The following is a 115,343-nucleotide window of genomic DNA, read 5'->3' as shown; positions in this document are numbered from 1 at the left end:
AGCTCTGCGGTGGCACCCACGTGGCCTCGAGTGCACAGATCGGACTGGTCAACCTGGTGGGGGAGTCGAGCGTCGGTTCGACGAACCGCCGCGTCGAAGCGCTGGTCGGGCTCGAGGGGTTCCGCGACCTCGCCGTCGAGCGCACGATCGTGTCGCAGCTCTCCAGCGCGCTCAAGGCACCCCGTGCCGACCTGCCGGCCCGCGTGCAGAACCTGATGGAGGACCTGCGGAGCGCCCAGAAGAAGCTCGCCGAGTACGAGTCGGCGAACCTGCAGCAGCGCGTGCCCGCCATCGCCCGCAACGCCACGACCGTCGGTGCCACCACCGTGGTCGCCGAGACGGTCGACGGACTGCAGTCCGGCGACGACCTGCGCTCGCTCGCCACCGGTGTGCGGGGCCAGCTCGGTGACGGTGCTGCCGTCGTCGTGCTCGGGGCGGTCGTCGGTGGCAAGCCGATCGTGATCGTCGCGACCAACGACGCCGCTCGTGCTGCGGGCGTGCAGGCGGGCCCCCTGGCGAAGGAGGCCGCCGGCGTGCTCGGTGGCGGTGGCGGTGGCAAGCCGGACCTGGCGCAGGGCGGCGGGACCGACGCGGCCGCGCTCCCCGCGGCGCTCCGTGCCGTGACCGCACGGCTCGCGGGCTGACCGTGGGCATCCGGTCCGGGCGGCGGCTCGGCGTCGACGTCGGGCGCGCCCGGATCGGGGTCGCGGTGTGCGACCGTGACGGCCTGCTGGCGACGCCGGTCGAGACCGTCCGTCGCGACGACTCGAAGGACCTCCGGCGCATCCTCGAGCTCGCGGACGAGTACGACGTCGTCGAGGTCGTGGTCGGTCTGCCCCTGTCGATGTCGGGCGCGGACACCGCCTCGACCGAGGACGCCCGCGTGTTCGCCGCCCGGATCGCAGCGCGTCGTCCGGTGCGCCTGGTGGACGAACGACTGTCGACGGTGACCGCCCAGCGCGGGCTGCACCAGGCCGGCAAGAACACGAAGAAGTCCCGGGCCGTGATCGACCAAGCAGCCGCTGTTATCATTCTGCAACACGCGCTCGACCACGAGCGCAGTGCAGGTGCCCCTCCGGGCACCACGCTTCCCTGACAGGGCTGCCCGGTACCGCGCAAGGGTGCTCCCGCCGTCAGTCCGCGGACGACGGTGCCCAGGTGGAGTTCCCGACCGAGAGACCGAGGACGTTGGCAGACGATCTGGACTGGAACGCGATCATCGCGCCCGGCAACGACGCCGAGCGGCGGAAGGCGACTTCCGACCGCACGACAGGCACCGATGACCGCGACGACGCTGGTCGGGTGACCCCACCGCCCGCGCCTCCGATGTCCCGACGCGAAGCCCGCGCACTCGAGGCCGAACGAGCCCGCGTCGCCGGCTCACCCGCCCCGGAGCCCACCGACGAGCCGCAGGCCCCCGAGCCGGCCGACGATGCTCCGGCGACCACACGCGACGAACGCCCGGCGTCTCCCGCCGACGCACCGATCGCCACCAGCCCCGACGAGCTGCACCCCGAGGTCGCAGCACTCCTGACCGGCGAACTGCCGACCGGGTCCGCGGCGACCGCCGCGGGCGGCGGGTCCGGTGCCGACGGGACGGACCACGGCGACGCGACCGGCGGCGGTGGCGCCGCGGGAGGCGGCGGACGCGGCGGACGAGGCGGCAGAGGACGCTCCTCCAGGCAGCCGCGCGACCCGCGACCGAAGCGTCGACGCGGACCGCTCGTCGCCGGGCTCGTGATCGTCGCGGTGGTGCTGGCCGTGGGTGTCGGGGCCTACACGTTCGCCGCCCCGAAGATCCAGCAGCTGATCGGCGCGATCAGCGGTGCGCAGGAGCCCGACGACTACACCGGTGACGGCACCTCGAAGGTGACCATCACCATCAAGCAGGGGGACATCGGCGAGAACGTCGCCGCGACGTTGCAGCGCAGCGGCGTCGTCAAGGACTCGAAGGTGTTCTACAAGCTCCTGCTCGCCTCGCCGGACGTGCAGTTCCAGCCCGGTTCGTACGCGCTGAAGAAGCAGATGAGCTCGAAGTCCGCGCTGGCCGCCCTGCAGGACAAGGACAACCGGGTCCAGGCGTCGATCATCATCCCCGAGGGCACCGCGCTGGCCGACATCGAGGCCGGCATGGTCTCGAAGGCCGGCCTGACGAAGAAGCAGGTCGACGCGGCCGCGAAGGACCTGTCGGCGTACGACCTGCCGGCAGGCGTCACGACGCTCGAGGGCTGGCTCTTCCCCGCGACCTACCCGATCAACCCGGGCTGGTCCGCCGAACAGTACTTCAAGTCGATGGTCGACACGATGAAGGAGCACCTCGCCGCCGCCGGCGTCAAGGAGGCCGACCAGGAGCGCACCATCGTCTTCGCGTCGCTGGTGCAGAAGGAAGCCGGGCTCGCGGCCGACTACCCGAAGGTCGCGCGGGTGTTCCAGAACCGGCTCGACCAGGGCATGAAGCTCCAGTCCGACGCCACGGTCGCGTACGGCACGGGCAACACGCACACCGTGACCACGACCGACGAGGAGCGCGCGGACGCCTCGAACGAGTACAACACCTACGTGCACGAGGGGCTGCCGCCCGCACCGATCTCGAACCCGGGTGACGTCGCGATCAAGGCGGTCACGGCTCCGGCCGCGGGCAAATGGCTGTACTTCGTGACGGTCGACCTGGAGTCGGGCAAGACGGTCTTCTCGGACACCTACGACCAGCACCTGGTCGCGGTCGAACAGTTCCAGGCCTGGCTGCGAGCGCACCCCGACTACCAGTAGGCGCCGACGTCGCACGGACGAACGCTGTGGGAGGATTGCCGCATGCTTCGTTGGTTGACCGCTGGTGAGTCCCACGGACCCGAACTGATCGCCATGCTCGAGGGCCTGCCCGCGGGTGTCCCGGTGTCGTTCGAGTCCATCCGTGCCGACCTCGCACGCCGCAAGCTCGGCTACGGCCGCGGCTCGCGGATGAAGTTCGAGCAGGACGAGCTGCACGTGTCCGGCGGCGTCCGACACGGTTACTCGCTCGGCAGCCCCATCGCGATCCGCATCGGCAACACCGAGTGGCCGAAGTGGGTCGAGGTCATGAACCCCGAGCCGATCGAGTCCACCGAGATGTCCCGCGGCCGGAGCGCCCCGCTCACCCGACCGCGTCCGGGTCACGCCGACCTGGTCGGCATGCAGAAGTACGGCTTCGACGAGGCCCGCCCGGTCCTGGAGCGTGCGAGCGCCCGTGAGACCGCGGCACGCGTGGCGCTCGGAGCCGTCGCGAAGTCCTTCCTGGCCGAACTCGGCATCCGTTCGGTGGCGCACACGCTGCAGGTCGGGACGGTCCGGGTGCCGGACGGCACCGACCTGCCGCTGCCCGACGACGTGGACCGCCTCGACGAGGACCAGCTGCGCTGCTTCGACGCCGAGACCTCCGCGCGCATGGTCACCGAGGTCGAGGCCGCCAAGAAGGACGGCGACACCCTCGGCGGTGTCGTCGAGGTGCTGTTCTACGGTGTTCCGCCCGGCCTCGGCTCGCACGTCCACTGGGACCGCCGGCTCGACGCCCGCCTCGCCGCGGCGATCATGGGCATCCAGGCCATCAAGGGTGTCGAGGTCGGCGACGGCTTCGCGACCGCTGGTCGCCGTGGCTCCGCGGCCCACGACGAGCTGTACCGCGAGGACGGCGAGATCTACCGCACGAGCGACCGTGCCGGTGGGACCGAGGGCGGGATGTCCACGGGCACCGTGCTGCGCGTCCGAGCCGGCATGAAGCCGATCGCCACGATCCCGCACGCCCTGCACACGGTGGACGTCGTCTCCGGTGAGGACGCCGCGGCGCACCACCAGCGCTCGGACGTCTGCGCTGTGCCGGCTGCGGGGGTCGTCGCCGAGGCGATGGTGGCCCTGGTGCTCGCCGACGCGGTGCTCGAGAAGTTCGGCGGCGACAACGTCGTCGAGACCAAGCGCAACCTCGACGCCTACCTGGCCGCGATCCCGGAGACCCTGCGCACGCGCCGGACCGAGCCCTCGGCGACCTCGACCGACCTGTGAGCACCGACGTCCGACGCGCCGACGCGCCCGTGGTCGTCATCGGCCCGATGGGTGCCGGCAAGTCGAGCGTCGGCAAGCGGGTGGCGAAGGCCCTCGGCGTGCCGTTCACGGACACCGACCGGGCCATCGTCCGCGAGCACGGACCGATCCCCGGCATCTTCGCCGACCGCGGTGAGCCGGCGTTCCGTGCGCTCGAGGCCGAAGCCGTCCGGGCAGCGCTGTCCACGGGCGGCGTCGTCGCCGTCGGCGGGGGAGCCGTCACCCACGCGGACACCCGGCGGGCCCTGACCGGAGCGCGCATCGTCCTGCTCACCGTCTCGCCCGAGGCCGTCGCCGAGCGCATCGCCGGGTCCGACCGGCCGTTGCTGGCGAACGGTGGGATCGACGCCTGGCAGACGATCATGGACGAGCGAGCGGCCACCTACGCCGAACTCGCGCACGTCGTGGTCGACACGTCCCGACGGCCGATGTCCCGTGTGGTCGACGACGTCGTCACGTGGGTGCGCAGCGACGCTGGCACTCACGCCGCGCCCGGCAGCACGACCACCAGCACCACCAGCACCGAAGGAGCACCGTGACCGAGCCGACCCTGCCCGCCGGGACCACCGAGATCCGGGTGGGCGGTGACGACGGCTACACGGTGGCCGTCGGCACGGACCTGCTCGGCACCCTGCCCGGGATCCTGGGCCCGCGTGTCGCGAAGGTCCTGATCGTGCACTCGCCGACGCTCGGCGCCCGGGCGAACGAGCTCCGAGCACTCCTGGTCGAAGCAGGCCTCGAGGCCCTGATCGCCGAGGTCCCCGACGCCGAAGGCGCCAAGCGTGTCGAGGTCGCGGCGTTCTGCTGGCAGATCATGGGGCAGGCCGACTTCACCCGCACCGACGCGGTCATCGGCCTGGGCGGCGGTGCCGTCACCGACCTCGCCGGCTTCGTCGCCGCGACCTGGCTGCGCGGTGTCGCGTACGTGTCCGTCCCGACGAGCGTGCTCGGCATGGTGGACGCCAGCGTCGGCGGCAAGACGGGCATCAACACGAACGAGGGCAAGAACCTGGTCGGCGCCTTCTCCGCCCCCCGCGCCGTCGTCGTGGACCTCGACCTCGCCCGCACCCTGCCGCGCAACGAGATCCTGACCGGGTTCGCCGAGATCGTGAAGGCCGGGTTCATCGCCGTGCCCGAGATCCTGGACATCGTCGAGGCCGACGTCGCCCGGGTGACCGACCCGACGACGCCGGAGTTCCGCCGGGTCGTCGAGCTCGCCATCGCGCTCAAGGCCGAGGTCGTGTCGGACGACTTCACCGAGCAGGGCCGACGCGAGATCCTGAACTACGGGCACACCCTGGGGCACGCGATCGAGCACGCCGAGCGGTACCAGTGGCGCCACGGTGCGGCGGTGTCGGTCGGCATGGTGTTCGCCGCCGAACTCGCCCGGCTGACCGGACACCTCGACGACGCCACGGTCGACCGCCACCGGACGATCCTGGAGTCGCTCGAGCTGCCGACCTCGTACGGCGTCGGACGGTGGCAGGGGCTGCTCGCCACCATGCGTCGCGACAAGAAGGCCCGTGCCGGCATGCTGCGGTTCATCATCCTCGACGGCGTCGGCAAGCCCGTCGTGCTCGAGGGCCCCGAGGACCACCTGCTCTTCACCGCCTACCAGGAGGTCGGCGTCTAGCCTGCTCGGTCAGCGCAGGACCCGACGAATCCACTGCAGAGACCGAGCCCCGCGCCGGGCCCGCGCGGACCTGTGGAAGCCGCGCCGGGCCTCCAGGCTGTGGAGGAGGATGGGGCGACGCGACGGACGGCACCACCCGCACGCGGCGGACCCAGCAGCGGGGAGCAGACTGACGGGCGTGCCCACCCCACCCCGACTGAGCGACCTCTCCGGCCCGCGCGACGCCGACACCGGCACGCTGCGCTCCCGGGGCCGGCGTTTCACCGAACTCCTCTCGATCGCCCGCCGACACCACCTGGTCCCCTTCCGCCGCCTCGACTTCTCGCACGACCCGGCGACCTCGGACCTGCGTCGCGACCAGGCCGAGCACCTGCGCCGGGCGCTCGAGGAAGCCGGTGGTGGATTCGTGAAGATGGGCCAGCTGCTCTCCACGCGCGACGACCTGCTGCCCGAGGAGTGGACCGAGGGACTCGCGCACCTGCAGCGGAACGTCACGGCGGCGCCGGCGGACGAGGTCCGTGCGCTGCTCGAGCAGGAGCTCGGTGCGCCGGTCGACCAGGTCTTCGCCACGTTCGACCCGGTGCCGGTGGCGGCGGCGTCGATCGCGCAGGTGCACCGCGCCCGGCTGCCCGACGGCACCGCGGTCGCCGTGAAGGTGCAGCGGCCGGGCATCGACGCCGCCGTGCGCCGCGACGTCGACATCGCCCTGCGGGTCGTCCGGTTCATGGCCAGGTGGTCGACCGAGGCGCGACAGGTCGGCGTGCAGGACATCGCCGGCCAGTACGCGGACGACCTGATCCGTCAGGTGGACTTCGTGTCCGAGCTGCGGAACCTCACTGCGCTGCGTGCGGCCCAGGCCCGCAGCGCGCGTCCGGACGAGGTCCGGTTCCCGGACCCCTACCCGGACCTGTCCGGCCGGCGTGTGCTGGTGATGGAGTTCCTGGAGGGCGACACGCTCAGCGCGATCCGCGCCGAGCGCTCCGAGCGCGACCTCGACGCGCCGATGCGCGCGATCCTCCGCGCCTTCCTGCGCCAGGTCGTCTTCGACGGCCTGTACCACGCGGACCTGCACCCGGGGAACGTCCTGGTGCTGCCCGACGGGCGGCCCGCGTTGATCGACTTCGGATCGGTCGGGAGGCTCGACCCGGGTCTCCGGGACACGGTCCAGGACCTGTTGGCCGCCTACCTGCAGGACGACACGTCGCGGATCGCCGATGCGGTCCTGCGGATGGCGCCGGTGCGCGATGCGCACGACGAGCCCGACTTCCGTCGGGACATCGCCCGCTTCGTCGCGGACGAGCTCGGTCCGGGGGCACGCATCGGCGTCGACACCGTGGACGACGCGGTCGAGGTCTTCGGGCGGTACCGGTTGAAGCCGCCGCCGGACTTCGTCGCTGCGGCGCGTGCCCTGGCGATCTTCGAGGGCACACTCCGCACGCTCGCACCGTCCTTCGACCTGCTCGAGGAGTCCCGCGGACTCGCCCGGGAGCAGATCACCGACCAACTCCGGCCGGGCAAGCTCCGCGACCTGGCGGCGAAGGAGCTGCTCGGGGTCGTGTCCGCGGCCCGTCGGCTGCCCCGCCGGGTGGACCGCATCGGCGAGGCGATCGAGACCGGCCGGTTCACGGTGAACATCCGGCTCTTCGCGGACAGCCGCGACCGGCAGCTCGTGTCCGGCATGATCCGGCGCATCCTGCTCGTGCTGCTCGGGGCCGGGGCGGGGGTCCTGGCGATCGTGTACCTGTCGTTGCCGGCGCGGCCGACGGCGACCCTGTCCACCGGGGTCGCGGGTGCGTTGCTCGGGGGAGCGGCGGTGGTGCTGCTCGCCTGGGCGGCGATCGACGCCTGGCTCGCCCGACGACGGCGCTGAGCGCGACGGGCACCGCTCCGGCCGCCGGGCGGGCGTCCGCTACACTCGTCCGGGGCCGTCCGCGGCCCGAGGACACTTCACAACACGACCGAACGGGACACCGACGACTCATGGCCAGTACCACAGACATCAAGAACGGCGCCGTTCTCATCATCGACGGCCAGCTGTGGTCGGTCGTCGAGTTCCAGCACGTCAAGCCGGGCAAGGGCGGCGCGTTCGTCCGCACCAAGCTGAAGAACGTCGTCTCCGGCAAGGTCGTCGACCGCACGTTCAACGCCGGCGCGAAGATCGACACCGCCGTCGTCGACCGTCGTGACTACCAGTTCCTCTACGAGGACGGCGACTCCTACGTGTTCATGGACACCGACACGTACGACCAGATCCCGGTCTCCGCGACCGTGGTCGGCGACGCCAAGAACTACCTGCTCGAGTCCGCGATGGTCACCATCGCCATGAACGAGGGCAACCCGCTGTACGTCGAGCTCCCGACGTCGATCGTCACCGAGGTCGAGACCGAGCCCGGCCTGCAGGGTGACCGTTCGTCCGGTGGCACCAAGGACGCGACCATCATCGCGACCGGTCACCGCATCCAGGTCCCGCTGTACCTGGAAAGCGGCACCCTGGTGAAGATCGACACGCGCGACGGCAGCTTCCTCGGCCGCGTCAACTCCTAGGCGCTGACCGTATGAGTGCTCGTTCGAAGGCCCGCAAGCGCGCCCTCGACATGCTGTACGTCGCCGAGGTGCGCGAGCTGCCGATCGCGGACGTGCTCGCCACCGAGACGGTCCGGCACCTGGACCAGCCGGAGCGTGCCTCCAGCTGGGACTACGCCCGGCAGATCGTCACGGGTGTCGACGACGCCCGTCACGAGATCGACGCCGTGATCGTCGACCACGCCCAGGGCTGGTCGATCGCCCGGATGCCGGTCCTCGACCGCTGCATCCTGCGGATGGCCGTCTGGGAGCTCCGGTTCAACCCCGAGGTCCCCGACGCCGTCGCGATCGCCGAGGCGGTCGAGCTCGCGCAGTCGCTGTCCACCGAGGACTCTGCCGGCTTCGTCAACGGCGTGCTCGGGGCCGTCGCCGGCGGTCGTGCACCGTCTGGTCGGACGGTCGCAGGAGACCAGGAGTCCCGGTAGGGTTGGCCACGTCAGCATCCTTTAATGCCGTCCAGTGAGGCGGGGAAGGGGGTCGACGTGGGAACCAGAACGGTCCTGCAACAGCCCGACATCACGCGTGCCCTGACACGCATCGCGCACGAGATCCTCGAAGCCAACCACGGGGGCTCGGACCTCGTGCTCCTCGGCATCCCGACCCGCGGCGCCGTCCTGGCGGAACGCCTCGGCCGGATCCTGGCCGGCATCGAGCCGGAGTGGTCCTCGGCGGCCGGTGGCATCGGGACGGAGCGTGTCGGCACGCTCGACGTCACCATGCACCGCGACGACCTCGGCCACGGCATCGGTCGAGCCCCGCACCGGACGGTCATCCCCGCCGGCGGCATCGACGGCAAGGTCGTCGTGCTCGTCGACGACGTGCTGTACTCCGGCCGTACCGTCCGCGCCGCGCTCGACGCGCTGCAGGGCATCGGTCGGCCGCGTGCCGTCCGGCTCGCCGTGCTCGTCGACCGCGGCCACCGCGAACTGCCGATCCGCGCGGACCACGTCGGCAAGAACCTGCCCACGGCGTCCGACGAGCGGGTCACCCTGCACCTGGCCGAGACCGACGGCGACGACACCGTGTTCATCGAGCAGGGGGTGGCGTGATGCGGCACCTGCTCTCCACCGCCGACCTGTCCCGCGAGCAGGCCGTCCACATCCTCGACGTCGCCGAGGAGATGGCCGAGGTCAACACGCGCGAGGTCCGGAAGCTCCCGGCCCTGCGTGGCAAGACCGTGGTGAACCTGTTCTTCGAGGACTCCACGCGCACGCGCATCTCGTTCGAGGCCGCCGCGAAGCGTCTGTCCGCCGACGTCCTGAACTTCGCCGCGAAGGGCTCGAGCGTCTCGAAGGGCGAATCCCTGAAGGACACCGTGCAGACCCTCGGCGCGATGGGCATCGACGGCATCGTCATGCGCCACGGCGCGTCCGGCGCCCCGCGGGTGCTCGCCGACGCCGACTGGATCGACGTGCCGGTGGTCAACGCCGGCGACGGCACCCACGAGCACCCGACGCAGGCGCTGCTCGACGCCTTCACGATGCGCCGCCGCCTGCACGGCACCGGTTCGCGCGGCCAGGGCCTCGACGGCGTGCGGGTCCTGATCATCGGCGACGTCCTGCACAGCCGTGTCGCCCGCTCGAACGCCTGGCTGCTCCGCACCCTCGGCGCGAGCGTGACCTTCGCCGCGCCACCGACCCTGCTGCCCGCCACGACGACACCGTTCGGCGCCGCGGTGCACCACGACCTCGACACCGCCCTGGCCGAGGACCCGGACGTCGTCATGACGCTCCGCATCCAGCAGGAACGCATGAACGACGCCTTCTTCCCGAACCCGCGCGAGTACACGCGGCACTGGGGCCTGACGGCGGCGCGCTTCGGACGGCTGTCCGAGCGCACGCTGATCATGCACCCCGGTCCGATGAACCGCGGACTCGAGATCGCCGGCGTCGCCGCCGACGACCCCCGCTCGACCGTCGTCGAGCAGGTCGAGAACGGCGTCTCGGTCCGGATGGCCGTCCTCTACCTCGCCCTGACGGGCAACGCCGGCAACGGCACCGACGCGAAGGAGTCCGCCGCATGACCGCTCACCTGATCCGTGGCGCGCAGCTGGTCGACGGCTCGCGTGCCGACATCCGTCTGGAGGGCCGGCGCATCACCGCGATCGGGTCCGGTCTCGACGCGGCCGGCGCCACCACCGTGGACGCGGACGGGCTCATCGCCCTGCCCGGTCTCGTGGACCTCCACACCCACCTGCGCGAGCCCGGCCACGAGGAGTCCGAGACGGTCCTCACCGGCTCGCGTGCCGCGGCCGCCGGCGGCTTCACCGCCGTGAACGCGATGGCGAACTCGAGCCCCGTCGCCGACACCGCGGGCGTCGTCGAGCAGGTGCAGGCGCTCGGCGACGACGCCGGGTACGTCACGGTCCGCCCGATCGGCGCCGTGTCGCAGGGGCTGCAGGGCACGCACCTGTCCGAGATCGGTGCGATGGCGACCTCGCGGGCGAAGGTCCGGGTGTTCTCGGACGACGGCTCCTGCGTGGCCGACCCGCTGCTCATGCGCCGCGCACTCGAGTACATCAAGGGGTTCGGCGGCGTGCTCGCGCAGCACGCCCAGGAGCCACGCCTGACCATCGGCGCGCAGATGAACGAGGGCCGGCTGTCCTCCGAGCTCGGCCTCGCCGGGTGGCCCGCCGTCGCGGAAGAAGCGATCATCGCCCGCGACGTCCTGCTCGCCGACCACGTCGGGGCGCGGCTGCACGTCTGCCACGTCTCGACGGCCGGCAGCGTCGAGGTGATCCGCTGGGCGAAGTCCCGTGGCATCGACGTCACGGCCGAGGTCACGCCGCACCACCTGGTGCTCACCGAGGACCTCATCGCCGGGCACGACGGCGCCCCCGGGTACGACGCCCGCTACAAGGTGAACCCGCCCCTCCGCGCCCGGGAGGACGTCGAGGCGCTCCGCGCGGCCCTGGCCGACGGCACCATCGACATCGTCGCGACCGACCACGCACCGCACACCGCCGAGGCGAAGTGCTGCGAGTGGCCCGCCGCCGCGAACGGCATGGTCGGTCTCGAGTCGGCGCTGAGCGTGGTGCAGTCCGCCGTGGTCGACGACGGCCGGCTCGACTGGGCCGACGTCGCCCGGGTGCTGTCCGAGGCGCCGGCGCGGATCGGTCAGGTCGAGGGGCACGGGCAGCGCATCGCCGAGGGCGCGCCCGCCGAGATCACGCTCTACGACCCGTCGGCCAGCCGTGAGTTCGCGGTCACCGACCTCGCCGGCCAGTCGCAGAACTCGCCGTACCTCGGCATGACCCTGCCGGGCCGGGTCGTCGCGACCTTCCACCAGGGGTACGCGACGGTGCTCGACGGCCGGGTCGTCGACGCGGACACGATCGCGGCGCACGCCGCGGCGCTCCGGACAGGGGCGCGCGCATGAGCGGCGACACGCAGCGCTGGCTCCTCGGCGCGGTGATCCTGCTCGCGGTCGCCGCCCTGTTCGTCGCGATGGCGCGCACCTGGCGGACGCGGACCAGGAAGCAGGCGGAAGCCGTGCCTCCGGTCCGGGTGCCGGCCGACCTGGCACCGGCGGTCGGGTCGTGGGACGGGTTCACCGTCGCGACGACCCGCGCCGACCAGCCGTTGGAACGCATCACCGCAGGCGGCCTCGGGTTCCGCGGCCGCGGCGGGGTGACGGTCCACGCGACCGGCGTGGTGATGCGCCTCGCCGGTACCGACGACCGCTGGATCGCGCGCGACGCGGTCCGCGGCGCCGACCGCTCCACGTGGGCCATCGACCGCGTGGTCGAACCCGGGGGACTGGTCCGTCTGCGATGGACGGCGACCGGCGCCGCAGGTGCGACGGACCTGGACACCTACTTCCGGTTCCCGGAGGGCGACGCAGCCGCGCTGCACGCCCTGCAGGGACTGACCGAGACCGGGCCGCAGGCGACTGCGGCCGATGCTCCGCGAACCGCGGGCGAAGGGAAGAAAGCATGACACGCGAACGGGCCGTCCTGGTCCTCGAAGACGGCACCCGGTACGACGGCTGGGCCTACGGCGCCCGTGGGCGCACGCTCGGCGAGGTGGTCTTCGCGACCGGCATGACCGGCTACCAGGAGACGCTGACCGACCCCTCCTACGCCGGGCAGATCGTGGTGCAGACCGCGCCGCACATCGGCAACACGGGGGTGAACGACGAGGACCCCGAGTCCCGTCGCATCTGGGTCGCCGGGTACGTGGTGCGCGACCCCAGCCGCGTGGTGTCGAACCACCGCGCGAACGCCACGCTCGACGACCACCTGGTGCGCGACGGGATCGTCGGCATCGCAGGGATCGACACCCGCGCCCTCACCCGCCGCATCCGCGACGCCGGCGCCATGAAGGGCGGCGTCTTCAGCGGCGCCGACGCGGCACTGCCGGAGTCGGAGCAGCTGGACGCCGTTCGGTCGCAGGCCACCATGGCGGGCGCGAGCTTCTCGTCGCTGGTGTCCACCCCGGAGACGTACGTGGTGCCGGCCGAGGGTGAGCAGATCGGCACCCTGGCCGTCCTCGACCTCGGTGTGAAGGCGTCGACCACCCGGTACCTCGCCGCCCGCGGCTTCGAGGTGCACGTCGTGCCGCAGGACATCTCCGCCCAGGAGCTGGAAGCCCTCGCACCGGATGCCCTGTTCTACTCGAACGGCCCCGGTGACCCCGCCGCCTCGGACGCGCAGGTCGAACTGCTGCAGGGCAGCCTGCGCACCGGCCGGCCGTTCTTCGGCATCTGCTTCGGCAACCAGCTGCTCGGCCGTGCCCTGGGCTTCGGCACCTACAAGCTGCCCTTCGGCCACCGCGGCATCAACCAGCCGGTGCTCGACACGACCACGGGCAAGGTCGAGATCACGAGCCAGAACCACGGCTTCGCTGTCGACGCGCCCCTGGGCGAGGTCATCGATTCGCCGGCCGGGTTCGGTCGGGTCGAGGTCTCGCACTACTCGCTGAACGACGACGTGGTCGAGGGTCTCCGAGCGCTCGACGTGCCGGCGTTCAGCGTGCAGTACCACCCCGAGGCCGCCGCCGGGCCGCACGACAGCATGTACCTCTTCGACCGGTTCGCGGACATGGTGCGCGAGCGTCGCGACGGTGAGCCGCTCGACGCGGCCACCGCCGACGCCACGACCCCCGCAGCAGACATCACCAAGGAAGCGAACTGATGCCCAAGCGCGCAGACATCAACTCCGTCCTCGTCATCGGTTCCGGCCCGATCGTCATCGGTCAGGCCGCCGAGTTCGACTACTCCGGCACCCAGGCGTGCCGTGTCCTCCGGGCCGAGGGCGTCCGGGTCATCCTGGTCAACCCGAACCCGGCGACGATCATGACCGACCCCGACTTCGCCGACGCGACCTACATCGAGCCGATCACGAACGCGTCGCTCGAGGAGATCATCCGCATCGAGAAGCCGGACGCGGTCCTGCCGACCCTCGGTGGTCAGACGGCCCTGAACGCGGCCATCGCGCTCGACGAGGCGGGCATCCTCGCCAAGCACGGCGTCGAGCTCATCGGCGCCAAGGTCGAGGCGATCCAGCGCGGCGAGGACCGCCAGCTCTTCAAGGAGCTCGTGCTCGAGTCCGGTGCCGACGTCGCCCGCAGCCACATCGCGCACACGCTCGAAGAAGCGAAGGAGTTCGCGAAGGACCTCGGGTACCCGCTGGTCGTCCGACCGTCCTTCACCATGGGCGGCCTCGGCTCGGGCTTCGCCTACAACGAGGCCGAACTCGTCCGCTTCGTCGGCGACGGGCTGCAGTCCAGCCCGACGACCGAGGTCCTGCTCGAGGAGTCCATCCTCGGCTGGAAGGAGTACGAGCTCGAGCTGATGCGCGACAACTACGACAACACGGTCGTCATCTGCTCCATCGAGAACGTCGACCCGGTCGGTGTCCACACCGGTGACTCGATCACGGTCGCCCCCGCGCTGACCCTGACCGACCGCGAGTACCAGAACATGCGGAACATCGGCATCGACATCATCCGTCGCGTCGGCGTCGACACCGGTGGCTGCAACATCCAGTTCGCCGTCGACCCGTCCAACGGCCGCGTCATCGTCATCGAGATGAACCCCCGCGTGTCCCGCTCGTCGGCCCTGGCGTCGAAGGCCACGGGGTTCCCGATCGCGAAGATCGCCGCGAAGCTCGCGATCGGCTACCGGCTCGACGAGATCGAGAACGACATCACGAAGGTCACCCCGGCGAGCTTCGAGCCGACGCTCGACTACGTGGTCGTGAAGACCCCGCGGTTCGCGTTCGAGAAGTTCCCGGCGGCCGACGCCACCCTGACCACGACGATGAAGAGCGTCGGCGAGGCGATGGCCATCGGCCGGAACTACGCCACGGCGCTGCAGAAGTCGCTGCGCTCGCTCGAGAAGCGCGGGTCGAGCTTCCACTGGGACACCCCGGCTGCCGAGCTCGACAAGGACGCCCTGCTGGCGAAGTCGTCGATCCCGACCGACGGCCGCATCGTCACGGTCCAGCAGGCCCTGGTCGCGGGTGCCACCGCGGACGAGGTCTTCGAGGCCACCAAGATCGACCCCTGGTTCATCGACCAGATCGTGCTCATCAACGAGGTCGCGGACGAGGTCCGTGCCGCGGACACCCTCGACGCGGACACGATGCGCTGGGCGAAGGAGCACGGCTTCAGCGACACCCAGATCGCGAGCCTTCGCAGCACGGACGCGGCACCGGTCTCCGAGCAGCAGGTCCGTGACGAGCGGCACGCCCAGGGCATCCGACCGGTCTTCAAGACGGTCGACACCTGCGCCGGCGAGTTCCCCGCCCTGACGCCGTACCACTACTCGTCGTACGACACCGAGACCGAGATCACGCCGAGCGACCGCAAGAAGGTCGTCATCCTCGGTTCCGGTCCGAACCGCATCGGGCAGGGCGTCGAGTTCGACTACTCCTGCGTGCACGCGTCCTTCGCGCTGAGCGCCGCCGGGTTCGAGACGATCATGATCAACTGCAACCCCGAGACCGTGTCGACCGACTACGACACCTCGGACCGCCTGTACTTCGAGCCGCTCACGGCCGAGGACGTCCTCGAGGTCATCGAGGCCGAGGCGGCGTCCGGCGAACTCGTCGGTGTCGTCGTGCAGCTCGGTGGTCAGACCGCGCTGGGCCTGGCGAAGCCGCTCGAGGCCGCCGGGATCCCGATCCTCGGCACCAGCCCCACCGCGATCGACTCGGCCGAGGAGCGCGGGCAGTTCTCCGCCATCCTCGACGCGGCCGGGCTGCTCGCACCGCGGAACGGCACGGCCCACGACCTGGCGAGCGCCACCACGGTCGCCGAGGAGATCGGCTACCCGGTCCTCGTCCGCCCGTCGTTCGTGCTCGGCGGCCGCGGCATGGAGATCCTCTACGACTCCCCGTCGCTCGCGGACTACTTCGACCGGATGGCCGACCAGGCGATCATCGGCCCGGAGCTCCCGCTGCTGGTCGACCGGTTCCTGGACGACGCCGTGGAGATCGACGTCGACGCGCTCTTCGACGGCGAGCGGCTCTACATCGGCGGCATCATGGAGCACCTCGAAGAGGCCGGCATCCACTCCGGCGACTCGGCGTGCACCCTGCCCCCGGTCGGTCTCGGCCGCGCGGAGATCCAGGGCGTCGTCGACGCGACCGAGAAGATCGCCCGCGGCATCGGCGTGCAGGGCCTGCTCAACGTCCAGTTCGCCATCGGCGCCGGCGTGCTCTACGTCCTCGAGGCGAACCCGCGCGCCAGCCGCACGGTGCCCTTCGTGTCGAAGGCGCTCGGCATCCCGCTGGCGAAGGCCGCGTCCCGCATCATGACCGGCACCACGGTCGCCGAGCTCGTGGCCGAGGGCATGCTGCCCGAGCGCGACGGTGCCTTCGTGCCCGCGCAGTCGCCGGTCGCCGTCAAGGAAGCCGTGCTGCCCTTCCGGCGCTTCCGCACCCGCGAGGGCCAGGTCGTCGACTCGGTGCTCAGCCCCGAGATGCGCTCCACCGGCGAGGTCATGGGCATCGACCGCGACTTCCCGCGGGCCTTCCTCAAGTCGCAGGACGCCGCGTACGGCGGCCTGCCGACCAGCGGCACGGTCTTCGTGAGCGTCGCCGACACCGACAAGCGCGCGATCGTGCTGCCGGTGCACCGCCTGCAGCAGCTCGGCTTCACGATCATCGCGACCGAGGGCACGGCGGAGATCCTCCGGCGCAACGGCATCGAGGTCGGCATCGTCGGCAAGTACAGCCAGGGTGGCGAGAGCGTCGTCGACCTGCTGGCCACCGGCGAGGTCGACATCGTCATCAACACGCCGTCGGGTGCTGCCGGTCGTGCGGACGGGTACGAGATCCGTGCGGCCACGGTCGCGGCGGACAAGCCGCTGTTCACGACGATCGCGCAGATCGGTGCGGCCGTCGCGGCGATCGAGACGATCGGTTCGCCGCTCAACGTCCGCAGCCTGCAGGACTACGCGCTCGAGCGCGCGACCTGGTGACGGCTGCCAGCGTGGGCACGAACCGGTCAGGAGGCCCGGCCTCCTTCGGTGACCGACTCGCGTCCGCCGTGCGCGAGCGTTCACCGCTCTGCGTCGGCATCGACCCCCACGCCGCCACCCTGGCGGCGTGGGGGCTCGGCCGCGACGAGCAGGGCCTTGCCGCATTCGGCGCGGCCCTGGTCGACGCGGCTGCCGGCCGCGCGGCGATCGTGAAGCCGCAGGTCGCCTTCTTCGAGGCGGCGGGGGTGGCGGGCTACCGCGCGCTCGACGCGACGATCCGTCGGGCACGCGATGCGGGCCTCCTGGTCGTCGCCGACGTGAAGCGGGGCGACATCGGGACGACCGGTGACGACTACGCGCTGGCGTGGCTGGACCGCGACGGGCCGTTCGCGGCCGACGCGATGACGGTGTCGCCGTACCTCGGGTACGGCTCGCTCCGGGGCACGATCGACGTCGCGCGCCGGAACGGTGCGGGGGTCTTCGTGCTTGCGGCGACGAGCAACCCCGAGGCCCGGGTGCTGCAGACCGCGGTGCTGGCCGAGGGACCGCGTACCGGCCGGACGGTCGCGGCCGGTATCGTCTTGGACGTGGCAGACGACAACCGGTCCGTGGGCGATCAGGCCCTGGGCGACGTCGGGCTCGTGCTCGGCGCGACCCTTCACCTCGACGACTTCGGCATCGACGCGGACGCGATCGGCTCCGCGCCGGTCCTCGCCCCGGGCTTCGGCGCCCAGGGGGCCCGCATCGAGGACCTCCGGGCGCTGTACGGCGCCCGTGCCGAGCAGGTGCTCGTGAGCGAGTCGCGCGGCCTGCTGACCGACGGTCCGGACGGGGTCGCGGCCCTCGTCGCCGACCGCGCCGACCGCATCCGCACGGCACTGGCGGCGGCAGCGTGACCGACGCGCCCGAGGGCCTGCCCGCGCACCGCACCCCGCCAGAGGTGGACCGCGTCGCCGCGGCGAAGGCCGCCGTCGCCGCACGACGCGCCCGGGCTGCGGTGAAGGCGGCGATCGCGTCGGGGGAGCGCTCCGCACTCGACGTCGCCCGTGCCGCGTGGGACGACTCGCTGGTCGAGACGACCTCGGCCGAGCGTTCGCTGCGGGTCCGCGACCTGCTCGTCAGCCTGCCGGGCATCGGCCCCGCACGAGCCGAGGCGATCATGGGGACCCTGCGGATCGCACCGTCGAAGCGCCTCGGTGGCCTCGGCACCCGGCAGCGGACCGCGCTGGCGGACTGGCTCGCCGCGCGCGGTCGCAAGCGTGGTGCCTCGAAGCTCGTCGTGCTCGCCGGACCCACCGCGGTCGGCAAGGGCACGGTGAGCGCGCACATCCGACAGCAGTACCCGGACGTCAACCTCAGCGTCTCCGCCACCACCCGGAAGCCGCGCCCCGGCGAGGTCGACGGTGTGCACTACTACTTCGTGGACGACGCCGAGTTCGACCGGATGATCCGCGACCGCGAGCTGCTCGAGTGGGCGACCGTCCACAACTCGTACCGCTACGGCACCCCGCGGCCGCCGATCGACCGTGCGCTCGACGCCGGCGAGAAGGTCATGCTCGAGATCGACCTGCAGGGCGCACGACAGGTCCGCGACGCCATGCCCGAGGCCGTGCTGGTGTTCCTGCTGCCCCCGACGTGGGAGGAACTGGTGCGCCGGCTCATCGGCCGTGGCACCGAATCCGCGGATGAACAGGCGCGTCGTCTCGAGACCGCGAAGGTCGAGCTGGCCGCCCAGGACGAGTTCGACGTGCGGATCGTGAACTCCGATGTCGGCACCGCGGCACGTGAGGTCGTAGACTTGTTCTCTGCGCCCTGACGGGTGCACTGACTTCGAGGAGACACCATGGCCAACCCCCAGGGCATCATCGACCCGCCCATCGACGACCTGCTCAGCAAGGTCGAGTCGAAGTACGCGCTCGTCATCTTCGCGTCGAAGCGCGCCCGCCAGATCAACGACTACTACGCCGACCTGCACGAGGGCTCGCTCTTCGACAACGTCGGCCCGCTCGTCGACTCGACGATCGACGACAAGCCGCTGTCCGTCGCGCTCCACGAGATCAACGAGGACAAGCTCACCGTCACCAAGCAGCAGCAGCCCACCGACTGATCCCGGTGACTGCAGCTGCTCTCCGCCTCTTCACGTCCGAGTCGGTGACCGAGGGGCACCCCGACAAGATCTGCGACCAGATCTCGGACAGCATCCTCGACGCGCTGCTCACGGTCGACCCGAACGCGCGCGTCGCCGTCGAGACGATGGTGACCACCGGGCTCGTGCACGTCGCCGGCGAGGTCACGACCTCCGGCTACGTCGAGATCCCGAAGCTCGTCCGTGACGTCATCACCGGCATCGGCTACAACTCGTCGGACGTCTCGTTCGACGGTGCCACCTGCGGTGTCGAGGTCTCGATCGGTGCGCAGTCGCCCGACATCGCGCAGGGTGTGGACGAGTCGCTCGACTCCCGCACCGGTGCGGTCGACCCGCTCGACCGTCAGGGCGCCGGCGACCAGGGCATCATGTTCGGCTTCGCGACGAACGAGACCCCCGAGTACATGCCGGTCGCGATCTGGCTGGCGCACCGTCTCGCCGAGCGCCTGGCCGCGGTCCGCAAGTCGGGCGAGCTGTCGTTCCTGCGTCCCGACGGCAAGACCCAGGTCACCGTCGGGTACGACGGCGTCGTGCCGAAGACCGTCGAGACCGTCGTGCTCTCCACGCAGCACTCGCCGAGCGTCACGCTCGACGAGCTCACCGCCGCGATCACCGAGCACGTGATCCGTCCGGTCCTCGACCTCGTCGACCTCGACTCCTCGCACGTCGACGTCATCGTGAACCCGACGGGTCGCTTCGAGATCGGTGGACCCCAGGGCGACGCCGGACTCACCGGCCGCAAGGTGATCGTCGACACGTACGGCGGGGCCTCCCGTCACGGTGGCGGAGCGTTCAGCGGCAAGGACCCGTCGAAGGTCGACCGTTCGGCCGCCTACGCGCTGCGCTGGGTCGCGAAGAACGCGGTCGCCGCGGGGCTCGCCGACCGGCTCGAGGTGCAGGTCGCGTACGCGATCGGCCGCGCGAAGCCCGTCGGGCTCTACGTCGAGACCTTCGGCACCGGACACGTCGACGACGCCACGATCGAAGCCGCCATCCGCCAGGTGTTCGACCTGCGTCCGGCCGCGATCATCCGCGACCTCGACCTGCTCCGACCGATCTACGCGCAGACCGCGACCTACGGCCACTTCGGCCGCGAGCTCCCCGGGTTCACGTGGGAGCAGCTCGACCGTGTCGAGGAACTCCGCGCTGCCGCAGGACTCGTCGCCGCGACCGTCTGAAGCACCGCGTGACCACCGTCGCGCGCGTCGTCCTCGACTCGCCGCTCCCGCAGTTGGACCGTCTGTTCGACTACCGGGTGCCGGCCGAGCTCGAGGACGACTGCGTCGCGGGGGTCCGCGTCAAGGTGCCGCTGCGCACCGGGGCGCGGATGTCCGACGGGTACGTGGTCGAGATCGTCACCGAGGGTGAGTACCCCGGTGAGCTCAGCCAGATCGAGGCCGTGCTGTCCCCGGTGCCCGTCCTGGCGCCGGAGATCTGGACCCTCGCGCGCGCCGTCGCGGACCGGGCGGCGGGCGTCGCCTCCGACGTCCTGCGCCTCGCCGTACCACCGCGTCAGGTGCGCGCCGAGAAGGCCTGGCTCGCCCGTGACACCGCGTGGTCGCCCCCGCCGGTGACCGCTCCGCCCGTCACCGGCTACGCCGACGGCGTCCTGGAGGCCGTGGTGACGGAGCACGGACGTGCTGCGGTCGCCGCCGTGCCCCAGCCCGTGGCGGTGGGTGACGCGGACGCGCCGGTCTGGGTGCCGGGATGGGCTGCGACGCTCGCCCAGGCCGCGGCGCACACGCTGGCGGCCGAGCAGTCCGCGGTGGTCGCCGTGCCGGACTTCCGCGACGTCATCGACCTCGAGCGCGCCCTGCTCGCCGTGCTGCCGCCGGAGCGGTTGGTGCGGTTCGACGCGAAGCAGACGAACGGGCAGCGTGCGAAGGCCCTGCTGCAGGCCCGCACGCACCCGGTGGTCGCGATCGGGAATCGCACGGCGATGTACGCGCCGGCGACGGAGCTCGGGCTGATCGCGATGTGGGACGACGGCGACGCCTCGTTCATCGAGCAACGGGCGCCCTACGTGCACACGCGCGACGTCGCCCTGGTGCGGGCGGCCCAGTCCGGTGCCGCGCTGCTGTTCGTCTCGCACGCGCGCAGCACCGACGTGCAACGCCTGGTCGAGCTGCACTGGCTGCAGGACGTCGTCCCGTACCGCGTGAAGACCCCGAAGGTCATCCCCACCGTGCAGCAGACCGGGGCCGAGGGCTTCGCCGCCCAGGCGCGCATCCCGAGTTCGGCCTGGCGTGCCGCGCGCGAGGCGAGCCAGCACGGAGCCGTCCTGGTGCAGGTCGCCAGCCCGGGCTTCGGCACCGGCCTGGTCTGCGCCGAGTGCGGCGAACGGGCGCACTGCCGGGTCTGCGGCGGCCCGCTCGGCAGCCCCCACCGGGGCGCCACCCCCCAGTGCCGGTTCTGCGGTGCCCTGGCCGTCGGGTTCCGCTGCCCGACGTGCGGCAACGGCACCGTCAAGCCGGTCGGCCAGGGCGCACAGCGCACCGCGGAGGAGCTCGGGCGGGCGTTCCCCGGCACCCGGATCATCGTCGCGGACGGATCCCGTCCGCTCGACGAGGTCCCCGCCAAGCCGTCGGTCGTCGTCGCCACCCGCGGGGCGGAACCCTCGGTGCCCGGCGGTTACGCCTGCGTGCTGCTGCTCGACGGCGAGAAGATGCTCGCCCGCGAAGGGCTGCGCGTGCAGGAGGACGTGCTGCGCTTCTGGACGAACGCGGCGGCGAAGTCGGCCCCCGGCGCCGAGGTGTACCTGGTCGGGATCGGTGGGCGTCTGGCGTCGGCGATGGCCCTGTGGCGGCTCGACGGACCCGCGCACGACGAACTCACCGACCGCCGTGAACTCCACTTCCCGCCGGCCGTCCGGGTGGCGACGATGACCGGCACCGACGAGGCCGTCACCGCTGCGGTCGAGGCCCTGGGCGACGCCGTCGTCGGTCCGGTGCTCGGCCCGGTCCCCGTCGAGGACGACGCTCTGCCGGGCACGGTCCGGGCGATCGTGCGGTTCCCGTACGCCCACGGTGCCGAGGTCGCGGCGACGCTCAAGGCCGAGGTCATCCGGCGTTCGTCGACCCGGCGGGTGCTCAAGGGCGGCAACCGCCGACGGGCCGCTCCGACGCTGCGGGTGCGGCTCGACGACGCCGAACCGTTCTCCGAGGTCTGAGCCCGGCCGACCGGGTGGGCACGACTGGGTGGCCCCGACGCAGAACGACACCGCCGACGTCGTGGGACGTCGGCGGTGTCGTTCGGGGTCTGCCGCGTTGCTGCGACAGTCGGGTGTGCGCCGGTCAGGCGTTGGCGGGCCGGCGACGCTCGCGCGGCAGCACGACGCCGAGGGCGACCATGCCGATGGCGAGCACGAGGTGCAGCCAGTTGTCGGCGTTGTTCAGCGGGACGAAGTTCGCACCCGAGCTGTGCCCGGCGGTGAACAGGCCGTAGACCCACAGGACGAAGTAGACGACCCCGCCGAGCACGAGGTACATCCGCGAGCCGGTGGCCCGGTTGGCGGCGAGCAGTCCGACGACGCCGAACAGCAGGTGGACGATGTTGTGCAGCACCGACACCTGGAAGATGCCGAGCAGCATGCCCATCGACTCGTGTCCGGCGCCGGCCAGGTCACCGGTCGTGATGCCGGGGACGAACCCGGCGATCCCGACGAGCAGGAACACGATGCCGACCACGAGGGCGGCCTTCTGGACGGACGAACCGGCGTAGCGGTTGGTGGCGGTGGTGACGTCGCTCATGGTGGTTCCTTTCCTGATGTGGTTCAGACCGTACGCAGCCACCGCGCAGTCGGTTCACGGACGGTCCACGGAACGCATCCCGCCGCGCACGGCCCGTGGGAGACTCGAGGCGTGACGACGGTGGAACGGGGCGGTCCGCTCACGGGCTGGCGCTACCAGGGGACGCTGCGGCGCTACCAGCAGGACGTGCTCGACCGGGTGCCCGTGGTGCCAGGGGACCCGGTGCACGTGGTCGCGCCGCCGGGCTCCGGCAAGACCCTGCTCGGGCTCCTGCTGGCCGGCCGCGCCGGAGCCCGCGCGCTCGTCCTCGCGCCGACCGCGACGATCCGCTCCCAGTGGGCCGTCTCGGCTGCCGCGCTCGACGGTGCTCCGGCCGTCCGCGTGTCCGAGGACCCCGAGCACCCCGGTGACCTGACCGCGCTGACCTACCAGATGCTCTCGGTCCTCGAGACCGGCAACCCGCTCACCGAGCTCGCGGCTGCGGACTGGCGCCGCGAACTCGTCGAGGGCGGCCGCGACGAGCAGGCTGCGGCAGCGTGGCTCGTCGACCTCGATGGCTCCAACCCGACGGCGTACCGGAAGGGGATCGCGCGGCGCTCACGGGCCATCCGCCGTCGACTCGCCCGCGAGGACCCGGCGCTCCTCGCGACCGCGCTGCACCCGAACGCCCGGGCCCTGGTCGACCGGCTCGTCGCGCACGGCGTCGGCACCATCGTGCTCGACGAGTGCCACCACCTGCTCGACCACTGGGCCCTCGTGGTCGCGTACCTCGCCGCACGCATCCGGCAGGCCGGCCGTGAACCCCTGCTCATCGGGCTCACCGCCACCCTGCCGTCCACCGACGACCGGGACGCGCACGACAACTACACCGCGCTGCTCGGCGACGTCGACCACGAGGTCCCGACACCGGCCGTGGTGAAGGAGGGCAACCTCGCGCCCTACCGAGACCACGTCTGGTTCGTCGAACCCACGCAGGACGAGATCGCGTTCCTCCGCGAGCACGAGGACCGGCTCGCGAGCCTGGTGGCGACGACGTTCGACGACCCCGACGGCGCGGACTGGCTGGTGCACACCCTGCAGCCACCCGTCGACCAGTCCGACGGTGACCGCTCGGCCACGGCATCGCCCGAGACGCGGCTGGCCCGTGCGTTCGACACCGACTTCGCCGTCGCCGAGTCCGCCGCGCGCATGCTCGCGGAGGTCCGTCCGGACCACCCGGTCCTGGCCTTCGTCCACCACGCCGCCCGGAGCACACCCGACGCCGAGCAGCGACTCCGGCTGCTCGCCCGCTACGCCCTCGACCGGCTCCTGCCCGATCCCGACCGAGCGGAACAGTGGCAGCGGATCAAACGGTCCATCGTCGACTTCGGCTTCACCCTGACGGACCGCGGGGTCCGGCGTGGCCGCGACCCCGTCGACACCGTCCTCGCCTCGTCCGCGGCCAAGGACACCGCGGTGGGGGAGATCCTCCGGCTCGAACTCGAGCAGGAGGGCGCGGGCCGCCTGCGCACCGTCGTCGTCACGGACCACGCCACGCACGGCAACGCCCGTGGCTCGGGTGGGCGCGACGCCGGCGCGCTCCGCACCTTCGCGACGATCGCCGCGGACCCGACCCTCACCGGCCTGCACCCCGTCCTCGTCACCGCGAAGCACCTCCGCATCGCCGCCCGCGACGCCGACGTCCTGCTGCCCGCGCTCCGACGCCACCTCGGCACCGAACTGCCCGCCAGTCCGGTGGACGGCACACCGGGGGTGCTCGCGGTGGAGACCGCCGGCACCGGCTCGGCCGCGGTCATCGCCGCCGTCTCGGCACTGCTCACCGACGCGACCACCCGTCTCGTCGTCGGCACCCGCGGACTCCTCGGCGAGGGCTGGGACTGCCCGGCGGTGAACACCCTGATCGACCTCACGGCCGTCGCGACGTCCTCCGCCACCCAGCAGCTCCGCGGCCGCACCCTGCGCCTCGACCCCGCCTGGCCCCGCAAGGTCGCCCACAACTGGACCGTCACCGCCGTCGTGCCCGCTGACGTCCCGCTCCTCGCAGCGCCGGACGTCAGCCGCATGCACCGGAAGCACGATCAGCTCTGGGGACTCCTCCGCGAGGACGACACCCAGGTCGTCCGCGGCACCGGGACCGCACTCTCCGACGCACACGCCCTGCGGCTCGCCGCGATCGTCGCCAAGGACAAGCGGCGGAGCGTCCGAGCGCTCGACGACGACATCGCGGCGGCGCTGCCGTCCCGTGAGCAGACCCACGCGGCCTGGCGCATCGGCGAGCCGTACGCCGACCGCGAGAGCACGGCGGCCGTCCTCCACGAACCCGATGCCGCGCCGTGGACCACCGGCCCCACCGCAGCCGCCGTGATGACCGTCGTGCTCGCGCTGGTGCTCGCGGTCGTCGCACAGTCGTTCCGTGTCGTCGTCGAACTCTGGCGCGCCGGCGTCGTCCTCGGCGTCGTCGGTGCGGTCCTCACCGTGGTCGCCGCGACCGCGGTCGCCTGGCCGGTCGCCCGCCAGCTCGGCACGGCGCTGCGACAGCGGTTCGACACCGCGCACGGCTACCGGAGCGCCGTCCGCGTCGTCATCGACGGCCTGCACCGCGCCGGACGCATCCCCGCCTACAGTGACGGCGACATCCGCGTCACCCCGACGATGGTCGGCAGGCTGCCGGTGGCGTTCACCATGGAGGCCCTCGGCGGGACCGTGGAGGACCGCCGCACGGTGACGAGCGCACTCGCCGAGGCGTTCGGTCCGGTCCGCACGCCGCGGTTCCTGCTCGAGACCGGGCGCGGCGAGGCAGCGCGGCTGCGCCGGGCACCGCTGCTGGCGCTCGCGCTGTGGATCGCACGGACGACCACCCGCGGCAACCGGTTCCTGGCGGTCCCGACGGGGATCGGACGACGGCGGGAGGACGCCGAGGCGTTCGCCGCCGACTGGGACCGTTCGGTCGGTCCGTGTCGGCTCCACGAGATCGACTCGCCGGCGTCGCTCGTGCTGCTGCTCCGCGCTCGACGTGACTCCGGAGCGACGAAGACGCCGCCGTCCCTGCGTGACCAGTGGTCCTGACGACGGGCTGGTGACGTCGGCCGGTGCTCGTGCCGGCCGCGGGCGACGCGCGTGGGACGATGGACCCATGCGTCTCGTCGTCGCCGGCAGCCCCGCTGCGGCCGTCCCCACCCTCCGCCGTCTGGCGGCGTCCGACCACGAGATCGTCGCGGTGCTCACCCGGCCGGCCACCCCGCAGGGCCGCAAGCGGGTCCTCACCCCGACTCCGGTGGCCGTCGTCGCCGCGGAGCTCGGACTGCCGGTCATCGAGGCCTCGCGCGTCGACGATGCCGTCACCGCCCAGATCGCGGACCTCGACGTCGACCTCGGCGTGATCGTCGCCTACGGCGCACTGCTCCGCCGCCCGGCCCTCGACGCCCCGCGACACGGGTGGATCAACCTGCACTTCTCCGACCTGCCGGCGTACCGCGGTGCTGCTCCCGTGCAGCGTGCGGTGATGGCCGGCGACACCCGGACCGCCGCCACGGTCTTCCAGCTGGTCGAGGCGCTCGACGCCGGCCCGGTCTACGCCGCCCTGCCCTTCGAGATCGACCCCGAGGCGACCTCGGGCGAGGTCCTCGCCGCGATGGCCGAGGTCGGTGCGGACGTGGTGACGGACGTCGTGGACGCGATCGCCGCCGGCAGCGCCGTCGCGACCGAGCAGTCCGGCGAGCCCACCCTCGCCCCGAAGCTCACGATCGACGACGGCCGTGTCGACTTCGCCGCTCCGGCAGCGGTCGTGCACGCCCGGCTGCGCGGCGTCACGCCCGAGCCCGGCGCGTACGCCCACCTGGGCGAGACCCGCGTGAAGCTGCTCCGCAGCACGCTCCAGCCAGGAGGCACCGAGGACCCCGCCCCGTCGCTCGCGCCCGGTGCGCTCGCGCTCCACGGCGGTCGGCTGCTGGTCGGGACCGCCGACACCCCGCTCGTGCTGCTCGAGGTGCAGCCGGCGGGCAAGAAGGCGATGGACGCCGCCGCCTGGGCCCGTGGCCTCGGCGAACTGGACGGGAAGGTCCTCGCATGAGCCCCCAGACGAAGCCCCAGGCTGCCCGCCGTGGCCCCCGCCCGGCCAGTGCCCGCCGCGTGGCGTTCGACGTGCTCCGCGCCGTGCAGGTCGACGACGCCTACGCGAACCTGCTGCTGCCGACGCGCATCCGTCGTGCCGGGCTCACCGCCCGCGACGCCGGGTTCGCGACCGAGCTCACCTACGGGTCGATCCGGATGCTCGGCCGCTACGACGTCATCATCGCGCTGGCCTCCGGTCGCCGGGCCGAGAACATCGAGGCGGACGTCCTCGACGTGATGCGCCTGGGCGCCCACCAGCTGCTCGCCATGCGCACGCCGACGCACGCCGCCGTCGACGCCACGGTGGAGCTCGCCCGCGAGGTCGGTGCCCGCCGCGCCACCGGGTTCGTCAACGCCGTGATGCGGAAGATCGCCGCCCGCACCGACGACGAGTGGGACGCCCTGATCACCGAGGGCCGCGCCGGGGACGCCCTGCTCGCCACCCGGTGGTCGCACCCGGTCTGGGTCGTCTCCGCGCTCCGCGACGCCCTGGCCGCCGAGCGCTCCCGCGACGAGCTCGCAGCCCTGCTCGCCGCCGACAACGCAGCACCCCGGGTGCAGCTCGCAGCCCTGCCCGGACTCGCCACCGACGAGGACATCGCCACCGCGACCGCGCGCACCGCGCCGGACGACGACACCGACGCCGCGTTCGCTGACGCGACCGGTGCGGACGACGTGCCCGCGGCCCTGGTGCCCGCCGTCGACGAACCGGAGGCCGACGGCGCGACCGGCACCGTGCCTCCCGTCCGGTCCACCGAACCCGTCGTGCAGGCGGACGCCGCGCCGGTGTCGCCCGTCGGGATCCGCGGCATCTCCGGCGACCCGGCACGCGTGCCGGGCGTCGCCGCCGGGCGCCTGCGCGTGCAGGACGAGGGGTCGCAGCTCGCCGCGCTGGCGCTGAGCCGCTCGTCGGCCGTGCGTGCGGGGGAGCGGTGGCTCGACATGTGCGCCGGTCCCGGCGGCAAGGCCGCGCTGCTCGCCGCCGAGGCGCAGCAGGGCGGGGCGACCCTGGTCGCCAACGAGCTCGTGCCCGCCCGGGCCGGACTCGTGCGGAACGCCCTCGGCGTGTTCGGCGACCACGTGCGGGTCGTCGAGGGCGACGCCCGTCGGTACGGCCGCGACGGCACCGGGATGACCTTCGACCGCATCCTGCTCGACGCCCCGTGCACCGGGCTCGGCGCGCTGCGTCGCCGGCCGGAGGCCCGCTGGCGGAAGCTCCCCGAGGACGTCGAGGAGCTCGCGGCGCTGCAGACCGAACTGCTCGACGCCGCCGTCCGCGTGCTCGCTCCGGGCGGGACCCTGGCGTACGTGACGTGCTCGCCGCACCTGGCCGAGACGCGCGGGCAGGTCGACGCGCTGATGGGGCGGCACGGTGGCCGGCTCGAGCAGCTCGACACCGCCACGGTCGTCCGGGGTGTCGCCGCTCGTGACCCGGAGATCGCGGACGGCGCCACAGCGCAGCTGTGGCCGCACCGGATCGGCACGGACGCGATGTTCATCGCGCTGTTCCGCCGCGTCGACTGAGGCCCCGACGCGCGGCACGCCGGTAGGCTTGCCCGGTGACGATCCGCATCTCGCCGAGCATCCTGTCCGCCGACTTCGCGAACCTCGAGCGTGAACTCCACCGCATCGAGACCGCCGACCTGGTGCACGTCGACGTGATGGACAACCACTTCGTGCCGAACCTGACGCTCGGGCTGCCGATCGTCGAGCGCCTGCAGCAGGTGTCGCCGGTGCCGCTGGACGTGCACCTCATGGTCACGGACGCCGACCGCAACGCGCCGAAGTACGCCGAGACCGGTGCGTCGAGCGTCACGTTCCACTTCGAGGCAGCCGAGGACCCGGTGGCGACCGCCGCGGCGATCCGGTCGAACGGTGCCCGCGCGGCCGTCGCCGTGAAGCCCGGCACCCCGATCACCCAGGTGCTGCACCACCTCGACGCCTACGACATGATCCTGCTGATGACGGTCGAGCCCGGGTTCGGCGGCCAGTCGTTCATGCCGTCCGTGATGCCGAAGCTCGCTGACGCGCGCGCGGCGGTCGACGCCTCGGGGCTCGACGTCTGGCTCGAGGTGGACGGGGGCATCTCGGTGGACACCGTGCCCGAGGCCGTGCGGAGCGGTGCGGACACGCTCGTCGCGGGGTCGGCGGTCTTCGGCGGCGAGCCCGCCGCGCGCATCACCGACCTGCGCGAGGCCGCCGCCCGGGCACGCTCGTGACCGTGGGAGCGCCGGACGGTGCCGGCCTGGCCGAGGCGACCACCGCCTCCCGTCCGGACGGTGCGTCGGCAGCGTCAGCGGAGACCGGTAGCCTGGACCCCGTGAAGACGTTCGACGACCTGTTCCAGGAGCTCACCGAGAAGGCGCGCACGCGCCCCGAGGGCTCCGGCACCGTCGCCGAACTCGACGCCGGCGTGCACCAGATCGGCAAGAAGATCGTCGAGGAAGCCGCCGAGGTCTGGATGGCGGCCGAGTACGAGGGCGACGAGCGCACCTCGGAGGAGATCTCGCAGCTGGTCTACCACCTCCAGGTCCTCATGGTCGCCAAGGGGCTCACCCCGGCGGACGTCTGGCGACATCTGTAGGACGCGCTCGGGCACCAGCCCGCGCAACGACCTCGATCCGCCACGACCCCGACCAGAAAGCAGACCCCTGATGCTCCGCATCGCCGTGCCCAACAAGGGCTCCCTGTCCGAGACCGCGTCCGACATGCTGCGTGAGGCCGGGTACGCCGGTCGCCGTGACCCGAAGGCGCTGCACCTGCTCGACGAGCGCAACGGCGTCGAGTTCTTCTTCCTCCGCCCGCGGGACATCGCCACGTACGTGGGGTCCGGCGCACTCGACGTCGGCATCACCGGCCGTGACCTGCTGCTCGACTCCGGCTCCGAGGCGCACGAGGTCGACGCGCTCGGCTTCGCCGACTCCACCTTCCGGTTCGCCGGCACGCCCGGACGGTTCGCCTCGCTGCAGGACCTCGACGGCGTCCGCGTGGCCACGAGCTACCCCGGCCTCGTCGGAGCGTTCCTCGCCGAGCACGGGGTCACCTCGACGCTCGTGAAGCTCGACGGCGCCGTCGAGAGCGCCGTGCGGCTCGGGGTCGCCGACGCCGTCGCCGACGTCGTGTCGACGGGCAGCACGCTCCGACAGGCGGGCCTCGAGATCTTCGGCCCAGTGATCCTCGAGTCGACCGCGGTGCTCGTGTCCACCGACGAGACCATTGCCGGCATCGACGTGCTGCGTCGGCGGCTGCAGGGCGTGCTCGTCGCCCGCGGCTACGTGATGCTCGACTACGACGTCCCCACGGCACTGCTCGAGCAGGCGACTGCGGTGGCATCCGGCATCGAGTCGCCCACGGTGTCGCCGCTGCACGACCGCGAGTGGGCGGCGGTCCGCGTGATGATCCCGCGCGACGACGCGAACCTCATCATGGACGCGCTCTACGACCTCGGCGCCCGGGCGATCCTCGTCAGCCCGATCCACGCCGCACGCCTGTGACCACCGGCGGCGTGTCGGTGCGGGTCATCCCGTGCCTCGACGTCAAGGGCGGCCGAGTCGTCAAGGGTGTCAACTTCCTCGACCTGCAGGACGCCGGTGACCCCGTCGAGCTCGCGGCGCGGTACTACGAGCAGGGTGCCGACGAGCTGACCTTCCTCGACGTCGGCGCCACGGTCGAGAACCGGGCGACGATGTACGACACCGTGACCCGGACGGCCGAACAGGTCTTCATCCCGCTCACCGTCGGTGGTGGGGTGCGCAGCGTCGACGACGTGTCGCGGCTGCAGCAGTGCGGTGCGGACAAGATCGGCGTGAACAGCGCGGCCATCGCCCGCCACGAACTCGTCGGCGAGATCGCCGACCGGTTCGGCGCGCAGGCCGTCGTGCTCTCGCTCGACGTCAAGCGGTCGGACCGGATGCCCTCGGGCTTCGTGGTCACCACCCACGGGGGGCGGACCGAGTCCGACCTCGACGCGATCGCCTGGGCGCGCGAAGCCGTCGAACGCGGTGCGGGGGAGCTGCTCGTCAACTCGATCGACGCCGACGGCACGAAGAACGGGTTCGACCTCGGACTCGTGGCCGCGGTGCGCGCGGTCTCGTCCGTCCCGGTGATCGCCTCGGGAGGCGCGGGTCGCGTCGAGCACTTCGCCCCCGCCGTCGACGCGGGTGCGGACGCGGTCCTCGCCGCCAGCGTCTTCCACCGTGGCGAGATGACCGTGGGGGACGTCAAGGCCGCGCTCCGCGCGACCGGTCACGCCGTCCGCTGATCCGCCGCCGTAGGCTAGGAGTCTCATGACCGACAGCACCAGTACCGACACCGAGGCGGTCCTCGACCGCGCACACTTCGGTGCGGACGGCCTGCTCCCCGCCATCGTGCAGGAGGAATCGTCGAAGGACGTCCTCATGCTCGGCTACATGGACCGGGAAGCCCTCCGCCGCACCCTCACCGAGGGCCGTGTGACCTTCTGGTCGCGGTCGCGGAACGAGTACTGGCGGAAGGGCGACACGTCGGGACACGCGCAGTACGTCCGCGGGGCCGCGCTGGACTGCGACGACGACACGCTCCTCGTGACGGTGCACCAGGTCGGGGCGGCGTGCCACACCGGTGCGCACCGGTGCTTCGACGTCGACCCGCTCGCGCCCGTGACCATGTCCGCCCCGGTGGACGCAGCCGTGGAGGCGACCCGATGACCGCCGCGACGATCTCCGAGAACCCGCACACGACCTCCCGGCCGGAGTTCGACGGTCTGGTCGACGACCACCGTGTCATCCCGGTCGTCCGCGCCCTGTACGGCGACAGCGAGACGCCGGTCGGCGTGTACCGCAAGCTCGCCGACGGCCGCCCCGGGTCGTTCCTGCTCGAGTCCGCCGGCCAGGGCGGCCTGTGGTCGCGCTGGTCGTTCGTCGGGGTGCGGAGCTTCGGCGTCCTGACGCAGGACGGCGACCGCGCGGCGTGGATCGACACCGGCATCGACGCCGAGCGGGCCGTCGGGTCCCTCGACGGTGCCCCGCTGGACGTCCTCGCGCGGCTGCACGAGCGCTGGGCCACGCCCCGCGTGTCCGGCTCGCCGCCGCTCGTCGGCGGCACCGTGGGCTTCATCGGGTGGGAGGCCGTCCGGCAGCTCGAACACCTGCCGAACGTGCCGCCGTCCGACTTCGACGTGCCCGGACAGGCGCTGTCGTTCGTCTCCGAGCTCGCCGCCCTCGACCACCGCACCGGGCTCGTGCTGCTCGTCGCGAGCGTGCTGAACGACGGCACGGACGACGCCGACGCCCTGTGGGCGGACGCGCAGCAGCGCCTCGACCGCATGCAGGGCGACCTGGTGCAGCCGAGCGTCGCGACCGTCGCCGAGGCGTTCGAGATCGCGGAGCCGACCCCGACGCACCGGACGAGTCCTGCCGACTACATGGCCGCCGTCGAGCGGTCGAAGGACTTCATCCGCGACGGCGACGTGTTCCAGGTCGTCATCTCGCAGCGGTTCGACCACGAGGTCACGGCCGACCCGCTCGACGTCTACCGCGTGCTCCGGACCCTGAACCCGAGCCCGTACATGTACTTCCTGGCGCTGGCGGACACCGCCGACGAGCGGTTCTGGATCGTCGGCGCCTCGCCCGAGGCGCTGGTGAAGGTGCAGGGCGACCACGCCGTCACCCACCCGATCGCCGGGTCCCGCCCGCGTGGTGCCACGCCCGAAGAGGACGTCCGCCTCGGCGAGGACCTGCTCGGCGACCCGAAGGAGCGCGCGGAGCACCTGATGCTCGTCGACCTGTCCCGCAACGACCTGCAGAAGGTGTGCGAGCCGGGCACGGTCGCCGTCACCGAGTTCATGACGGTCGAGCGGTTCAGCCACATCATGCACCTGGTGTCGAGCGTCGAGGGCCGCATCCGTCCCGAGGCCTCGGCGATCGACGTGTTCCGGGCGACGTTCCCGGCAGGCACGCTCTCGGGCGCGCCGAAGCCCCGTGCGCTCCAGATCATCGACGAGCTCGAGCCCGCCAAGCGTGGTGCGTACGCCGGTGTCGTGGGCTACTTCGACTTCGCCGGCGACGCCGACCTGGCGATCGCGATCCGCACCGCCCTGATCAAGGACGGCGTCGCCCGCGTGCAGGCCGGGGCCGGACTCGTGGCCGATTCCGACCCGGAGACCGAGCACGTCGAGGCGGTCAACAAGGCCGCGGCGCCGTTGCGTGCCGTCGCGACGGCGAACCGGATGCGCGAGGTCCGCTCGTGAAGCGGTCGCGCCCGATCGTCGTCGTCGCCGGACTCCTGGTCGCCGGCATCATCATGCTCGCGTGGACCCAGACCTGGTTCACCGTCCGCCTGCACGCGGGAGCGGCAGTCACGTCGACGGTCGCCGCCGACGGCGCAGCGGTCGTGCCGCAGTTCACCGCGCTGGCGATCGCGAGCCTCGCGCTGTTCCTCGCGATGACCATCGCCGGACGGGTGCTGCGCATCGTGCTCGCCGCCGTGGAGATCCTGCTCGGCCTCGGCGTGGTCGTCAGCGGCATCACCGCGGCCGCCGACCCGATCGCCGCTGCACGCGGCGCCGTGGGCGAGGTCGCCGGGGTGAGCGACCTCGGCGCCGTCCGGAGCGTCGTGTCGAGCGTCAGCGTGAGCCCGTGGCCCGCAGTCGGCATCGCGGGCGGCGTGCTCGCCGTGCTGCTGGGCGTCGTCGTCATCGTGGTCCAGCGCGCCTGGCCCGGACCGAGCCGGAAGTACGGAGCCGCGACCGCCGGAGCCGCCGCCGCGGCGCGGGCCGCGGCACCCGTCGAGCGCGATGCGGTCGTCGACTGGGACGACCTGAGCGCGGGCGTGGACCCCACCACCGTGGACGGCGCGGGCGCGGGGGCGCCGAGTGACGACACGGTAGGATCGACAGGGCGTCGCTCGACCGACGACGCCGGAGCAGAACGAGGAGCACCGTGAGCAACACTGAGCCCGCAGAACTCGGCGAAGGCCACTCGCCGGCCGCCTGGACCGCCGTCGTGATCATGCTGATCGGATTCGCGGCAGGCACGCTGTTCTTCTGGTTCGACCAGCCGTGGGGCGTCTGGGCCTCCGCTGGCGTCGTCCTCATCGGCCTCATCGTCGGTGGCGTGATGAAGAAGGCCGGCTACGGCGTCGACGGTCCGAAGTTCGTCCCCAAGCACCACGGCGAGTAGGGGTCTGCCGATGCCGAACGTGCTCGAGACCCTCGTCGCCGGCGCCCTCGAAGACGCCGCAGCCCGTCGTGTCGATCGCCCGTACGCGGACGTCGAACGCGACCTCGACCGGGTGGCGTCGCCCCTCGACGCCCTCGCGTTCCTGAGCCCGGGCGACCGGGTGAAGATCATCGCCGAGGTGAAGCGCGCCAGCCCGTCCCGCGGGGCGATGGCAGCGATCGCCGACCCCGCAGGCCTCGCCGCCGACTACGAACGTGGTGGCGCGTCGACGATCAGCGTCCTGACCGAGGGGCGCAAGTTCCTCGGCAGCCTCGCCGACCTCGAAGCCGTGAAGGCCCGTGTCGGGGTCCCCGTGCTCCGCAAGGACTTCATCGCCGACCCGTACCAGGTCATCGAGGCCCGGGCGTCGGGTGCCGACGTCGTGCTGCTCATCGTGGCGGCGCTCGAGCAGGCCCGCCTGGTCGAGCTGCACACGCTCGCCGAAGAACTCGGCATGCGCGTCCTGGTCGAGGCGCACTCCGGTGACGAGGTCACGCGTGGCCTGGACGCCGGTGCCCGCATCCTCGGCGTGAACGCCCGCGACCTCACCGACTTCTCGCTCGACCGCGACCTGTTCGGGTCGCTCGCCGACCGCATCCCCGACGGGGTCGTGCGCGTCGCCGAGTCCGCGGTCTCCGGTCCCGCCGACGTCGCCCACTACCGTGCAGCGGGCGCCGACGTCGTGCTGGTCGGCGAGGCGCTCGTGACGGGGAGCGACCCCGCCGCGACCCTGGCGTCGTTCATCGACGCCGCCGACCAGGCCTGACCGGCTCACCAGGCCGCCGAACCGCGGCCCGGTCCGCTCCACGCATCGAGGCCGCCGACCGCGGCCGCACGTTCCACCCGTCCGACGCGGCCGACCGGCCGCGTCGGACTCGTCCCGGGAGACACATCGTGACCTCACTCCGCGACCTGCACGGCCCCTACTTCGGCGACTTCGGCGGACGCTTCGTCCCCGAGTCCCTCGTCCTCGCGCTCGACGAGCTCGAGGCCGCCTTCCGTCAGGCCTGGGCGGACCCGGCGTTCCGTGCGGAACTCGACGCGCTGCACCGTGACTACACCGGGCGTCCGTCGATCATCACCGAGGTGCCGCGGTTCGCGAAGCACGCCGGTGGCGCCCGGATCATCCTGAAGCGCGAGGACCTGAACCACACCGGCTCGCACAAGATCAACAACGTCCTCGGCCAGGCCCTCGTCGCCCGCCGCCTCGGCAAGACCCGCCTGATCGCCGAGACCGGGGCCGGGCAGCACGGTGTCGCCACCGCGACCGCCGCAGCCCTGTTCGGCATGGAGTGCGTCGTCTACATGGGCGCCGTCGACACCGAGCGCCAGGCGCTCAACGTCGCGCGGATGCGCCTGCTCGGCGCCGAGGTGATCCCGGTCGAGACCGGTTCGCGCACCCTCAAGGACGCCATCAACGACGCCCTGCGCGACTGGGTCGCCAACGTCGAGTCGACGCACTACCTGCTCGGCACCGTCGCCGGTCCGCACCCGTTCCCCGAGATGGTGCGCGAGTTCCACAAGGTCATCGGCGAGGAAGCGCGCCAGCAGGTCCTCGACCGCATCGGTCGGCTGCCGGACGCCGTCGCGGCGTGCGTCGGCGGCGGCTCGAACGCGATGGGCATCTTCGAGGCGTTCCTCGACGACGAGTCCGTCGCGCTGCACGGCTTCGAGGCCGGTGGTGACGGCGTCGAGACCGGTCGGCACGCGGCGAGCATCACGCTCGGTCGCGAAGGCGTGCTGCAGGGAGCGAAGTCCTACCTGATGCAGGACGAGGACGGCCAGACCGTCGAGAGCCACAGCATCTCCGCCGGGCTCGACTACCCGAGCGTCGGCCCGGAGCACGCGTACCTGGCGTCGATCGGCCGGGCGAAGTACCAGCCGATCACCGACACCGAGGCCATGGAGGCGTTCCGCCTGATGAGCCAGACCGAGGGCATCATCCCGGCGATCGAGTCGTCGCACGCCCTGGCCGGTGCCATCAAGCTCGGCAAGGAGCTCGGGCCCGAGGGCGTCGTGCTCGTGAACCTGTCCGGCCGCGGTGACAAGGACGTCGCGTCCGCCAGTCGCTACTTCGGCATCCTCGACGAGAACGCGGTGCAGCTGTGACCACGAACAAGACCGTCGCCCAGACGATCGACGCCGCCAACGCCGAGCGCGCCGGAGCCGTCGTCGGGTACCTGCCCGCCGGGTACCCGAACCTGCAGACCAGCGTCGACGCAGCCGTCGCCCTCGCCGAGAACGGCGTGGACGTCATCGAGTTCGGCCTGCCGTACTCCGACCCGGTCATGGACGGCCCCGTCATCCAGCGCGCAGCCGAGGAGAGCCTGGCGAACGGCTTCCGGGTCGCACAGGTCTTCGACGCCGTGCAGCAGATCACCGAGCGGGCCGACGTGCCGGTGCTCGTCATGACCTACTGGAACCCGGTGCTGCGCTACGGCGTGGACCGTTTCGCCGACGACCTCGTCGCCGCGGGAGCCGCCGGTCTCATCACGCCCGACCTCATCCCCGACGAGGCCACCGCGTGGACCGAGGCGTCCGAGCGCACCGGCCTCGACCGGGTCTTCCTCGCCGCGCCGTCCTCGTCGGACGAGCGCATGCGTCAGGCGGTGGAGTCCAGTCGTGGCTTCGTCTACGCCGTGTCGACGATGGGCGTGACCGGTGCCCGGGTCGGGGTCGACGTCGCCGCACGCACCGTCGTGTCGCGCCTGCGTGACGCCGGGGTCGAGCGCACCTGTGTCGGCCTCGGGATCTCGACGGCGGAGCAGGTCGGCGAGGTGCTCGAGTACGCCGACGGTGCGATCGTCGGGTCCGCGTTCGTCCGGGCCCTGGCCGACCTCGGTGTGCAGGGTGTGGCCGACCGGGCCGCCGACCTCGCCACCGGCGCCCGCCGCCGCTAGTCCAGTTCCTGTCGGGCCCGCGACCCGCGCTACAGTGAGCGAGGCCGACGCCACGTCGACCGCGCCCCGTCAGTTCCGAAAGGCGACAGCACCTCCATGCCCCTCCTGAGCATCCCGAGCCCGAGCACCGCCTGGCAGTACTTCGACCTGACCGCCTGGCTCCGCGACGCGTTCGGCTGGTCGCTGCCCCTCGACTTCCGCATCCACGCGTACGCGATCTGCATCCTGGTCGGGATCGTCGCCGCGGTCGTCCTCGCAAACCGTCGGCTCAACGCCCGGGGCGTCGAGCGATGGATCATCATCGACATCGCCATCTGGGCCGTGCCCGCCGGCATCATCGGCGGACGGCTCTTCCACGTGTTCACCCATGTGTCCGACTACTTCGGCCCCGGCATCGACCCGCTGTCGTTCCTGTACATCTGGGAGGGCGGGCTGGCCATCTTCGGCGCGCTGATCCTCGGGTCGGTCGGTGCCTGGATCGGGTGCCGCCAGGTCGGTCTCCGGTTCACGTCGTTCATCGACGCCGTCGTGCCGGGCGTCCTGCTCGCACAGGCCTTCGGACGCCTGGGCAACTACTTCAACCAGGAGCTCTTCGGCATGCCGACGAGCCTGCCCTGGGGGCTCGAGATCGACTCCAGCAACGCCGCGTTCCCGAAGGGCCTGCCCGAGGGCACGCTGTTCCACCCGACGTTCCTGTACGAGATCATCTGGAACGTCCTCGGCGTGGTCGTCATCCTGTTCCTGGCACGCAAGTTCACGCTGCAGTGGGGCAAGGTCCTCGGCCTGTACCTGATCTGGTACGGCGCGGGCCGCTCGGTGCTCGAGTCCATCCGCGTCGACACGAGCGAGACCTTCTTCGGCGTCCGCACGAACGTGTGGATGGCCCTCGCCGCGGTCGTCATCGGCATCCTGATCTTCGTGGTGCAGAGCCGACGGCACACCGGCAAGGAGCCGAGCCCCTACCTGCCGGGTCGCGGGCCTCGTCCGACCTCCGATGTAGACTCCGAAGACACCTTCTCGGAGCACGACGACGACGCAGCAGACGGCGTCACGAGTGACGAACCGGTCACGACCACCCGCTGAACCAGACGGTCTCCGCCACAAGCGGGGCCCAGCAACCTCGCCGGCCGCCAGGGCAACGACCACTGACGGCGGGCACGGGCACCAGTCCCGCCCGCTCGGGCGGAACGCACCACCGGGCCACCGCTGTCCCTGTTCCACTTCCTCGTGAGGACGGTTCCCCATGGCGCTCCAGCCAACCCAGCCCTCGGCACCGACGAGCCTCGTGCCGCCGCACCGCCGCTTCTCCGCGATCCCGGACGCCACGGGCATGTACGACCCGGCGAACGAGAAGGACGCCTGCGGACTGGCGATGGTCGCGACCCTGCGCGGCACGCCGGGGCACGACATCGTCGACGCGGCGCTCGGTGCGCTCCGGAACCTCGAGCACCGCGGTGCCGTGGGATCCGACGCGGGCACCGGTGACGGCGCCGGCATCCTGTGCCAGGTGCCGGACGAGTTCCTGCGGGACGTCGTACCGTTCGAGCTGCCGGCAGCGGGGGAGTACGCCGTCGGGACCGCCTACCTGCCGCTGGACGACGACGCCCGGCACGCGGTGAAGGGCGCCGTCGAACGACTCGCCCGCGAAGAGGGCCTGAAGGTCCTGGGGTGGCGCGAGGTCCCGGTGCGTCCGGAGGTCCTCGGCACGCTCGCCCGCGCCGCGATGCCGGCGTTCGAGCAGCTGTTCGTCGCCTCGATCCGGCACGACGTGCACGGGGCATCGTGGAGCGGCATCGCCCTCGACCGGCAGGCGTTCCGGCTCCGGAAGCGCGCCGAGCACGACAACGACCTGTACTTCATGTCGCTGTCGAGCCGCACCATGGTCTACAAGGGCATGGTCACGACGCTCCAGCTCGAGCCGTTCTACCCGGACCTGAGCGACGAGCGCTTCACGTCGAAGCTCGCGATCGTGCACTCGCGCTACTCCACCAACACGTTCCCGTCGTGGCCGCTCGCCCAGCCGTTCCGGACCATCGCCCACAACGGTGAGATCAACACGGTGCGCGGCAACCGCAACTGGATGCGGGCGCGCCAGTCGCAGCTCGAGAGCGAACTGCTGGGCGACATGGCCCCGCTGCTCCCCATCGTCAGCCCGGGGGCGAGTGACTCGGCCTCGTTCGACGAGGTCCTCGAGCTGCTGACCCTGACCGGTCGGACGCTGCCGCACGCCGTGTCGATGATGGTTCCAGAGGCGTGGGAGAACCAGGTCGGGATGGACCCGGACCTCCGGGCGTTCTACGAGTACCACTCGATGCTCATGGAGCCGTGGGACGGCCCCGCCGCGATCACCTTCACCGACGGGTCGCTCGTCGGCGCCACCCTCGACCGCAACGGCCTGCGCCCCGGCCGGTTCCTCGTCACCGACGACGGGCTCATCGTGATGGGCTCCGAGACCGGGGTCATCGACGTGCCGGCCGCCAAGGTCGTGCGCAAGGGCCGCCTGCGCCCGGGCCGGATGTTCCTGGTGGACACCGAGGCCGGCCGCATCATCGAGGACGACGAGGTCAAGCGCGAGCTCGCCGCCTCGGGTCCGTGGGCCGACTGGCTCGAAGCCGGCCGCATCAACCTGAACGACCTGCCGGAGCGCGAGCACATCGTGCACACCCCGGCCTCGGTCACCCGCCGTCAGCGGGCGTTCGGCTACACCGAAGAAGAAGTCCGCATCCTGCTCCGTCCGATGGCCGCGGCGGGTGCCGAACCGCTCGGTGCGATGGGGTCGGACACCCCGATCGCGGTGCTGTCGGAGCGTCCGCGACTGCTCTTCGACTACTTCACGCAGCAGTTCGCCCAGGTGACCAACCCGCCGCTCGACTCGATCCGCGAGCAGGTCATCACCTCGATGGGGATGGGTCTCGGTCCGGAGCGCAACCTGCTCTCCGCCGGTCCGGAGCACGCGAAGCAGATCACGCTCGACTTCCCCGTGATCGACAACGACCAGCTCGCCAAGGTCCAGCACTTCGAGACCGAGTCGGGTCGCCACCTGACCGTCACGATCAAGGGGCTGTACCGCGTCGACGCCGGCAAGAAGGCGATGCAGAAGCGCATCGCCGCCGTGTGCGACGAGGTCGACGCCGCGATCGAGTCCGGCAAGCAGTTCATCGTGCTGTCCGACCGCGACGGCAACGCCGAGCAGGCACCGGTGCCGAGCCTGCTGCTCCTCGCGGCGGTGCACCACCACCTGATCCGCACCGAGCAGCGCATGAAGGTCGGGCTCATCGTCGAGGCCGGCGATGTGCGCGAGGTCCACCACGTGGCGACCCTGATCGGGTACGGCGCGTCGGCGATCAACCCGTACCTGGCGATGGAGACCTGCGAGAACCTGGTCCGCGCGGGCATGATCCCCGGCATCACCCCCGAGCAGGCGGTCAAGAACGTCATCAAGGCGCTCGGCAAGGGCGTGCTGAAGATCATGTCGAAGATGGGCATCTCCACGGTGTCCAGCTACGCCGGTGCGCAGGCCTTCGAGGCCGTCGGGCTCAGCCAGGAGTTCGTCGACAAGTACTTCACGGGCACCTCGTCGATCCTGGGCGGCGTCGACATCGACGTCATCGCCAAGGAGAACGCCGAGCGGCACGCCCAGGCGTACCCGCAGGACGGCGCGGTGCTGTCGCACGAGCGGCTGCAGATCGGGGGCGAGTACCAGTGGCGCCGTCAGGGTCCGCCGCACCTGTTCAACCCGGACACGGTGTTCCGCCTGCAGCACGCGACCCGTGCCCGCCGGTACGACATCTTCCGCGAGTACTCGAGCGCCGTGGACGACCAGTCCGAGCAGCTGATGACGCTCCGCGGGCTGTTCCGCTTCAAGCAGGGTGCGCGCAAGCCCATCGCGCTCGACGAGGTCGAGTCGATCGAGTCGATCGTCAAGCGCTTCAACACGGGCGCGATGTCCTACGGGTCCATCTCGAAGGAAGCCCACGAGACCCTCGCCATCGCGATGAACCGTCTCGGCGGCCGCTCGAACACGGGCGAGGGCGGCGAGGACGTCGACCGCTTGCTCGACCCCGAGCGCCGCAGCGCCATCAAGCAGGTCGCCTCCGGACGCTTCGGCGTGACGAGCATGTACCTGACGCACGCCACCGACATCCAGCTCAAGATGGCGCAGGGTGCGAAGCCCGGCGAGGGTGGTCAGCTGCCCCCGGCCAAGGTCTACCCGTGGGTGGCACGGACCCGGCACGCCACCGCGGGCGTCGGCCTGATCTCGCCGCCGCCGCACCACGACATCTACTCCATCGAGGACCTCAAGCAGCTGATCTTCGACGTGAAGCGGGCCAACCCGGCCGCCCGCGTCCACGTGAAGCTCGTCAGCCAGTCCGGCATCGGTGCCGTCGCGGCCGGTGTGACGAAGGCCCTGGCGGACGTCGTGCTCGTGTCCGGCCACGACGGCGGCACCGGCGCCAGCCCGCTGAACTCGCTCAAGCACGCCGGCACCCCGTGGGAGATCGGCCTGGCCGAGACCCAGCAGACGCTCATGCTGAACGGCATGCGCGACCGGGTCGTCGTGCAGGTGGACGGGCAGATGAAGACGGGGCGCGACGTCGTCGTGGCCGCGTTGCTCGGAGCAGAGGAGTACGGCTTCGCGACCGCTCCGCTCGTGGTCGAGGGGTGCATCCTGATGCGCGTCTGCCACCTGGACACCTGCCCTGTGGGCGTCGCCACGCAGAACCCGGAGCTCCGCAAGCGCTTCTCCGGCAAGCCGGAGTTCGTCGTCAACTTCTTCGAGTTCATCGCACAAGAGGTCCGCGAGCTCCTCGCCGAGCTCGGCTTCCGCAGCCTCGACGAGGCGATCGGGCAGACCGACGCGCTCGACGTGGACCGCGCCGTGGAGCACTGGAAGGCGTCGGGCCTCGACCTCGCGCCGGTGCTCAAGGGACCGCACTTCGACGACGCGGAGCCGCGCCGCCACCACCGCGAGCAGGACCACGAGCTGGACCAGCACTTCGACGTGCAGCTCATCCAGCAGACCGCTGACGTGCTCGACCACGGCGGGTCGATCGCGCTCGACCTGCCCATCCGGAACACCGAGCGCGCCGTCGGCACCATGCTCGGCCACCAGGTGACCCTGCGACACGGGGAACACGGGCTGCCCAACGGTTCGATCGACGTCACGCTGCGCGGTTCGGCCGGGCAGTCGCTCGGCGCGTTCCTGCCGGCGGGCATCACGCTGCGCCTGATCGGCGACAGCAACGACTACGTCGGCAAGGGCCTGTCCGGCGGCCAGATCGTCGTCCGCCCCGACGCCGGTTCGGGCTTCGACCCGGCCGAGAACGTCATCGCCGGCAACGTCATCGGGTACGGCGCCACCCAGGGCAGCATGTTCATCCGCGGCATCGTGGGCGAGCGGTTCCTGGTGCGCAACTCCGGTGCCACGGCGGTCGTCGAGGGTGTGGGCGACCACGCGCTCGAGTACATGACGGGTGGACTCGCGCTCATCCTGGGCGAGACCGGCCGGAACCTCGGTGCCGGTATGTCGGGTGGCACGGCGTACGTCCGGGGCCTGCGCCGGGAGCACGTGAACACCGACGCCCTGGCGACCGGCGAGCTCCGGCTCGAGGCGCTCGACAGTGCCGACGTCGAGATCGTCACCGACCTGCTCACCCGGCACGCCGACGAGACGGGGTCGACGCTCGCGTCCGACCTGCTGGCGTCCGGGGACCTGAGCGACTTCGTCAAGGTGCTGCCGCGCGACTACGCGGCGGTGCTCGAGACGCGCAGACAGGCCGTCGACGAGGGGCTCGACCCCGACGGTGACATCGTTTGGAATCGGATCATGGAGGTGACCGGTGGCTGAGCGTCACGCACGTCCGGAATCGACAGAGCCCATCACAACCCTGGAGGTGACCGGTGGCTGACCCCAAGGGATTCCTGAAGGTCCAGGAACGCGAACTCCCGCCCCGGCGCCCCGTGCCCGTGCGGCTCATGGACTGGAAAGAGGTCTACGAGCAGCAGGAGTCCGGTGTCCTGAAGCGCCAGGCCGGCCGGTGCATGGACTGCGGCGTGCCGTTCTGCCACCAGGGCTGCCCGCTCGGCAACCTCATCCCGGAGTGGAACGACCTGACCTGGCGCGGTGAGGGCCGTCAGGCGATCGAACGCCTGCACGAGACGAACAACTTCCCGGAGTTCACGGGGCGGCTCTGCCCGGCCCCGTGCGAGTCGTCCTGCGTGCTCGGCATCAACCAGCCGCCGGTGACCATCAAGCAGGTCGAGGTCTCGATCATCGACCAGGCGTTCCAGAACGGGTGGGTCACGCCGCACCCGCCGGAGCGCCTGACCGGCAAGACCGTCGCCGTGGTGGGCTCCGGCCCCGCCGGGCTCGCCGCCGCGCAGCAGCTCACGCGTGCCGGGCACACGGTCGCCGTCTACGAGCGGGACGACCGCATCGGCGGACTGCTCCGCTACGGCATCCCGGACTTCAAGATGGAGAAGCGCCAGATCGACGCGCGCCTCGCCCAGATGCAGGCCGAGGGCACCCGGTTCCGTGCCGGTGTCGAGATCGGCAAGGACATCACCTGGGACGACCTGAAGTCCCGCTACGACGCGGTCGTGGTCGCCACCGGTGCCACCGTGCCCCGTGACCTGCCGATCCCGGGGCGCGACCTCGAGGGCGTGCACTTCGCGATGGACTACCTGGTCCAGCAGAACAAGGCGAACGCGGGCACGACGGTCGACAACCAGATCACGGCCGAGGGCAAGCACGTCGTCGTCATCGGCGGCGGCGACACCGGTGCGGACTGCATCGGCACCGCACACCGTCAGGGCGCGCTGAGCGTGACGAACCTGGCGATCGGCAAGCAGCCGCCGCTCGAGCGTCCGTCCGACCAGCCGTGGCCGATGTTCCCGACCGTGTTCGAGATCACGAGTGCCCACGAAGAGGGCGGCGAGCGGCACTTCCTCGCCTCCACCGTCGAGTTCCTGTCGAACGACGCGGGTGAGGTCCGTGCGCTCCGGGTCGCCGAGACCGAGTACCTCGACGGCCGACGGGTGCCGAAGGCGGGCACCGAGCGGGAGATCCCGGCGGACCTCGTCCTCATCGCGATGGGCTTCACGGGCCCCGAGTCGGACACGATCGAGCCGCAGCTCGGCCTGCCGACCACGGGCTCCGGGTCGCTCGACCGCCGTGCCGACTACGCGACCAACGAGGCCGGCGTGTTCGTCGCGGGCGACGCGGGTCGGGGGCAGTCGCTCATCGTGTGGGCGATCGCCGAGGGCCGTGCCGCGGCCGCACAGGTGGACGAGTACCTCGAGGGCTCCACCATCCTGCCGGCTCCGGTCAAGGCGACCGACCGGGCGATCTCCGTCTGATGCCGGACGATCACGAGATGTCGGACCGCCACCAGATGTCGGACGGCCACCAGATGTCGGACCGTCACCGGATGACGGATCGCCGCCAGAAGACGGACCGTCTCCACCAGATGCTCACGCTCCCGTGAGCGTGAGGCCACCAGCACTCGGTAGGGTGCTGGTGGCCTCGCTTCGTTCCGCGCGGCCCCACAGCGCGGAAACCCAAGCTCCATCCACCACCACGAAGGAATCCATTGAGACGCGCAAAGATCGTTTCGACGCTCGGACCGGCAACGTCGGACTACGAGACCGTCAAGGAGATCATCGAAGCGGGCGTCGACGTCGCCCGCCTCAACCTCAGCCACGGTGACTACAGCGTCCACGAGGCCAACTACGTCAACGTCCGTCGTGCCGCCGAAGAGCTCGGCAAGCCCGTCGCGATCCTCGTCGACCTGCAGGGTCCGAAGATCCGTCTGGCCCGCTTCGCCGACGGCCCGCACGACCTGGCGGTCGGTGACATCTTCACCATCACGACCGAGGACGTCCCCGGCTCGAAGGAGATCTGCGGCACGACGTTCAAGGGCCTGCCGCAGGACGTCAAGCCCGGCGACCCGCTGCTCATCGACGACGGCCGTGTCCGCCTGCGTGTCCTCGACACCGACGGCGTGCGGGTCCGCACCGAGGTCGTCGTCCCCGGCACGGTGTCCAACAACAAGGGCATCAACCTGCCCGGTGTCGCCGTCAACGTCCCCGCGCTGAGCGAGAAGGACGAGGCCGACCTCCGCTGGGCGATCCGCCAGGGTGCCGACCTCATCGCGCTGTCGTTCGTCCGCAACGCGAGCGACGTCGTGCGTGCGCACGAGATCATGGACGAAGAGGGCAAGCGCCTGCCGGTCATCGCCAAGGTCGAGAAGCCCCAGGCCGTCGACGCGCTCGAGGAGATCATCGACGCCTTCGACAGCATCATGGTCGCCCGCGGGGACCTCGGCGTCGAACTCCCGCTCGAGGCCGTCCCGATCGTGCAGAAGCGCGCCGTCGAGCTGTCCCGCCGCATGGCGAAGCCGGTCATCGTCGCGACGCAGATGCTCGAGTCGATGATCTCGTCGCCGATCCCCACGCGCGCCGAGACCTCCGACGTCGCGAACGCCGTGCTCGACGGTGCCGACGCGGTCATGCTGTCCGGTGAGACGAGCGTCGGTGAGTACCCGGTGCAGACCGTCCGCACCATGGCCCGCATCGTGGAGTCCACCGAGGACCACGGCCTCGAGCGCATCGCGCCGCTCGGCACCAAGCCGCGCACCCTCGGCGGTGCGATCACCCTCGCCGCCGTCGAGATCGCCGAGTTCACCGAGGCGTCGTACCTCTGCGTCTTCACCGAGTCCGGCGACTCGGCCCGACGCATGTCGCGCCTGCGCCACGGCCTGCCGATCATCGCCTTCACCCCGAACGAGGCCACGCGCCGCCGGATGGCACTCACCTGGGGCGTCCGTTCGTTCCTGGTGGAGCGCAAGACCCACACCGACGAGCTCTTCTCGCAGGTGGACGACGTCCTCCTCGAGAACGGCCTGGCTGCCCCCGGCGACCGCGTCATCGTGACGGCCGGGTCCCCTCCCGGCATCGAGGGCTCGACGAACGACCTCCGCGTGCACCGGGTGGGCGACGCCCACGCCGAGGCCGCCCCGGCGTACGTCCGGGACTGATCCGACGGATCCGTCGCCACCAGGGCGCGGACGGGAGGCACGGTGCGCGCAGCACCGACCGCTTCCGGTCCGCGCCCTGTCGCGTCTCCACGGCCCTGGTGGTGACCGGACGTCGGCCGCAGGCGGCAGGATGGTCGCTGTGAGCCTCCGATCCGACACCCCGGCGCCGCGCGCCGACGTCCGCCGCTGGCGTCGTTACCTGGCCGACGAACGTGCCGAGGCGGCTGTGTACCGCAACCTCGCCGCGCGCCGTTCCGGCGAGGAGCGCGAGATCCTGGCCGCGCTGGCCGAGGCCGAGGGGCGGCACGCCGACCACTGGCTCGACCTGCTCGGCGACGACGTCGGCCGGCCGCAGCGGGGCAGCCTCCGGACCCGGGTGCTCGCCGCGCTGGCCAAGCGGTTCGGGTCGGTCTTCGTCCTCGCGCTCATGCAGCGCGCCGAGGACCGCTCGCCGTACGCCGACGACTCCGACGCGACCGCGCGGATGGCCGCCGACGAACGCATCCACGGCGAGGTCGTGCGCGGGCTCGCGAACCGCGGCCGGATGCGGCTGTCCGGCACGTTCCGCGCGGCGGTGTTCGGCGCGAACGACGGCCTGGTGTCCAACCTGGCGCTCATCATCGGCATCAGCGCCTCCGGGGCCGACCGGCACTTCGTGCTGCTGAGTGGCATCGCTGGCCTGCTCGCGGGCGCGTTGTCGATGGGTGCGGGGGAGTACGTCTCCGTCCGGTCGCAGCGGGAACTGCTCGAGGCGTCCGCGCCGCACCCCGAAGCCGGCAGGGCGGTGTCGGACCTCGACGTCGACGCGAACGAGCTCGCCCTGGTCTACCGCGCGCGCGGGATGTCCGAGGCCGAGGCGACCCAGCACGCGGCGCAGGTGCTGTCCGGCATCGGGGAGCGGCGCCCGGCGACCGGTCCGACCCCGGTCGCGGACGACCACGAGGCCGTCGGCACCGGGCTGAGCGCCGCCGTGTCGAGCTTCTGCTTCTTCGCCTCGGGCGCGGTCATCCCGGTGCTGCCGTTCCTGTTCGGCATGCAGGGCTGGGCTGCGATCGCGGTCGCCGGCGGGCTGGTGGGGATCGCCCTGCTCGGCACCGGTGCCGTGGTCGGCGTGCTGAGCGGTGCCTCGCCCGGCAAGCGGGCGTTCCGGCAACTCGCCATCGGGTTCGGTGCGGCGATCGTCACCTACGCGCTCGGCCTGCTGTTCGGCACCGGCTCGGCCTAGCGGTCATATCCGATATGTGACATGCTGTTTGCATGACAACTGCTCGCGCGCCCCGTCTGGACCTCGCCCACATCGACGGGATGCGCGGGATCCTCGCCGCGTTCGTCGTGGTCGCCCACACGGTGCAGTTCACCGGCGTCGCCGGGTCCGTGGCGGCGTCGATGCCCGTCGTCTACCGGGTGCTCAGTGCCGGTGACCTGCGCGTGCCCGCGTTCATCGCGATCTCGGGCTTCACGATGATGATCGCCGTCTCGGGGCGCCACGACCTGCGCCTCGGCACCACCTACGGGGCCTACGCGAAGCGCCGGATCCGTCGGCTCGTCCCGCCGTACCTGACGGCGCTCGTGCTGGCGCTGGCGCTCATCGCCTTCGTCCCGGTGATGAACGAGCCGCACGGCACGGTCTGGGACGACAAGCTCCCGGTGACGTTGCAGGGCATCGTGACCCACGTGTTCCTGCTGCACAACCTGTCGCCGGAGTGGATCACGTCGATCAACGGGACGCTGTGGAGCCTGCCGATCGAGATGCAACTCACCCTGCTGATGCCCGTGCTCCTGCTGCTCTGGCGGCGGACCCACCCCGTCGTCGTCATCGTCCTGTCGTTCGCCCTCGCCGTGCTGTCGATCGCCACCGGCGTCGGTGCCTGGTCCGCGCCGCACTTCCTCGGGGTCTTCGGTGTCGGCATGTACGGTGCCCACCTCGTGATCGGGTCCGAGGACGACCTCCGCCGCCGTCGACCCCGATCCCTGCAGCGGATGCTCCGACACCAGCGCTCCGTGCTCCTCGTCGCCCTCGTCGTCCTGACGGCGGCCTTCGTGCAGGTCGCCGCCGCTCCGGGCATCGTCCACAGCGCCGTCACGGGCACCGTCGCCGGCCTGGGGATCACGCTGCTCCTCATGGTGCTCGCCGACGGGCAGCGGACCGGACGTGTCGGTACCCACCGGGTCCGGCGGTTCCTGGGCGGACGCCGTCTGGTGCAGTCGGGGCTGGTCTCCTACAGCGTGTTCCTGGTGCACAGCCCGCTGCTCGCGCTCGGCAACCTGCTCCTGCTGCCGCTCGGGCTCCCGACACCGGTGCAGTTCGGTCTGATGCTCTTCGTGGTCGCTCCGGCGGTCGTCGCGGTGTGCGTCGTGTTCGCGGTGCTGGTCGAACGCCCGTTCATGAACAGCCACCAGCGCGCGCTGCTCGGCGAGCTGTTCGGCCGTCGAGCGGTCCCCGGCACGCCGCACGTCGCCTCGACCGACGCGGCGGCTGCGACCGCGGTGCCGGTCAGCGGCGGAGCGCGGCGCGCGGCGGCAGGAGCAGCAGGGCCGCGGCGCCGACGATGACGAGCGCGATGCCCGCGAACACCATGAAGACGGTCAGTGCGAGCCCGGGGACGATCAGCACGACGATCCCGCCGATGATCGACAGCACCCCGCTGACGACCGTCGGCACCCGTGACGATCCGGGATGGCCGACGAACCCACCGACGATCGCGGCGACGCCCTCGATCAGGAACCCCACCCCGGCGAGCACGGCGTAGACCACGAGCGGGATCGCCGGGTCGAGCAGGGTCACCAGCCCCGCGACCGCGACCAGGCCACCGACGATGCCGGACGTCCACCGCCACACCGGGCGGGTGCCGTGCCCCCGCACCGCGGCGAAGACCCGCAGCGCACCGGCCACGACGAGGTACACACCGAACAGCAGCGCCACGAGCACGAGCGACGGACGGGGCCAGACGATCGCCACGATGCCCAGGGCGATGGCGACCACGGCCGTGACGACGACGAACACCCGGAACGTCCTGACGGCACGAGAATCCACGAGCGCTCCTCCCTGATCGCCAGCGCTGGTGTCCAGCACGCTACCCGTCGCGCCGTGGCCTCGTGCAACCACCTGCAACCCCCGCGGCCGTACCGTCCGGAGCAGGCACACGACCCGTGCGCCCCGACAGCGTCGTCGAAAGGGCACCACCATGACCATCGCACCTTCGCCCACCAGTTACGCCGCACCAGGCGAACCCGGCTCCCTGGTCGAGTACCGGTCCCGGTACGACCACTTCATCGGCGGCGAGTACGTCCCGTCGTCGAGCGGGCAGTACTTCGAGAACCCCACCCCCGTCACCGGCAAGGTGTTCACCGAGGTCGCCCGCGGTGACGCCACCGACGTCGACCGTGCCGTCGCCGCGGGCTGGAAGGCGTTCCCGTCGTGGGGCCGCACGAGCGCAGCCGAACGGGCCGTCGTCCTGAACAAGATCGCCGACCGCATGGAGGAGCACCTCGAGATGCTCGCCGTCGCGGAGACGTGGGAGAACGGCAAGCCCATCCGCGAGACCCTCGGCGCGGACATCCCGCTCGCGATCGACCACTTCCGGTACTTCGCCGGGGCCATCCGGGCGCAGGAGGGATCCGCCGGCGAGATCGACCACGACACCGTGGCGTACCACTTCCACGAACCGCTCGGCGTCGTGGGGCAGATCATCCCCTGGAACTTCCCGATCCTGATGGCGGTGTGGAAGCTCGCACCGGCCCTCGCCGCCGGCAACTGCGTCGTCCTGAAGCCCGCCGAGCAGACCCCGGCGTCCATCCACGTGCTCGTCGAGCTCATCCGCGACCTGCTGCCCGCGGGCGTGCTCAACGTCGTCAACGGCTTCGGCATCGAGGTCGGCGCACCGCTCGCCCAGCACCCGGACATCCGCAAGATCGCCTTCACGGGAGAAACCACCACCGGTCGGCTGATCATGCAGTACGCCTCGCAGAGCCTCATCCCGGTGACGCTCGAACTCGGCGGCAAGAGCCCGAACGTGTTCTTCCCCGACGTCGCCGCCGAGAAGGACTCCTTCTACGACAAGGCGCTCGAGGGCTTCACGTTCTTCAACCTGAACCAGGGCGAGGTCTGCACGTGTCCGTCCCGGGCGCTCGTGGCGAAGGAGATCTACGACGGCTTCGTCGCCGACGGCCTGGACCGCGTCCGAGCCGTCAAGCAGGGACACCCGCTCGACCTGTCGACGATGATCGGCGCCCAGGCGTCGAACGACCAGCTCGAGAAGATCCTGAGCTACATCGACATCGGCAAGCAGGAGGGCGCGAAGCTCCTGACCGGCGGCGAACGGGCCGACCTGGGCGGCGAGCTCTCCGGCGGCTACTACGTCACCCCGACGGTGTTCGAGGGCGACAACTCGATGCGGATCTTCCAGGAGGAGATCTTCGGCCCGGTGCTCGCCCTGACGTCCTTCAGCGGCTACGACGACGCGATCGCCACGGCCAACGACACCCTCTACGGGCTCGGCGCCGGCGTGTGGAGCCGCGACGTCACGACCCTGTACCGCGCCGGACGCGACATCCAGGCCGGACGCGTCTGGTCGAACACCTACCACCAGTACCCGGCGGGCGCGGCGTTCGGCGGCTACAAGCAGTCCGGCATCGGGCGCGAGAACCACAAGATGATGCTCGACCACTACCAGCAGACGAAGAACCTGCTCGTCTCCTACGCCGACGGACCGATGGGCTTCTTCTGATGCCCGACACCGCACGGGTCGCGATCACGCCGGCGGCGGGGGAGCTCCTCCGCACCCTCACCGCCCGGCACGGCCCGCTGATGTTCCACCAGTCCGGCGGCTGCTGCGACGGCTCGAGCCCGATGTGCTACCCCGTCGGCATGTTCCGGACCGGTCCGGGGGACGTCCTGCTCGGCGCACTGCAGGTGGACGGCCTCGAGCCGGTCGAGGTCTCCATGTCGGTGTCGCAGTTCGAGTACTGGAAGTACACGCACCTGACGATCGACGTCGTCGACGGTCGGGGCGGCGGGTTCTCGGTGGAAAGTCCTGATGGGAAGCGCTTCTTGACCCGCTCACGCATGCTCACGGAACCCGAACTGGAAGCCCTAGGGCTCACGCCTCAGCGGCGATAGTCCGCAGATCGTCCGCAGAATGCTCGGTCGACCCGATCAGGTCCGCAGCTGCGGACCTGGTTCGGTCGGCTGCGTCAGGGAACAGATGGGCGTAAGTGCTGAGAGTGATCGTCGGAGACGCGTGCCCCATCGCTCGTGCGACAGACACTGCGTCGAGTCCAGCGCGGATCAGGCCTGACGCGTAGAAGTGCCGGTAGTCGTGAGGGGTGAGGCCAACCACTCCTGCTGCCGCACAGGCCTTGTTGAACCACGCTCGAAGGGCAGCGGGGGAGGGCGGATCGCCTGGCAGGAACCAACCGCCCTCGTAGACGCCTTGCTCACTGAGGTGCACGCCGAGCCGGTTCATGAGCGCATCGGGTGCCGGGATGCTGCGCTCACTCCCATGCTTGGGCGCGCAGATCTCGCGTCGGCCGGTGCGGTTCTGAATCTGTCGCGCAACGTGGACAGTCCTGCGCATGAAGTCGACGTCGCCCACCTGAACTGCGGAGGCTTCACCGATGCGCATGCCGGCGAAGGCCATCAGGTCGAGCAGTGGCAGCAAAAAAGGCTCCGCGAGCTCTCGGATTGCTCCTACCTCTGCGGGTGTTGGGATCCGCATCGTGTGCTCGAGCTTGCGGACTGCGGGAAGCCGAAGCCCGAGAGTGGGGTCTTTACCGAGGTAGCCGTCGAGAACCGCGCCGCGCAGCGCGCCGCGGACGTACTTCACTCGGGTGCGAACAGTTGAGGCTGCAAGGTCCTGTTCGAGCACCTTGATCCATGACTCCGGATGCGAGCGCTTCAGCTTCCCGAACGGAACATCTCGGAACGTGCATGACGCTATTGCACGGTCCGCCGCCCTGACCGTACCTTCGGTCCAAACCTGGCGGGGTGCCCACTCGGCATAGAACGACGCGAGAGTGGATCGGGAGGCTTTGGGATCGACGTACGAGCCAGTTCGCACAGAGGTGGTGACCTCATCGAGCCAGTCCTGTGCATCTCGCTTCCGGGGGAAGTGCCTTGCGTGTTCCTTGCCCTCGTCGTCTCGGTAGCGGGCTCGCCACGATCCGTTAGCGCGCTGTCGGATGCTCGCCATCAGATGCCTCTCCGAACGTGAACTGCACGTCGTTGGCACGCGTCAGCTCTGTCTTCTCGATCCCCTCGAGCAGTGCGGTACCGAACGGCCCGCCTTGGTCGGCCAGTGATCGAACCATCGGCAAGTGTTCCTTGGCGAGGTCGTAGACCAGCTCCACTGGAGTCTCCCGAAGATCCCATTCGAGCCCGCGCACCGCCCCTTCGTCCAGTGTGGACGTGGGCATCTGGTTCAGCTCTTCAACCATCTGGCGCTGCAGTCGGAGAACCTTCTCCGCTTGCAGTACGAGTTCGCGTTGGGCTTGCTGCAGCTGAGTCTGAGTGACCAGGTACTCGAACTCGCCCGCGGGCGCTGTGATGCTCACGATGCTCTGAAGGTCGAGCACCCGCACCAGATCCTCTGCTTCAGCGAGACGCAGGGGGCGCTTGCCCTGCTCGATGGACCAGACGGTGGTCTGTGACCACTTCCAGCCGAGTTCGGTCATCGCCTCCGCAATGTCCTTCTGCGAGCGGGCTCCCCGGAGCTGCTGGAGGTTCTGCCCGATTTGCTTGTCGCTGGCTGCCATGTTCTCGACGGTACAGCAAGACACCGTAACCAACAACACGATTTGGATCACATCGACCCGTACTCGTAAATCACGTGTTACAGTGATATCAAGTCAGCGACGACACTCTCACACCATAAGGAGCGAGCATGAGTACCACTGCCCCTGATCTCCCGACACGTCGGATCCGGAGCCTGATGACCCTGGCGGAGACCGCCGCGGCCCTTCGCAAGAAGGAGTCGCAGCTGCGTTGGATGATTGCGCAGAACTCTGCGCCGCCTCACGCCAAGGTCGGCGGACGAATCATGTTCGACGCCGACGGTGTCGCGGCATGGCTCGACGAGCAGTTCACGGAAGCGTCCTGAACCTGCCAGACCGCGCGATCGACGAAAGCCTCGCGCCTCCCGCCTACGGCGACCCAACCGGTGAACAAGCCGTCAGGAACATCCTGACCGGAGCCGACTGGTCGCCGCACGCCGACTGGAAGCTAGTCGGCCCGTGGCGTGACGAGAAGCAGCCCATCACAGTGCTGCTCGACTCGCGTCTCGCCCTAGAACTCCTGAAGTTCCTCGGACGCCAAGCCGAGATGAAGGAGACCAGACGGGGACGTAACGTCCGTGCTCGTCTCAAGAAGAAGGCCCCAGGTGCGCCAACACCCGGGGCCAAGTCCAACCAGTAACCATCACGAAACCGAAGGACAGAAGACATTGTCTCTCAACAACACGATCATCTCACGCCCCACTGACATTTCCGCTAGCGCCCCCTCGGGGGACGCCGTCGCCACACGAGTCGGCGAACCGGTTCTGGAGCTGAAGGGCTGGCACCACAAGCAGTGGAAGCAGCCCGACCCCAACGGTCTCTACAGGGTCATCACCACTCACCGCCGGTACGAGGGCAACCGCGAAGAGATCACCGCGATGCCCGACGCCACGACGTGGGGCCACCTGACGCCGGTCGAGTACCAGTTGCACACGACTCCGGGGTACCAGTGGGGCGACTACCCGCAAGAGGAGGTGACCAGCCGCCCGAACGAGTTCGTCATGACGTACGTCGGCTTGTACAAGCTCGTCGGCTACTCCTTCGATCCGGGGGAAGGAATCATCACCGGGAAGTTCGAGCGAGTCGAGGGGGACGCCTGATGGACGACGTGATCAAGCTCGTCGACCTCGAGACGACTCCGACCGGACGCGCCGAAGTGATCATCGACGCTCAGCCGAGCCAGTTCAGCGACGGCTACTCGCTCATCCTGACGCCTTCCGAAGCGCTGCGATTGGCTCATGCCATCGTCGCTCGCGTCTCCGATGTGCGGACTCAGCCGGTCGCCGTGCCCATGCTGGTCCCGACTCTGCGGGTGGCTGCCTGATGCCGGCCGGCAAGACGACGGTCGACGGCTTCGCGGTGCTGGCCATCAACGGCGTCGTGGGACTGCGCGCGGAACGACCCTTGACGGAGCTGGCGGGGGACCAGGCGCGACGCCTGGCCATCTGCCTGCTCGAAGCCGCGCAAGACGCCGAACGTCCGGAGCCGCCTGAGTGGCCGTAGGCCAGTCCGGCACCAGGAAGCCCCCAGATCCTCACTACGAGGACGAGGGGGCTTTCTCGTACCCGGACTCCATCGAGCTCTCGCCGGCCGCGGAGCGATACATGCACCAGCTCGCGATCGACCTCACCGCTGGCGTCGTCGAGCTCAGGCAGCTGCCGCCCTCTCTTCGGCAGTTCTACGTCTTCGCGTTCGAGCAGGGCAGTGCGTCACGGCAACCCGAAGTCGATCACGCCAACGACGACGCAGACCGGCTGTACGCCGAAGTGTGCCGACGTCAGCCGTCGCGTGACCACGAGACCACAAACGCCTTCCTCGAGGCGCAGAAGCACCGCGGCACTGAAGCCGCAGCCAAACGAGCGGCCGCAATCCGCGCCCAGATCTACTCCGGACAGGAGACCCAATGACCCGACCCCCAACCACCTTCGATGCCCGCTGGCTGATGGCGCAAGACTTCCCGCCCACTCAGTATGTCGTCCCCGGCATCATCCCCGAAGGCATGACCCTGCTCGTCGCAGCGCCGAAGATCGGCAAGAGCTGGCTAGTGCTCGGGCTGGCGCTCTCGCTCCACGTTGGCGAAAAAGCACTTGGCGGTGTACCTACGGGCGCGCCCCGCCCCGTCTTGTACCTCGCACTCGAAGACGGCCCCCGCCGGTTGCAGCAGCGCATTCGCACGCTCAACCCTGAGGTGGTCACCCCGCGGCTCGAGTTCGTCACGGCGCTCGAAGGCGGTCAAGTGATCCCTGCCATCAAGGAGTTCATCTCCCGGAACATCGATCAGAACCCCGTCGTCATCCTCGACACCCTCGGGAAGGTACTTCCGAGTACCGCAGCAACGAAGTCGCAGTACGCCGCGGACTACGAGTTCCTCGGCGCGCTCAAGGCCACCACGGACGCGGAACCGGGCTCGTCCCTCATCATCGTCCACCACACCCGCAAGAGCGGCGGAGAGGACTTCCTGGACGCAGTGAGCGGCACCCAGGGCATCGCAGGAGCTGCTGACACCGTTCTCGTGCTGCGCCGTGAGCGACAGGAGCAGAGTGCGACGCTGCACGTCACCTCACGCGATGCGAAAGAAGGTGAGTACGCACTGCTGCTGTCCGACTCCGGAGCCTGGGCACTCAACGGCGGAGGGCTAGACGCTGCCCGCGCTGCTGCTGACGCAATCAAGGTGTCCGCAGGAGTGGGGGATCGGATGGCCGACATCATCGGCGTCGTCTACCAGGCCGATGCCCCCGTCTCCCGCCAAGAGATCCAGCACCTGCTGCCGACGATCCCGGTTGCTCAGCTCGACGTGTACCTCAAGCGCGCGGTCGACGCAAAGCGCATCTCGAAGCCATCACGGGGCCTCTATGGCCCTGCTGTTAGTTCCGTTAGATCTGTTAGTTCCGAAGACGGTTCTAACACTCCTAACGCTTCTAACACCCCCTACAAGGGCGACGTGTTCGAGGGCGTGGCATGAACCCGATCACCGTCGCCTGCCCCGACTGCTCAGCCGCAGCAGTCATCGACATCTCCGGCCCAGGCGTCTCCCACGCCGTCCTCGAGCACGACGACACATGCCCGCGACTCAACCACCCAGCCTTCGGGCTGCACCACGACCGTTAGGACCACTCATGACCGACGCAAGCAGCAACTGGCTCAAGAGCTACCTCGAACAACTCGAGACTGCCGGCAACAAGATGCTCACGCAGCTATACGAGGACCGCGATGGGGTCCCAAGCACCGTCGTCGGGGCTGGCTCGATCAGCCTCGCTGGCTACGCACTTGCCACCCACCTCGCGACTGTTACCGACGATCCCGACAAGATGGTGCAGACCGTCGTTGACCACCACGCCCTCGCCACAGCCAAGCTCGGTCCCGATGCCTGGCCAGACGTCCTCTACGGGGCGCTGCTGCACCTCGCAATGCTCTACCTCGAGCCGGCGTACAAGGTGGCCGACAGGACCGACTACGACTTACGCGCCGCCGCTCGGCAGTGGTGGTCGACCTTCACGGCAGCGACCGAAGGCGACGCCCCTCTTGAGTGAACCGAAGCTTCATGCGCCCGCACCACGTCGCACGCAGGATGTCACGCGCTTGCAGGTCCGCCCTGTGCGACTTCCCCTCGCTCTCAACAGTCAGGCCGATCAGCATGAAATGTCCGACAGCAGCAGCCAGAAGCGTTGCGGGGAAGGCCCACCCGACGAACGCGAATCCGAACCCCAGACCCCCACCATTCACGCCGATAACCAGCACTATGAGCGAGAAGAAGCCCATGACAAGGGCCGCCGCCATGATGGGGAGGTACGCCGGGTGCGATCGGTATTTCACACCGATCGTTCGGCCCTCCAGGAGTACCGCAAGCATGAGAACTGGAACGATCTGGGCAAGCGTCGAGCAGGTGTTTGCAGTCATCTAAAGCTCATATCGGATCAGTCTCGACACTCGTTAGGAGACGACTGACGTGCTCTCATCGAGACAGGTACCTCCCGTTGCAGGCATTGACGGACCGGTGGCGCTGCTGAGCGGCCGCGTTGCCGCTTACCTGCTTCGGTACGCGGACCTTGACCGGTACCACATGGGCCATCGAGGTGAAGATGCCGAGGTTGATGCCGCGCTTCTAGCGATGAAGGTTGTTGCATTGCACTGGCGAACTTCCGCTACCGGAACACGAAATGCGGCATCTGCGGAACTCGATGCACAATCGGAATGGCTCAGCACAAAGCAAGCAGCTGACGCCCTCGCGATGACAGACCGTGCAATCCGCAAGGCAATCCGTGAGAACAGACTCAAAGCGAACAGAGTAGGTCGCGCCTACCGAATCAACCGCGAACAACTCGCACACTTCAAAGCGAGAAAGGAACCAGCATGACCACGCCCCGCACCAAGCAGCATGAGTTGGCAGAGAACACCCGGCAGCAGTACCAGCGTCGCGTCGAAGAGATCCGCAACGATCGCCGCTTCACCCCCGAGGCCAAGCAGCAGGCCATCGCCAAGCTCTACCGCGACACCAACCACCAGCTCGGACAGCTGCGAGACGAACGAGACGCCACGCTCAACAGTCGCCGCACTGCACTCGAAGCAGAGATGTTCGGACTACCGAAGTACGCATCCACATCCGAAACGCTCTCGTACCGCGACGCACTCGACCGAGCCAGCCGAGCCGAGGACGGTACGGCGCTGGCCGCCCTCTACGACACGGCAGCCATCAGCAACGACACCATCCTCGCCAAAGCCATCCTCGCCAAGGCATACGGAGACGGTGAAGTCGACGTCATCAACCGATACCTCGAAGACCACTCCACCCTCGAGACCAAAGCGCAGGAGCTGTGGGACATCCGCTACGGCGACGAGGCTGCAGGGCAAACACTGCAGAACACGCTCAACGACTTCGCGTTCCAAGCCGACAAGCCCACCGAGATCCGCGCCCTCTCCGACTCGCTGATCGAACAGGTCGCGGAGGCAAGCGAGTGACCCAGGGGGATGCACCTCAGCGGCGTCCTGGCCCGGACCTCCGGGGCGGGCGCGTCTCTCTCCGTGACAGCAGAACGGTTGGCCCTGCGCCTGCTGCTGCTCAGGATTGGAGCGGAAGTGACTGATTCAAACGACACCGGAAGTGCAGTGCGGACGCCCCGCGGTTTGAACGCCGCGGGGCGTCGTCTTTGGGATGCCGGCACGGCTGAGTTCGAGTGGGCGCAGCACGAGCTGGCGATGCTCGAAGAGGCGTGCCGCACACGGGATCGAATCGTCGAGCTCGACGCCGCGGTGAAGGCCGACGGCTTGATGATCGCCTCTCCGCAGGGCTCTCGAGTGCACCCAGGTGTGGGGGAGGCTCGGCAGCAGCGCCTCACGTTGGCGAGGCTGCTGGCTACCCTCGGCATCCCGCCGTTGGAGGACGACAACCTGCCGGCGGCGCGCAAGGTGCGCGGCGTCTACGGGATGCGCTGATGCCTCGGCGTAGGTCAGCAGGAAACAGTGGACCTCCTTGGCTGTCGGAGTTCGTCGAGGCGGACTGGCCTGGGCGCTGTTCGTTGGAGCGGCTGAGGGCGTGGCGTGCAGCGCAACGGGCCGGGGCGGCTGACATCCCTGGCGCAGCGTCCGCGGCCCGTGCTGCGCGTAGGGCGCTCGTCCATCCCGCGGATTGCCCGGTGCATCCGCTGCCCCCTGTGCGTCCCTCTGGGTGGAACCGAGGGTCGGAAAAGACCGTCTTCACACTGATCGGCCCTGACGATTCGACGTCAACGGAAGAGGTGAGCAACGATTCGCCGCGAGATCACGAATTGCGGCAAGCGTTCGAAGAATGGCTGCAGAGGCTCGGTTGATCCAGCTAATGCAATGAGACAATTGATGTAGGAACTAAGCCCGCCGGTTTACCCGGGCATGAACAAGAGAGATCTTGGCATGCCCGGGTGTGGGTGAGCGTTTTGGTGTGCCGATTTCTCCTAATCTTAGGAGAACATTTTGGCCGACAGGGTAGTGCAAGTCACGATCCGTGCCGCGATTGACAACTACGTCAAGGGTATGGAGAAAGTCCGTAAGGCGACAGCTGACACGGCAAAGGAATCCGACAAGCTCGAGAAGGTCGGACAGGCAGCGGAACGCGTTGGCGGCTCCCTGCTGACCATGGGCGCGGCGGCGACGGGCTCTGTCCTGATCGTCACGAAGATGGCGGCGGACTTCGACGCCCAGATGTCCAAGGTGCAGGCGGCTACGAACGCCACAGCTTCCGAGATGGATAAGTTTCGGAACCAGGCGCTGACGGCTGGTGCTGCGTTTGGTTACACGGCGACTCAGGTGACTGAGGCGCAGGTGGAGCTGGGCAAGGCAGGCCTGGCGACGCGCGACATCCTCGGCGGCGGCCTGACGGGTGTTCTGGCGCTGGCGGCGTCGGACAACGTGGATCTCGGTAAGGCGACGCAGATCGCTGCGGTCGCGATGAAGCAGTTCAACCTCGAGGGCTCCGACGTTCCCCACATCGCTGACCTGCTTGCTGCTGGTGCCGGTAAGGCGCTGGGTGGCGTGCAGGAGCTGGGTGATGCGCTGAACCAGTCTGGTCTGGTTGCGTCGAACTTCGGCTTCTCGATCGAGGAAACGACGGGTGTGCTGTCGTCGTTCGCGGACGCTGGTCTGTTGGGTTCTGACGCGGGTACGTCGCTGAAGAGCATGTTGCAGATGCTGGCGAACCCGTCGAAGGAGTCGGCGCAGCTGATGAAGTCTCTCGGCATCAATGTCGAGGACGCTAACGGTCAGTTCCTTGGGGCTGCTGACATCGCTCAGGTGCTGCACGACCGACTGTCCACGCTGTCGGACGCTCAGCGTCAGCAGGCCCTGTCGCAGATTTTCGGTGCGGATGCTGTCCGTGCTGCGACGGTGCTGTACAAGGAGGGTGCTGATGGCATCCAGGAGTACATCGACCAGAACAACGACGCTGGTTACGCGGTCGATCAGGCTGCGAAGAAGTCCAACAACCTCAACGGCGACCTCAGCAAGCTCAAGTCTGCGTTCCAGGCGGGGCTGATCGAGAGTGGGACGTCTGCGAGCAGTGCACTGCGTCCGATGGTGCAAGACCTCACGTCGTTCATCCAGAAGGTCCGGGAGCTTCCGGAGCCCCTGAAGGCCACAGCGCTCGGCGCAACTGGAGTCGTCGGTGCTGCGACGTTGCTCGGCGGCGGGCTGCTCCTTGCTGTCCCGAAGATCGTCGAGTTCCGGTCTGCAATGGCATCGCTCCGCGCCAGCGGCATCACTGGGCGTGCGGCGCTCAGCTCCATGTCTGGCTTCCTCGGCGGTCCGTGGGTTGGAGGTGTCGCCCTCGGTGTCACGGCAGTTGCCCTGCTGAACACCGAGCTCGAGAAGCTGAAGGCGGATAGTTCAGAGATCACCCACACGCTCAAGTCGGCGTCGTCTGCTGCTGAGATCTACAAGACGCTCGGTAAGGGCCAGCTCTCCGCGGGCATCGACGGCAGCGTGAAGGACCAGCTGAAGGACATGGATGCTGCTCTGCAGTCGTTCGCGTCTCACAACAGTGCAAACGGCTTCCAGGCCATCCTTACGCGGTTCACCAATACCGATTTCAACCAGGGCGTCAACGCACTGCGGGACATCAACGCTGAGATGGGGCAGCTCGCCCAGACGGACCCGTCGAAGGCAGTCCGCGCGTTCGAGCTGTTGGCGGACCAGACCGACGGATCACAGAAGTCACTGCACCGTCTCGTCGATGCGATCGGCGGGGACTACCGGTCGGCGCTCGTGCAGCAGGCTGACGCGCTCGGGATCACCGCGAACGACACGAACCTCGTCAAGCTCGCGATGGGTCAGTACGCGGACGCCGCGAAGGGAGCGAAGCAGCCGACGCAGGACAACGCGGATGCTCTCAACGCACTCCAGGGCGCTGCCGGCGAGGCGGCTCCGAGCATCGATGAGGTGGCCAACGCGCTCCGGGCGCTGACGTCTCCTACGCTCGACGCTCGCGAGGCGAAGCGTCAGTTCCAGGCGGCAGTTGACGGCGTGACGGACTCCCTGAAGGAGAACGGCACGACGCTCGACATCTCCACGGAGAAGGGCCGCAACAACCAATCGGCTCTCGACGGGATCGCACAGGCCGCGCAGAACGCGGCCGGCTCGATCTTCCAGCAGACCGGAAACCAGCAGTCGGCCACCGCGGCGATGGAGCAGGGTCGCAGCGAGCTCGTGAAGGCGCTGGGTCAGTACGGCATCACCGGTCAGGCTGCGCAGGACTACGCGAACAAGATCATCGGCACGCCGACCGACTGGGCCACGACGTTCCAGAACAATGCTCCCGAGGCTGCGTCGAAGACGTCTGACTACCAGCAGCGTCTCAACGCGCTGCCGAAGGAGAAGCGAACCCAGGTCAACGCCGCGACGGCTCAGGCGCAGTCGGCAATCCAGGGGGTGCTCAACTCCCTGGGCCTGGTGCAGTCGAAGACAATCACGATCACGACGAACCGGGTCACCGTCGGTACTCCGGAGAACACCAACGGCGTCTTCAAGAACAAGAAGGCGGACGGCGGCTACATTTCCGGCCCGGGCACGGGAACGTCTGACTCGATCCCGGCGATGCTGTCGAACGGTGAGTACGTCATTCGGGAACGATCGGTCAGCAAGTACGGGACGGGGTTCCTGGATGCGGTGAACGCCGGCCGGTACGCGAACGGTGGACTTGTTCACCTTGCTGGCGGCGGTTCGGCTGAAGCTGCCCAGAAGGCGGCTGAGGCTCGAGCGAAGGCTGCCAAGGAACGTGCGGAAGCACGACAGAAAGCGGAGGCCGCTCGCCTCTCTCGTCTGAGCGACATCTACGGCTTCCGGACCGGGGTGCGCGCCGGCAGCCTGACAGGCCAGTCGGCCGTCTCGCAGGCGTTCCAGATCGCGACGGACAGCAAGTATCCGGAGCGGTTCCGACTGTCTGTGGCGCGCGTTGCTGGGGCGTCGGAGAAGCGCCTGCTGAGCCTGGAGAAGCAGTCGGACAAGGCGGCGAAGGCGGTGGATAGGGCGTCGGACAAGCTCGATGGGCTGAAGTCCTCTGCGTCGTCTATGTCGTCTTCGATCCAGGGCAAGCTGTCGGACTTCTCGTACGGCGATTACCGGTCGTCATCCTCCCTGCAGCGAGCTCTGACAGGACGGGCAAGCAAGCTCAAAGAGTTCCAGGCGCTGCTCACGAAGCTGCAGAAGAACGGCGTCGCCCCTGCGCTGCTGAACGAGATCGCATCGCTCGGCATCGACGAGGGCACCCCGCTGGCTCGTTCGCTTGCCACCTCGTCGAAGTCGCAGATCGCCGAGATCAACACGCAGTACAAGTCGATTCAGTCGACGGCTTCGAGCATCGGCGATCAGGTGGCGGATGCGAACTTCGGGAAGCTGATCGATGCTGCTGAGAAGCAGTTGCGGTCGGCGAACCGGAACGCGTCGTCGATTACTCGGGCGATCACGAGTGAGTCGCGGAAGTTGCAGCGGCTCATTGGTCGGGCGATTGGTGTGCCTGGCTATTCGGTTGGCGGGTACACGGGTGACGGTCACCCGGGGGCGGTGGCTGGTTTTGTGCACGGACGTGAGTTCGTGATGAACCAGTACGCGACTGCTGCGAACCGTCCGCTGCTTGAGGCGATGAACCAGGGCGGCAACGTCCGTTACATGGATTCGTCGCGGATCGTGCAGGCTGCGCCCGCGTCGAGCACGTCGGTCGAGCAGCACAACCACTTCAAGCCGATGCCGAACCTGGACCCGAACACGCTGACAACGGTGCTGGGCCGTCAATTGACCCGCGAGTTGGCTGGAATGGTCAACTAGCACGATCACTAATCACAACAGACAAAAGCACCGCCCCTTCTTAGGAAGGGGCGGTGCTTTTTGTCAGGCCACTCATTGCTTGACAACCTCATTGTACATAGACAAAGAAGGAATAACCATGGGCACACCGCTACTTGTCTCCGTCGACTCCGACAGCAAGCAACTGCCGGACGCCGTTCGCACACGCATGGTGTCGAACTTTGCGGACCCTGCTACACCGGAGGGCGTTGCGCTCGACGGTCGCTTCGTGAAGGCCACAAGTCGAGCGACGCGGCAGAACGTCAAGCGTCCCCTCACTTCCGGCCTCGGCGGTCGAGATGTCGCACCATTCGATTGGGTTTGCTGGGGCACCTCTATGACCGAGGGTGGCCCGGCGAATGGTGCACCCGAAGTTGCTCTGGGGCGTCAAGTGCGGTGGCTGGACAGGCTGCAGCTCACTCTCCGCAGTCGCTTTCCGCTGCTCTCTCCTGTCGCTGGCAGTGTCGGCTACATCCCCGCGTTCTACCAGACGTTCTTCGTCGCTGGCACCACGGCAAACGGGCGCGTCACCCCAGCCGGCGTGACCTACTCGGGCAACCTCATCGCCGTGGGGTCGGGGCTCGCCTCCCGTTCGCTTGCACTCACCACCACGTCGGACTGGATCCAGTTCACGTTCACTGGGGACTCCGTTGACGTCTTCGGCGGCACGCTCGCCACGGCCAGCACCACCGCAACAGTGTCGGTGGATGGTGGTGCAGCGCAGGCATGGAACCTGCCGGCGTCGGCACGAAAGGCGACCAAGTTCTCGGTGACTGGCCTCACCGCCGGTTCCCACACCATCCGCATCACGGGCGGGTCGGCAGGAAACGTCGCGATCGATGGCATCATGCCGTACAACGGGGACCGCCTAAAGGGCATCCGCATCTGGGATGGCGGCAAGGGCTCAGCGAAAATCGGTGACTATGGCACCGACTCGACGTCGCTGATCTTCCAGTCGATGGGCCTCATCCAGCCGCGGATGCTGACCATCGAGTTCGGCTTCAACGAGTACTTCGGCAACGTCGACCCGGCACTGTTCCAGACGCAGCTGACGAACTCCGTGTCGTGGATGCTTGCGCCGTGCACGGTGAAGCCGACGGTGCAGTTCATCGTCTTCCCGGAGCCGTCGATCACAGGGTCTGCTCGCAGTTATCTGTACCAGGCGTACGTGGATGCGGTGTACGCAGCTGCGGCAGCAACCCCGAACTCGTTCGTCACTGACCTGCGCAACGCGATCGAACCCGGCGTGACCGCTGGCAGCGCTGGCCTCGGCATGTACTTCGACGGGGTGCACTTCAACGCGTACGGGCAGGCAGCTGTTGCTGACCTCATCCTTGAGGATGCGCTAGCGCGGATGGCGTAAACAACGGCAAATCCCTCTTGGATGCCTGGCAGAATCCAAGAGGGATTTCGGCCTTTTTACTCGCACCCTGTACACGAACTCATGGTGAAGTAGTCTCGCCATCATGGGGATGACTTCGATGATCGTCGACTACCGGCGTGTGCCCGTGCTCGGCAGTCTGCTCCGCAAGGTCGGATACGCGATGGGGTTCGACTGCCCTGCTTCGATCGAGGTCGGCAAGCGCCTGACGATCGAGCACCGCGGTGTCGGCACGGTCCTGCACCCTCGAGTGAAGATCGGCGATGACGTGCGGATCTACCACCACGTCACGATCGGGCGGGCGCGGCTCGATGGCGAGTACCCGGGTGACACATACATCGGCGACGGAGCGATCCTCTGCACTGGTGCCGTGATCCTCACGGGAACCAGCGACCGACACATCGGTGCCGGCGCGGTGATCGGTGCGAACTCCGTCGTCACCAAGGACGTGCCCGCCGGTGAAGTCTGGGCTGGAAACCCCGCTCAGAAGGTGAGCGACCGCGCCTGGTAGGCGGCACGACGCCCCGTCCCTTAAAACGATGGGCTTGGGCGTCGTCCCATTTCGGGGGGGGGGCGGTGGTTGCCTTGACGCTAAGTTGTCTCCGACTCAGAGGGGGACACATGTACGAGAATTCCGGAGCAAGCGCGCTTGGCGGGCTCATCGGCATCATGATCGTGACGATCATCAGCTTGGTGGTGTTCTACGCCATCATCCGCGCCGCCGTCGTGCAGGGCATGAACGCGCACTACAAGACCGTGCGCCGGTACGAAGAGACAGGCGAGTGGCGGTACATGACAGACGGGAAGAGCAAGCCGCCCGAGCGTGACCACTAATCCGCTCCGCGCGACCCGTTCGGGGTGGTGTGGCCCTACGACTAACCCGGGAAGATGATGGGATGGAGCTTCTCGCGATCGTTCTCTTCATCACCGGTATCTTCGTCGCTTACTGGGTGGTGCACGCCTCTGTCCTGGCCGCGCTCAACGACCACTACAAGACGCGCGCACACTTTGAAGCAACAGGGGAGTGGAAGCCGGGGCACTGGAACAACAAGACCGTCCCGAAGCGAGTGAGCAGCTAGGCAACTTCAGGGGCGGCGAGACCGGTCCTTGAGCGTCCGGTTCTTGACAGCCGCACGCCAGCACCACACCTGCTGCAGCCGACCCTGCCACGTCACCTGTACAAGAGCCGCGACCGGCGTGTGAGCGATCGCGAAACCCTTGAGGCGCAGGAGTCCTGCGTGCTGGTATCGGATCCATACGTACACCGGACGTGGTGTCGCGAGGCGTTCGCCCGGGCCTTCGATGTGCTCCGGCCCAAGGCCGTACGGCTCATCCAACGTGACGTCGGGATGCTCCGGGGGAGCCCACTTGTGCTCGGGCATGACCATGATGTTCCGGATGACCACCGACACCTGTCCGCTGCCTGTCGTCACCCGCGTTGGGGCATGCGGTGTAGCTGAGCAGTCCTCTATGTTCTGCTTGTGACCGACAAGCTTCCGCCTAACCCACCTCTGACACCCGGCAAGGCGGACCCCACGTTCAAGTTCTTCATGTGGGTGTGCTGCGGCTTCCCCGTGTTCGGCGGGGTTGCGATCGTGCTGGTTCTGGCGATTTCTGCGGCCTTCAATGGTGGGTCGTCCTCGAGCGACAACAGCGTCGAGGCGCAGATCGCTTGCGAGAACAGAATCAAGGACGCGTTGAAGTCGCCGTCAACCGCTGAATTCAAGGATGACGTCACGGGTTCGGGTCCATACAAGGTCACGGGGACTGTCGACTCCGAGAACAGCTTCGGTGCCATGCTCCGCTCTGACTTCCAGTGCACAGTGAAGGTCACGGGGGACCGCACCCTCACGACGATCGAGTACCTGCGCTAGAGCTACGCCGCCCAACGCGGCACGATGGGTCCATGGCGTCGTCGGATGAGCCTCAGCCCGGCCAGACTTGGGCCTACAGAACCGCTGTCAGTTCAGCGCGTTTTCACGAGGCTGCCGTGCTGACGGTTGGTGAGAAGCGTCCGGTTCGGGTCCGTATCGAGCTCGTCGCGAACGAGTGGCAGGGCGAGCGCCGCTGGGTTTCGCCTTCTCGGCTCGAGGTGCGATGGGAGGACCGCCACGCGTACATCGAACTTGACCAGAAGCGGCGAGCTGTAGCCGCGTTCGATCCGTCGGTGGAGCAATGGCGGACCGCGGAGCTCGTGCTGTGGAAGTCGGTCCCGTTCGAGCTCGCGGAGTTCAACCGGGACAGCGCCGGATCTATCACTGTCCACGACGTCCCCGCCCTGGCGCAGTACCTGCGCGTGGACCGACAGGACCTCGAGTCGCCGCCCGCCTATTACGACGGACCCGATCTCCACGCAGCCTGGCCCACAACTGAGCTGATCGGTCGCACTGCCGCCGCGCTGCACCCGGCGGACATCATCGACTACATCGAAGAGCAGGAGCGGACGGCCCAAGAGCATGCGCTGCACGGTGACAACTTCACGAGCATCGTTGATGGGCAGGAGTACTACATCGCCCCAGACGACGCTCGTCGGCGCTTCATCGAGCGAACGCTGCCCGAGCTTGACCGCCTCCGCGACTGGATAGGTGTCGAGCGGTCCGCCGAGATCGAAGGACAGCGCATGCTGCTCGATCGCCTTGGTCGGGTCACCGCAGTCGCTGAACGAGCACTCGAGGACTTGGAGCCGCGGCATAAGACGTTGGTCCTCAAGCTGCGGAAGGAACTTGAAGCTGCGTTAGACGGCGTGATCGTGCTACCGCCCGGCGGTGACCGCGAGGTCTAAGCGTCAAAGACATGCGCGTGCTCTTGGGCGTGCGCGGCTAGCGGCTGGCGCTCTCGTAGTTTGCGCCGCATGGACGAGCAAGCGTTGACGGTCACCGAGCTCGCTGCGTGGCTGCAGATCTCCGAGTGGAAGGCGCGGGAACTGGGGAAGGATCCCCTGTTCCCGTCCTTCCGCAACGGCAACCAGCACCGCTTCTGGCCCTCCGAGGTCAAAGCCTGGACTCAGCAGCCACGGGATCCGTGGAAGCAGTCGGCCCGTTCCCTGGGCCGCAAGCGCAACCGAGACGGGGAAGGCCCCTCCCAGCTCAGGCAGATGCGTTCCTAGTCCGCAGCGAGTCCGCAAGAGGCGCACAAGCGGACTTCTCCGCACAACGCACCACTACCACCGCATCCGCATCAGTCCGGGCTTCACAACCACAGGCACCACCGGGCAACGACGCCCGTCGAGTACTGGAAGTACACGCACCTGACGATCGACGTGGTGGACGGTCGCGGCGGCGGGTTCTCGGTCGAGGTCCCCGAGGGCAAGCGGTTCCTCACCCGGTCGCGGATGTTCGACGACGCCGAGCTCGCCGATCTCGGCCTGGTCCCGCGGGTGGCCCGGACGTAGGCTGACCGCACGCGTCGCGACGGAGCGGCGGGTGGGGTCGATCGGAGGACGCATGCGCGCACCCGGTCGGCTCCGCCCGCTCGTCGCCGAGTCGTGGCAGCGGTCCGCCCGGGTCGACCCGGACGCGGCTCCGGTGCTCGCCCTGGGGGACGACGAACTCGACGCCGCACGGCAGGACGGCCCCCTCGCGACCCTGCTGCCGGTGGTCCGCCGGCTGCTGCTCGACGACTCCCGCTCGGCCGGGTGCGTCGTCGCCGTCGGGGACGCCGCGGGTCGCCTCGTATGGGTCGACGGCGCCCGGTCCACCCGACGTGCCGCCGAGGACATGGGCTTCGTCCCCGGGGCCGACTGGTCGGAGGAGCGCGTCGGCACCAGCGCCCCCGGCACGGCCCTGCGCCTGGACCGTCCGGTGCAGATCCGGTCCGACGAGCACTACGCGAACGCCGTCAAGCCGTTCTCGTGCACGGCGGTCCCGGTGCACGACGCGAGTGGCGCCACCGTCGGGGTGCTCGACCTGACGGGCGACGACCGCGCCGTCGAGCGGCACACGCTGTCGCTGCTCGCCGCCACGGTCGCCGCCGCCGAGGCCCAGCTCGCCCTGGCCGCGGTCCGACCGCGCGCGCGGACACCCCACGTGCCGTCGGCCGAGCTCACCGTGCTCGGGACCGACACCGCCGTGCTCCGGATCGCCGACCGGCGTCTCCAGCTGTCCGCCCGGCACTCCGAACTGCTCGTCGTGCTCGCCGCGCACCCCGGCGGTCTCGCGGCAGCCGACCTCGCCGCCGCCGTCTACGGCGACCCGGGCGCGGTCGTCACCCTGCGCGCCGAGGTGGTGCGGCTCCGCCGGGTCCTCGCGCAGCACGCGCCGGGCGTGACGGTGACGTCGCGGCCGTACCGGGTGGTCGGAGTCCGGACCGACGTCGACGGCGTGCTGTCCGCGCTCGGACGCGGGGCGCGCCTCCAGGCCGTCGACCGGTACGCCGGACCGGTCCTGCCGGGCTCGGCCGCACCCGGCGTCGACGCGCTCCGTGACCTGGTGCGGCTGCGGTTCCGTGAGTCCGTCGTCGCCGACGGCGGCGTCGACGCCCTGCTCGCGTGGGCACGCACGCCGGACGGCGCGACGGATGCGTTCGTCCTCCGCGCGCTGCTCGCGGTGCTGCCGCGGCGATCGCCGCGACGGGCCGGTCTCGTGGCGGCGATCGAGGCGCTCGAGGGTTCCGGAGACGCTCGGGGCGACCAGGCCGGGAGGCGCGCCCCGCGCGATCGGGATCGCTGACGGCGCGCGCTCCCCGGCTCGGTGATCAGGAACCGGAGGCCGGCGCAGGGGTCGTGGTCGCGTCGGGAGCTGCCGGGGCGGGTGCCGTGGCCTTCCCCGTCGCGCCGTCCTCCGGCGGGGTCGGCGCCGTGGGTTTCGCACCCTCCTTCGGCGGGGTCGGCGCCTTCCCGTCGGCGCCCTTCGGTGGGGCGGGGACGGTCGCGTGCGCACCGGCGTCCGGGAGCGCCGTGCAGCCGGGCGCCGTCGCGGGCCCGCCCTCGGGCGGTGCGGGCACCGTCGCGGTGTCGCCGTCGGCCGGGGCCGGCGTGGTCGCACCGGTCGGTGCGCCGGTCGGGGTGCCCTGCGCCGGGGAGGTCGTGGCTGCGTTCGCCGTGGCGATGCCGAACCCGCCGAGCACCAGGACCGCGGCCGCGGCCGTGCCGATGCCGACCCGTCGCAGGAGCGCCCCGCGTCGTCGGGTGGGAGTGGTGGTCGAGTCGTCTCGTTCGTCGTGCATGGTGGTCACCGTTCGTCTGTCCGAGCGGATCCGGGTGATCCGCCGCTGCAGACGACGCTCGAGTCCGAATCTGAAGCATGCCTGAAGCACAGGGGTTCTCCAGCGTCCTCCATGCTCGGTGGCCGTCGGAGCGCCGTACGGTGTCCGCCGTGCCTGCTCCCGCCCGAATCCTGGTCGTCGACGACGACGACTCCATCCGCACCGCGGTCGCGACCACACTCCGCGCCGAGGGCTTCCTCGTCGCCGAGGCCGGGGACGGACGGGACCTCGTCGACGACCTGCGACGCAGCGCCCCCGACCTCGTCCTGCTGGACTGGATGCTGCCCGGACCGAGCGGCATCGTGCTCGCCGGACGGGTGCGTTCCGCCACGGACGCCGCCGTCGTCATGATGACCGCGCGGGACGAACTCGACGAGCGGTTGCGCGGTTTCGCCGAGGGGGCCGACGACTACGTGGTGAAGCCGTTCGCGATGGCCGAACTGGTCGCCCGCGTGACCGCGGTGCTCCGACGGCGTGGCCGGATCCCCTCGGTCGTCGAGGTGGGTGATCTCGTGCTCGACCCGGACGCCGCCACCGCCCGCCGCGCCGGGGTGCTGCTCGACCTCACCGCGACGGAGTTCCGCCTGCTGCGCTTCCTGGCCGAGAGCCGAGGCCGGACGGTGTCCAAGGGACAGATCACCACCCAGGTGTGGGGGTACGACGACGTCGCGGCGAACGTCGTCGAGGTCCACCTCAGCGCCCTCCGGCGGAAGATGGAGGCGCACGGACCACGCCTCGTGCACACCGTCCGGGGCATTGGGTACCGGCTCAGCGACGAGCGGACCGCAGCGTGAGGGCTGAGGCCGGGCGCCTGCGGACCACCTCGCTGCGGCTGCGGACCGTCGTCGCCATCGTGGTCCTGCTCGCCGTCCTGCTCGCCGGGCTGACGATCGCGGTCGAGGGGCTGCTCGGCGTCCGGCTCCGCGCCCAGGCCGAGGACCGCCTGCGCGACCGTGCGTCGGCAGCTGCGGCGCTCGTCGGCACCGTCGACGCCGAGGACCTGGCCGACCGGCTCTCCGCGCAGGGACTCTCGGTCCGGATCGTCCAGCCGGACGGGGACGCCGTCGAGGCCGGACCGACACCGGACCAGCTCCGCGCCGGTCCGCCCGACCCCGGTTCCCTCCCCGTGACGGTCCCGCGGGGCAGCGGGGGCGTCGGACGGACACCCACCGATCCGGCCACGCCGGCGCCCGCCGACGACGGCGCCACGATCACGTCGTCTTCGGTTCGCGAGGACGACGGTGTACTCACCCTGGTGAGCCGGCTCGACGACGGCACCCGGATAACCCTCACCGCCGGCACCCGTGACGCCCAGGACACGCTCGTGCAGCTCGGCTGGGTGATGGGCGGTGCCTCGGCGGCGTTCCTCGGCATCGCCGTCCTCGGCGTCGTCCTGGTCGTCCGACGGTCCCTGCGACCGCTCGACCAGATGGCGACGACCGCGCGGTCGATCGCCGGCGGTGACCGTGGGCAGCGGCTCCGACCCTCGCGCCGCGACACCGAGATCGGTCGCGTGGCCGTCGCCCTGGACGAGATGCTCGACGCGGTCGAGGGCGCCGAGCGTGACGCCGTCGCCGCAGAGGCCCGCGTCCGGTCGTTCCTCTCCGACGCCGCGCACGAACTGCGGACACCCGTCGCAGGGGTCCGCGCGGCCGCCGACACCCTGGTGCGGGGTGGCGCCGGTGACGACCGGACCCGCGAGGTGCTGGCCGTGCACGTCGTCCGGCAGGCCGACCGGGCAGCTCGGCTCATCGAGGACATGCTCACGATGGCCCGGCTCGACCGCGGGATCGAACTCGACCGGCAGGTGGTCGAGCTCGGGGCGTTCCTGGCGGCCGAGGGAGACCGGCTCCGGCTCCGGCTGCCCACCCTCGAGCTCGACGTCGTCGTGCCCGAGCACCCGGTGGAGGCCGACGTCGACGCCGAGCGGATCGCCCAGGTCCTCGGCAACCTCGTCGACAACGCGGCACGTGCGGGCGGTGCGACGGGACGGGTCGTCGTCAGCCTCGACGACCGCGGACCCGGCCCCGTGGTACGGGTCGAGGACGACGGGCCGGGGATCCCCCTGGAACACCGTGAGCGGGTGTTCGACCGGTTGGTCCGGCTCGAGGCCGCACGGGACGCCCGCTCGGGCGGAGCGGGGCTCGGGCTCCCCATCGCACGGGGCATCGCCGAGGCGCACGGCGGCGGGCTGCGGTACGGCGAGGAAGGCACGCTGGGCGGCGCCGTGTTCGAGTTGTCGCTCCCGGCGGCGACCGGGGTGGTGCGCGCGTCCTGCTAGCCTGGAGTCCTCGCGAGTGTGGTGGAATCGGCAGACACGGGGCACTCAAAATGCTCTGCCTCACGGCGTGCGGGTTCAAGTCCCGCCACTCGTACGAAATTGCTCACGGCGTGCGGGGCAGTTCGGACCCGCGTCCCGCCACTCGTACCAAGCTGCCCATCCGTCTGATCGATCTGCGTGGTCTGGGATGCGGCAGTTCCGTCGTCTAGTAGGCTTTCGTCCGTGAGTGACACAGAAGCAACAGCACCAGCACCCCGTCGCGTCGTCGTCGCCGAGGACGAGTCGCTCATCCGCCTCGACATCGTGGAGATCCTCCGCGACAACGGGTTCGACGTCGTCGGTGAAGCCGGAGACGGCGAGACCGCCGTCCAGCTCGCGACCGACCTGCGTCCCGACCTCGTCGTGATGGACGTCAAGATGCCCCAGCTCGACGGCATCTCCGCAGCCGAGAAGCTGTCCAAGAACCACATCGCTCCCGTCGTCCTGCTGACCGCGTTCAGCCAGAAGGACCTCGTCGAGCGTGCCACCGAGGCCGGTGCGCTGGCCTACGTGGTCAAGCCCTTCACCCCGAACGACCTGCTCCCCGCGATCGAGATCGCCCTCTCGCGGTACCAGCAGATCATCACGCTCGAAGCCGAGGTCGCCGACCTCGTCGAGCGCTTCGAGACCCGCAAGCTCGTCGACCGTGCCAAGGGCCTGCTGAACGAGAAGATGGGCCTCACCGAGCCCGAGGCGTTCCGCTGGATCCAGAAGGCCTCGATGGACCGCCGCCTGACCATGCACGACGTCGCCAAGGCGATCATCGAGCAGCTCAGCGCCAAGAAGTAGCGGACGCCGCAGCACAGCACCGTCGCTCACGGAACGCCGTCGGACCCCCTGGGGTCGGCGGCGTTCCTGCGTCCGAGGGCGGGGCATGGGGCGCGACCACCTGGCAGGCTGGAGGCATGGACGACGTGGTGATCCGGGCCTCCCGGCCTGACGACATGCCGGCGGTGGCCGACCTGCGGTGGCGGTGGAGCGTGGACGAGGGCGGCCGCTCACCGGCGCAGACGCCGGAGGAGTACCGCAGGGCGATGACGGAGTTCGCGGCCCGGCACCGGGAGTCGCACCGGTGCGTCGTCGCCGAGCGGGACGGCGTCGTGCTCGGCATGGCGTGGTTGGCGGTGCACCCGCGGCCGCCGGCGCCGAACGTGGACGGCGAGCGGTTCGCCGCCGAGCTGCAGACGGTCTACGTGCACCCGGAGCTGCGCGGTTCCGGCGTCGCCGGACGGCTCGTCACGGCCCTGCTCGAGGTCGCGGACGAACTCGGCGCGGAGCGGACGTCGGTGCACTCGAGCGTGGACGGCGAGCGGCTCTACCGGCGGCTCGGCTTCGGCGACGCCCGCCTGCTGCTGCAGCGGCCGCCCGAGGACTGAGCGGCCGGTCGGCCCGTCGGTCAGCGACGCTCGCGGATCATGTTCGTGATCCGGACGGTGGAGCAGCGGCGACCCTGGTCGTCGGTCAGGACGATCTCGTGGGTGGTGAGCGTGCCGCCCAGGTGGATGGCGGTGCACGTGCCCGTGACCAGGCCGCTCGTGGCACTCCGGGAGTGCGAGGCGCTGAGCTCGATGCCGACGGCGTAGCGGCCGGGCCCGGCGTGCACGTTCGCGGCCATCGACCCGAGGCTCTCCGCGAGGACGACGTAGGCACCGCCGTGCAGCAGGCCGACCGGCTGGCGGTTGCCCTCGACGGGGATCGAACCGACCGCTCGCTCCGCCGAGAGCTCGGTGATGACCATGCCCATCTTCTCGGCCAGCTCGCCCGTGCCGCGGTCATCGAGGCGGGGGTCGATCGTGGTCGAGGTGGTGTCGTCGGTCACGGTCTGCGTCGACCTTCCGTGTCAGCGGGCGTCGGTAGGCTGTCCGGGTGTCGGACTCCGCAAAGCCTACCCTCATGGTCATCGACGGCCACTCGCTCGCCTTCCGGGCCTTCTACGCGCTGCCGGTCGACAGCTTCGTGAACCGCGAGGGGCAGCACACCAACGCGATCCACGGCTTCATCTCGATGCTGCTGATGCTCCTGCAGCGCGAGAAGCCCACCCACCTGGCGGTGGCGTTCGACATCTCCCGGTTCTCGTTCCGCACGCGTGAGTACGCCGAGTACAAGGGCACCCGCTCCGAGACACCGGCCGAGTTCAAGGGCCAGATCCCGCTGCTGCAGCAGGCGCTCGAGGCGATGGGCATCACCACCGTCACGAAAGAGGACTACGAGGCCGACGACATCCTCGCGACCCTCTCCAAGCAGGGCTCCGACCAGGGGTACAAGGTCTACGTGGTCTCGGGCGACCGCGACTCGATCCAGCTCGTCAACGACGACGTGACACTGCTGTACCCGTCGGTCCGCGGTGTCTCCGAACTCACCCGCTACGACCGCGACAAGGTCTACGAGCGGTACGGCATCGAGCCGCACCAGTACCCGGACATCGCGGCCCTCGTCGGCGAGACCAGCGACAACCTGATCGGCATCGACAAGGTCGGCGAGAAGACCGCGGTCAAGTGGGTCACCCAGTACGGGTCGCTCGACGGTGTCCTCGAGCACGCCGACGAGATCAAGGGCGTCGTCGGCAACAACCTGCGTGAGCAGCGGGACCGTGCCGTGCGGAACCGCCGGCTCAACCGCCTGGTCACCGACGTCGAACTGCCCGTCGGTCCGGCCGACGTCGCACTCCGTCCCGTCGACGAGAACGCGGTGCGCGAGCTCTTCGCCAAGCTGCAGTTCCGCACGCTGCTCGACCGCGTGTTCAAGGTCGCCGGGTCGGGCGAGCCCGCAGAACCCTCGGCCGAGGGCACCGTCGACGACGGTGCGCCGACCCCGCCGCCCGTCAAGACCCTGATCGACGAAGAGCTCGGCTACTGGCTCGAACGCCGGAACGCGACCGAGGCGGCGAACGGCTACGGCGTCGCGGTCGAGGTCATCGACGGACGCCTCAGCGCCATCGGCATCGCGACCCACGACGACGCCGTGCTCGTGCCGGGTGGCAGCGGTGCCCAGGACTACGAGCAGCTCTCGGCCTGGTTCGCGTCCGACGCACCGAAGCACTTCCACGACGCCAAGGCCGCGATCAAGGCCCTCGGCACCGCCGGCTTCGTGGTGAACGGCGTCGCCGGCGACGCCCGGATCATGGGGTGGCTCGCACAGCCCGGCAAGCAGGGGCAGCCGCTGTCCGACCTCGTCTACCAGGAGCTCGGCGAAGAACTGCCGACGGCCGACCCGAACCAGCTCGTCCCCGAGACCGACCCGGTCAACGTCGGGGTGCACGCCTGGTTCGTGCTCCGCGTCACCACGGCCCTGCGTGCCCGGATCGACGCGTCCTCGCTGCAGGTGCTCGACGACATCGAGCTGCCGCTCGTCTCGGTGCTCGCGGGCATGGAGACCATCGGCGTCGGCATGGACCGTCCGGTGCTCACGGGCCTGTCGAAGGAGCTGGGGGAGCGCGCCGCCGAGCTGGCGCAGCAGGCGTTCGCCGAGATCGGGCACGAGGTCAACCTCGGGTCGCCGAAGCAGCTGCAGGAAGTCCTGTTCACCGAGCTCGCGATGCCGAAGACCCGCAAGACCAAGACCGGGTTCTCGACCGACGCCGCGAGCCTGGCCGACCTGCAGGAACAGCACCCGCACCCGTTCCTCGGGCTCCTGCTGCAGCACCGCGACGCCACGAAGCTCCGGCAGATCGTCGACACCCTCGACGCCGCCGTGGTCGACGGGCGCATCCACACCCGGTACGAGCAGACCGGCACGAGCACCGGCCGGGTGTCGTCGACCGACCCGAACCTGCAGAACATCCCCGTGAAGACCGCCGTCGGTCGCCGGATCCGCTCGGCGTTCGCGGTCGCCGAGCCGTACACGACGCTCGTCACCGCCGACTACTCGCAGATCGAGATGCGGATCATGGCACACCTCTCCGGCGACCCCGGGCTGATCCAGGCCTTCAACGAGGGCGAGGACCTGCACCGCTTCGTCGGCGCCCGGGTCTTCGGTGTCGACCCGTCCGAGGTCTCCAACGAGATGCGCACGAAGGTCAAGGCCATGTCCTACGGCCTGGCGTACGGGCTGAGCGCGTTCGGGTTGTCGAAGCAGCTGCGCATCGAGCAGTCCGAGGCCCGCACGCTCATGACCGAGTACTTCTCCCGCTTCGGCGCCGTACGCGACTACCTGCGCAACGTCGTCGAGCAGGCGCGTGAGGACGGCTACACCGAGACGATCTTCGGTCGCCGTCGTCCGTTCCCCGACCTGAAGAGCCCGAACCGGGTGCTGCGCGAGAACGCCGAGCGGGCCGCGCTGAACGCACCGATCCAGGGTTCCGCCGCCGACATCATCAAGATCGCGATGCTCGGGGTCGCCGACGACCTGCGCGACGACGAGCTGGAGTCCCACCTGCTGCTCCAGGTGCACGACGAGCTCATCCTCGAGGTCGCTCCGGGCGAGCAGGAGCGCGTCGAGGAGATCCTGCGCACCCGGATGGGCAACGCCGCCGAGCTGACGGTGCCGCTCGACGTGTCCGTCGGCGTCGGCCGCAACTGGGAGGACGCCGCGCACTGACGCGGGGCCGCCGGCCCTGGTGGTGACGGTCGACGGACAGGAGGCGCGGTGCCAGCTGGCACCGCGCCTCCTGTCCGTCGATCCGCAGCGGCCGTCCGCCGTGGTCCACCTGGGTAGGGTCGAGGGCATGACCGATGACCGTCCTGTCCGCCAGCCGTCCGCCGTCGACCGTGTCGCCGAGGACTGGGTCACCACACTCGTCGATCTCGACCCGACGACCGCCACGTACATCGGGGTGCCGGGGCGCACGGGGGAGTACGGCGACACCTCGCCCGCCGGCGCCGCCGCGCTGGCCGAGGCCGCCCGCGGCACCAAGCGTGCACTCGACGCCGCTCCGGCCGTCGACTCCGTGGACCAGGTGACCAAGGCCGACCTCGGTGCCGAGCTGGACCTCACCGTCGAGTCCTACGAGCGCAAGCTGCACCTCCGCGACCTGAACGTCATCGCGAGCCCGGCACAGTCGGTGCGCGAGATCATCGACCTGATGCCGACCGCGACCGAGTCGGACTGGCAGGACATCGCGAGTCGGCTGCAGGCGCTGCCGGATGCGCTCGAGGGCATCCGCGAGACACTGCTCGAGGGCACGCGTGAAGACGTCACCCCGGCGAAGCGCCAGGTCGCGCTCATCGCCGAGCAGGCGGCGCGCACCGGCGCCGACGGCGGGATGTTCCGTCAGCTGGCCGACTCCGCCGCGTTCGAGGGCGACGTCCCCGTGCCGGAGGCGCTCCGAGCCGACCTGCGCCGCGGTGCCGAGGTCGCGGCGGCGGCCTACCGCTCGTTCGGACAGTTCCTGGAGCACGAGCTGCTGCCGCTGGCCACCCCGGTCGACGCCGTCGGTCGCGAAGCCTACGAGCTGCACTCCCGCCGGTTCCTCGGTGCGGTCGTCGACCTCGACGAGACGTACGAGTGGGGCCTCGAGGAACTCGCCCGCATGCGGGACGAACAGGAGCGCATCGCCGACCGCATCGAGTCCGGTGCGAGCGTCGCCCGCGCGATCGAGGTGCTCGACACCGACCCGTCACGGATCCTGCACGGGACCGACGCCCTGCAGCGGTGGATGCAGGAGACGAGCGACGCGTCGATCGCCGCGATGGCGGGGACGTACTTCGACATCCCGGACCCGATCCGTCGCCTGGAGTGCCGGATCGCTCCCACGCAAGAGGGCGGGATCTACTACAGCGGTCCCTCCGACGACTTCTCCCGTGCCGGTCGCATGTGGTGGTCCGTGCCCGAGGGCGTCACCGAGTTCGGCACCTGGCGTGAGAAGACGACGGTCTACCACGAGGGCGTCCCGGGCCACCACCTGCAGATCAGCCAGGGCGTCTACAACCGCGGCGAGCTGAACACCTGGCGCCGGCAGCTGTCGGGCTCCTCGGGGCACGTCGAGGGCTGGGCGCTCTACGCGGAGCGGCTGATGGAACAGCTCGGGTTCCTCGACGACGACGGCGACCGACTCGGCATGCTCGACGGCCAGCGGATGCGTGCCGCCCGCGTCGTCCTGGACATCGGCGTGCACCTGCAGAAGACGAACCCCGACGGCGGCGGTTGGACGTGGGAGTACGCGCTCGACTTCATGGGGCAGAACGTCAACATGGACCCGGCGTTCGTCCGGTTCGAGGTGGCCCGCTACTTCGGGTGGCCGGGGCAGGCACCGTCCTACAAGGTCGGCCAGCGCGTGTGGGAGTCCATCCGCGACGAGGTCGCCGCGCGTGAGGGAGCCGACTTCGACCTGAAGGCGTTCCACCACCGTGCGCTCTCGCTCGGCAGCATCGGTCTCGACACCCTGCGCACCGCCCTGGTCGGGTGACGCGCCGTCGACCCGCCCGGTTGTGAGGCTTCGGCCGGTGCGGTTAGACTTGTGCGGCGCAATCCGCGCCACTCAATCAATCGCCACGGCGGTGCACCACGGGGGCCGAGTCCCCGCACGCCATGGCCCGACTCATGTCCGTTCGGAGCAATCTCTACATGACAACCACTACGACCAAGGCTCCTAAGCAGGTCGCCATCAACGACATCGGTTCGGCTGATGACTTCCTGGCCGAGGTCGAGAAGACCCTGAAGTTCTTCAACGACGGTGATCTCATCTCCGGCACCGTCGTGAAGATCGACCGCGACGAGGTCCTCCTCGACGTCGGTTACAAGACCGAGGGTGTCATCCCCTCGCGCGAGCTCTCGATCAAGCACGACGTCGACCCCAACGAGGTCGTCGAGGTCGGCGACGAGGTCGAGGCCCTGGTTCTCCAGAAGGAGGACAAGGAAGGCCGCCTCATCCTGTCGAAGAAGCGTGCGCAGTACGAGCGTGCGTGGGGCGACGTCGAGAAGATCAAGGAGTCCGACGGCGTCGTGACCGGGACGGTCATCGAGGTCGTCAAGGGCGGCCTCATCGTCGACATCGGCCTCCGTGGCTTCCTCCCCGCCTCGCTCATCGAGCTCCGTCGTGTCCGCGACCTCACGCCGTACCTCGGCCAGGAGATCGAGGCCAAGATCCTCGAGCTCGACAAGAACCGCAACAACGTGGTCCTGTCGCGCCGTGCGCTCCTCGAGCAGACGCAGTCCGAGTCCCGGACCACGTTCCTCAACAACCTCCACAAGGGCCAGGTCCGCAAGGGCATCGTGTCCTCGATCGTCAACTTCGGTGCGTTCGTGGACCTCGGTGGCGTCGACGGTCTCGTCCACGTCTCCGAGCTCAGCTGGAAGCACATCGAGCACGCCAGCGAGGTCGTCGAGGTCGGTCAGGAAGTCACCGTCGAGATCCTCGAGGTCGACCTGGACCGTGAGCGCGTGTCGCTCTCGCTCAAGGCGACGCAGGAGGACCCGTGGCAGGTCTTCGCCCGCACCCACGCGATCGGCCAGATCGCACCGGGCAAGGTCACGAAGCTCGTCCCGTTCGGTGCCTTCGTCCGTGTTGCCGACGGCATCGAGGGCCTCGTGCACATCTCGGAGCTCTCGAACAAGCACGTCGAGCTCGCCGAGCAGGTCGTCTCGGTCAACGACGAGGTCTTCGTCAAGATCATCGACATCGACCTCGACCGTCGCCGCATCTCGCTCAGCCTCAAGCAGGCGAACGAGGGCGTGGACCCGGAGAGCGACGAGTTCGACCCGGCGCTCTACGGCATGCCGACCGAGTACGACGACAAGGGCGACTACAAGTACCCCGAGGGCTTCGACCCGGAGACCAACGAGTGGCTCGAGGGCTACGACACGCAGCGCACCGAGTGGGAGGGCCAGTACGCGGCCGCCCAGGGTCGTTGGGAAGCCCACAAGGCGCAGGTCGCGAAGACCATCGCCGACGAGGCGCAGGGTGGCTTCGACCTCCCGGCCACGGCTTCCTCGTCGTCGTCGTCGTCCTCGTCGTTCGCCGGCGAGACGGGTGGCGCAAGCCCCCTGGCCGACGACGCGTCGCTCGCTGCACTCCGCGAGAAGCTCAGCTCGACCAACAACTGATCGAGCGGTTCGTCCCGACCGGAAGCCCGGCACCCCTGACAGGGTGCCGGGCTTCCGGCGTTTCCGGGCTTCCGGGTAGTTACCCTGTTGCCGTGCACATCATCGGACTCACGGGCGGCATCGCCGCGGGCAAGTCGACCGTCTCCCGACGCTGGGCCGAGCACGGGGCCGTCATCGTCGACGCCGATCGCCTGGCGCGGGACGCGGTGGCACCGGGAAGCCCGGGCCTGGCACAGGTCGCCGAGCGGTTCGGCGCGTCGGTCATCGCCGCCGACGGCTCGCTCGACCGGCCCGCACTCGGATCGATCGTCTTCGCGGACCCCGCGGCGCGGAAGGACCTCGAAGCCATCACGCACCCCGAGGTGTGGCGGCTCGCGCAGCAGGCGTTCGACGGAGCCGAGTCCGCTGACCCCGACGCCGTGGTGGTCTACGACGTGCCGCTCCTGGCCGAGGCTCGGGGGTCCCGTCCGCTCCGGTTCGAGGCGGTCGTGGTGGTGGACGCCCCCGCGGCGCAGCGCATCGAGCGACTCGTCGAACACCGTGGGATGCCCCGTGAGGAGGCCGAGCGCCGGGTCGCAGCCCAGGCGAGTGACGAGGACCGCCTCGCCCTCGCCGACCACGTCGTCGACGCGACCGGGACCCTCGAGCGGACGATCCGCTCCGCCGACGAGGTGTGGGCCCGGATCACGGGATGAGCCGTGCGCACCCCGGAGGGCGGTCCGGTCCGGCGCCGTCGGAGGGGACAGTACGCCCAGGGCGAGCAACGTCCTCCGGTGTCAGGGGTGCCGACTAGCGTTGTCCCCATGGGTGTTGCGATCGAACCGACCCGAGCGGTGCGTCCGTTCGAGGTCATCAGCGAGTACTCGCCGAGTGGCGACCAGCCCGCGGCCATCGCGGAACTCGCCGGGCGGATCAACGCCGGTGAGACCGACGTCGTGCTGCTGGGCGCGACCGGTACGGGCAAGTCGGCGACGACCGCGTGGCTCATCGAGCAGGTGCAGCGGCCGACGCTCGTGCTCGCGCACAACAAGACCCTCGCGGCGCAGCTCGCCAACGAGTTCCGCAGTCTGATGCCGAACAACGCGGTCGAGTACTTCGTCTCCTACTACGACTACTACCAGCCCGAGGCGTACGTCCCGCAGACGGACACGTTCATCGAGAAGGACTCCTCGGTCAACGCCGAGGTCGAACGACTCCGGCACTCCACGACGAACTCGTTGCTCAGCCGGCGCGACACCGTCGTGGTCTCCACCGTCTCGTGCATCTACGGCCTCGGCACCCCCGAGCAGTACATGAACGCCTCGGTCGCACTCCACGTCGGCCAGACGATCTCCCGTGACCAGCTCGTGCGCAAGTTCGTCGCCATGCAGTACCAGCGCAACGACGTCGACTTCGCGCGCGGGACCTTCCGGGTGCGCGGCGACACCATCGAGATCATCCCGATGTACGAAGAGCACGCCATCCGCATCGAGATGTTCGGTGACGAGATCGAAGCGCTCTCCTCGCTGCACCCGCTGACGGGCAACGTCATCGACGACCTGCCCGCCGTCTCGATCTTCCCGGCGTCGCACTACGTCGCCGACACCGACGTGATGCACCGGGCGATCGTGTCCATCAAGGAAGAACTCGCGGAACGGCTCGCCGAGCTCGAGGGCCAGGGCAAGCTGCTCGAGGCCCAGCGGCTCCGCATGCGAACGACGTTCGACATCGAGATGATGGAGCAGATCGGGTTCTGCTCCGGCATCGAGAACTACTCGCGGCACATGGACGGCCGCGGCCCGGGTGAGGCACCGCACTGCCTCATCGACTACTTCCCGGACGACTTCCTCATCGTCATCGACGAGTCGCACGTCACCGTGCCGCAGATCGGTGCGATGTACGAAGGCGACGCCTCGCGCAAGCGCACCCTCGTCGAGCACGGGTTCCGTCTGCCGAGCGCGATGGACAACCGCCCGCTGAAGTGGGAGGAGTTCCTGGAGCGCGTCGGCCAGAAGGTCTACCTGTCGGCCACCCCCGGCCGTTACGAGCTCGGGGTCACCGACAGCGTGGTCGAGCAGATCATCCGCCCGACCGGCCTCATCGACCCCGAGATCGTGGTGAAGCCGAGCGACGGCCAGATCGACGACCTGCTCGAGGAGATCAAGCAGCGTGTCGAGAAGGACGAACGCGTCCTCGTCACGACGCTCACCAAGCGCATGGCCGAAGAACTCACCGACTTCCTCGGCAACGCGGGCGTGCGGGTCCGGTACCTGCACTCCGACGTCGACACCCTGAAGCGTGTCGAACTGCTCACCGAGCTGCGGCAGGGCGTGTACGACGTGCTCGTCGGCATCAACCTGCTGCGTGAGGGCCTCGACCTGCCCGAGGTGTCGCTCGTCGCCATCCTCGACGCCGACAAGGAAGGCTTCCTCCGTTCATCGACGTCGCTCATCCAGACGATCGGTCGTGCCGCCCGCAACGTGTCGGGCCAGGTGCTCATGTACGCCGACAAGATGACCGACTCGATGAAGATCGCGATCGAGGAGACCGACCGCCGTCGCGAGAAGCAGGTGGCGTACAACCTGGAGCGCGGGATCGACCCGCAGCCACTGCGCAAGAAGATCGCCGACATCACCGAGGTCCTGCAGCGCGAGAACGACGACACGAAGGCGCTCCTGCAGGGCCGCCCCGGTACGGACGGCCGTCGTTCGCCGAAGCCGAACCTCAAGCGCGGGGGCATCGCGGGCGAGGGCGCGACGCAGCTCGGGGCCACCATCGCCGACCTCAACGACCAGATGCTGCAGGCGGCGGCCGAGCTGAAGTTCGAGCTCGCAGCCCGACTGCGCGACGAGGTGCAGGACCTGAAGAAGGCCCTGCGCCAGATGGAGTCGGCCGGGCATGTCAGCTGACGCTGCCCGCACGGTCGTCATCACCGGTGCGAGTGCCGGCCTCGGCTACCACGCCGCCGAACAACTGGCCGCGGCCGGACACCGGGTGGTGCTGGCCACGCGCGACCGCGGTCGGGCTGCGGCCGCCGAGCGCAGCATCCGGCGACACGTCGACGGTGCGTCGCTCGCCCACGTCCACCTCGACCTGGCAGACCTCGACTCGGTGCGTGCAGCCGCCGCGGAGCTCGCACAGCTGGAACCCGACGGCGTCGACGCGGTCGTGAACAACGCGGGCGTCGTCGGCGCGTCCACACAGCGGAGCACCGCGCAGGGAACCGAACTACAGATCGGCACGAACCACCTGGGCCACTTCGCCTGGACCGGCCTCGTGCTGCCCCTGCTCGAACGACGCGCCGGCCGGATCGTGCACCTCGGCTCGATCGCGCACCGGTTCGCACAGCTCGACCCGACGGACCCCCTCGGCGTCGGCCGCTACTCCAACCATCGCCAGTACGCCCGGAGCAAGCTCGCCGTGATGCTGTTCGGGTTCGAGCTCGCCGAGCGGCTGGCCGATTCGGGGTCGCCCGTGTCGAGCGTCGTGGCGCACCCCGGTCTGTCACTCGACCGGCTGTCGCCGGTCCGACCGGACATCAGTCCGGTCCGCCCGGAACCCGAGTGGATCCGCCCGGCTGCGCGCCTCGTCGCCCAGGGCAAGGACGTCGGTGCCGAGCCGCTCGTGCACGCCGCGGTCGGTGCGGACGTGCGCTCGGGGGAGTACTGGGGTCCGGCCGGCTGGGGACAGCTCCGCGGTGCATCGACGGTGGTCGCGGCGGAACCCCGGGCGCACGACCGCACGGTCGCCGCGCAGCTCTGGACCGCGAGTGCGCGCGCTTCCGGGGTCGCGTTCGCTCTCGACGCATTCGTCTGACCCTGCTTCCCGGCCGAATGTCGGTGCCGCTTCGTAGACTCGACGACGATGACCATCACCTCTGACCCCGGTACCTCGACGTCGGGCCGGAACGCCTTCGGCGAGCCCGCTGACCTCCACCTCCCCGGCGGGAACGCACCGCACAGCACCTCCACGCTCAGCGTGCGCGGTGCTCGCGTGCACAACCTCCGTGACGTCGACCTCGAGATCCCGCGCGACTCGCTCGTCGTGTTCACCGGCCTGTCCGGCTCGGGCAAGTCCTCGCTCGCCTTCGACACGATCTTCGCCGAGGGGCAGCGCCGCTACGTCGAGTCGCTGTCCGCCTACGCGCGCCAGTTCCTCGGCCAGGTCGACCGCCCCGACGTCGACTTCATCGAGGGGCTCTCGCCGGCGGTGTCGATCGACCAGAAGTCGACCAACCGCAACCCCCGGTCGACGGTCGGCACGATCACCGAGGTCTACGACTACATGCGTCTGCTCTGGGCGCGCATCGGGGTACCGCACTGCCCGACGTGCGGCGAGGTGATCAGCAAGCAGACCGTCCAGCAGATCGCCGACCAGCTCATGCAGTTCGAGACCGGTACCCGGTTCCAGGTCCTCGCACCCGTCATCTCCAAGAAGAAGGGCGAGTTCGTCGACCTCTTCCAGGAGCTCGCAGCGTCCGGCTACGCCCGTGCGATCGTCGACGGGGAGCGCATCCAGCTCAGCGACCCGCCCAAGCTCAAGAAGCAGGTCAAGCACGACATCTCGGTCATCGTCGACCGCCTGGTGTCGAGCGACGACATCCTCGGGCGGCTCACCGACTCGCTCGAGACCGCGCTGCGGCTGACCGACGGCACCGTCGGCATCGACCTGGTGGACCACGAGGGACCCGGGGCGGTCCGGACCTACTCCGAGAACCTCTCCTGCCCGAACAACCACCCCCTGGCGCTCACCGAGATCGAGCCGCGGACGTTCTCGTTCAACGCCCCGTTCGGTGCCTGCCCCGAGTGCTCCGGCCTCGGCACCCGCATGTCGGTCGACCCCGACCTGGTGCTCGGCGACCCCGAGGCATCGTTGCGTGACGGCGTCCTGCTGCCCTGGACCGGCACCAGCGGGCTGTACTCCTACTTCGAGAAGCTGCTCGGCGGCCTCGGCAAGGAGCTCGGCTTCTCGCTCGACACCCCGTGGAACCAGCTCGACCCCGCGGTCCAGGCGTCGATCCTGACCGGCAAGGACTTCCAGGTCTCGGTCTCCTGGCGCAACCGCTTCGGCCGCGAGATGCGGTACACGAGTGGCTTCGAAGGCGTCATGCCCTACATCGAGCGCAAGTTCGCCGAGGCCGAGTCGGACTCGCAGCGGCAGCGCTTCCAGGGCTACCTGCGCGAGGTCCCGTGCCCGGTGTGCGAGGGAACCCGCCTCAAGCCCGAGGTGCTCGCGGTGACGGTGAACGACCGCAGCATCGCGGACGTCACCGACATGTCGCTCGACAACGCGTACTCGTTCATGGACGAGCTGACGCTGACCGACCGCGAAGCGCACATCGCCGCGGCGGTGCTGCGTGAGATCCGCGCGCGTCTCGAGTTCCTGCTCGAGGTCGGTCTGAACTACCTCACCCTGGCGCGTGGTGCCGGTGGCCTCTCCGGTGGCGAGGCACAGCGCATCCGTCTGGCGACGCAGATCGGCTCCGGCCTGACGGGCGTGCTCTACGTGCTCGACGAGCCGAGCATCGGCCTGCACCAGCGTGACAACCGTCGACTCATCGACACCCTGGTCAAGCTCAAGGACCTCGGCAACACGCTCATCGTCGTCGAGCACGACGAAGACACGATCCGCACGGCCGACTGGGTCGTCGACATCGGCCCCGGCGCCGGCGTCAATGGCGGCAACGTGGTGCACTCCGGTTCGTACGAGGGCATCATCGAGAACCGCGAGTCGATCACGGGTGACTACCTCGCCGGCCGCCGTGCGATCGAGGTGCCCGCCGAGCGTCGCAAGGTCAACCTCAAGCGCGCCATTACGGTGCAGGGCGCTCGGGCGAACAACCTGAAGACGATCGACGCGGACTTCCCCCTCGGTGTCTTCACCGCGGTCACGGGTGTCAGCGGTTCCGGCAAGTCGACGCTGGTGAACGACATCCTGTACAAGGTGCTCGCCAACCAGCTCAACGGTGCGCGGCACATCGCGGGCAAGCACACGCGGGTGAAGGGCCTCGACCAGCTCGACAAGGTCGTGCACGTCGACCAGGCACCGATCGGCCGCACGCCGCGGTCGAACCCGGCGACCTACACGGGCGTGTTCGACCGCATCCGGCAGCTGTTCGCCGAGACGCAGGAAGCGAAGACCCGCGGCTACCAGCCCGGTCGATTCAGCTTCAACGTCAAGGGCGGTCGCTGCGAAAACTGCGCCGGTGACGGCACGATCAAGATCGAGATGAACTTCCTGCCCGACGTCTACGTCGCGTGCGAGGTCTGCGGTGGTGCGCGCTACAACCGCGAGACGCTCCAGGTGCACTACAAGGGCAAGAACATCTCCGAGGTCCTCGACATGCCGATCAGCGAGGCGGCCGAGTTCTTCGAGCCGATCTCCGCGATCCACCGCTACATGGCGACCCTCGTCGACGTGGGCCTCGGCTACGTGCGCCTCGGCCAGAGCGCGACCACGCTCTCCGGCGGCGAGGCGCAGCGCGTCAAGCTGGCCACCGAGCTGCAGCGTCGCTCGAACGGCCGCACGGTGTACGTGCTCGACGAGCCGACCACCGGTCTGCACTTCGAGGACGTCCGCAAGCTCCTCCTCGTGCTGCAGAGCCTGGTCGACAAGGGCAACACCGTCATCACCATCGAGCACAACCTCGACGTCATCAAGTCCGCCGACTGGCTGATCGACATGGGGCCCGAGGGCGGCTCCGGTGGCGGCACGGTCCTGGCGACGGGCACCCCGGAGCACGTGGCGACCGTGCCGGAGAGCCACACCGGTGTCTTCCTGCGCGAGATCTTCGACGCGCAGGACGCCCGGGTCGGCAAGCAGCAGGCCGTCGGTGCACGCCAGGCAACCCAGAAGCAGCAGGGCGGCAAGCAGTCGGGCACGACCAAGCAGACGAGCAAGCAGAAGGCGGGTGCTCGGTAGGTGGCGGACACCGTCCCGTGGCGTCCGAAGGCGGGGGAGATCCCGACCGACCCGGGCGTCTACCGATGGCGTGACGAGGCCGGCCGGGTGCTCTACGTCGGCAAGGCGAAGAACCTCCGCGCCCGGCTGAGCAACTACTTCGCCCCGCTCCCGACGCTGCACGAGCGCACCCGGCGGATGGTCCTGACGGCCCGCAGCGTCGAGTGGACGACGGTCGGTTCCGAGATCGAGGCGCTCCAGCTCGAGTACACCTGGATCAAGGAGTTCGACCCGCCCTTCAACGTCAAGTTCCGCGACGACAAGTCGTACCCGTACATGGCGGTCACCCTGGGTGACGAAGCGCCGCGGGTGATGGTGACGCGCAACCGCAAGATCAAGGGGGCGAAGTACTTCGGTCCGTACCCGAAGATCTGGGCCGTGCACGACACCATCGACCTGATGATCAAGGTGTTCCCGATCCGGACGTGCTCGGACTCCTCGTACAAGAAGGCGATGCAGACCGGCCGCCCGTGCTTCCCGGGGCAGATCGGCAAGTGCGGTGGCCCGTGCTCGCAGAAGGTCACGATCGAAGAGCACCGGGCGCTCGTCGAGGAGTTCGTGCGCTTCATGAACTCCTACGACCGTCGGGTCATCACCGAACTCCGGCAGCGCATGGGCGCCTCCGCCGACGCGATGCAGTACGAGCAGGCCGCGAAGTTCCGCGACCAGGTCGAGGCGCTCGAAGCCGTGCTCGAGAAGTCCGCCGTGGTGCTCCGTGACTCGGTCGACCTCGACCTGTTCGGCATCGCGGAAGACGAGCTCGCCGCCGCTGTGCAGTTGTTCTCGGTCCGGGGCGGCCGCATCCGCGGTGTCCGCGGCTGGGTGGTCGACAAGGAGCTCGACATCGCCACCGGCGACCTCGTCGAGCAGATCGTGCAGGGCGTCTACGTCACGGACGAGCCCCCGCGCGAAGTCGTCGTCCCCGAGCTGCCAGAGGACGCCGACGCGCTCCAGGAGTGGCTCAGCAAGCGCCGGAACGGGCGTGGCACGAAGCTCAGCACCGCCCAGCGCGGCGACCGTGCGGGTCTCGCCCGGACGGCTGCGCAGAACGCCGGGCAGGCGCTCATGCTCTACAAGACCAAGCGCTCCGCCGACTACACCACCCGGGCCGCAGCACTCGCCGACATCCAGGACGCCCTCGGCATGGCCGAGGCGCCGCTCCGCATGGAGTGCTACGACATCTCGCACCTGCAGGGCACGAACGTCGTCGCCTCGATGGTGGTGTTCGAGGACGGTCTGCCGCGCAAGGACCAGTACCGCCGGTACTCGATCGCCGAGACCACCGACGACACCGACAGCATGCACCAGGTGCTGTCGCGGCGCCTGGCCCGGCTGGACGAGGACGCCGAGCTGCCGGACGTCCCCGACGTCACGACGGACGAGGTCGTCGAGGGGTCGAAGCCGACGAAGCGGTTCGCCTACCGTCCGCAGCTGCTGATCGTCGACGGCGGCCAGCCCCAGGTGCAGGCCGCGAAGCGCGCGATGGACGAAGCCGGCGTGCACGACATCGCCCTGGTCGGCATCGCCAAGCGGCTCGAGGAACTCTGGCTGCCGGACGACGACTTCCCGGTGATCCTGCCCCGCAACTCCGAGGCGCTGTTCCTGATCCAGCGGATCCGTGACGAGGCGCACCGGTTCGCGATCACCCACCAGCGCAGCAAGCGCAAGCGCGACGTGCGCTCACGGCTGTCCGAGATCCCCGGTCTCGGACCGAGTCGCGTGAACGCCCTGCTGAAGCACTTCGGATCGGTCGCCCGGCTGCGTGAAGCCACGGCCGAGGACATCGGCGAGGTGAACGGGATCGGTCCGGCGACGGCTGCCGCGGTCGTCTCGAAGCTGGCCCAGACGCCGACGAGCGCACCGGCCACGAGCGCGTCCAGCGCCCCCGAGCCGGACGCCGACGCGATCGCGGACACCGTGACCGAGGACGCAGCCACCCAGCAGACCGTTACCCACCCCGGAGGCCCGGTGCGGGTCCCCGAGGTGACCAGCGACGGTCCGCAGCGACCGTCGTGACGAACCCCGCGCCTCCCGTCCGTCACCGGGCGGTAGCCTGGTCCGGCAGCCGAGACCTCCCCGGGCGACGCGCCCGGGCCGCCACGACGGAGCCCACTCCCAGATGACCGACAGCGCCACCGCGACCACACACGCGTCGCAGCACGACATCCTCATCGTCACCGGCATGTCCGGGGCCGGGCGGTCCACGGTCGGCAAGGCCCTGGAAGACCTGGGCTGGTACGTCGTCGACAACCTGCCCACGCAGATGCTGGCCCCGCTGACCGAGCTCGCCGACCGTGCGGGCGAGAAGATCCCGAAGATCGCCACGGTGGTCGACGTCCGGGGCGGGCGGTTGTTCACCGACCCCGAGCACGCGGTCGAGCAGGTCCGCTCGAGCACGTCCGCGCGGGTCCGGGTGCTGTTCCTCGAGGCGACCGACGCCGTGCTGGTCCGACGGTTCGAGCAGGTGCGCCGACCCCACCCACTCCAGGGCGAGGACACCCTGCTCGACGGCATCGCCCGCGAACGCGCGCGTCTCGCCGGCCTGCGTGAGGCGTCCGACGTGGTGATCGACACCTCCGACCTCAACATCCACCAGCTCGCGAACACCGTCATCGAACAGTTCGCCGACGAGCACTTCGTGGGACTCCAGGTCACGCTGATGAGCTTCGGATTCAAGTACGGACTGCCCGCCGACGCCGACATGGTGGCGGACGTCCGGTTCCTGCCGAACCCCTACTGGGTGCCGGAACTGCGGCCCCACACCGGCCTCGACCAGCCGGTATCGGACTACGTGCTCGGCCAGGCCGGAGCCCGTCCGTTCGTCGACCGCTACGCCTCCGTGCTCGAGCCGGTCTTCGAGGGGTACCAGCGCGAGAACAAAAGACACGCTACGATCGCCATCGGCTGTACCGGCGGGAAGCACCGCTCGGTCGCCATCGTCGCCGAGTTGGCGAACCTCCTCCGCGGGATGCCAGGCGTCGCCGTGCGTGTGAAGAACCGAGATCTCGGCCGGGAGTGACCGTCCCTCCGGCCGCTCCCACGCCCGTGCCGCCGGATCTGCGGGAACCACTGAATGAAGTTAGGAATGATGCTGTGCCGTTGACTGCCGAGGTCAAGGACGAACTGGCCAGGGTCGCCGTGAACCGCAACACGGTCCGCGCCGCCGAACTGGCCACGATCCTCCGGTTCGCCGGTGGTCTGCACGTCATCTCGGGCCGCATCGCGGTCGAGGTCGAGCTCGACACCCGGATCATCGTGCACCGGGTCCGCAAGGACCTCGCCGAGCTGTACGGCGTGCGCAGCGAGGCGTCGGTGGGGTCGTCCGCATCCTCCCGTCGCGGGACCCGCTACCTGGTCCGCGTGCTCGAGGCGGGGGAGACCCTCGCTCGCCAGACCGGCCTGATGGACGCCCGTCGTCGACCCGTCCGCGGGCTGCCGAACCGCCTGACCACGGGCAACCGCGAGGACCTCGCCGCCATCTGGCGTGGTGCGTTCCTCGCCTCCGGCACCCTGACCGACCCCGGTCGGGCCGCTGCGCTCGAGGTCACCTGCCCCGGCAACGAGGCCGCGATGGCCCTCGTCGGTGCCGCGTCGCGTCTCGGTGTCGCCGCCAAGGGCCGCGAGGTCCGCGGGGTCCACCGCGTCGTCATCCGCGACGGTGAGGCCATCGGTCAGATGCTGACCGTCATGGGCGCCGCACGCACCACCGCCGACTGGGAGGAGATGCGCCAGCGCCGCGAGGTCCGTGCGACCGCGAACCGCCTGGTCAACTTCGACGACGCGAACCTGCGCCGTTCCGCGCAGGCCGCCGTGGCCGCCTGCGCCCGGGTCGAGCGCGCGCTCGAGATCCTCGGCGAGGACGTCCCCGACCACCTGCAGTACGCCGGCACGCTGCGCCTGCAGCACCGCGACGCCTCGCTCGACGAGCTCGGCCAGCACGCGGACCCGCCCATGACCAAGGACGCCATCGCGGGTCGCATCCGTCGCCTGCTGGCGATGGCCGACAAGCGGGCCTCCGACCTCGGCATCCCGGGTACCGAAGCGAGTGTTCCCGAGGAGCTCGAAGGGGTCTGACACGGGTCTGTCGACCCTGCGGACGGGAGGCGCGGTGCCAGCTGGCACCGCGCCTCCCGTCCGTTTCCGCACCCGTTCCCGGACCCGTGCCAGGCCTGGTCGGCGACCGTCCGGACGGACCGTCATCCCGCTCGGGCACGCAGTGTCCGACTGCTAGGGTCGTTACGGCGACGTTACGGGGCGTATCGTCCACCACACGCGGGCCCGCCAGGGTGCGCGACTCCCGAAAGCAGCGCCCCCTGGGCGCTCCACACTCACCAGGAGATCCATTGACCGTCAAGATCGGTATCAACGGCTTCGGCCGCATCGGCCGTAACTTCTTCCGGGCCGCCCTCGCGAAGGGCTCCGACCTCGAGATCGTGGCGGTGAACGACCTCACCGACAACGCGTCGCTCGCCAACCTGCTGAAGTTCGACTCCATCACGGGTCGTCTCGGCGTCTGCGTCGAGCTCGACGGCGACAACATCGTCGTCGACGGCAAGGCCATCAAGGTCCTCGCCGAGCGCGACCCCGCCAACCTGCCCTGGGGCGAGCTGGGTGTCGACATCGTCATCGAGTCCACCGGGTTCTTCACCAAGGCCGCCGACGCGCAGAAGCACATCGACGCCGGTGCCAAGAAGGTCATCATCTCCGCCCCGGCCTCGGGTGACGACGTCACCATCGTGCTCGGCGTGAACGAGGACCAGTACGACGCTGCGAACCACCACATCATCTCGAACGCGTCCTGCACCACGAACAGCCTCGCGCCGCTCGCCAAGGTGTTCCACGACAAGTTCGGCATCGAGCGTGGCCTCATGACGACGGTGCACGCCTACACCGCCGACCAGAACCTGCAGGACGGCCCGCACAAGGACCCCCGTCGTGCCCGCGCCGCCGCGCTGAACATCGTCCCGACCTCGACCGGTGCCGCCAAGGCCATCGGCCAGGTCATGCCGGAGCTCGCCGGCAAGCTCGACGGCTTCGCCCTGCGCGTCCCGGTCCCCACCGGCTCGATCACCGACCTCACCCTCGAGACCAAGTCCGAGGTCACCGTCGACGAGATCAACGCCGCCTACAAGGAGGCCGCAGAAGGTCCCCTCAAGGGCATCCTGCTCTACAGCGAGGACCCGCTGGTGTCGACCGACATCACCACGGACCCGCACTCCTCGATCTACGACTCCGGCCTGACCAAGGTCATCGGCGGCCTCGTGAAGATCACCTCGTGGTACGACAACGAGTGGGGCTACTCGAACCGCCTCGTCGACCTCACCGAGTACGTCGGCGAGCGTCTGTAACACATGGCCCTCCGCACCCTCGAGGACCTCGGCGACCTCGCCGGCAAGCGTGTCGTCGTCCGTTGTGACCTGAACGTCCCGCTCAAGGACGGCACCATCACGGACGACGGCCGCGTGCGGGCGTCGCTGACCACCCTGAACACCCTCGTCAACGCCGGCGCGCGCGTCATCGTGATCTCGCACCTGGGTCGCCCCGACGGGGAGCCCAAGCCCGAGTTCTCGCTCGCGCCGGTCGCCCAGCGGCTCTCCGAGCTGCTCGGCAAAGAGGTCACGTTCGTCGGCGAGACCGTCGGCGACGAAGCGACCGCCGCGGCCGAGGCCCTCGAGGACGGCGACGTCCTGCTGCTCGAGAACCTCCGGTTCAACCCGGAGGAGACCTCGAAGGACGCCGCCGCGCGGAGCGCCTTCGCGGACCGCATCGCGGCCCTCGGTGACGCCTTCGTCTCCGACGGCTTCGGTGTCGTGCACCGCAAGCAGGCCTCGGTCTACGAGCTCGCGTCCGCGCTGCCCAGCGCGGCCGGGTCGCTCATCGAGACCGAATTGCGGGTGCTCGAGCGGCTGACCACCTCGCCGGAACGGCCGTACACGGTCGTGCTCGGCGGGTCGAAGGTCAGCGACAAGCTCGGTGTCATCGACCACATCCTGCCGAAGGTCGACACGCTGTGCATCGGCGGCGGCATGCTCTTCACCTTCCTCGCGGCCCAGGGCCACGGGGTCGCGAAGTCGCTGCTCGAAGCCGACCAGCTCGACGTCGTCCGCGAGTACCTCTCGCGTGCGAAGGAGCTCGGCGTCACCATCGACCTGCCGACCGACGTCGTGGTGGCATCCGGCTTCGCGGCCGACGCCGACCACGAGACCGTCGCGGCGGACGCCATCGAGTCCTCGTCGTTCGGAGCGGACGGCATCGGCCTCGACATCGGCCCGGAGACCGCAGCGCGGTTCGCCTCGGCCGTCTCGGGTTCGAAGACCGTGTTCTGGAACGGCCCGATGGGCGTGTTCGAGTTCCCGGCCTTCGCCGCCGGCACGAAGACCGTCGCGCAGGCGCTCACCGAGGTCGACGGCCTCGGCGTCGTCGGTGGTGGCGACTCCGCTGCCGCCGTGCGCTCGCTCGGCTTCTCGGACGACCAGTTCGGCCACATCTCGACCGGTGGCGGTGCGAGCCTCGAGTTCCTCGAGGGCAAGTCGCTGCCTGGTCTCGAAGCACTGGGGTGGACAGCATGACCCGGACTCCGTTGATCGCGGGCAACTGGAAGATGAACCTGGACCACCTCCAGGCCATCGCCACGGTGCAGAAGCTCGCGTGGACCCTCAAGGACGCCCGGCACGACTTCGACGACGTCGAGGTCGCGGTCTTCCCGCCGTTCACGGACCTGCGGAGCGTGCAGACGCTCATCTCGGCCGACAAGCTGCCGATCCACTTCGGTGCGCAGGACCTGTCGCAGTTCGACTCCGGTGCCTACACCGGTGACGTCTCCGGCGCGTTCCTGGCGGCGCTCGACGCCCAGTACGTCATCGTCGGCCACTCCGAGCGGCGCACGCTGCACGGTGAGACCGACGAGGTCGTCGCGGCGAAGACCGCAGCGGCAGTCAAGCACGGCCTCGTCCCCGTCGTGTGCGTCGGCGAGACCGGCGAGCAGCGCGAGGAGCGCGGCGCCGGTGTCGTGCCGGTCGAGCAGCTCCGCGTCGTGCTCGACGCGGTCAAGCCGGCCGACATCGTCGTGGCGTACGAGCCGGTCTGGGCCATCGGGTCCGGCCAGGCGGCCACGGCCGAGCAGGCGCAGGACGATTGTGCGGCCATCCGTCGCGGCATCGCTGCTGCCTGGGGCGACCAGGCCGCTGCGGACACCCGGGTGCTCTACGGCGGCTCGGTCAAGTCCGGCAACGTCGCGGGGTTCCTCCGCGAGCCCGACATCGACGGCGCGCTCGTCGGTGGCGCTTCGCTCGACGTGCAGGAGTTCGCGGCCATCGCGCGGTTCCGTCAGCACGTCGGGCTGTAGTCCACAGGCGTCGTCGCGGGCAGTCGTCCGCACCACTCCCGTCCAGGTACCGGCCGTGCTCCGCGCGGCCGGTACACTGGTACGGCTGACTGACACGAAAGGTACGTCGTGGCGATACTCTCCGTCGTGCTGCAGGTCCTGCTTGCAATCACGAGCCTCCTGCTCACGCTCCTCATCCTGCTGCACAAGGGCCGGGGTGGTGGCCTCTCCGACATGTTCGGCGGTGGGGTCACGAGCAACCTCGGTGCGTCCGGCGTGGCCGAGCGCAACCTCAACCGCATCACGGTGATCCTCGGTCTGGTCTGGATCGTTTCCATCATCGTGCTCGGTCTCATCAACAAGTTCACGGCGGGGGTCTGATCCATGGCAAGCGGAGGCAGTGCAATCCGAGGGTCTCGCGTCGGCGCGGGACCGATGGGCGAACAGGACCGCGGGGTCCAGGCCGAGCGCGTGGCGATCTCGTACTGGGACGCCCTCGGCAACGAGGTCGTGCGGTACTTCGCCGCCAACCTCCCCGACGAGGAGATCCCCGAGACGGTGGACTCGCCGTCGAGTGGTCTCCCGGCTGGGCGCGACAAGGAGAACCCTCCCGTGGTCTCCAAGACGGAGCCCTACAAGACCCACCTCGCGTACGTGAAGGAACGCCGCACCGAGGAAGAGGCAGCGCAGCTCCTCGAAGACGCGCTGCAGCAGCTCCGCGAGCGTCGCGGCACCGCGGCGAAGAAGGCGTAGCGCCCACACACTGACGAAGGCCCCCGCACCGGATGGTGTGGGGGCCTTCGTGCGTCCGTCCGTCGGGGGAGGAGGGCGCGCGGGGAGCCGGCTCGTCGAGTGGAGTGGTCACGACATGCCGCGTGCGGTGCGCCGGGGTTGCACGTTGTGTCGCCTGCGGCGCGCGCGGGCGACAGTTCGTGACCGCCCGGTATCGCGACGGCGGGGCGTCGTGACCGCGCGCGGTGGGCGCGACCACTGACGGACAGGAGGCCCGGTGCCAGCTGGCACCGGGCCTCCTGTCCGTCAGGAACGCGCGTCTAGTACGTCGACGCGATCAGGTTCTCGGGGACGTCGCGGGCGGCGTCCTGGTCGACGAAGAAGACGGTGCGCTTGCGGCCCTGCACGCCTCCGACGGGGACGTCGTCGACCGACGCGCCGGCGAGGGCGAGCCCCAGCACCGACGCCTTCTCGGCGCCGGACAGGATGACCCAGACGCGCTGCGAGGCGTTGATCACCGGGTAGGTGACGGTCAAGCGCTGCGGCGGCGGCTTGGGGGAGTCGTCCACCGACACGACAGCGCGGTCGGTGACGGTGAGCTGCGGGAACTCCGGGAAGAGCGACGCGGTGTGTCCGTCCGGGCCGACACCCAGCAGGGTGATGTCGAAACGCGGAGCAACGGCACCCTCGGGCGCGGCGTCCTGCAGCTCACGCTCGTACTGGCTCGCAGCGGCCTCGATGTCGAGCCCGCCGTCCGAGGCCGGCATCGGGTGGATGTTCGACGCGGGGATGTCCACGTGGTCGAAGAAGTCGGTCTGCGTGCCGGTGGTGTTGCGGTCGGCGTCGTCCGACGGGACCCAGCGCTCGTCGACCCACCAGACGTGCACCTTCGACCAGTCGACGCTCTCGCGCGCTGGCGACTGGCCGATCGCGGCGAGGACGAGGGACGACACCGAGCCACCGCTGATCGCGATGTCGGCGCGCTCCTGCTCGTCGAGCACGTCGATGATCTTGGTGATGAAGCGTGCGGCGACCGAAGCGCCGAGGGCCTGCTTGTCGGGGTGCACGAGCACCCGCCGTTCGTTGGTCACGTGACTCCCGTGTTCGTGGCGGCCGACCGGTCGTCCGACCGCCTTCGGTCCGGTCGGGCCGCCTGCACCAGACAGACGGCCCGACCGTGTGGGGTGTGGATCAGCGGGCGATGGTCTCGCGCAGCTGGGGCACCCCGTGCTTGACGACGTCTCCGAAGAGGACGTCCGGGTCGAGTCTACGGAGTTCCTCGGCCAGGCAGTCACGCAGGTTGCGGCGTGGCAGCGACAGGTCGTGCGTCGGCTGGCCGGGCATCGAGAGCGTGGCGACGTCCACCAGGGAACGCTCGAGCTCGATGGTCCCGGACTCGCGGACGAGCTTCACGCCGTGGATACCGCTCGACCCCGTCGCACGGGGCGACGTGACGACGGACACCGGCACCTGGAGCTGCAGCTGCAGCCAGGCGGCGAGCAGGATCGTCGACGGGCTGTCGGACGCTCCGGAGACCTCGACCGCGGTGATCGGCTCGTACGGCGGCTGGTCGAGCGCCGCGGCGAGCTGGTTCCGCCACAGGGTGAGACGGGTCCAGGCGAAGTCGGTGTCACCCGGCACGTAGGACGCGCCGAGGGCCTCGATCGCACCGTTCGGGTCCTTCTGCGCGGCAGCGTCGGTGATCCGGCGCTGCGCGATGCGCCCCAGGGCCGACGCCGCGGGCTGCTCCGGAGCCGTCTGCGGCCACCAGGCCACGACGGGTGCGTCCGGCAGCAGGAGCCCGGTGACCAGGCTCTCCTCGTCGGTCGCGGTCTCGCCGTACGCACGGAGGACGATGACCTCGCTCGCACCCGCGTCGCTGCCGACACGGATCTGCGCGTCGAGGCGCCCGGGGGACTTCGTGTCACCGCTGTTCTTCGAGACGATGATCACGCGCATCGGGTGCTCGCGGGACGCTTCGTTCGCCGCCTCGATCGCCTCTTCCTCGTGGCCGAGGGCCGTCGAGATGATGAGGGTCAGCACCCGGCCGAGGGCGACAGCGCCGCCCTCTTCGCGGATGCGGACGAGCTTCTTCTGGATCTTCGACACCGTGGTGTCGGGCATGTCGATCTTCACGGACGCCTCCAGGTCCGACCGTCGCGGGCGAGCAGGGCATCGGCGGATGCCGGACCCCACGTGCCGGGACGGTACTGCTCGGGCTGGCCCTGCGTGGCCCAGAACTCCTCGATGGGGTCGAGGATCTTCCAGGACAGCTCGACCTCCTGGTGCCGCGGGAACAGCGGCGGGTCACCGAGGAGCACGTCGAGGATGAGTCGCTCGTACGCCTCGGGGGATGCCTCGGTGAACGCGTGGCCGTAGCCGAAGTCCATCGTCACGTCGCGCACCTGGGTGCCGACGCCCGGGACCTTCGATCCGAAGCGGAGCGTGACGCCCTCGTCCGGCTGGACGCGGATCACCAGGGCGTTCTGCCCGAGCGGGGACTGCGAATTGCCGTAGACGTCCTCGGGGACGCGCTTGAACACGATCGCGATCTCGGTCACACGACGGCCGAGACGCTTGCCGGCGCGCAGGTAGAACGGGACGCCCTGCCAGCGACGCGTGGCGATGTCGAGCTTGATCGCCGCGTAGGTCTCGGTGCCGGACTCGGGGTCCATGCCGCCTTCCTCGAGGAAGCCGAGCACCTTCTCGCCGCCCTGCCACCCACCGGCGTACTGCCCGCGGGCGGTTGCGGTGGAGAGGTCCTCGGGCAGACGCACGGCGGAGAGCACCTTCTCCTTCTCGGCGCGCAGGTCCGCGGCCTTGAACGAGACGGGCTCCTCCATCGCGGTGAGCGCGAGGAGCTGCAGCAGGTGGTTCTGGATGACGTCGCGCGCCGCGCCGATGCCGTCGTAGTACGCGGCTCGTCCGGCGACGCCGATGTCCTCGGCCATCGTGATCTGCACGTGGTCGACGTAGTTCGAGTTCCAGATGGGTTCGTACATCTGGTTCGCGAACCGGAGCGTCAGGAGGTTCTGGACGGTCTCCTTGCCGAGGTAGTGGTCGATGCGGAACACGTCGTCGGGAGCGAAGACGCTCTCGACGATCGCGTTGAGCTCGCGCGCGGTGCGGAGGTCGGAGCCGAACGGCTTCTCGACGACCACGCGGCTCCAGGAGCCCTCGCGCTTCTCGGTCAGCCCGGACAGCTTGAGCTGCTCGGTGACGACCGGGAACATCTTGGGTGGGATGGACAGGTAGAACGCGTGGTTGCCCAGCGTCCCGCGCTCGGCGTCGAGGTCGTCGACGGTGCGCTTGAGCTCGCGGAACGCCTCGGGGTCGTCGAACGAGCCCTGCACGAAGCGGATGCCCTGTTCGAGCTGACGCCAGACGTCCTCGTCGAACGGGGTGCGGGAGTGCTCCTTGACGGCGTCGTGCACGAGCTGGGAGAAGTCTTGGTCCTCCCAGTCGCGACGAGCGAACCCGACGAGCGCGAACCCCGGGGGCAGGAGCCCTCGGTTGGCCAGGTCGTAGACCGCGGGCATCAGCTTCTTGCGTGACAGGTCGCCCGTCACACCGAAGATGATGAGCGTGCTCGGTCCCGCGATCCGGTTCAGTCGACGATCCGTCGGCAGCCGGAGCGGGTTGTGCTCCGGGGTGATTGCCACCGGTGACATGAGTCGGTGAACTCCTTACGAGTCAGGGGGAGACGGCGGCCGCGATCGCCGCGGTGGCGGCGAGGACGTCCGACGTGGTGAGGGTGAGGACCGGTCGGCCGTGTTCGGCGAGGACACTCGCGTCACCGGCCGCCTGGGCCTGGAGGAGCTGCCCGAACGTGAACGGCCGACCCGGGATCGCCAGGTCCTCGGCTTCGTCGGCCACGATCTGCAGGAACACTCCCGTTGCGGGGCCGCCCTTGTGGTACTGGCCGGTCGAGTGCAGGAACCGCGGGCCGTACCCGAAGGTGACGGGGCGTTCCGTGCGCGCCGCGATCGCGTCGCGCAGCGACTCGAGGCCGCTGTTCGCGGTGCGGTCGACGTACGCCTGCACCGACACGTAGCCGGTCGGGTCGAGTGCGGACACCAGGCCCGACACGGCTTCCGAGAGCGTCGCACCGATGGCGAGTCCGGGCGTCGCGCGGACGGCGATGCCGTCCTCGGAGAACGCCGGCTCAGCCGCGGCGGGGCGGTCGTCGAGCAGTGCGCGCGTCGCGACCTTGGCGGCCTCGACGTCGGGCTGGTCGAACGGGTTGATGCCGAGCAGGCGACCGGCGACCGCGATGGCGTACTCCCAGACGAGGATCTGGCCACCGAGCGTGCCGGTGATCTCGACCTCGCCCTCGGCCACGTGACGCTCGTCCTCGCGCGAACCGACCAGGCGGATGACCTGGACGTCGGGCAGGCCGGCGGTGACCTCGGGGGAGTCCGCGTGCAGCACGACGGGCAGCAGGCCGCGGCCGTCCTTGCCGGTCGACTCCGCGATCAGCTGTTCGACCCAGTCGCCGAAACCGACGATGTGCGTGCCGTCGGGCACGATGGCGATCTTGTCGCGCAGCGGCTCGGTGCCGGCGAGGACCGCACCGAGCACGAGCCCGGGGTTCTCGTCCAGGTCGACCGAGAGCAGCGCGGAGATGGCGTCGGCTTCGTCGAGGAGCTCGGCGATGTCCGCTCCGGCGAGACCGGACGGCACGAGGCCGAAGGCGGTGAGCGCGGAGTAGCGGCCGCCGACGGTGGGGTCGGCAGTGAAGACGCGGTACCCGGCGTCGGTCGCGGCTGCCTCGAGCGCGGAGCCCGGGTCGGTGACGACGACGATGCGGCCGGCCGGGTCGATGCCGGCGTCGCGGAACGCCTGCTCGTAGACCCGGCGCTGCGAATCGGTCTCGAGCGTCGAACCGGACTTCGACGAGACAACGAGCACGGTGCGCTCGAGGTCGGTCGTCACGGCAGCGTGGACCTGCGCGGGATCGGTCGAGTCGAGGACCGTGAGGGGGACACCGGCCGTGCGCGTGATGACCTCGGGTGCGAGCGACGAGCCGCCCATGCCGGCGAGGACGACGTGGTCGACCCCTTCGGCACGGAGCGACTCGCGCAGCGCGGTCACCTCGGCGACGAGCGGGCGGGAGACCGAGACGGCCTCCACCCAACCGAGGCGCTTCGACGCCTCGGCCTCGGCGGTGGCTCCCCACAGATCGGCGTCCTGGGCGGTGATGCCCGAGGCCACCAGGTCAGCGACGAGCCGCGGGACCACCTGTTCGATGGCCCGCGCGGCGTCGCCGCTGGCTGCGATGGAAACCGTCACTACTTGGCGCCCTCGAGCGCTGCCTTGACGGTGTCGACGAGCTCGCCCCAGGAGACGTTGAACTTGTCCACGCCCTCCTTCTCGAGCAGCGCGACGACCTCGTCGTAGTCGACACCCTGCGCGGCGAGCTGGTCGAGGACCTGCTGCGCCTGGTCGAAGGTGCCGGCGATGGCGTCGCCGTGGATCTCACCGTGGTCGAACGTGGCGTCGAGCGTCTTGCCCGGCATCGTGTTGACGGTGTTCGGGGCGGCGAGCTCGGTCACGTAGAGCGTGTCGGGGAGCGACGGGTCCTTGACACCGGTCGAGGCCCAGAGCGGACGCTGCGTGTTGGCACCGGACTCGAGCAGGCCCAGGGCGCGCTCGGAGGCGAACGCCTCGGTCCAGACCTGGTAGGCGAGCTGCGCGTTGGCGATGCCGGCCTTTGACTTCAGGGCCTTGGCCTCGTCGGTGCCGATGGCGTCCAGGCGCTTGTCGATCTCGGAGTCGACGCGCGACACGAAGAACGACGCGACCGAGTGGATCTTGGAGAGGTCGTGGCCGGCGGCCTTGGCCTTCTCGAGCCCACCGAGGTAGGCGTCGATGACGGCGCGGTAGCGCTCGAGCGAGAAGATCAGCGTGACGTTGACGGAGATGCCCGCGCCGATGACCTCGGTGATCGCCTCGAGACCCTCGAGCGTCGCCGGGATCTTGATGAGGACGTTCTCCTTGCCGACCTTCTCGAACAGGAACTTGGCCTGCTCGATGGTCTTGGCGGTGTCGTGCGCCAGACCCGGCTCGACCTCGATCGAGACGCGGCCGTCGAAGCCCTTGGTCTCGTCGTAGATCGGCTTGAAGACGTCGGATGCGTTCGCGACGTCCTGCGTGGTGATCGCGAAGATCGCGTCGGTCACGTCGGTGCCCGCAGCGGCGAGCTCCTTGACCTGCGCGTCGTAGCGCTCGCCCTTGGCGAGGGCCGACGCGAAGATCGTCGGGTTCGTCGTCACACCGACGACGTTCTTCTGCTCGATGAGCTCGGTGAGCTTGCCGGTCTCGAGGAGCTCGCGGGAGAGGTCGTCGAGCCAGATGCTCACGCCGACCGCGGAGAGGGCGGCGGTGGGGGTGTTCTCAGCCATGTGTTTCTCTTCTTCTTTCATCGACGGGTCCGTGAGGACCGTGAGTCGGGGTTTCGGGGACGGGAGGCCCGTGGCGGAACCGAGCCGGGCCTCCCGGAAGAAGGGCCGGATCCGGAAACCGGACCCGGCCCTTGCAGGTCAGGAAGCTGCGATCGATTCCTTCGCGGCGGCCACGACGTGCTCCGTCGTGAAGCCGAACTCCTTGAAGAGCGTCTGGTAGTCGGCCGAGGCACCGAAGTGCTCGATCGAGACGCTGCGGCCCTTGTCGCCGACGATGTCGCGCCAGCTCATGGCGATGCCGGCCTCGACCGACACGCGAGCGGTGACGTCCTTCGGGAGCACCTGGTCCTGGTAGTTCTCGGACTGGGCGCGGAACCACTCGATCGACGGGGCGCTCACGACGCGGGCGTTGATGCCCTCGGCCTTGAGCTGCTCGCGAGCCTCGACCGCGATCTGGACCTCGGAACCGGTCGCGATGAGGATGACGTCCGGGGTGCCGTTGGGCGCCTCGGCCAGGACGTAGGCACCCTTGGCGACGTTCTTCGCCGAAGCGAAGACCTCGCCCGAGGCGTCGCCCTCGCCACGCTCGAACACCGGCAGGTTCTGACGGCTCAGCGCGATGCCGGCCGGGCGGTCGGTGTGCTTGAGCATCTCGAGCCACGCGTACGCGACCTCGTTGGCGTCGGCCGGACGGACGACGTCGAGACCCGGGATCGCACGGAGCGACGAGACCTGCTCGATCGGCTGGTGCGTCGGGCCGTCCTCGCCGAGGGCGACGGAGTCGTGGGTCCAGACGTAGATCGCCGGCGCCTGCATGAGCGCGGCGAGACGGACCGCCGGACGCATGTAGTCGCTGAAGATGAGGAACGTGCCGCCGAAGGGGCGGGTGTTCCCGTGCAGGACGATGCCGTTGAGGATCGAGCCCATGGCGTGCTCGCGGATGCCGAAGTGCAGCACGCGGCCGTACGGGTCGGTGCTCCACGTCGAGGTCGAGGCCTCGGCCGGACCGAAGGACTTGGCACCCTCGATCGTGGTGAGGTTCGACTCGGCGAGGTCGGCCGAACCGCCCCAGAACTCGGGCATCAGCGGCGCGATGGCGTTGATGACCTTTCCGGAAGCGGCACGGGTCGAGACGGCCTTGTCCGCCGGGAAGACCGGGAGCGCTGCTTCGAGGCCCTCCGGGAGCTCCTTCGACTGGACGCGGTCGAACAGTGCCTTCTTGTCGGCGTTGGCTGCGGCCCACGCGTCGAAGGACTTCTGCCACTCGGCGTGCTCGGCCTGGCCCTTGGCGACGGCGCCGCGGGTGTACTCGAGGACCTCGGGAGCGACCTCGAAGGTCTTGTCGGTGTCGAAACCGAGGATCTCCTTGAGGCCCTTGATCTCGTCGGCGCCGAGCGCTGAACCGTGGATCTTGCCCGAGTTCTGCTTGGTCGGCGACGGCCAGCCGATGATCGTCTTGAGGACGATGAGCGACGGCTTGTCGGTGACCTGCTTGGCGGCCTCGATCGCGGCGTGGAGCTCCTCGGCGTCCTCGGAGTACTCGCCGTTCTTCTTCCAGTCGACGATCTGGACGTGCCAGCCGAGCGCCTCGTAGCGCTCGGGGACGCTCTCGGAGAACGCGATGTCGGTGTTGTCCTCGATCGAGATCTGGTTCGAGTCGTAGAACGCGATGAGGTTGCCGAGCTGCTGGCGACCGGCGAGCGAGCCCGCTTCGTTGGTCACGCCCTCCTGCATGTCACCGTCGCCGGCGATCACGTAGGTGAAGTGGTCGAACGGCGACTGACCGGCCGGGGTCTCCGGGTCGAACAGGCCGCGCTCGAAGCGCTGGGCGTAGGCGAAGCCGACCGAGGACGCGAGGCCCTGGCCGAGCGGGCCCGTGGTGATCTCGACACCGTCGGTGTGGCCGTACTCCGGGTGACCCGGGGTCTTCGAGCCCCACTTGCGCAGGTGCTGCAGGTCCTCGAGCTCGAGCCCGTAACCGTGCAGGTAGAACTGCACGTACTGGAGGATCGAGGCGTGACCGGCGGAGAGGATGAAGCGGTCGCGGCCGATCCAGGTGGCGTCGCTGGGGTCGCGACGCATCACCTTCTGGAAGAGCAGGTGGGCGAGCGGAGCAAGGCTCATCGCGGTGCCGGGGTGACCGTTGCCGGCGGCCTCGACCGAGTCGGCGGCGAGAACGCGGGCCGTGTCGACGGCCTTCCGGTCGATGGCGTCCCAGGTGAATTCAGCCACTTGGATGTTGACCCTTCTTGATGCGACATGTGCGAGGGCTCGTGCCATCGCACGGACATGTGGCCATCCCGGGGCCGAGTCGTGTCGCCGTCTAGCGGCGGCCGACCGGCTCATCGCGGCCGACGTCATCGGGGCGCGCACTGCGGGAGGGCGTGTCCAGCATAGTGACCCGGTACTCAGAAGGGGTTCAGGTGACCCCCGATGTTCACACCGGGGTGGCCGACGACGGTCGATCCGGGCGTGTCGAACGCGTCCGGATCACACCGGGATGTCGGAGCGGGGCACCGTTGCGGCGCTTCCATCCCGTAAACTGATCGGGACCCGTGGACATTCCGGGTCAGCGCATGCCCGGACGCCGCCGCAGTCGTCCACCGAGTGTGCGAGCTGATGCGAACAGACTGAGGTTCCCTTGCCGACTGCCACCGTGACCCGGCCCGACACCGATCGACCCCGATCGCCGCTGTCCCGCAAGGTCCGTGCGTACGTCTCGTTGACGAAGCCGCGCGTGATGGAGCTGCTGCTCGTCACCACGGCCCCGACGATGTTCCTCGCCGAGCGCGGCGTTCCCGACCTGTGGCTCGTCTTCTGGACGATGCTCGGCGGAGCGATGTCGGCCGGTTCGGCGTCGGCCTTCAACTGCTACATCGACCGCGACATCGACCGGCTCATGAAGCGGACGAGCACCCGGCCGCTGGTCACGGGCGAACTCTCCGACCGTGAAGCCCTCGTGTTCTCGTGGATCCTCGGCGTCCTGTCGACGGCGGTGCTCGGCTTCCTGGTGAACTGGCTCGCGGCGGCGCTCAGCGTCATCGCGATCCTGATCTACGTGTTCGTCTACACGCTGTGGCTCAAGCGCCGCACGCCGCAGAACATCGTCTGGGGTGGCTCGGCCGGCTGCATGCCCGTGCTCATCGGCTGGGCGGGTGTCACCGGATCGCTGACGTGGACCCCCGTCATCCTGTTCATGGTGATCTTCCTCTGGACGCCGCCGCACTACTGGCCGCTGTCGATGAAGTACCGGGACGACTACGACGCCGCCGACGTGCCGATGCTCGCCGTCGTCCGTGGTCGGACCGTCGTCGGCCTGCAGGTCGTCCTGTACGCCTGGGCGACCCTCGTCTGCTCGCTCCTGCTCATCCCCGTCGGGCACATGGGTCCGCTGTACACGGTGGTCGCGCTGGCCGGTGGCATCTGGTTCGTCGTCGAGTCGCACCGCCTGTACTCGCGGGCGATCCAGCACGTCGAGCACGTGCATCCGATGCGGGTCTTCCACAGCTCGATCACGTACCTGACGCTGCTCTTCATCGCGGTGGGCATCGACCCGCTGCTGCCGCAGGTCTTCACCTTCTAGGGCGGTCGCGCCGGCGCCGCCGCAGGCGCGTGCTCGGTCCGCAGGACGCCGTCGTGTCCGGTTGACGCCGTCGTGTCCGCAGGACGCCGTCGTGTCCAGTTGACGCCGTCGTATTGGCAAGACGCCGTCGTGTCCGCAGGACGCCGCCACCCCGACGAGACGCCGCCGAATCCGGCGGCGTCTCGCGCGTTCGGCGGCGTCTCGGCAGGACACCGGCGTCTTGTGCTCGGCACGGGGCGGGCTGGAGGCACGGTGCGGGCCCGCCACGGGCCTCCCGTCCGGCGCGCGGCGCGTCTGCCGCGGCGCGGACGCGACTGGCTGGGGACCGCACGTGGTGCGGGCTCGGTCCGACGGCGCGTCCGGCCGACCACCACAAACGCGACACCCCACGAGTCGAACGACTCGTGGGGTGTCGGAGAACGGGTGTCGAGCGCGCGACGCGCCCGGGCGTCAGGCGTCGATGGGTTCCCGGACGGCGTCGCGACCGGCCGATGCCCGCGTGGACAGCACCACCGCGGTGACGGCGCCCACGAGGAGCCCGGCGAGCACCATGTGCGTGCCGACGAGCCCGACGGGCAGACCGGTGCGTGCCTGCGTGAGGCCGACCGCGATCTGCAGGAACTCGACGACGAGCAGCAGCAACGGCCACTTGCTCGGCCGGCCCAGGCGGACGGCTCCGATGACGAGCACCAGGGTGAGCGCGAAGAGGGCGTACGCCGGCCAGGCGTGCACGTGCTCCATGACCGCGGGGTCGAACCCGGTGCGGTGCAGGCGTCCGCCGTCGACGGCTTCGTCAGCGCCGGCGTGCGGGCCGCTGCCGGTGGTCAGGATGCCGACGAGCACGGTCACGACGACGGCGGCGACGGTGCCGCGGACGACGCCGGTGTACCAGCCGGGGACGAGCCGCTCGGCCGTGCGGGGGCCGTGCACGGTGCGGTAGACCAGGGCAGCGGTCACCGAGGTGAGCGCGGCGGAGACGACGAAGTGCAGTCCGACCACGAAGGGGTTCAGGTTCGTCCAAACGCTCATGCCGCCGATCACGGCCTGCACCGGGATCGCGACGCCCTGAGCGAACGCCAGCCAGAACAGTTCCGGCCGCGTGCGGAGCATCCGGACGACCGCCAGGAACATCGCGACGGCCACGATCACGAGCACGAAGGTCAGCAGACGGTTGCCGAACTCGATGATGCCGTGGACGCCCATCTCCGGCGTGGAGACCAGCGAATCCGCCGTGCACTTGGGCCAGGTGGGGCATCCGAGGCCCGACGCGGTGAGGCGGACCAGGCCGCCTGTGCCGATCAGCACGACCTCGACCACGAAGGACGCCCAGGCCAGTGCGACGACGCGGCGGTCGACCGCACGGGGGAGCGACCACCACCGTCCGGTCCGGAGATCCTGCTCGACGGGGGATCCGACGCGTGTCACGAGGGTGGTGCCTTCCTGTTGCTCCGTGCAGTGAACCTGTAGGATTCGAGGGTTCAGCAGCAGTCAAGTCTAGGCAGGCGCCGGCTCCGAATGGGCCGAGATCGCCGATCACTCCACGGACTGCGTGGAACCATAGTCGTTGCGAGGGAGCAGCACCGGGTCCGCATGTCAGCGGTCCACGGTGGAATGGCGTCCAGACGCCACGGGTTGACACCTGTAACGCTGTCCCGCGAGAAGGAAACGAGGAGACCATGTCCGACGTGCTCATCGACCGTCCCGAGCTCGAAGGGCTCGGCCAATACGAGTTCGGCTGGTCCGACTCCGACTCGGCAGGGTCCTCCGCCCGTCGTGGGATCTCGGAAGAGGTCGTCACCGACATCTCGAACCTCAAGGACGAGCCCGAGTGGATGCTGAAGAACCGCCTCAAGGGGCTGTCGCTCTTCGGCCGCAAGCCGATGCCGACATGGGGTGCCGACCTGACGGGCATCGACTTCGACAACATCAAGTACTTCGTGCGCTCCACCGAGAAGCAGGCGCAGTCGTGGGAAGACCTCCCCGAGGACATCCGTGCGACCTACGAGAAGCTCGGCATCCCCGAGGCCGAGCGCCAGCGCCTGGTCGCCGGCGTCGCCGCGCAGTACGAGTCCGAGGTCGTGTACCACCAGATCCGCGAGGACCTGGAGCAGCAGGGCGTCATCTTCATGGACACCGACACGGCGCTCCGTGAGCACCCGGAGCTGTTCGAGGAGTACTTCGGCACCGTGATCCCGGCCGGCGACAACAAGTTCGCCGCGCTGAACACGGCCGTCTGGTCCGGTGGCTCGTTCGTCTACGTCCCCAAGGGCGTCCACGTCGAGATCCCGCTGCAGGCCTACTTCCGGATCAACACCGAGAACATGGGTCAGTTCGAGCGGACGCTGATCATCGCGGACGAGGACTCGTACGTCCACTACATCGAAGGCTGCACCGCCCCGATCTACAAGTCCGACTCGCTGCACTCGGCCGTCGTCGAGATCATCGTGAAGAAGAACGCCCGCGTTCGCTACACGACGATCCAGAACTGGTCGAACAACGTCTACAACCTCGTCACGAAGCGTGCGATCGCGCACGAAGGCGCGACGATGGAGTGGATCGACGGCAACATCGGCTCCAAGGTCACGATGAAGTACCCGTCGATCTACCTCGCCGGGGAGCACGCCAAGGGCGAGACGCTCTCCGTGGCCTTCGCGGGCCCCGGCCAGCACCAGGACGCCGGCGCGAAGATGATCCACATGGCGCCGTACACGACGTCCTCGATCGTCTCCAAGTCGATCGCCCGTGGCGGCGGTCGTGCCGGGTACCGCGGCGAGGTCCGGGTCGACCCGGGCGCGCACCACGCGGCCAACACCGTGCGCTGTGACGCCCTGCTCGTCGACACGATCAGCCGGAGCGACACGTACCCGGCGATCGACATCCGTGTCGACGACGTGCAGCTGGGGCACGAGGCCACGGTCTCGCGTGTCAGCGAGGAGCAGCTCTTCTACCTCATGTCCCGCGGCATGGCCGAGGACGAGGCGATGGCGATGATCGTCCGTGGTTTCATCGAGCCGATCGCCCGCGAGCTCCCGATGGAGTACGCACTCGAACTCAACAAGCTCATCGAGATGAGCATGGAAGGATCCGTCGGCTAGATGTCCAGCACCACCCCTCCCCACATCGACCAGCCGATCGAGCCCGCTGCCGCAGCGCAGGGCGGCACCCAGCACGGCGCCGGAGCCCACTCCGACGGCGGCTGGGACGCCCCCGACAAGAAGGTGCCGGTCCAGACCCGCTCCGAGCGGTTCCAATCCGGCGACGTCGAAGCGTTCCCGAAGGTCACCGGCCGAGAGGTCAACTGGAAGTTCGCGCCGCTGACCAAGCTCCAGCCGCTGCTGGACGGCCCGCTCGACGGATCCGCCTACCCGTACCTCGCCCGCCAGTCTGAGGGCGCCGACGTCGAGTGGGGTCGCAGCGACGACCCCCGCGTCGGCACCGCCGGCCTGCCCGAAGACCGCGCGGCGGCCGCGGCCTGGAGCGCCCGTGACGCGGTCCTGGCGATCACGATCAAGGCCACCGAGGCGCACGAGTTCATCACGGTGACCCGCTCCGACTTCGGGTCGCAGCCCCGCGCCGCGCACACGGTCATCACGGCCGAGCCGAACGCGCAGGGCATCGTCGTGCTCGACAACCGCGGCAGCGCCCTGCTGAGCGAGAACATCGAGATCGTCGCGCAGCAGAACGCACGACTGACCGTCGTCAGCCTGCAGGACTGGGACGACGACGCGGTGCACGTGTCGACGCACTTCGCCGAGGTCGGGCGCGATGCCTTCCTCAAGCACGTCGTGGTCTCGCTCGGCGGCGACGTCATCCGGGTCAACCCCTCGACGCACCTCGGTGCGCAGGGTGCCGACACCGAGATGTACGGCGTGTACTTCGCCGACGCCGGCCAGTACATCGAGCAGCAGGTCTACGTGAACCACGACGCGCCGAACACGCGCGGTCGGGTCAACTACAAGGGTGCGCTGCAGGGCCAGGGCGCGCACACCGTCTGGATCGGTGACGTCCTGATCGGTCGCGCCGGTGACGGGACCGACTCGTACGAGCAGAACCGCAACCTCGTGCTGACGGACGGCACCCGTGCCGACAGCATCCCGAACCTCGAGATCGAGACGGGCAACATCGAGGGTGCCGGTCACGCGAGTGCCACCGGTCGCTTCGACGACGAGCAGCTGTTCTACCTGCAGTCCCGCGGAGTCCCGGAAGAAGAAGCGCGGCGTCTCGTCGTGCTCGGCTTCCTGGTCGAGGTGATCCAGAAGATCGGTGCGCCCGAGCTCGAGGAACGCCTCATCGCCGCGGTCGAGCAGGAACTCGCCGAGGGCCGTTCGGTCATCGCGGCACCGGCCGAGTCCGGCGCCGAGCCGGCCGCCGCGCCGCAGGCACCCGCACCGCAGACCGCCGCTCCGCAGGCCAACGCCTGATGGCCGAGAAGGTCTGCGCCGAAGCCGACATCGCGGTGGACAGCCCGATGCGGGTGGTCGTCGGTGGCACGGCGGTCGCGATCGTGAAGGACTCGTCCGGCACGGTCCACGCCATCGGCGACACCTGCACGCACGGCGACATCTCGCTGGCCGAGGGCTTCGTCGAGGGTGATTCGCTGGAGTGCTGGGCCCACGGGTCCCGCTTCTCGCTGACCACCGGCAAGCCGCAGAACTTCCCGGCCTACGAGCCCGTCCCGGTCTTCCGGGTCGAGGTCCGCGACGGCGACGTCTACGTCGACGTCCAGGACGTCGTCCCGGTCGACTGAGCACCCCAACACTTCCCGCGGCTGACGCCGCACCACAGCTGCAACCGAAGGAACGCAATGTCCACTCTGGAAATCCGTGACCTCAAGGTCTCGATCGACACCGACCAGGGCACCAAGGAGATCCTGAAGGGTGTCGACCTCACCATCAACGAGGGCGAGATCCACGCGATCATGGGGCCGAACGGCTCCGGCAAGTCCACGCTGGCGTACACGATCGCCGGCCACCCCCGGTACAACGTCGTCGGTGGCACGATCACCCTCGACGGCGAGGACGTCCTCGCGATGAGCGTCGACGAGCGTGCCCGTGCCGGCATGTTCCTGGCGATGCAGTACCCCGTCGAGATCCCCGGCGTCACGGTGTCGAACTTCCTCCGCACCGCCAAGACGGCGATCGACGGTGAGGCCCCGGCCCTGCGCGGCTGGATCAAGGAACTCCGTCAGTCGATGGCCGACCTGAAGATGGACTCGTCGTTCGCCGAGCGCAACGTCAACGAGGGCTTCTCCGGTGGCGAGAAGAAGCGCCACGAGATCATGCAGCTCGAGCTCCTCAAGCCGAAGTTCGCCGTCCTCGACGAGACTGACTCCGGCCTCGACGTCGACGCGCTGAAGATCGTCTCCGAGGGCGTCAACCGTGCCAAGGCCGCGACCGGCCTCGGTGTGCTGCTCATCACGCACTACACGCGCATCCTCCGCTACATCAAGCCGGACTTCGTGCACGTGTTCGTCGCCGGCAAGATCGCGGAGCAGGGCGGCCCCGAGCTGGCCGACCGCCTCGAGAACGAGGGCTACGACCGCTACGTGCAGGCCGTCGCGGCCGCCGAGGCGCAGGCCTGATGATCGCCGCGCTCGCTCCCGACAAGTTCGACGAGGTCGTCGAGGGCCTGAAGGAGGTCCAGGACCCGGAGCTCGGCGTGAACATCGTCGACCTCGGCCTGATCTACGACCTCGCCTGGGACGACGACGCCAACGCCCTCGTCATCAGCATGACGCTCACCAGCGCCGGCTGCCCCCTGACCGACGTCATCGAGGGTGACACCGCGAACGCGCTCGACGGCATCGTGGACGCCTTCCGGATCAACTGGGTCTGGATGCCGCCGTGGGGTCCGGAACGGATCACCGACGACGGACGCGAGATGATGCGCGCCCTCGGGTTCGCGATCTAGGCGCGACCCACAACGGACGGGAGGCGCGGTGCCAGCTGGCACCGCGCCTCCCGTCCGTTTGTGCGCACGCCACGCGCGGGGCGCGCCGCCGAGTGGTCGCAACCGCCCGCTCACGTTCGCCGAGTGGTCGCGTTCGGTCGGCTGACCCCGCTCCAGGCGACGGAACGTGACCACTCGGCATCCGGGCAGTGGGGAGTCGTGACCGCACTGACAGCCCGGCGCCGCGGCCGCCTGCCTGCCCGCCCACGCGCTGCGGACGCAGAACGGCCCCACACCGATCGGTGCGGGGCCGTTCTCGTGCGAGGGGTCAGCGGCGGCCGACGGCCTTCCACGCGAGCGGCAGGATGCCGGCGGCGATGAGGGCCTTGGCGACGCCACCGATGATGAACGGGTACAGGCCGGCGGCGAGCACCGACTGGACGTCGTTCGGGGCGCCGAGCTGGCCGAGCGCCACGGCGAGGTACGGCAGGCCGGTCACGAACGGGATCGCGCTCGCGAGCAGCATCGCGACCGCGGCACGACCGACGTTGCGGTCCCAGTTGCGGCGGGCGAGCCAGCCGACGAGCCCGGCGGCCGGGATGAAGCCGATGACGTACCCGAAGCTCGGCAGGGCCAGGGCCTGCAGGCCGCCCTGCAGGTCGGCGAAGAACGGGGCACCTGCGAGTCCGGCGACGGCGTAGACGAGCAGCGAGAGCATGCCGCGACGTGCGCCGAGCGTCGCGCCGACGAGCACGACGGCCAGCGTCTGCCCGGTGATCGGGACCGGCCACATCGGGACCTCGAGCTGCGCCATCGCGGCGGTGAACAGGGCTCCGCCGGCGACGAGGGCGGCGTCGGTGGCCAGCCCGTGCGTGCGCAGACGGTCGGCGAGGACTGCGCGGGGAGCGAACCCGGTGGCGTTCGTCATGGATTCTCCTAGAATGGACTGCTGGTTCCGTTCGGAACCATCGGTCCCGTCAGCGTAGCGGTGCACCTCACGCACACACCGTTGTGCAAACCCACCAACTGATTGGACGTCCACTGTGCTTGCCGTGCACGAACTCGAGATCCGCGTCGGAGCTCGTCTCCTCATGGAAGACGTGTCCTTCCGTGTCGAGAAGGGCGACAAGATCGGACTCGTCGGCCGCAACGGCGCGGGGAAGACGACGATGACCAAGGCCCTCGCGGGCGAGACGCAGCCGAACGGCGGCACGATCGACCGCGGCGGGGAGATCGGCTACCTGCCGCAGGACCCCCGCTCCGGCGACCCGGAGGAGACCGCGCGGAAGCGCATCCTCGACGCCCGCGGGCTCGGTGAGCTCGTGGAGGGCATCCGCCTCGCCACGCTCGACATGGCGAGCGACGACGCGGCCGTTGCCGAGAAGGCGATGCGGCGCTACAGCCGTCTCGACGACCAGTTCAACGCGCTCGGTGGCTACGCGGCCGAGGCCGAGGCCGCCTCGATCGCGTCGAACCTGAAGCTGCCGGACCGCATCCTCGACCAGCAGCTCAAGACGCTCTCGGGTGGTCAGCGACGGCGCATCGAGCTCGCCCGCATCCTGTTCTCGGACGCCGAGACGATGATCCTCGACGAGCCGACCAACCACCTCGACGCCGACTCCGTCGTGTGGCTCCGCGAGCACCTGAAGACCTACCCCGGCGGCGTCATCATCATCTCCCACGACGTCGAGCTCGTCGAAGAGGTCGTGAACCGCGTCTTCTACCTGGACGCAAACCGCCAGACCATCGACATCTACAACATGGGCTGGAAGCTCTACCAGCGGCAGCGCGTCGCCGACGAGGAGCGCCGTCGCAAGGAGCGCGCGGGTGCCGAGAAGAAGGCCGCCACGCTCAAGGACCAGGCCGCTCGGTTCGGTGCGAAGGCCTCGAAGGCCGCCGCGGCGCACCAGATGGTCGCGCGTGCCGACAAGCTGCTCGCCGGCCTCGAGGACGAGCGCGTCGCCGACCGCGTCGCGAAGATCCGTTTCCCCACGCCGGCGCCGTGCGGTCGTACGCCGCTGATGGCCGAGGGGCTGTCGAAGTCCTACGGCTCGCTGGAGATCTTCGCCGGTGTCGACCTGGCGATCGACCGCGGCTCCCGCGTGGTCATCCTCGGCTTCAACGGTGCGGGCAAGACGACGCTGCTGCGCATCCTCGCGGGTGCCGACCAGCCCGACACCGGTGAGATCCAGCCAGGCCACGGTCTGCGCATCGGCTACTACGCGCAGGAACACGAGAACATCGACATCAACCGCACGGTGATCGAGAACATGGTGTCGGCGTCGACGGACCTCAACGAGACCGAGGCCCGTCGGGTGCTCGGGTCGTTCCTGTTCACCGGCGACGACGGCTACAAGAAGGCCGGCGTCCTGTCCGGTGGTGAGAAGACGCGTCTGTCGCTCGCGATGATCGTCGTCTCGGGGGCGAACGTCCTGCTGCTCGACGAACCGACGAACAACCTGGACCCGGCGTCGCGCGAGGAGATCCTCAACGCCCTGGCCGGCTTCGAGGGCGCGGTCGTCCTGGTGTCCCACGACGCCGGGGCGGTCGAGGCGCTCAACCCCGAGCGCGTGCTGCTGCTGCCGGACGGCACCGAGGACCACTGGAACAAGGACTACGCGGAGCTCATCGAGCTCGCGTAGCCGCCTGCGAGACGCCGTCGTGTCCACACGACGCCGCTGAGCCGTCGAGGCGCCGCCGGACACGGCGGCGCCTCGACGACGTGGGGGCGTGTCGTGATGACGACGGCGTCTTGCGCACCGGCCTCGGGGTCGGTCGGGCGTCGCGCCTCCCGTCCGCACGGTGCCGCGTTCGCGGGCCGGTGCGGTGTTGCGTGGTGGGTGCGCGCTTGTGGCGGCGCACGGTGCGCGGAAGCGCGCACGGGGTTGCGAGGTGCGCACGGTGCGGTCTGGAGGCGCGGTGCTGGTCGTGTGTCGCGCCTCCCGTGCGCACGGTGCCGCGTTCGCGGTCCGGTGCGGTGTTGCGTGGTGGGTGCGCGCTTGTGGCGGCGCACGGTGCGCGGAAGCGCGCACGGGGTTGCGAGGTGCGCACGGTGCGCTGACACGCACACACGCACACACGCACACACACGCCAGCGCGTCAGCGACGGGACGCGATGAGCTCGTCCTCGATCTCGGCGTCGGTCTTCGGCTTGAGGTTCTTGCGGCGTTCGCGCTCGAGGGCACGCTCGCGCTCCTCGGGGTCGTCCTGGTTGAGGTTCCGGTACTCCTGCACCATCACGTACGCCAGGAACCCGAAGCCCCCGGCGGCGAACAGGAACCACTGGATGAAGTAACTCAGGTGCAGCCCGGTGTCGGCGTTCGGGCGATCCCAGCCGAGCGGGCGGGCCTCGGTCGGGGCGGGGGACTCCGAGGCGAGCTGCCCGTACGCACCGGTCCAGATGGGGTCGTCGACCTTGTTCGCCACGTCGGCCAGGGTGACCGACTGCACCTGGTCGGTGTCCTTCGGGTCGGAGCGGCCGGGGATGCGGGGTTCGCTCTGCTGCAGCCGGACGACGGCGGTGACCTCGCCGGACGGGGGAGCGGGAACGTGGTCGGGGGCGTCCTGCGCGTTGCCGGTCGGGACCCAGCCGCGGTCGACGATGAAGGCGCGGCCCTCGGACGTGACGAGCGGGGTGAGGACCTCGAACCCGGGCTGCCCGTTGTGCACGCGGTTGCGGACGAGCAGCTGGGAGTCGACGTCGTACCGGCCGGTGACGGAGACCCGGAGCCACTCCTGCTCGTCCTGCCAGCTCGACGCCTTCGGCAGCGCCCGGTCGAGGGGGACGGGCGTGTGGTCGTAGTTCTGCGCGACCTGCTCGTTCTGCCGGACGGCCTCGTTGCGGCGGTCCCACTGCCACATGCCGAACAGCGTGCAGACGATGGCGAAGGCGACGGCGATCGCGAAGTACCCGAGCCAGCGGCGGCTCCGGACGAAGCGCCAGCCGACGAAGGGCTCGTCGGAGCGGCTGATCGAACCCGAGTCCGAGCCCGACCCCGAGTCCGAGCCAAAGCCGGAGCTCGATCCAGCGGCGGCACGCTGCAGCTTGGCGGCGTGCTTGCGGCCGTACCGGGACTGCGGGTCGAAGCCGTCGGTCATCGCGAGGTGCCGGTGGCGCGCACCCCGACGTCGTTCTTCGGCGCCGCCACCGGGTCGCGCTCGTCGTCGAGGCGGTCGACGTCCTCGTGCATGCCGGTGACGCGCACCGGGAACGAGCGGGACCGCAGGTAGTCCGCCAGGAAGTCACGGTGCTCGTCGCACGCCGCCCAGATCTTCACACGGTCGATCGCGTGGATGCGGGGGTTGCGCCAGTTCACGCGCCAGCCGGCCGTCGAGGTGCAACCCGCTCGCGAGCACACCGGGGTCGATCCGGGCTCGGTCTGCAGGTCGAACGTCGCACCCATCAGCGGGGCCCCCACATCTTCGATCGGTCGCCGTTGCGCTGCCACTCGTCCTGGGCGTGCTGCGCCTGCTGGCGGAGGCGGTCCTGTTCGTCGCGGTAGGCCTGGGCCCGTGCATCCTCCTGCTGTTCGCGGAGGCGCGGGTCGACGGCGTCGTACAGCTCGATGGACCCGGCGGGGGAGATCATGTCGCTCTCGGTCCGGCTGCCGGCGTTCGCGATGACGACGGCGACCCAGGGGATCACCGCGGCGAGGACGATCGGGATGACCGCAAGCCACGAGTGCCAGGTCGAGTACACGAGCACGGCGGAGATGAAGAGGACCACTCGGATGGCCATCTGCCAGACGTAGCGGGACAGGCGGTGCGCCCGGTCCTGCTCCGGTGTGTCCGGCAGCGAGGTGATGCTCGTGTGCGTGCTCTTCATACAGATGGTCTCCGTCTACCCGTGGTCAAGCCTAATCCCGCCGGGCGGATCATGGGTGCGCCGCGCGCGAACCGGCAGGGTGGTCGGCTCCGGTACGCTCGTCCGGGCGTGTCCGCCGGGTCCCCGGCACCGCGTGCCGAGCAGAACCCACCGAACGGAGCGACCATGAGCACCCCCCGTACCGTCCTCATCACCGGCGGCAATCGCGGCATCGGCCGCGCGCTGGCCGAGCGGTTCGTCGCAGCCGGCCACCGGGTCGCCGTGACGTCGCGCAGCGGTCAGGGTGGTCCCGAGGGCGCGCTGACGGTGCAGGCCGACATCACCGACACGGCCTCCGTC

At 69.8% G+C, this 115,343-nt stretch carries 108 protein-coding genes, 1 tRNA gene and 1 pseudogene (2 of these 110 running past the window's edge); 91 read left to right on the top strand and 19 right to left on the bottom strand.

What is annotated here, in order from left to right:
* The 20 genes from alaS to ASF75_RS03400 all read left to right on the top strand — a co-directional run.
* On the top strand, nucleotides 1–644 hold the final stretch of the coding sequence (alaS, locus tag ASF75_RS03495; protein WP_056068794.1) for an alanine--tRNA ligase. Its footprint begins 2,014 nt before the window's first position; only the last 644 of its 2,658 coding nucleotides appear in the window; the start codon falls outside the window, past its left edge; the stop codon is at nucleotides 642–644.
* Between the two features lie 8 nt (nucleotides 645–652).
* Nucleotides 653–1,096: a Holliday junction resolvase RuvX gene (ruvX, locus tag ASF75_RS03490; protein ID WP_031259739.1), complete on the top strand. Its 444-nt coding sequence runs from the start codon at nucleotides 653–655 to the stop codon at nucleotides 1,094–1,096.
* A 92-nt stretch (nucleotides 1,097–1,188) separates the two neighbouring features.
* Nucleotides 1,189–2,769, top strand: coding sequence for an endolytic transglycosylase MltG (mltG, locus tag ASF75_RS17555; RefSeq protein WP_156463757.1), 1,581 nt, complete (start codon nucleotides 1,189–1,191; stop codon nucleotides 2,767–2,769).
* A 42-nt stretch (nucleotides 2,770–2,811) separates the two neighbouring features.
* Nucleotides 2,812–4,032, top strand: coding sequence for a chorismate synthase (aroC, locus tag ASF75_RS03480; RefSeq protein ID WP_031259741.1), 1,221 nt, complete (start codon nucleotides 2,812–2,814; stop codon nucleotides 4,030–4,032).
* Nucleotides 4,029–4,610 (top strand): shikimate kinase, encoded by a 582-nt coding sequence (locus ASF75_RS03475; protein WP_017887172.1) that lies wholly within the window; start codon nucleotides 4,029–4,031, stop codon nucleotides 4,608–4,610. The genes aroC and ASF75_RS03475 overlap by 4 nt, the downstream gene beginning before the upstream one ends.
* Nucleotides 4,607–5,704, top strand: coding sequence for a 3-dehydroquinate synthase (gene aroB, locus ASF75_RS03470; protein ID WP_017887173.1), 1,098 nt, complete (start codon nucleotides 4,607–4,609; stop codon nucleotides 5,702–5,704). The genes ASF75_RS03475 and aroB overlap by 4 nt, the downstream gene beginning before the upstream one ends.
* A gap of 178 nt (nucleotides 5,705–5,882) precedes the next feature.
* A complete protein-coding gene (locus ASF75_RS03465) occupies nucleotides 5,883–7,574 on the top strand; it encodes an ABC1 kinase family protein (protein ID WP_017887174.1) in 1,692 nt (563 codons plus the stop codon).
* A gap of 110 nt (nucleotides 7,575–7,684) precedes the next feature.
* Nucleotides 7,685–8,248, top strand: coding sequence for an elongation factor P (gene efp, locus ASF75_RS03460; RefSeq protein ID WP_017887175.1), 564 nt, complete (start codon nucleotides 7,685–7,687; stop codon nucleotides 8,246–8,248).
* A gap of 11 nt (nucleotides 8,249–8,259) precedes the next feature.
* The gene (gene nusB / locus ASF75_RS03455; RefSeq protein WP_017887176.1) at nucleotides 8,260–8,712 is read left to right on the top strand and encodes a transcription antitermination factor NusB; all 453 of its coding nucleotides are present in this window, start codon (nucleotides 8,260–8,262) and stop codon (nucleotides 8,710–8,712) included.
* A gap of 24 nt (nucleotides 8,713–8,736) precedes the next feature.
* Nucleotides 8,737–9,336 (top strand): bifunctional pyr operon transcriptional regulator/uracil phosphoribosyltransferase PyrR, encoded by a 600-nt coding sequence (pyrR, locus tag ASF75_RS03450; RefSeq protein ID WP_017887177.1) that lies wholly within the window; start codon nucleotides 8,737–8,739, stop codon nucleotides 9,334–9,336.
* Nucleotides 9,336–10,310, top strand: coding sequence for an aspartate carbamoyltransferase catalytic subunit (locus tag ASF75_RS03445; protein ID WP_056068792.1), 975 nt, complete (start codon nucleotides 9,336–9,338; stop codon nucleotides 10,308–10,310). Before pyrR ends, ASF75_RS03445 begins: the two co-directional genes overlap by 1 nt.
* Nucleotides 10,307–11,665 (top strand): dihydroorotase, encoded by a 1,359-nt coding sequence (locus tag ASF75_RS03440; RefSeq protein ID WP_056068790.1) that lies wholly within the window; start codon nucleotides 10,307–10,309, stop codon nucleotides 11,663–11,665. The genes ASF75_RS03445 and ASF75_RS03440 overlap by 4 nt, the downstream gene beginning before the upstream one ends.
* Nucleotides 11,662–12,225, top strand: a complete 564-nt coding sequence (locus ASF75_RS03435) for a hypothetical protein (RefSeq protein ID WP_042540296.1) — start codon at nucleotides 11,662–11,664, stop codon at nucleotides 12,223–12,225. The genes ASF75_RS03440 and ASF75_RS03435 overlap by 4 nt, the downstream gene beginning before the upstream one ends.
* On the top strand, nucleotides 12,222–13,421 hold the full coding sequence (carA, locus tag ASF75_RS03430) for a glutamine-hydrolyzing carbamoyl-phosphate synthase small subunit (RefSeq protein ID WP_017887181.1): 1,200 nt from the start codon (nucleotides 12,222–12,224) through the stop codon (nucleotides 13,419–13,421). The genes ASF75_RS03435 and carA overlap by 4 nt, the downstream gene beginning before the upstream one ends.
* Nucleotides 13,421–16,714, top strand: a complete 3,294-nt coding sequence (carB, locus tag ASF75_RS03425) for a carbamoyl-phosphate synthase large subunit (protein ID WP_056068789.1) — start codon at nucleotides 13,421–13,423, stop codon at nucleotides 16,712–16,714. Before carA ends, carB begins: the two co-directional genes overlap by 1 nt.
* An 11-nt stretch (nucleotides 16,715–16,725) precedes the next feature.
* Nucleotides 16,726–17,610, top strand: coding sequence for an orotidine-5'-phosphate decarboxylase (pyrF, locus tag ASF75_RS03420; protein WP_235517503.1), 885 nt, complete (start codon nucleotides 16,726–16,728; stop codon nucleotides 17,608–17,610).
* Nucleotides 17,607–18,530 carry a guanylate kinase gene (gmk, locus tag ASF75_RS03415; RefSeq protein WP_017887185.1) on the top strand — a complete coding sequence of 308 codons (924 nt, stop codon included), beginning with the start codon at nucleotides 17,607–17,609 and terminating at the stop codon, nucleotides 18,528–18,530. Before pyrF ends, gmk begins: the two co-directional genes overlap by 4 nt.
* 27 nt (nucleotides 18,531–18,557) lie before the next feature.
* The gene (gene rpoZ / locus ASF75_RS03410) at nucleotides 18,558–18,821 is read left to right on the top strand and encodes a DNA-directed RNA polymerase subunit omega (RefSeq protein WP_017887186.1); all 264 of its coding nucleotides are present in this window, start codon (nucleotides 18,558–18,560) and stop codon (nucleotides 18,819–18,821) included.
* Between the two features lie 5 nt (nucleotides 18,822–18,826).
* Nucleotides 18,827–20,038 carry a methionine adenosyltransferase gene (metK, locus tag ASF75_RS03405; RefSeq protein ID WP_017887187.1) on the top strand — a complete coding sequence of 404 codons (1,212 nt, stop codon included), beginning with the start codon at nucleotides 18,827–18,829 and terminating at the stop codon, nucleotides 20,036–20,038.
* Nucleotides 20,039–20,046: 8 nt separating this feature from the next.
* Nucleotides 20,047–22,029, top strand: coding sequence for a hypothetical protein (locus tag ASF75_RS03400; protein WP_042540290.1), 1,983 nt, complete (start codon nucleotides 20,047–20,049; stop codon nucleotides 22,027–22,029).
* Nucleotides 22,030–22,153: 124 nt separating this feature from the next.
* On the opposite strand, the gene ASF75_RS03395 is transcribed toward ASF75_RS03400, so the two are convergent.
* Nucleotides 22,154–22,609, bottom strand: coding sequence for a DUF4383 domain-containing protein (locus ASF75_RS03395; protein WP_017887189.1), 456 nt, complete (start codon nucleotides 22,607–22,609; stop codon nucleotides 22,154–22,156).
* Between the two features lie 111 nt (nucleotides 22,610–22,720).
* Between ASF75_RS03395 and ASF75_RS03390 the strand changes: the two genes are divergently transcribed.
* The 20 genes from ASF75_RS03390 to ASF75_RS03295 all read left to right on the top strand — a co-directional run bounded on the left by ASF75_RS03390 (nucleotide 22,721) and on the right by ASF75_RS03295 (nucleotide 48,406).
* Nucleotides 22,721–25,675, top strand: a complete 2,955-nt coding sequence (locus tag ASF75_RS03390; RefSeq protein WP_056068787.1) for a DEAD/DEAH box helicase family protein — start codon at nucleotides 22,721–22,723, stop codon at nucleotides 25,673–25,675.
* Between the two features lie 67 nt (nucleotides 25,676–25,742).
* Nucleotides 25,743–26,678 (top strand): methionyl-tRNA formyltransferase, encoded by a 936-nt coding sequence (fmt, locus tag ASF75_RS03385; protein ID WP_056068784.1) that lies wholly within the window; start codon nucleotides 25,743–25,745, stop codon nucleotides 26,676–26,678.
* Nucleotides 26,675–28,243, top strand: coding sequence for an RsmB/NOP family class I SAM-dependent RNA methyltransferase (locus ASF75_RS03380; protein ID WP_235517501.1), 1,569 nt, complete (start codon nucleotides 26,675–26,677; stop codon nucleotides 28,241–28,243). Before fmt ends, ASF75_RS03380 begins: the two co-directional genes overlap by 4 nt.
* Nucleotides 28,244–28,278: 35 nt before the next feature.
* On the top strand, nucleotides 28,279–28,938 hold the full coding sequence (gene rpe, locus ASF75_RS03375; RefSeq protein ID WP_017887193.1) for a ribulose-phosphate 3-epimerase: 660 nt from the start codon (nucleotides 28,279–28,281) through the stop codon (nucleotides 28,936–28,938).
* Nucleotides 28,939–29,039: 101 nt separating this feature from the next.
* On the top strand, nucleotides 29,040–29,303 hold the full coding sequence (locus tag ASF75_RS03370; RefSeq protein WP_031259753.1) for a phosphoribosyl-ATP diphosphatase: 264 nt from the start codon (nucleotides 29,040–29,042) through the stop codon (nucleotides 29,301–29,303).
* A gap of 70 nt (nucleotides 29,304–29,373) precedes the next feature.
* Nucleotides 29,374–30,213: an ATP phosphoribosyltransferase gene (gene hisG / locus ASF75_RS03365; RefSeq protein ID WP_017887195.1), complete on the top strand. Its 840-nt coding sequence runs from the start codon at nucleotides 29,374–29,376 to the stop codon at nucleotides 30,211–30,213.
* Nucleotides 30,210–30,980, top strand: a complete 771-nt coding sequence (gene hisF / locus ASF75_RS03360; protein WP_056068781.1) for an imidazole glycerol phosphate synthase subunit HisF — start codon at nucleotides 30,210–30,212, stop codon at nucleotides 30,978–30,980. The genes hisG and hisF overlap by 4 nt, the downstream gene beginning before the upstream one ends.
* Before the next feature lie 25 nt (nucleotides 30,981–31,005).
* A complete protein-coding gene (gene hisI / locus ASF75_RS03355) occupies nucleotides 31,006–31,404 on the top strand; it encodes a phosphoribosyl-AMP cyclohydrolase (RefSeq protein WP_056068779.1) in 399 nt (132 codons plus the stop codon).
* Nucleotides 31,401–32,945: an anthranilate synthase component I gene (locus ASF75_RS03350; protein WP_056068777.1), complete on the top strand. Its 1,545-nt coding sequence runs from the start codon at nucleotides 31,401–31,403 to the stop codon at nucleotides 32,943–32,945. The genes hisI and ASF75_RS03350 overlap by 4 nt, the downstream gene beginning before the upstream one ends.
* Nucleotides 32,942–33,640, top strand: coding sequence for a Trp biosynthesis-associated membrane protein (locus ASF75_RS03345; RefSeq protein ID WP_017887199.1), 699 nt, complete (start codon nucleotides 32,942–32,944; stop codon nucleotides 33,638–33,640). The genes ASF75_RS03350 and ASF75_RS03345 overlap by 4 nt, the downstream gene beginning before the upstream one ends.
* A complete protein-coding gene (locus tag ASF75_RS03340) occupies nucleotides 33,637–33,876 on the top strand; it encodes an HGxxPAAW family protein (RefSeq protein WP_017887200.1) in 240 nt (79 codons plus the stop codon). The genes ASF75_RS03345 and ASF75_RS03340 overlap by 4 nt, the downstream gene beginning before the upstream one ends.
* Before the next feature lie 19 nt (nucleotides 33,877–33,895).
* Entirely contained in the window at nucleotides 33,896–34,681 is a 786-nt protein-coding gene (trpC, locus tag ASF75_RS03335) for an indole-3-glycerol phosphate synthase TrpC (RefSeq protein ID WP_031259757.1), read from the top strand.
* A 128-nt stretch (nucleotides 34,682–34,809) separates the two neighbouring features.
* On the top strand, nucleotides 34,810–36,024 hold the full coding sequence (gene trpB / locus ASF75_RS03330) for a tryptophan synthase subunit beta (protein WP_056068775.1): 1,215 nt from the start codon (nucleotides 34,810–34,812) through the stop codon (nucleotides 36,022–36,024).
* A complete protein-coding gene (gene trpA, locus ASF75_RS03325) occupies nucleotides 36,021–36,815 on the top strand; it encodes a tryptophan synthase subunit alpha (RefSeq protein WP_017887203.1) in 795 nt (264 codons plus the stop codon). The genes trpB and trpA overlap by 4 nt, the downstream gene beginning before the upstream one ends.
* 96 nt (nucleotides 36,816–36,911) lie before the next feature.
* Entirely contained in the window at nucleotides 36,912–37,898 is a 987-nt protein-coding gene (lgt, locus tag ASF75_RS03320) for a prolipoprotein diacylglyceryl transferase (protein WP_017887204.1), read from the top strand.
* A 160-nt stretch (nucleotides 37,899–38,058) separates the two neighbouring features.
* The gene (gene gltB, locus ASF75_RS03315) at nucleotides 38,059–42,663 is read left to right on the top strand and encodes a glutamate synthase large subunit (protein ID WP_374101238.1); all 4,605 of its coding nucleotides are present in this window, start codon (nucleotides 38,059–38,061) and stop codon (nucleotides 42,661–42,663) included.
* A 53-nt stretch (nucleotides 42,664–42,716) separates the two neighbouring features.
* Complete coding sequence (locus ASF75_RS03310; RefSeq protein ID WP_017887206.1) at nucleotides 42,717–44,174, top strand: glutamate synthase subunit beta; 1,458 nt, start codon at nucleotides 42,717–42,719, stop codon at nucleotides 44,172–44,174.
* Nucleotides 44,175–44,407: 233 nt separating this feature from the next.
* A complete protein-coding gene (gene pyk, locus ASF75_RS03305) occupies nucleotides 44,408–45,853 on the top strand; it encodes a pyruvate kinase (RefSeq protein WP_017887208.1) in 1,446 nt (481 codons plus the stop codon).
* 130 nt (nucleotides 45,854–45,983) lie between these two features.
* On the top strand, nucleotides 45,984–47,078 hold the full coding sequence (locus ASF75_RS03300; protein ID WP_031259759.1) for a VIT1/CCC1 transporter family protein: 1,095 nt from the start codon (nucleotides 45,984–45,986) through the stop codon (nucleotides 47,076–47,078).
* 32 nt (nucleotides 47,079–47,110) lie between these two features.
* Complete coding sequence (locus tag ASF75_RS03295) at nucleotides 47,111–48,406, top strand: acyltransferase family protein (protein WP_082509384.1); 1,296 nt, start codon at nucleotides 47,111–47,113, stop codon at nucleotides 48,404–48,406.
* On the opposite strand, the gene ASF75_RS03290 is transcribed toward ASF75_RS03295, so the two are convergent.
* On the bottom strand, nucleotides 48,348–48,887 hold the full coding sequence (locus tag ASF75_RS03290; RefSeq protein WP_162243002.1) for an HdeD family acid-resistance protein: 540 nt from the start codon (nucleotides 48,885–48,887) through the stop codon (nucleotides 48,348–48,350). The genes ASF75_RS03295 and ASF75_RS03290 overlap by 59 nt on opposite strands.
* A gap of 151 nt (nucleotides 48,888–49,038) precedes the next feature.
* On the opposite strand from ASF75_RS03290, the gene ASF75_RS03285 reads away from it, so the two are divergent.
* On the top strand, nucleotides 49,039–50,580 hold the full coding sequence (locus ASF75_RS03285; RefSeq protein WP_056068770.1) for an aldehyde dehydrogenase family protein: 1,542 nt from the start codon (nucleotides 49,039–49,041) through the stop codon (nucleotides 50,578–50,580).
* A complete protein-coding gene (locus tag ASF75_RS03280; RefSeq protein ID WP_056068768.1) occupies nucleotides 50,580–50,972 on the top strand; it encodes a DUF779 domain-containing protein in 393 nt (130 codons plus the stop codon). The genes ASF75_RS03285 and ASF75_RS03280 overlap by 1 nt, the downstream gene beginning before the upstream one ends.
* Here ASF75_RS03280 and ASF75_RS03275 read toward each other — a convergent pair.
* Complete coding sequence (locus ASF75_RS03275) at nucleotides 50,953–51,720, bottom strand: tyrosine-type recombinase/integrase (protein ID WP_162243001.1); 768 nt, start codon at nucleotides 51,718–51,720, stop codon at nucleotides 50,953–50,955. The genes ASF75_RS03280 and ASF75_RS03275 overlap by 20 nt on opposite strands.
* A gap of 298 nt (nucleotides 51,721–52,018) precedes the next feature.
* Nucleotides 52,019–52,606, bottom strand: coding sequence for a helix-turn-helix domain-containing protein (locus ASF75_RS03270; RefSeq protein WP_017887215.1), 588 nt, complete (start codon nucleotides 52,604–52,606; stop codon nucleotides 52,019–52,021).
* A gap of 128 nt (nucleotides 52,607–52,734) precedes the next feature.
* Here ASF75_RS03270 and ASF75_RS03265 point away from each other — a divergent pair, with 128 nt between their 5' ends.
* From ASF75_RS03265 to ASF75_RS03235, 8 genes are all read left to right on the top strand, one after another.
* Entirely contained in the window at nucleotides 52,735–52,950 is a 216-nt protein-coding gene (locus ASF75_RS03265) for a helix-turn-helix domain-containing protein (RefSeq protein WP_056068762.1), read from the top strand.
* Nucleotides 52,951–53,292: 342 nt separating this feature from the next.
* Entirely contained in the window at nucleotides 53,293–53,724 is a 432-nt protein-coding gene (locus tag ASF75_RS03260; protein WP_056068759.1) for a hypothetical protein, read from the top strand.
* Nucleotides 53,724–53,948: a hypothetical protein gene (locus tag ASF75_RS03255; protein ID WP_056068757.1), complete on the top strand. Its 225-nt coding sequence runs from the start codon at nucleotides 53,724–53,726 to the stop codon at nucleotides 53,946–53,948. The genes ASF75_RS03260 and ASF75_RS03255 overlap by 1 nt, the downstream gene beginning before the upstream one ends.
* Nucleotides 53,948–54,127, top strand: a complete 180-nt coding sequence (locus tag ASF75_RS03250; RefSeq protein WP_017887219.1) for a hypothetical protein — start codon at nucleotides 53,948–53,950, stop codon at nucleotides 54,125–54,127. Before ASF75_RS03255 ends, ASF75_RS03250 begins: the two co-directional genes overlap by 1 nt.
* A 101-nt stretch (nucleotides 54,128–54,228) precedes the next feature.
* Complete coding sequence (locus ASF75_RS03245) at nucleotides 54,229–54,531, top strand: hypothetical protein (protein WP_156463756.1); 303 nt, start codon at nucleotides 54,229–54,231, stop codon at nucleotides 54,529–54,531.
* On the top strand, nucleotides 54,528–55,586 hold the full coding sequence (locus ASF75_RS03240; protein ID WP_082509380.1) for an AAA family ATPase: 1,059 nt from the start codon (nucleotides 54,528–54,530) through the stop codon (nucleotides 55,584–55,586). The genes ASF75_RS03245 and ASF75_RS03240 overlap by 4 nt, the downstream gene beginning before the upstream one ends.
* Entirely contained in the window at nucleotides 55,583–55,732 is a 150-nt protein-coding gene (locus tag ASF75_RS17550) for a hypothetical protein (protein WP_156463755.1), read from the top strand. Before ASF75_RS03240 ends, ASF75_RS17550 begins: the two co-directional genes overlap by 4 nt.
* 8 nt (nucleotides 55,733–55,740) lie before the next feature.
* Complete coding sequence (locus ASF75_RS03235) at nucleotides 55,741–56,154, top strand: hypothetical protein (protein ID WP_056068751.1); 414 nt, start codon at nucleotides 55,741–55,743, stop codon at nucleotides 56,152–56,154.
* On the opposite strand, the gene ASF75_RS03230 is transcribed toward ASF75_RS03235, so the two are convergent.
* A complete protein-coding gene (locus ASF75_RS03230; protein ID WP_156463754.1) occupies nucleotides 56,117–56,521 on the bottom strand; it encodes a hypothetical protein in 405 nt (134 codons plus the stop codon). The two genes, ASF75_RS03235 and ASF75_RS03230, sit on opposite strands and share 38 nt — an antisense overlap.
* 97 nt (nucleotides 56,522–56,618) lie before the next feature.
* Here ASF75_RS03230 and ASF75_RS17235 point away from each other — a divergent pair, with 97 nt between their 5' ends.
* The 8 genes from ASF75_RS17235 (at nucleotide 56,619) to ASF75_RS03195 (ending at nucleotide 64,885) form a co-directional block, all read left to right on the top strand.
* Nucleotides 56,619–56,978 carry an excisionase family DNA-binding protein gene (locus ASF75_RS17235; protein ID WP_082509378.1) on the top strand — a complete coding sequence of 120 codons (360 nt, stop codon included), beginning with the start codon at nucleotides 56,619–56,621 and terminating at the stop codon, nucleotides 56,976–56,978.
* The gene (locus tag ASF75_RS03225) at nucleotides 56,975–57,580 is read left to right on the top strand and encodes a hypothetical protein (protein WP_056068748.1); all 606 of its coding nucleotides are present in this window, start codon (nucleotides 56,975–56,977) and stop codon (nucleotides 57,578–57,580) included. Before ASF75_RS17235 ends, ASF75_RS03225 begins: the two co-directional genes overlap by 4 nt.
* A gap of 78 nt (nucleotides 57,581–57,658) precedes the next feature.
* Nucleotides 57,659–58,054: a P27 family phage terminase small subunit gene (locus tag ASF75_RS03220; protein ID WP_235517499.1), complete on the top strand. Its 396-nt coding sequence runs from the start codon at nucleotides 57,659–57,661 to the stop codon at nucleotides 58,052–58,054.
* Between the two features lie 528 nt (nucleotides 58,055–58,582).
* Nucleotides 58,583–62,407, top strand: a complete 3,825-nt coding sequence (locus tag ASF75_RS03215; RefSeq protein WP_056068746.1) for a phage tail tape measure protein — start codon at nucleotides 58,583–58,585, stop codon at nucleotides 62,405–62,407.
* Nucleotides 62,408–62,525: 118 nt separating this feature from the next.
* Entirely contained in the window at nucleotides 62,526–63,788 is a 1,263-nt protein-coding gene (locus ASF75_RS03210) for an SGNH/GDSL hydrolase family protein (RefSeq protein ID WP_156463752.1), read from the top strand.
* 103 nt (nucleotides 63,789–63,891) lie between these two features.
* Nucleotides 63,892–64,317, top strand: coding sequence for a hypothetical protein (locus tag ASF75_RS03205; protein ID WP_056068742.1), 426 nt, complete (start codon nucleotides 63,892–63,894; stop codon nucleotides 64,315–64,317).
* A 110-nt stretch (nucleotides 64,318–64,427) separates the two neighbouring features.
* Entirely contained in the window at nucleotides 64,428–64,640 is a 213-nt protein-coding gene (locus ASF75_RS03200; RefSeq protein WP_056068739.1) for a hypothetical protein, read from the top strand.
* A gap of 62 nt (nucleotides 64,641–64,702) precedes the next feature.
* On the top strand, nucleotides 64,703–64,885 hold the full coding sequence (locus ASF75_RS03195) for a hypothetical protein (RefSeq protein ID WP_056068737.1): 183 nt from the start codon (nucleotides 64,703–64,705) through the stop codon (nucleotides 64,883–64,885).
* A gap of 6 nt (nucleotides 64,886–64,891) precedes the next feature.
* Here the strand turns inward: ASF75_RS03195 and ASF75_RS03190 are convergent, their stop codons facing one another.
* Entirely contained in the window at nucleotides 64,892–65,188 is a 297-nt protein-coding gene (locus ASF75_RS03190; protein WP_082509426.1) for a hypothetical protein, read from the bottom strand.
* Between the two features lie 99 nt (nucleotides 65,189–65,287).
* Between ASF75_RS03190 and ASF75_RS03185 the strand changes: the two genes are divergently transcribed.
* The 5 genes and pseudogenes from ASF75_RS03185 (at nucleotide 65,288) to ASF75_RS03165 (ending at nucleotide 68,473) form a co-directional block, all read left to right on the top strand.
* Nucleotides 65,288–65,680, top strand: coding sequence for a hypothetical protein (locus ASF75_RS03185; RefSeq protein ID WP_200942667.1), 393 nt, complete (start codon nucleotides 65,288–65,290; stop codon nucleotides 65,678–65,680).
* A gap of 32 nt (nucleotides 65,681–65,712) precedes the next feature.
* Nucleotides 65,713–66,588 (top strand): hypothetical protein, encoded by an 876-nt coding sequence (locus tag ASF75_RS03180; protein ID WP_056068731.1) that lies wholly within the window; start codon nucleotides 65,713–65,715, stop codon nucleotides 66,586–66,588.
* Nucleotides 66,589–66,657: 69 nt separating this feature from the next.
* Nucleotides 66,658–66,912: a helix-turn-helix domain-containing protein gene (locus ASF75_RS03175; protein WP_056068729.1), complete on the top strand. Its 255-nt coding sequence runs from the start codon at nucleotides 66,658–66,660 to the stop codon at nucleotides 66,910–66,912.
* A 120-nt stretch (nucleotides 66,913–67,032) separates the two neighbouring features.
* A pseudogene (locus ASF75_RS03170) lies at nucleotides 67,033–67,197 on the top strand (DUF779 domain-containing protein); the annotation flags it as partial.
* A gap of 52 nt (nucleotides 67,198–67,249) precedes the next feature.
* Nucleotides 67,250–68,473 (top strand): GAF domain-containing protein, encoded by a 1,224-nt coding sequence (locus ASF75_RS03165; protein ID WP_056068726.1) that lies wholly within the window; start codon nucleotides 67,250–67,252, stop codon nucleotides 68,471–68,473.
* 25 nt (nucleotides 68,474–68,498) lie between these two features.
* Here the strand turns inward: ASF75_RS03165 and ASF75_RS03160 are convergent, their stop codons facing one another.
* Nucleotides 68,499–68,969: a hypothetical protein gene (locus tag ASF75_RS03160; RefSeq protein WP_140448084.1), complete on the bottom strand. Its 471-nt coding sequence runs from the start codon at nucleotides 68,967–68,969 to the stop codon at nucleotides 68,499–68,501.
* Between the two features lie 149 nt (nucleotides 68,970–69,118).
* On the opposite strand from ASF75_RS03160, the gene ASF75_RS03155 reads away from it, so the two are divergent.
* From ASF75_RS03155 to ASF75_RS03135, 5 genes are all read left to right on the top strand, one after another.
* Nucleotides 69,119–69,802 (top strand): response regulator, encoded by a 684-nt coding sequence (locus ASF75_RS03155; protein WP_197068668.1) that lies wholly within the window; start codon nucleotides 69,119–69,121, stop codon nucleotides 69,800–69,802.
* On the top strand, nucleotides 69,799–71,289 hold the full coding sequence (locus ASF75_RS03150) for a sensor histidine kinase (RefSeq protein ID WP_056068722.1): 1,491 nt from the start codon (nucleotides 69,799–69,801) through the stop codon (nucleotides 71,287–71,289). Before ASF75_RS03155 ends, ASF75_RS03150 begins: the two co-directional genes overlap by 4 nt.
* A gap of 12 nt (nucleotides 71,290–71,301) precedes the next feature.
* Nucleotides 71,302–71,383, top strand: a tRNA-Leu gene (locus tag ASF75_RS03145).
* Nucleotides 71,384–71,511: 128 nt separating this feature from the next.
* Nucleotides 71,512–72,117, top strand: a complete 606-nt coding sequence (locus ASF75_RS03140; RefSeq protein ID WP_017887240.1) for an ANTAR domain-containing response regulator — start codon at nucleotides 71,512–71,514, stop codon at nucleotides 72,115–72,117.
* A 116-nt stretch (nucleotides 72,118–72,233) separates the two neighbouring features.
* Complete coding sequence (locus ASF75_RS03135; protein WP_056068720.1) at nucleotides 72,234–72,704, top strand: GNAT family N-acetyltransferase; 471 nt, start codon at nucleotides 72,234–72,236, stop codon at nucleotides 72,702–72,704.
* 20 nt (nucleotides 72,705–72,724) lie between these two features.
* Here ASF75_RS03135 and ASF75_RS03130 read toward each other — a convergent pair whose 3' ends face one another.
* Nucleotides 72,725–73,147, bottom strand: coding sequence for a PaaI family thioesterase (locus tag ASF75_RS03130; RefSeq protein ID WP_017887242.1), 423 nt, complete (start codon nucleotides 73,145–73,147; stop codon nucleotides 72,725–72,727).
* Nucleotides 73,148–73,221: 74 nt separating this feature from the next.
* Between ASF75_RS03130 and polA the strand changes: the two genes are divergently transcribed.
* From polA to ASF75_RS03055, 15 genes are all read left to right on the top strand, one after another.
* A complete protein-coding gene (gene polA, locus ASF75_RS03125) occupies nucleotides 73,222–75,864 on the top strand; it encodes a DNA polymerase I (protein ID WP_235517497.1) in 2,643 nt (880 codons plus the stop codon).
* A gap of 127 nt (nucleotides 75,865–75,991) precedes the next feature.
* On the top strand, nucleotides 75,992–77,671 hold the full coding sequence (locus tag ASF75_RS03120; protein ID WP_056069112.1) for a DUF885 domain-containing protein: 1,680 nt from the start codon (nucleotides 75,992–75,994) through the stop codon (nucleotides 77,669–77,671).
* Nucleotides 77,672–77,829: 158 nt separating this feature from the next.
* Nucleotides 77,830–79,308, top strand: coding sequence for a 30S ribosomal protein S1 (gene rpsA, locus ASF75_RS03115; RefSeq protein WP_042540921.1), 1,479 nt, complete (start codon nucleotides 77,830–77,832; stop codon nucleotides 79,306–79,308).
* A gap of 92 nt (nucleotides 79,309–79,400) precedes the next feature.
* A complete protein-coding gene (gene coaE / locus ASF75_RS03110) occupies nucleotides 79,401–80,003 on the top strand; it encodes a dephospho-CoA kinase (RefSeq protein ID WP_017887246.1) in 603 nt (200 codons plus the stop codon).
* 120 nt (nucleotides 80,004–80,123) lie between these two features.
* Nucleotides 80,124–82,196, top strand: coding sequence for an excinuclease ABC subunit UvrB (gene uvrB, locus ASF75_RS03105; RefSeq protein ID WP_056069109.1), 2,073 nt, complete (start codon nucleotides 80,124–80,126; stop codon nucleotides 82,194–82,196).
* Nucleotides 82,186–83,103 (top strand): SDR family NAD(P)-dependent oxidoreductase, encoded by a 918-nt coding sequence (locus ASF75_RS03100; RefSeq protein WP_017887248.1) that lies wholly within the window; start codon nucleotides 82,186–82,188, stop codon nucleotides 83,101–83,103. The genes uvrB and ASF75_RS03100 overlap by 11 nt, the downstream gene beginning before the upstream one ends.
* Before the next feature lie 48 nt (nucleotides 83,104–83,151).
* Nucleotides 83,152–86,208: an excinuclease ABC subunit UvrA gene (gene uvrA / locus ASF75_RS03095; RefSeq protein WP_056068716.1), complete on the top strand. Its 3,057-nt coding sequence runs from the start codon at nucleotides 83,152–83,154 to the stop codon at nucleotides 86,206–86,208.
* Nucleotides 86,209–88,263 carry an excinuclease ABC subunit UvrC gene (gene uvrC, locus ASF75_RS03090; protein ID WP_017887250.1) on the top strand — a complete coding sequence of 685 codons (2,055 nt, stop codon included), beginning with the start codon at nucleotides 86,209–86,211 and terminating at the stop codon, nucleotides 88,261–88,263.
* 103 nt (nucleotides 88,264–88,366) lie between these two features.
* On the top strand, nucleotides 88,367–89,266 hold the full coding sequence (rapZ, locus tag ASF75_RS03085) for an RNase adapter RapZ (protein WP_056068714.1): 900 nt from the start codon (nucleotides 88,367–88,369) through the stop codon (nucleotides 89,264–89,266).
* 74 nt (nucleotides 89,267–89,340) lie between these two features.
* Complete coding sequence (whiA, locus tag ASF75_RS03080; RefSeq protein WP_017887252.1) at nucleotides 89,341–90,321, top strand: DNA-binding protein WhiA; 981 nt, start codon at nucleotides 89,341–89,343, stop codon at nucleotides 90,319–90,321.
* A 269-nt stretch (nucleotides 90,322–90,590) separates the two neighbouring features.
* Entirely contained in the window at nucleotides 90,591–91,595 is a 1,005-nt protein-coding gene (gap, locus tag ASF75_RS03075; protein WP_056068712.1) for a type I glyceraldehyde-3-phosphate dehydrogenase, read from the top strand.
* 3 nt (nucleotides 91,596–91,598) lie between these two features.
* Nucleotides 91,599–92,816: a phosphoglycerate kinase gene (locus ASF75_RS03070; RefSeq protein ID WP_017887254.1), complete on the top strand. Its 1,218-nt coding sequence runs from the start codon at nucleotides 91,599–91,601 to the stop codon at nucleotides 92,814–92,816.
* Nucleotides 92,813–93,592, top strand: a complete 780-nt coding sequence (gene tpiA, locus ASF75_RS03065; protein WP_056069106.1) for a triose-phosphate isomerase — start codon at nucleotides 92,813–92,815, stop codon at nucleotides 93,590–93,592. The genes ASF75_RS03070 and tpiA overlap by 4 nt, the downstream gene beginning before the upstream one ends.
* Nucleotides 93,593–93,700: 108 nt before the next feature.
* Nucleotides 93,701–93,952, top strand: a complete 252-nt coding sequence (secG, locus tag ASF75_RS03060) for a preprotein translocase subunit SecG (RefSeq protein ID WP_017887256.1) — start codon at nucleotides 93,701–93,703, stop codon at nucleotides 93,950–93,952.
* Between the two features lie 3 nt (nucleotides 93,953–93,955).
* A complete protein-coding gene (locus tag ASF75_RS03055; RefSeq protein WP_027465686.1) occupies nucleotides 93,956–94,324 on the top strand; it encodes an RNA polymerase-binding protein RbpA in 369 nt (122 codons plus the stop codon).
* 299 nt (nucleotides 94,325–94,623) lie between these two features.
* Here ASF75_RS03055 and pgl read toward each other — a convergent pair whose 3' ends face one another.
* The 6 genes from pgl to tkt form a co-directional block, all read right to left on the bottom strand.
* Nucleotides 94,624–95,394 (bottom strand): 6-phosphogluconolactonase, encoded by a 771-nt coding sequence (pgl, locus tag ASF75_RS03050; RefSeq protein ID WP_017887258.1) that lies wholly within the window; start codon nucleotides 95,392–95,394, stop codon nucleotides 94,624–94,626.
* Nucleotides 95,395–95,494: 100 nt separating this feature from the next.
* Nucleotides 95,495–96,439, bottom strand: coding sequence for a glucose-6-phosphate dehydrogenase assembly protein OpcA (locus ASF75_RS03045; protein ID WP_027465684.1), 945 nt, complete (start codon nucleotides 96,437–96,439; stop codon nucleotides 95,495–95,497).
* A complete protein-coding gene (gene zwf / locus ASF75_RS03040) occupies nucleotides 96,436–97,974 on the bottom strand; it encodes a glucose-6-phosphate dehydrogenase (RefSeq protein ID WP_017887260.1) in 1,539 nt (512 codons plus the stop codon). Before zwf ends, ASF75_RS03045 begins: the two co-directional genes overlap by 4 nt.
* A 22-nt stretch (nucleotides 97,975–97,996) precedes the next feature.
* Complete coding sequence (locus ASF75_RS03035) at nucleotides 97,997–99,595, bottom strand: glucose-6-phosphate isomerase (RefSeq protein WP_056068710.1); 1,599 nt, start codon at nucleotides 99,593–99,595, stop codon at nucleotides 97,997–97,999.
* Nucleotides 99,595–100,707, bottom strand: coding sequence for a transaldolase (gene tal, locus ASF75_RS03030; protein WP_056068708.1), 1,113 nt, complete (start codon nucleotides 100,705–100,707; stop codon nucleotides 99,595–99,597). Before tal ends, ASF75_RS03035 begins: the two co-directional genes overlap by 1 nt.
* A 138-nt stretch (nucleotides 100,708–100,845) precedes the next feature.
* Nucleotides 100,846–102,939: a transketolase gene (tkt, locus tag ASF75_RS03025; protein WP_017887263.1), complete on the bottom strand. Its 2,094-nt coding sequence runs from the start codon at nucleotides 102,937–102,939 to the stop codon at nucleotides 100,846–100,848.
* Between the two features lie 424 nt (nucleotides 102,940–103,363).
* Between tkt and ASF75_RS03020 the strand changes: the two genes are divergently transcribed.
* Nucleotides 103,364–104,290, top strand: a complete 927-nt coding sequence (locus tag ASF75_RS03020) for a heme o synthase (RefSeq protein WP_017887264.1) — start codon at nucleotides 103,364–103,366, stop codon at nucleotides 104,288–104,290.
* Nucleotides 104,291–104,740: 450 nt separating this feature from the next.
* Here ASF75_RS03020 and ASF75_RS03015 read toward each other — a convergent pair whose 3' ends face one another.
* Nucleotides 104,741–105,715 (bottom strand): COX15/CtaA family protein, encoded by a 975-nt coding sequence (locus ASF75_RS03015; RefSeq protein WP_056068705.1) that lies wholly within the window; start codon nucleotides 105,713–105,715, stop codon nucleotides 104,741–104,743.
* Nucleotides 105,716–105,966: 251 nt separating this feature from the next.
* Between ASF75_RS03015 and sufB the strand changes: the two genes are divergently transcribed.
* Genes sufB through ASF75_RS02990 form a run of 5 tightly spaced genes read left to right on the top strand, consistent with a single transcriptional unit; the run spans nucleotide 105,967 to nucleotide 110,200 of the window.
* Entirely contained in the window at nucleotides 105,967–107,385 is a 1,419-nt protein-coding gene (sufB, locus tag ASF75_RS03010) for a Fe-S cluster assembly protein SufB (protein WP_017887266.1), read from the top strand.
* A complete protein-coding gene (gene sufD, locus ASF75_RS03005) occupies nucleotides 107,386–108,711 on the top strand; it encodes a Fe-S cluster assembly protein SufD (RefSeq protein ID WP_017887267.1) in 1,326 nt (441 codons plus the stop codon).
* Nucleotides 108,711–109,037, top strand: a complete 327-nt coding sequence (locus ASF75_RS03000; protein ID WP_017887268.1) for a non-heme iron oxygenase ferredoxin subunit — start codon at nucleotides 108,711–108,713, stop codon at nucleotides 109,035–109,037. Before sufD ends, ASF75_RS03000 begins: the two co-directional genes overlap by 1 nt.
* A 57-nt stretch (nucleotides 109,038–109,094) precedes the next feature.
* Nucleotides 109,095–109,871 carry a Fe-S cluster assembly ATPase SufC gene (gene sufC, locus ASF75_RS02995; protein ID WP_017887269.1) on the top strand — a complete coding sequence of 259 codons (777 nt, stop codon included), beginning with the start codon at nucleotides 109,095–109,097 and terminating at the stop codon, nucleotides 109,869–109,871.
* A complete protein-coding gene (locus tag ASF75_RS02990; RefSeq protein WP_017887270.1) occupies nucleotides 109,871–110,200 on the top strand; it encodes a metal-sulfur cluster assembly factor in 330 nt (109 codons plus the stop codon). The genes sufC and ASF75_RS02990 overlap by 1 nt, the downstream gene beginning before the upstream one ends.
* Before the next feature lie 307 nt (nucleotides 110,201–110,507).
* Here ASF75_RS02990 and ASF75_RS02985 read toward each other — a convergent pair whose 3' ends face one another.
* Nucleotides 110,508–111,107, bottom strand: coding sequence for a biotin transporter BioY (locus tag ASF75_RS02985; protein WP_042540909.1), 600 nt, complete (start codon nucleotides 111,105–111,107; stop codon nucleotides 110,508–110,510).
* 115 nt (nucleotides 111,108–111,222) lie between these two features.
* Here ASF75_RS02985 and ASF75_RS02980 point away from each other — a divergent pair, with 115 nt between their 5' ends.
* Nucleotides 111,223–112,821, top strand: a complete 1,599-nt coding sequence (locus ASF75_RS02980; protein WP_056068703.1) for an ABC-F family ATP-binding cassette domain-containing protein — start codon at nucleotides 111,223–111,225, stop codon at nucleotides 112,819–112,821.
* 457 nt (nucleotides 112,822–113,278) lie between these two features.
* Here ASF75_RS02980 and ASF75_RS02975 read toward each other — a convergent pair whose 3' ends face one another.
* The 3 genes from ASF75_RS02975 to ASF75_RS02965 are packed head-to-tail and all read right to left on the bottom strand — an operon-like array spanning nucleotide 113,279 to nucleotide 115,004.
* The gene (locus ASF75_RS02975) at nucleotides 113,279–114,277 is read right to left on the bottom strand and encodes an SURF1 family protein (RefSeq protein WP_082047009.1); all 999 of its coding nucleotides are present in this window, start codon (nucleotides 114,275–114,277) and stop codon (nucleotides 113,279–113,281) included.
* The gene (locus ASF75_RS02970; RefSeq protein ID WP_081612300.1) at nucleotides 114,274–114,582 is read right to left on the bottom strand and encodes a hypothetical protein; all 309 of its coding nucleotides are present in this window, start codon (nucleotides 114,580–114,582) and stop codon (nucleotides 114,274–114,276) included. Before ASF75_RS02970 ends, ASF75_RS02975 begins: the two co-directional genes overlap by 4 nt.
* Nucleotides 114,582–115,004 (bottom strand): DUF3099 domain-containing protein, encoded by a 423-nt coding sequence (locus tag ASF75_RS02965; protein WP_052481935.1) that lies wholly within the window; start codon nucleotides 115,002–115,004, stop codon nucleotides 114,582–114,584. The genes ASF75_RS02970 and ASF75_RS02965 overlap by 1 nt, the downstream gene beginning before the upstream one ends.
* Before the next feature lie 165 nt (nucleotides 115,005–115,169).
* On the opposite strand from ASF75_RS02965, the gene fabG reads away from it, so the two are divergent.
* A protein-coding gene (gene fabG, locus ASF75_RS02960; RefSeq protein WP_031259788.1) for a 3-oxoacyl-ACP reductase FabG crosses the window boundary here: on the top strand, nucleotides 115,170–115,343 show its beginning. It continues 540 nt past the right edge of the window; 174 of the gene's 714 nt are visible here — the first part of the coding sequence; it begins with the start codon at nucleotides 115,170–115,172; the stop codon falls past the right edge of the window.

Source organism: Curtobacterium sp. Leaf154, from assembly GCF_001424595.1.
In the GTDB taxonomy this organism is placed as follows: Bacteria; Actinomycetota; Actinomycetes; order Actinomycetales; family Microbacteriaceae; genus Curtobacterium; species Curtobacterium poinsettiae.
The sequence above is the reverse complement of the archived record's forward strand: the minus strand, read 5'-3'. Positions and strand labels throughout refer to the sequence as shown.

Coding starts and splice junctions, on each gene's coding strand:
- aroC (WP_031259741.1), top strand. CDS start 2,812: ATGCTTCGTTGGTTGACCGCTGGTGAGTCCCACGGACCCGAACTGATC.
- efp (WP_017887175.1), top strand. CDS start 7,685: ATGGCCAGTACCACAGACATCAAGAACGGCGCCGTTCTCATCATCGAC.
- nusB (WP_017887176.1), top strand. CDS start 8,260: ATGAGTGCTCGTTCGAAGGCCCGCAAGCGCGCCCTCGACATGCTGTAC.
- pyrR (WP_017887177.1), top strand. CDS start 8,737: ATGCCGTCCAGTGAGGCGGGGAAGGGGGTCGACGTGGGAACCAGAACG.
- ASF75_RS03445 (WP_056068792.1), top strand. CDS start 9,336: ATGCGGCACCTGCTCTCCACCGCCGACCTGTCCCGCGAGCAGGCCGTC.
- ASF75_RS03440 (WP_056068790.1), top strand. CDS start 10,307: ATGACCGCTCACCTGATCCGTGGCGCGCAGCTGGTCGACGGCTCGCGT.
- ASF75_RS03435 (WP_042540296.1), top strand. CDS start 11,662: ATGAGCGGCGACACGCAGCGCTGGCTCCTCGGCGCGGTGATCCTGCTC.
- carA (WP_017887181.1), top strand. CDS start 12,222: ATGACACGCGAACGGGCCGTCCTGGTCCTCGAAGACGGCACCCGGTAC.
- carB (WP_056068789.1), top strand. CDS start 13,421: ATGCCCAAGCGCGCAGACATCAACTCCGTCCTCGTCATCGGTTCCGGC.
- rpoZ (WP_017887186.1), top strand. CDS start 18,558: ATGGCCAACCCCCAGGGCATCATCGACCCGCCCATCGACGACCTGCTC.
- ASF75_RS03395 (WP_017887189.1), bottom strand. CDS start 22,609: ATGAGCGACGTCACCACCGCCACCAACCGCTACGCCGGTTCGTCCGTC.
- fmt (WP_056068784.1), top strand. CDS start 25,743: ATGCGTCTCGTCGTCGCCGGCAGCCCCGCTGCGGCCGTCCCCACCCTC.
- ASF75_RS03380 (WP_235517501.1), top strand. CDS start 26,675: ATGAGCCCCCAGACGAAGCCCCAGGCTGCCCGCCGTGGCCCCCGCCCG.
- hisG (WP_017887195.1), top strand. CDS start 29,374: ATGCTCCGCATCGCCGTGCCCAACAAGGGCTCCCTGTCCGAGACCGCG.
- hisI (WP_056068779.1), top strand. CDS start 31,006: ATGACCGACAGCACCAGTACCGACACCGAGGCGGTCCTCGACCGCGCA.
- ASF75_RS03350 (WP_056068777.1), top strand. CDS start 31,401: ATGACCGCCGCGACGATCTCCGAGAACCCGCACACGACCTCCCGGCCG.
- lgt (WP_017887204.1), top strand. CDS start 36,912: ATGCCCCTCCTGAGCATCCCGAGCCCGAGCACCGCCTGGCAGTACTTC.
- gltB (WP_374101238.1), top strand. CDS start 38,059: ATGGCGCTCCAGCCAACCCAGCCCTCGGCACCGACGAGCCTCGTGCCG.
- ASF75_RS03300 (WP_031259759.1), top strand. CDS start 45,984: ATGGTCGCTGTGAGCCTCCGATCCGACACCCCGGCGCCGCGCGCCGAC.
- ASF75_RS03295 (WP_082509384.1), top strand. CDS start 47,111: ATGACAACTGCTCGCGCGCCCCGTCTGGACCTCGCCCACATCGACGGG.
- ASF75_RS03285 (WP_056068770.1), top strand. CDS start 49,039: ATGACCATCGCACCTTCGCCCACCAGTTACGCCGCACCAGGCGAACCC.
- ASF75_RS03280 (WP_056068768.1), top strand. CDS start 50,580: ATGCCCGACACCGCACGGGTCGCGATCACGCCGGCGGCGGGGGAGCTC.
- ASF75_RS03270 (WP_017887215.1), bottom strand. CDS start 52,606: ATGGCAGCCAGCGACAAGCAAATCGGGCAGAACCTCCAGCAGCTCCGG.
- ASF75_RS03265 (WP_056068762.1), top strand. CDS start 52,735: ATGAGTACCACTGCCCCTGATCTCCCGACACGTCGGATCCGGAGCCTG.
- ASF75_RS03255 (WP_056068757.1), top strand. CDS start 53,724: ATGGACGACGTGATCAAGCTCGTCGACCTCGAGACGACTCCGACCGGA.
- ASF75_RS03250 (WP_017887219.1), top strand. CDS start 53,948: ATGCCGGCCGGCAAGACGACGGTCGACGGCTTCGCGGTGCTGGCCATC.
- ASF75_RS03245 (WP_156463756.1), top strand. CDS start 54,229: ATGCACCAGCTCGCGATCGACCTCACCGCTGGCGTCGTCGAGCTCAGG.
- ASF75_RS03240 (WP_082509380.1), top strand. CDS start 54,528: ATGACCCGACCCCCAACCACCTTCGATGCCCGCTGGCTGATGGCGCAA.
- ASF75_RS17550 (WP_156463755.1), top strand. CDS start 55,583: ATGAACCCGATCACCGTCGCCTGCCCCGACTGCTCAGCCGCAGCAGTC.
- ASF75_RS03235 (WP_056068751.1), top strand. CDS start 55,741: ATGACCGACGCAAGCAGCAACTGGCTCAAGAGCTACCTCGAACAACTC.
- ASF75_RS03230 (WP_156463754.1), bottom strand. CDS start 56,521: ATGACTGCAAACACCTGCTCGACGCTTGCCCAGATCGTTCCAGTTCTC.
- ASF75_RS03225 (WP_056068748.1), top strand. CDS start 56,975: ATGACCACGCCCCGCACCAAGCAGCATGAGTTGGCAGAGAACACCCGG.
- ASF75_RS03210 (WP_156463752.1), top strand. CDS start 62,526: ATGGGCACACCGCTACTTGTCTCCGTCGACTCCGACAGCAAGCAACTG.
- ASF75_RS03205 (WP_056068742.1), top strand. CDS start 63,892: ATGGGGATGACTTCGATGATCGTCGACTACCGGCGTGTGCCCGTGCTC.
- ASF75_RS03200 (WP_056068739.1), top strand. CDS start 64,428: ATGTACGAGAATTCCGGAGCAAGCGCGCTTGGCGGGCTCATCGGCATC.
- ASF75_RS03195 (WP_056068737.1), top strand. CDS start 64,703: ATGGAGCTTCTCGCGATCGTTCTCTTCATCACCGGTATCTTCGTCGCT.
- ASF75_RS03190 (WP_082509426.1), bottom strand. CDS start 65,188: ATGCCCGAGCACAAGTGGGCTCCCCCGGAGCATCCCGACGTCACGTTG.
- ASF75_RS03180 (WP_056068731.1), top strand. CDS start 65,713: ATGGCGTCGTCGGATGAGCCTCAGCCCGGCCAGACTTGGGCCTACAGA.
- ASF75_RS03175 (WP_056068729.1), top strand. CDS start 66,658: ATGGACGAGCAAGCGTTGACGGTCACCGAGCTCGCTGCGTGGCTGCAG.
- ASF75_RS03165 (WP_056068726.1), top strand. CDS start 67,250: ATGCGCGCACCCGGTCGGCTCCGCCCGCTCGTCGCCGAGTCGTGGCAG.
- ASF75_RS03160 (WP_140448084.1), bottom strand. CDS start 68,969: ATGCACGACGAACGAGACGACTCGACCACCACTCCCACCCGACGACGC.
- ASF75_RS03135 (WP_056068720.1), top strand. CDS start 72,234: ATGGACGACGTGGTGATCCGGGCCTCCCGGCCTGACGACATGCCGGCG.
- polA (WP_235517497.1), top strand. CDS start 73,222: ATGGTCATCGACGGCCACTCGCTCGCCTTCCGGGCCTTCTACGCGCTG.
- ASF75_RS03120 (WP_056069112.1), top strand. CDS start 75,992: ATGACCGATGACCGTCCTGTCCGCCAGCCGTCCGCCGTCGACCGTGTC.
- rpsA (WP_042540921.1), top strand. CDS start 77,830: ATGACAACCACTACGACCAAGGCTCCTAAGCAGGTCGCCATCAACGAC.
- ASF75_RS03100 (WP_017887248.1), top strand. CDS start 82,186: ATGTCAGCTGACGCTGCCCGCACGGTCGTCATCACCGGTGCGAGTGCC.
- uvrA (WP_056068716.1), top strand. CDS start 83,152: ATGACCATCACCTCTGACCCCGGTACCTCGACGTCGGGCCGGAACGCC.
- rapZ (WP_056068714.1), top strand. CDS start 88,367: ATGACCGACAGCGCCACCGCGACCACACACGCGTCGCAGCACGACATC.
- ASF75_RS03070 (WP_017887254.1), top strand. CDS start 91,599: ATGGCCCTCCGCACCCTCGAGGACCTCGGCGACCTCGCCGGCAAGCGT.
- tpiA (WP_056069106.1), top strand. CDS start 92,813: ATGACCCGGACTCCGTTGATCGCGGGCAACTGGAAGATGAACCTGGAC.
- ASF75_RS03055 (WP_027465686.1), top strand. CDS start 93,956: ATGGCAAGCGGAGGCAGTGCAATCCGAGGGTCTCGCGTCGGCGCGGGA.
- zwf (WP_017887260.1), bottom strand. CDS start 97,974: ATGTCACCGGTGGCAATCACCCCGGAGCACAACCCGCTCCGGCTGCCG.
- tal (WP_056068708.1), bottom strand. CDS start 100,707: ATGGCTGAGAACACCCCCACCGCCGCCCTCTCCGCGGTCGGCGTGAGC.
- sufB (WP_017887266.1), top strand. CDS start 105,967: ATGTCCGACGTGCTCATCGACCGTCCCGAGCTCGAAGGGCTCGGCCAA.
- sufD (WP_017887267.1), top strand. CDS start 107,386: ATGTCCAGCACCACCCCTCCCCACATCGACCAGCCGATCGAGCCCGCT.
- ASF75_RS03000 (WP_017887268.1), top strand. CDS start 108,711: ATGGCCGAGAAGGTCTGCGCCGAAGCCGACATCGCGGTGGACAGCCCG.
- sufC (WP_017887269.1), top strand. CDS start 109,095: ATGTCCACTCTGGAAATCCGTGACCTCAAGGTCTCGATCGACACCGAC.
- ASF75_RS02990 (WP_017887270.1), top strand. CDS start 109,871: ATGATCGCCGCGCTCGCTCCCGACAAGTTCGACGAGGTCGTCGAGGGC.
- ASF75_RS02985 (WP_042540909.1), bottom strand. CDS start 111,107: ATGACGAACGCCACCGGGTTCGCTCCCCGCGCAGTCCTCGCCGACCGT.
- ASF75_RS02975 (WP_082047009.1), bottom strand. CDS start 114,277: ATGACCGACGGCTTCGACCCGCAGTCCCGGTACGGCCGCAAGCACGCC.
- ASF75_RS02970 (WP_081612300.1), bottom strand. CDS start 114,582: ATGGGTGCGACGTTCGACCTGCAGACCGAGCCCGGATCGACCCCGGTG.
- ASF75_RS02965 (WP_052481935.1), bottom strand. CDS start 115,004: ATGAAGAGCACGCACACGAGCATCACCTCGCTGCCGGACACACCGGAG.